Origin of the sequence: Thalassospira tepidiphila MCCC 1A03514, from assembly GCF_001662875.1 — a bacterium.
Classification (GTDB): domain Bacteria; phylum Pseudomonadota; class Alphaproteobacteria; order Rhodospirillales; family Thalassospiraceae; genus Thalassospira; species Thalassospira tepidiphila.
Genome location: NZ_JPVZ01000014.1, coordinates 1 through 82,274, shown reverse-complemented (window position 1 = coordinate 82,274; position 82,274 = coordinate 1). Strand labels below are relative to the sequence as shown.

At 55.6% G+C, this 82,274-nt stretch carries 70 protein-coding genes and 3 tRNA genes; 37 read left to right on the top strand and 36 right to left on the bottom strand.

The window, feature by feature from the left end; all coding sequences use genetic code 11:
• Positions 1-57: 57 nt before the first annotated feature.
• Together TH4_RS19850 and TH4_RS19845 are read left to right on the top strand one after the other, a co-directional pair.
• Positions 58-1,113, top strand: a complete 1,056-nt coding sequence (locus tag TH4_RS19850) for a sugar phosphate isomerase/epimerase family protein (RefSeq protein ID WP_064782486.1) — start codon at positions 58-60, stop codon at positions 1,111-1,113.
• A 45-nt stretch (positions 1,114-1,158) separates the two neighbouring features.
• The gene (locus TH4_RS19845; protein ID WP_064782485.1) at positions 1,159-2,322 is read left to right on the top strand and encodes a Gfo/Idh/MocA family protein; all 1,164 of its coding nucleotides are present in this window, start codon (positions 1,159-1,161) and stop codon (positions 2,320-2,322) included.
• 124 nt (positions 2,323-2,446) lie between these two features.
• Here TH4_RS19845 and TH4_RS19840 read toward each other — a convergent pair whose 3' ends face one another.
• On the bottom strand, positions 2,447-4,309 hold the full coding sequence (locus TH4_RS19840; RefSeq protein WP_157097818.1) for an MORN repeat-containing protein: 1,863 nt from the start codon (positions 4,307-4,309) through the stop codon (positions 2,447-2,449).
• 203 nt (positions 4,310-4,512) lie between these two features.
• Between TH4_RS19840 and TH4_RS19835 the strand changes: the two genes are divergently transcribed.
• The 6 genes from TH4_RS19835 to TH4_RS19810 all read left to right on the top strand — a co-directional run bounded on the left by TH4_RS19835 (position 4,513) and on the right by TH4_RS19810 (position 10,556).
• Positions 4,513-5,478 (top strand): 2-hydroxyacid dehydrogenase, encoded by a 966-nt coding sequence (locus tag TH4_RS19835; protein WP_064782483.1) that lies wholly within the window; start codon positions 4,513-4,515, stop codon positions 5,476-5,478.
• Positions 5,479-5,684: 206 nt separating this feature from the next.
• On the top strand, positions 5,685-6,842 hold the full coding sequence (locus TH4_RS19830) for a TRAP transporter substrate-binding protein (RefSeq protein WP_040823277.1): 1,158 nt from the start codon (positions 5,685-5,687) through the stop codon (positions 6,840-6,842).
• A gap of 98 nt (positions 6,843-6,940) precedes the next feature.
• A complete protein-coding gene (locus TH4_RS19825) occupies positions 6,941-7,513 on the top strand; it encodes a TRAP transporter small permease subunit (RefSeq protein WP_008890025.1) in 573 nt (190 codons plus the stop codon).
• A gap of 71 nt (positions 7,514-7,584) precedes the next feature.
• The gene (locus TH4_RS19820) at positions 7,585-9,006 is read left to right on the top strand and encodes a TRAP transporter large permease (protein WP_064782482.1); all 1,422 of its coding nucleotides are present in this window, start codon (positions 7,585-7,587) and stop codon (positions 9,004-9,006) included.
• Between the two features lie 12 nt (positions 9,007-9,018).
• Positions 9,019-10,371: an amidase gene (locus TH4_RS19815; RefSeq protein ID WP_064782481.1), complete on the top strand. Its 1,353-nt coding sequence runs from the start codon at positions 9,019-9,021 to the stop codon at positions 10,369-10,371.
• The gene (locus TH4_RS19810) at positions 10,371-10,556 is read left to right on the top strand and encodes a hypothetical protein (protein ID WP_064782480.1); all 186 of its coding nucleotides are present in this window, start codon (positions 10,371-10,373) and stop codon (positions 10,554-10,556) included. Before TH4_RS19815 ends, TH4_RS19810 begins: the two co-directional genes overlap by 1 nt.
• Positions 10,557-10,666: 110 nt before the next feature.
• Here TH4_RS19810 and TH4_RS19805 read toward each other — a convergent pair whose 3' ends face one another.
• From TH4_RS19805 to ehuR, 13 genes are all read right to left on the bottom strand, one after another.
• Positions 10,667-11,806, bottom strand: coding sequence for a sulfotransferase family protein (locus TH4_RS19805; protein ID WP_064782479.1), 1,140 nt, complete (start codon positions 11,804-11,806; stop codon positions 10,667-10,669).
• Positions 11,803-12,558, bottom strand: coding sequence for a hypothetical protein (locus TH4_RS19800; protein ID WP_245228026.1), 756 nt, complete (start codon positions 12,556-12,558; stop codon positions 11,803-11,805). The genes TH4_RS19805 and TH4_RS19800 overlap by 4 nt, the downstream gene beginning before the upstream one ends.
• Positions 12,559-12,595: 37 nt before the next feature.
• Positions 12,596-12,901 (bottom strand): hypothetical protein, encoded by a 306-nt coding sequence (locus TH4_RS19795; protein ID WP_064782477.1) that lies wholly within the window; start codon positions 12,899-12,901, stop codon positions 12,596-12,598.
• Positions 12,898-14,304, bottom strand: a complete 1,407-nt coding sequence (locus TH4_RS19790; protein ID WP_064782476.1) for an arylsulfotransferase family protein — start codon at positions 14,302-14,304, stop codon at positions 12,898-12,900. Before TH4_RS19790 ends, TH4_RS19795 begins: the two co-directional genes overlap by 4 nt.
• 209 nt (positions 14,305-14,513) lie before the next feature.
• A complete protein-coding gene (locus TH4_RS19785) occupies positions 14,514-15,005 on the bottom strand; it encodes an Lrp/AsnC family transcriptional regulator (protein ID WP_008890033.1) in 492 nt (163 codons plus the stop codon).
• Between the two features lie 2 nt (positions 15,006-15,007).
• Positions 15,008-16,006: a N(2)-acetyl-L-2,4-diaminobutanoate deacetylase DoeB gene (doeB, locus tag TH4_RS19780; protein ID WP_064782475.1), complete on the bottom strand. Its 999-nt coding sequence runs from the start codon at positions 16,004-16,006 to the stop codon at positions 15,008-15,010.
• A gap of 108 nt (positions 16,007-16,114) precedes the next feature.
• The gene (gene doeA / locus TH4_RS19775) at positions 16,115-17,296 is read right to left on the bottom strand and encodes an ectoine hydrolase DoeA (protein WP_063086986.1); all 1,182 of its coding nucleotides are present in this window, start codon (positions 17,294-17,296) and stop codon (positions 16,115-16,117) included.
• Positions 17,297-17,353: 57 nt separating this feature from the next.
• Entirely contained in the window at positions 17,354-18,346 is a 993-nt protein-coding gene (gene eutC, locus TH4_RS19770; RefSeq protein WP_064782474.1) for an ectoine utilization protein EutC, read from the bottom strand.
• A 6-nt stretch (positions 18,347-18,352) separates the two neighbouring features.
• Positions 18,353-19,342, bottom strand: coding sequence for a hydroxyectoine utilization dehydratase EutB (eutB, locus tag TH4_RS19765; RefSeq protein WP_064782473.1), 990 nt, complete (start codon positions 19,340-19,342; stop codon positions 18,353-18,355).
• A complete protein-coding gene (locus TH4_RS19760) occupies positions 19,339-20,142 on the bottom strand; it encodes a maleate cis-trans isomerase family protein (protein ID WP_064782472.1) in 804 nt (267 codons plus the stop codon). Before TH4_RS19760 ends, eutB begins: the two co-directional genes overlap by 4 nt.
• A gap of 104 nt (positions 20,143-20,246) precedes the next feature.
• Positions 20,247-21,530 carry a TRAP transporter large permease gene (locus TH4_RS19755; RefSeq protein ID WP_063086990.1) on the bottom strand — a complete coding sequence of 428 codons (1,284 nt, stop codon included), beginning with the start codon at positions 21,528-21,530 and terminating at the stop codon, positions 20,247-20,249.
• Positions 21,531-21,545: 15 nt separating this feature from the next.
• Positions 21,546-22,130, bottom strand: coding sequence for a TRAP transporter small permease (locus TH4_RS19750; protein ID WP_064782471.1), 585 nt, complete (start codon positions 22,128-22,130; stop codon positions 21,546-21,548).
• A gap of 154 nt (positions 22,131-22,284) precedes the next feature.
• A complete protein-coding gene (gene ehuR, locus TH4_RS19745) occupies positions 22,285-23,682 on the bottom strand; it encodes a MocR-like ectoine utilization transcription factor EhuR (RefSeq protein ID WP_008890041.1) in 1,398 nt (465 codons plus the stop codon).
• A 227-nt stretch (positions 23,683-23,909) separates the two neighbouring features.
• Between ehuR and TH4_RS19740 the strand changes: the two genes are divergently transcribed.
• A complete protein-coding gene (locus TH4_RS19740; RefSeq protein ID WP_008890042.1) occupies positions 23,910-24,929 on the top strand; it encodes a TRAP transporter substrate-binding protein in 1,020 nt (339 codons plus the stop codon).
• 187 nt (positions 24,930-25,116) lie between these two features.
• Positions 25,117-25,542: a hypothetical protein gene (locus tag TH4_RS19735; RefSeq protein ID WP_129542771.1), complete on the top strand. Its 426-nt coding sequence runs from the start codon at positions 25,117-25,119 to the stop codon at positions 25,540-25,542.
• Between the two features lie 163 nt (positions 25,543-25,705).
• On the opposite strand, the gene TH4_RS19730 is transcribed toward TH4_RS19735, so the two are convergent.
• The 7 genes from TH4_RS19730 to TH4_RS19700 form a co-directional block, all read right to left on the bottom strand.
• Positions 25,706-27,106, bottom strand: coding sequence for an aspartate aminotransferase family protein (locus TH4_RS19730; protein WP_064782469.1), 1,401 nt, complete (start codon positions 27,104-27,106; stop codon positions 25,706-25,708).
• Positions 27,107-27,162: 56 nt separating this feature from the next.
• On the bottom strand, positions 27,163-28,650 hold the full coding sequence (locus TH4_RS19725; protein ID WP_064782468.1) for an NAD-dependent succinate-semialdehyde dehydrogenase: 1,488 nt from the start codon (positions 28,648-28,650) through the stop codon (positions 27,163-27,165).
• A 180-nt stretch (positions 28,651-28,830) separates the two neighbouring features.
• Positions 28,831-29,076, bottom strand: coding sequence for a hypothetical protein (locus TH4_RS19720; protein ID WP_064782467.1), 246 nt, complete (start codon positions 29,074-29,076; stop codon positions 28,831-28,833).
• Between the two features lie 76 nt (positions 29,077-29,152).
• On the bottom strand, positions 29,153-32,344 hold the full coding sequence (locus tag TH4_RS19715; RefSeq protein WP_064782466.1) for an ABC transporter transmembrane domain-containing protein: 3,192 nt from the start codon (positions 32,342-32,344) through the stop codon (positions 29,153-29,155).
• A gap of 121 nt (positions 32,345-32,465) precedes the next feature.
• A complete protein-coding gene (locus TH4_RS19710) occupies positions 32,466-33,245 on the bottom strand; it encodes an MBL fold metallo-hydrolase (RefSeq protein ID WP_040823107.1) in 780 nt (259 codons plus the stop codon).
• Between the two features lie 113 nt (positions 33,246-33,358).
• On the bottom strand, positions 33,359-34,195 hold the full coding sequence (locus TH4_RS19705) for an ion transporter (protein ID WP_064782492.1): 837 nt from the start codon (positions 34,193-34,195) through the stop codon (positions 33,359-33,361).
• Positions 34,196-34,321: 126 nt separating this feature from the next.
• The gene (locus tag TH4_RS19700) at positions 34,322-35,278 is read right to left on the bottom strand and encodes an acetyl-CoA carboxylase carboxyltransferase subunit alpha (protein WP_008890050.1); all 957 of its coding nucleotides are present in this window, start codon (positions 35,276-35,278) and stop codon (positions 34,322-34,324) included.
• 162 nt (positions 35,279-35,440) lie between these two features.
• On the opposite strand from TH4_RS19700, the gene TH4_RS19695 reads away from it, so the two are divergent.
• A complete protein-coding gene (locus tag TH4_RS19695; RefSeq protein WP_064782465.1) occupies positions 35,441-35,935 on the top strand; it encodes a GNAT family N-acetyltransferase in 495 nt (164 codons plus the stop codon).
• Here the strand turns inward: TH4_RS19695 and TH4_RS19690 are convergent, their stop codons facing one another.
• On the bottom strand, positions 35,936-36,304 hold the full coding sequence (locus TH4_RS19690; RefSeq protein WP_064782491.1) for a winged helix-turn-helix transcriptional regulator: 369 nt from the start codon (positions 36,302-36,304) through the stop codon (positions 35,936-35,938).
• Between the two features lie 178 nt (positions 36,305-36,482).
• On the opposite strand from TH4_RS19690, the gene TH4_RS19685 reads away from it, so the two are divergent.
• Complete coding sequence (locus TH4_RS19685; protein WP_209272244.1) at positions 36,483-37,505, top strand: zinc-binding alcohol dehydrogenase family protein; 1,023 nt, start codon at positions 36,483-36,485, stop codon at positions 37,503-37,505.
• Between the two features lie 91 nt (positions 37,506-37,596).
• Here the strand turns inward: TH4_RS19685 and TH4_RS19680 are convergent, their stop codons facing one another.
• The gene (locus TH4_RS19680; RefSeq protein WP_064782463.1) at positions 37,597-38,511 is read right to left on the bottom strand and encodes a LysR family transcriptional regulator; all 915 of its coding nucleotides are present in this window, start codon (positions 38,509-38,511) and stop codon (positions 37,597-37,599) included.
• Positions 38,512-38,608: 97 nt separating this feature from the next.
• Between TH4_RS19680 and TH4_RS19675 the strand changes: the two genes are divergently transcribed.
• Positions 38,609-39,448 (top strand): NAD(P)H-dependent oxidoreductase, encoded by an 840-nt coding sequence (locus TH4_RS19675; protein WP_064782462.1) that lies wholly within the window; start codon positions 38,609-38,611, stop codon positions 39,446-39,448.
• Between the two features lie 62 nt (positions 39,449-39,510).
• Here the strand turns inward: TH4_RS19675 and TH4_RS19670 are convergent, their stop codons facing one another.
• Positions 39,511-40,497, bottom strand: a complete 987-nt coding sequence (locus TH4_RS19670) for an HpcH/HpaI aldolase/citrate lyase family protein (RefSeq protein ID WP_064782461.1) — start codon at positions 40,495-40,497, stop codon at positions 39,511-39,513.
• A gap of 378 nt (positions 40,498-40,875) precedes the next feature.
• On the opposite strand from TH4_RS19670, the gene TH4_RS19665 reads away from it, so the two are divergent.
• Positions 40,876-42,036: a GGDEF domain-containing protein gene (locus TH4_RS19665; RefSeq protein ID WP_064782460.1), complete on the top strand. Its 1,161-nt coding sequence runs from the start codon at positions 40,876-40,878 to the stop codon at positions 42,034-42,036.
• On the opposite strand, the gene TH4_RS19660 is transcribed toward TH4_RS19665, so the two are convergent.
• Positions 42,033-42,554 carry a glycine cleavage system transcriptional repressor gene (locus TH4_RS19660; RefSeq protein ID WP_064782459.1) on the bottom strand — a complete coding sequence of 174 codons (522 nt, stop codon included), beginning with the start codon at positions 42,552-42,554 and terminating at the stop codon, positions 42,033-42,035. The two genes, TH4_RS19665 and TH4_RS19660, sit on opposite strands and share 4 nt — an antisense overlap.
• A gap of 263 nt (positions 42,555-42,817) precedes the next feature.
• Between TH4_RS19660 and TH4_RS19655 the strand changes: the two genes are divergently transcribed.
• Positions 42,818-43,306, top strand: coding sequence for a fasciclin domain-containing protein (locus TH4_RS19655; RefSeq protein WP_008890059.1), 489 nt, complete (start codon positions 42,818-42,820; stop codon positions 43,304-43,306).
• Positions 43,307-43,478: 172 nt separating this feature from the next.
• Here TH4_RS19655 and TH4_RS19650 read toward each other — a convergent pair.
• Positions 43,479-43,555, bottom strand: a tRNA-Arg gene (locus TH4_RS19650).
• Between the two features lie 54 nt (positions 43,556-43,609).
• Positions 43,610-43,686: transfer RNA gene (locus TH4_RS19645), tRNA-Arg, on the bottom strand.
• A gap of 336 nt (positions 43,687-44,022) precedes the next feature.
• Here TH4_RS19645 and TH4_RS19640 point away from each other — a divergent pair.
• Complete coding sequence (locus TH4_RS19640; protein WP_064782458.1) at positions 44,023-45,144, top strand: OmpA family protein; 1,122 nt, start codon at positions 44,023-44,025, stop codon at positions 45,142-45,144.
• A gap of 150 nt (positions 45,145-45,294) precedes the next feature.
• Positions 45,295-45,567 carry a DUF4169 family protein gene (locus TH4_RS19635; protein WP_064782490.1) on the top strand — a complete coding sequence of 91 codons (273 nt, stop codon included), beginning with the start codon at positions 45,295-45,297 and terminating at the stop codon, positions 45,565-45,567.
• A gap of 292 nt (positions 45,568-45,859) precedes the next feature.
• Here the strand turns inward: TH4_RS19635 and TH4_RS19630 are convergent, their stop codons facing one another.
• The 3 genes from TH4_RS19630 to lipB all read right to left on the bottom strand — a co-directional run bounded on the left by TH4_RS19630 (position 45,860) and on the right by lipB (position 48,471).
• Complete coding sequence (locus tag TH4_RS19630) at positions 45,860-46,399, bottom strand: hypothetical protein (protein WP_120225574.1); 540 nt, start codon at positions 46,397-46,399, stop codon at positions 45,860-45,862.
• Between the two features lie 353 nt (positions 46,400-46,752).
• Positions 46,753-47,769 (bottom strand): diguanylate cyclase, encoded by a 1,017-nt coding sequence (locus TH4_RS19625; RefSeq protein ID WP_245228024.1) that lies wholly within the window; start codon positions 47,767-47,769, stop codon positions 46,753-46,755.
• A 51-nt stretch (positions 47,770-47,820) separates the two neighbouring features.
• A complete protein-coding gene (gene lipB / locus TH4_RS19620; protein WP_064782457.1) occupies positions 47,821-48,471 on the bottom strand; it encodes a lipoyl(octanoyl) transferase LipB in 651 nt (216 codons plus the stop codon).
• 117 nt (positions 48,472-48,588) lie between these two features.
• Between lipB and TH4_RS19615 the strand changes: the two genes are divergently transcribed.
• The 3 genes from TH4_RS19615 (at position 48,589) to mgtE (ending at position 52,889) form a co-directional block, all read left to right on the top strand.
• Positions 48,589-48,675: transfer RNA gene (locus TH4_RS19615), tRNA-Leu, on the top strand.
• A 341-nt stretch (positions 48,676-49,016) separates the two neighbouring features.
• Positions 49,017-51,308 (top strand): NADP-dependent malic enzyme, encoded by a 2,292-nt coding sequence (locus TH4_RS19610; protein WP_008890065.1) that lies wholly within the window; start codon positions 49,017-49,019, stop codon positions 51,306-51,308.
• Positions 51,309-51,485: 177 nt separating this feature from the next.
• Complete coding sequence (gene mgtE, locus TH4_RS19605; RefSeq protein ID WP_008890066.1) at positions 51,486-52,889, top strand: magnesium transporter; 1,404 nt, start codon at positions 51,486-51,488, stop codon at positions 52,887-52,889.
• A gap of 82 nt (positions 52,890-52,971) precedes the next feature.
• Here the strand turns inward: mgtE and TH4_RS19600 are convergent, their stop codons facing one another.
• The gene (locus TH4_RS19600; protein WP_064782456.1) at positions 52,972-55,596 is read right to left on the bottom strand and encodes a bifunctional diguanylate cyclase/phosphodiesterase; all 2,625 of its coding nucleotides are present in this window, start codon (positions 55,594-55,596) and stop codon (positions 52,972-52,974) included.
• A gap of 374 nt (positions 55,597-55,970) precedes the next feature.
• Here TH4_RS19600 and TH4_RS19595 point away from each other — a divergent pair, with 374 nt between their 5' ends.
• Together TH4_RS19595 and TH4_RS19590 are read left to right on the top strand one after the other, a co-directional pair.
• Entirely contained in the window at positions 55,971-57,362 is a 1,392-nt protein-coding gene (locus tag TH4_RS19595) for a class I SAM-dependent RNA methyltransferase (RefSeq protein ID WP_064782455.1), read from the top strand.
• Positions 57,363-57,540: 178 nt separating this feature from the next.
• Positions 57,541-58,590, top strand: a complete 1,050-nt coding sequence (locus TH4_RS19590) for a flagellin N-terminal helical domain-containing protein (RefSeq protein WP_064782454.1) — start codon at positions 57,541-57,543, stop codon at positions 58,588-58,590.
• A 40-nt stretch (positions 58,591-58,630) separates the two neighbouring features.
• Here the strand turns inward: TH4_RS19590 and TH4_RS19585 are convergent, their stop codons facing one another.
• A complete protein-coding gene (locus tag TH4_RS19585) occupies positions 58,631-59,146 on the bottom strand; it encodes an SH3 domain-containing protein (protein WP_064782453.1) in 516 nt (171 codons plus the stop codon).
• Between the two features lie 200 nt (positions 59,147-59,346).
• Here TH4_RS19585 and TH4_RS19580 point away from each other — a divergent pair, with 200 nt between their 5' ends.
• The 7 genes from TH4_RS19580 to TH4_RS19550 all read left to right on the top strand — a co-directional run bounded on the left by TH4_RS19580 (position 59,347) and on the right by TH4_RS19550 (position 65,103).
• Complete coding sequence (locus TH4_RS19580) at positions 59,347-60,333, top strand: 2-hydroxyacid dehydrogenase (protein ID WP_008890071.1); 987 nt, start codon at positions 59,347-59,349, stop codon at positions 60,331-60,333.
• A 150-nt stretch (positions 60,334-60,483) separates the two neighbouring features.
• Positions 60,484-60,873, top strand: a complete 390-nt coding sequence (locus tag TH4_RS19575; RefSeq protein WP_064782452.1) for a hypothetical protein — start codon at positions 60,484-60,486, stop codon at positions 60,871-60,873.
• A 147-nt stretch (positions 60,874-61,020) separates the two neighbouring features.
• Positions 61,021-61,707 carry a fumarylacetoacetate hydrolase family protein gene (locus TH4_RS19570; RefSeq protein WP_064782451.1) on the top strand — a complete coding sequence of 229 codons (687 nt, stop codon included), beginning with the start codon at positions 61,021-61,023 and terminating at the stop codon, positions 61,705-61,707.
• Positions 61,708-61,767: 60 nt separating this feature from the next.
• Complete coding sequence (gene xth / locus TH4_RS19565; RefSeq protein ID WP_063087021.1) at positions 61,768-62,565, top strand: exodeoxyribonuclease III; 798 nt, start codon at positions 61,768-61,770, stop codon at positions 62,563-62,565.
• A gap of 152 nt (positions 62,566-62,717) precedes the next feature.
• Positions 62,718-63,593 carry a DUF748 domain-containing protein gene (locus TH4_RS19560; RefSeq protein WP_483414620.1) on the top strand — a complete coding sequence of 292 codons (876 nt, stop codon included), beginning with the start codon at positions 62,718-62,720 and terminating at the stop codon, positions 63,591-63,593.
• A 433-nt stretch (positions 63,594-64,026) separates the two neighbouring features.
• The gene (locus tag TH4_RS19555) at positions 64,027-64,875 is read left to right on the top strand and encodes an OmpA family protein (protein WP_064782449.1); all 849 of its coding nucleotides are present in this window, start codon (positions 64,027-64,029) and stop codon (positions 64,873-64,875) included.
• Positions 64,876-64,905: 30 nt separating this feature from the next.
• Positions 64,906-65,103: a YqaE/Pmp3 family membrane protein gene (locus tag TH4_RS19550; protein WP_008890077.1), complete on the top strand. Its 198-nt coding sequence runs from the start codon at positions 64,906-64,908 to the stop codon at positions 65,101-65,103.
• Positions 65,104-65,454: 351 nt separating this feature from the next.
• On the opposite strand, the gene TH4_RS19540 is transcribed toward TH4_RS19550, so the two are convergent.
• Complete coding sequence (locus TH4_RS19540; protein WP_245228023.1) at positions 65,455-66,789, bottom strand: deoxyguanosinetriphosphate triphosphohydrolase; 1,335 nt, start codon at positions 66,787-66,789, stop codon at positions 65,455-65,457.
• 156 nt (positions 66,790-66,945) lie between these two features.
• Positions 66,946-68,826: a molecular chaperone HtpG gene (gene htpG / locus TH4_RS19535; RefSeq protein WP_064782447.1), complete on the bottom strand. Its 1,881-nt coding sequence runs from the start codon at positions 68,824-68,826 to the stop codon at positions 66,946-66,948.
• Positions 68,827-69,112: 286 nt separating this feature from the next.
• On the opposite strand from htpG, the gene TH4_RS19530 reads away from it, so the two are divergent.
• Entirely contained in the window at positions 69,113-69,439 is a 327-nt protein-coding gene (locus TH4_RS19530) for an HPF/RaiA family ribosome-associated protein (RefSeq protein ID WP_008890082.1), read from the top strand.
• 118 nt (positions 69,440-69,557) lie between these two features.
• On the opposite strand, the gene TH4_RS19525 is transcribed toward TH4_RS19530, so the two are convergent.
• Entirely contained in the window at positions 69,558-69,890 is a 333-nt protein-coding gene (locus TH4_RS19525) for an antibiotic biosynthesis monooxygenase (protein ID WP_064782446.1), read from the bottom strand.
• Complete coding sequence (locus TH4_RS19520; RefSeq protein WP_064782445.1) at positions 69,887-70,477, bottom strand: NADPH-dependent FMN reductase; 591 nt, start codon at positions 70,475-70,477, stop codon at positions 69,887-69,889. The genes TH4_RS19525 and TH4_RS19520 overlap by 4 nt, the downstream gene beginning before the upstream one ends.
• Before the next feature lie 116 nt (positions 70,478-70,593).
• Between TH4_RS19520 and soxR the strand changes: the two genes are divergently transcribed.
• From soxR to TH4_RS19485, 7 genes are all read left to right on the top strand, one after another.
• Positions 70,594-71,055 (top strand): redox-sensitive transcriptional activator SoxR, encoded by a 462-nt coding sequence (gene soxR, locus TH4_RS19515; RefSeq protein WP_064782444.1) that lies wholly within the window; start codon positions 70,594-70,596, stop codon positions 71,053-71,055.
• Positions 71,056-71,212: 157 nt separating this feature from the next.
• Positions 71,213-74,131 carry a helicase-related protein gene (locus TH4_RS19510; protein WP_064782443.1) on the top strand — a complete coding sequence of 973 codons (2,919 nt, stop codon included), beginning with the start codon at positions 71,213-71,215 and terminating at the stop codon, positions 74,129-74,131.
• Between the two features lie 97 nt (positions 74,132-74,228).
• Positions 74,229-74,636 (top strand): RNA-binding S4 domain-containing protein, encoded by a 408-nt coding sequence (locus tag TH4_RS19505; RefSeq protein ID WP_064782442.1) that lies wholly within the window; start codon positions 74,229-74,231, stop codon positions 74,634-74,636.
• 199 nt (positions 74,637-74,835) lie between these two features.
• Positions 74,836-76,557, top strand: coding sequence for a peptidase domain-containing ABC transporter (locus TH4_RS19500; protein ID WP_064782441.1), 1,722 nt, complete (start codon positions 74,836-74,838; stop codon positions 76,555-76,557).
• Positions 76,554-78,698 carry a peptidase domain-containing ABC transporter gene (locus tag TH4_RS19495; RefSeq protein WP_083997203.1) on the top strand — a complete coding sequence of 715 codons (2,145 nt, stop codon included), beginning with the start codon at positions 76,554-76,556 and terminating at the stop codon, positions 78,696-78,698. Before TH4_RS19500 ends, TH4_RS19495 begins: the two co-directional genes overlap by 4 nt.
• Positions 78,695-80,050, top strand: coding sequence for an HlyD family type I secretion periplasmic adaptor subunit (locus TH4_RS19490; protein WP_064782440.1), 1,356 nt, complete (start codon positions 78,695-78,697; stop codon positions 80,048-80,050). The genes TH4_RS19495 and TH4_RS19490 overlap by 4 nt, the downstream gene beginning before the upstream one ends.
• Positions 80,051-80,194: 144 nt before the next feature.
• On the top strand, positions 80,195-82,274 hold a 2,080-nt coding region (locus TH4_RS19485), incomplete at its 3' end, for an autotransporter outer membrane beta-barrel domain-containing protein (protein WP_209437396.1).

Here is an 82,274-nt window from a genome sequence, read left to right as displayed (position 1 = left end):
CCCGACGCAGCCCGATTTCCACTGATTTCCACCAGAACGCAGTTAAAGAGGTCTGAGATGAAAACGCTTAAGGGACCGGCGATCTTTCTGGCGCAATTTGCCGGTGACGAAGCCCCGTTCGACAGTCTTGACGCGATTGGTCGCTGGGCGGCGTCACTCGGCTATAAAGGTGTTCAGATTCCAAGCTGGGACAAGCGCCTGTTTGATGTCGAAAAGGCCGCCGAAAGCAAGGATTATTGCGACGAAGTGATCGGTAAACTGGCCGGGCACGGCGTGCAGGTGACCGAACTTTCAACCCATCTTCAGGGCCAGCTTGTGGCGGTCCATCCCGCCTATGACGAGATGTTTGACGGTTTTGCCGTGCCCGAAGTGCGCGGCAATCCAAAGGCGCGTCAGGAATGGGCGGTCAAACAGGTCAAGGCCGCGATCAAGGCTTCGCAACATATGGGAATCAACGCCCATGCGACATTTTCCGGCGCACTGGCCTGGCCGTTTGTTTATCCCTGGCCGCAACGCCCGGCCGGATTGATCGAAACCGCGTTTGACGAACTTGCCAGGCGCTGGACACCGATCCTCAATGCCGCTGACGAGGCGGGTGTTGATCTTTGCTATGAAATCCATCCGGGCGAGGACCTGTTTGACGGGGCGACGTTCGAGATGTTTTTGGAACGGGTGAAAAATCATCCGCGCGCCAACATCCTGTATGATCCGAGCCACTTCGTGCTTCAGCAGCTTGATTACCTTGATTTCATCGATATTTATGCTGATCGCATCCGGATGTTCCATGTCAAGGATGCCGAGTTCAATCCAACCGGCCGACAGGGTGTCTATTCCGGGTATCAGGGCTGGGTCGATCGGGCGGGCCGGTTCAGGTCGCTTGGCGACGGGCAGGTTGATTTTGGCGCCATCTTCTCGAAACTTGCGGCGATTGATTTTGATGGCTGGGCTGTGCTCGAATGGGAATGCGCGCTCAAACATCCCGAAGACGGTGCCCGCGAAGGGGCCGAATTCATTAAAAACCACATCATTCGTGTGACAGAGAAAGCCTTTGATGACTTTGCCGACGGTGGCACGGACGAGGCGGCCAATCGCCGCATCCTTGGCATCGACTAGCAGCATCACGGGTAATACTCGTCCAATTCGACTTTGGAGGCAGATATGAGCAAACAAACATCGCTTGGCCGTCGGTTGCGCCTGGGCATGGTTGGCGGCGGGCAGGGGGCCTTCATCGGGGCCGTTCATCGCATCGCGGCACGACTGGATGATCGCTATGAACTGGTGGCAGGTGCGCTTTCATCCAAGCCCGATGTCGCGGCGGCCTCGGCGGCAGAACTGTTTATCGATAGTGATCGCAGCTATGCCAGTTTTGAAGACATGGCCAAACAGGAAGCTGCGCGTGAAGACGGCATTGATGTCTGTGCGATTGTCACACCCAACCACCTGCATTTCCCGGCCGCCATGGCGATGCTGGATGCCGGTATTCATGTGATTTGTGACAAGCCGCTTTGCATGACCGTCGATGAGGCCGAGAAGATCGCGGCCAAGGTCAAGGAAACCGGACTTCTGTTTGCCTTGACGCACAACTACACCGCCTATCCGATGGTGCGCGAGGCGCGCCAGATGGTGGCGGATGGCAAGCTTGGCAATATCCGGCTGGTGCAGGTCGAATATCCGCAAGGCTGGATGGCAACCAGGGTCGAGGATACCGATAACAAGCAGGCCAACTGGCGGGCTGATCCGGCCAAGGCCGGCATGGGCGGCGCACTTGGCGATATCGGAACCCATGCGCACAACCTTGCGAACTTTGTTTCTGGCATGACGCCAAGTGAACTTTGTGCCGATGTCGATGCCATCGTCGAGGGCCGCAAGCTTGATGACAATGTGCAGATCCTGATGCGTTATGAAAATGGCGCGCGCGGCATGCTGTGGGCAAGCCAGGTGGCGATTGGCCATGAAAACGGCCTTCGTCTGCGGATCTATGGTGACAAGGGCGGCCTTGAATGGGCGCAGGAACATCCAAACCATATGCATTTCCGCCCGCTTGATGGACGGCCGGAATTGCTGACCCGCGGTGGGGCTGGCATCGGGGCCGAAGGTCTTCATGGTGTGCGCGTGCCGCCCGGGCATCCGGAAGGGTATCTTGAAGGCTTTGCAAACCTTTATACCGATTTCGCCGATCAGTTGGTTGCGCATCTGACCAATGGCAAGGCCGATGCCGCCGCAATGTTGGTGCCCGGCGTCAAGGAAGGCCTTGAGGGCATGAAATTTGTCGAAGCCGTCGTGCGTTCCGGTCGGGACGGGGCCGTTTGGGTCAAAATGTGATCATTTCGCGCAATCGGGAAATCTGGGGATTTCCGTGTGCGCGAATTCACCATTGAAACGTGTTCTTCCCGTCCGGCGCTCTGTCGGCATTGAGCCGCAGCCTTATTGGTTGCGGCTCTTTTTTTCAGCGCTTGACGAATTCCTTGCCGTCAATGGTCAGAACGCGACCATTGAAGGTGCAATTTGCACTGCCATTTGGGATGGATGTGCGTTGAAGAATAGCCCCTGATGCAGCGTCGGAATAGATACCTTCGCCGTAATCAAAGCTGATGCTGTTGGCAGAGGTGTTGAAATAGAAGTCGATGTCGAATTGATACTCGCTGCCATACGTACGCTGGCGGAAATGTCCGCTGCCGCTGCCTGATCCGTTCATCGTGTATTGGGTCAGGTTGCCATCCGCAGAAAAGGTGCCGGTCGCCGTGGTGCAATCATCAGGTTTCCTGGGGGGCGCTGCTTCGCGTGCGGCCTGTTCCGCCGCGGCGATACGGCGTACTTCCGCTTCTTTCGCGGCTTCCTCTACTGCTTTGGCTGCTGCGATCTGCGCGATGCGGCGTTGTTCAGCCTGTCGTTGTTGTTCAAGTTCGGCGAGGTGTTTGTCTTCGGCGATCTTGGCATTCAATTCAGCTTCGGATGCCAGCTTCTCACCCTTGTAGTATGCGCAAGTGGATATCACATCCGGTGATGGGCCGCAGTCACGCAGGCCAACATAGCTATCGCGCGCGGCATAGTCAGAATACTGCACCCAACTGCCATCGGTATTGGTGAAGCGGCCTTCGCCACTGGGATTATCACCATCGACTTCTCCTTCCCAGACCGACCCGCTGAGTTGTGTCAGTTTACCTTCTTTGGGGACGACGGCCTCGAATGTGCCTTCAAAGGTTTTACCGTTCTTCCATTTAATTTTGGTGCCGGCAATCTGTTCGAACTTCTTGCGGTTAAAGCGTCCCTGGTAAACGCCTTCCCCCGTCAGTGTTACCTTGCCGGTAATTTCATCCGGGGTGATATTGGCGTTGCTGATGACAGCGACTTCTGAGCCATCACGAAGAACCGTGATCGTGCCATTGCCTGCGACCTGTCCGTTGACCTGTGGTCCCCGGAATTCGAAAAGCCATTGTCCCTGATGTTCTACGATGACGGGAAGATAGGTATCTTTGGCATAAGACGCCGTGCTTGCCGCCATAAGTGCGAAGTCATTATAGACAGGCTCAGTTGTGGTGCTGACGCTGTTTGAAAATACGCCATATTCTGCTGTCAACCGGACAAGTTTTCCGGCTTCGACCTTGATGATGCTATCTGCCTTGATCTGTGAATTGTGCGTCAGGCGCACGCGATACTCACCGGGCCACAGCTGGACGGCGTGGATCCGGCCCATGGCAATTTTATCTGCATGCGCACCGATAAAGTTCTCGGAACTGCTGGTCGGGAATACAGAAGCGCTCCAGTAATCGTCATAGGTGCCGCCTGCACCGATGACAAACTGAACCAGACCCCAATTCAGCGTACTTTTCTTCATGCCCTTTGGAGGGGCGTTTGAAGGTGTCGCTGTTGATACAGCTGCTGTCGTTTTTGCAGTTGTCGTCTCAGGTTGACTGGCGGTATCGGTTCCTTCTGATTGCGAAGGCGTTATCGCGTTCATGATATTACTGGTTAATTGATCAAAATCAGTTGTCTGGCATCCTGCGAGCAAAAAGCTTGCGGCAAGTAACAGACTTCCAGCGATAAACGATGATTTTGTGAGTTTGGTTTGACCCTGCATTAAAGCCCCCTGATGCAGACCCTGATCAGGGTATTTGGGCAGAAAATTTAAATTCTGAAAAGTGAATTTAGCCAGCGTGCAGGCTTGTGGTTGCGCCTTAAAAAGGCAGTTCATCGCCAAATACTGACCGTTCAGAACGGCTTTTGCGCAACGCTGCGTAAGAGGGAACGCGAATGTATACTTTTGGGTGATGAAAGGCCTGACTGGTGTGCGGGGCAAAATCCAGGCCATAAATTCAATTTTTAATGAATAGAATCAGAAGCTTGTTGAGCCTTTTACGCGCGTGATTGCGGCGTAATGCGCCCCATGGTTTTCCACGAAGTGAAAAAGACTTGCCTCTTGGTTGATCCCCTATTGCTGGATTTTCCGTAAAGGTGTTTCCTAGGATCATAAAAAATAAGACTACTTTCAGGGAAATCACCGGGAGCGTCCGCATGCCCGAGAAGCCAAAGCTTCTGATAACGCGACGATTGCGTGATGCCGTTCAGGCACGCGCCGCGCGGGACTATCAGGTTCTGACCAATGCCGAAGACCGCGTGTTCACGCGTGAGGAGCTCATTGAAAAGTGCCAGCAGGTCGATGCTGTCCTGCCGTGCCATTCCGAGCATTTTTCTGCTGATGTCATTGCCGAACTGCCCAAAAGCCTCAAGATCATTGCCAATCATTCGGTCGGGGTGGATCACGTTGATCTGGCTGCGGCCAAGGATGCCGGGATTGTTGTGACCAACACGCCCGATGTGCTGTCCGATGCCACCGCCGAGATTGCCATGCTGTGCATGCTGGGTGCGGCGCGTCGCGGGGCCGAAGGCGATGCGATGGTGCGGGCCGGTAAGTGGGATTTCTGGTCGCCGGCCTTTATGGTCGGGCGTCAGGTCACCGGCAAGCGGTTTGGTGTTCTGGGCATGGGCCGGGTTGGTCAGGTCGCGGCCGAACGGGCGCGCGGATTTGGCATGGAAGTGCATTACCACAACCGCAAGCCACTGCCCGATCATATGGCCAAGGGCGCCATTTTCCACGAGACGGTCGAAGACCTGTTTGCCCATTCCGACGTGTTGTCACTGCATTGCCCGTCAACGCCAGAAACAAAAGGCATCATCAACAGCAAGACAATTGCGATGCTGCCTGACCGCGCGATCCTTGTGAATACAGCGCGTGGCAACCTGGTGGACGAGGATGCGCTTGTGGCCGCCCTTGAGAGCGGAAAGCTGTTTGCAGCGGGCCTTGATGTGTTTTGCAACGAACCCGGTGGAAATCAACGGATTAGCGCGTTGAATAACGTCTTTCTGTTACCACATATAGGGTCTGCTACAGAAGAAACGCGTGATGCCATGGGGTTTCGCGCACTTGATAACCTTGATGCCTATTTTCAGGGGAAAGAACCCGGCGACCGGGTGGCGTAGAAGGCGGGAAGACCGTCTGCGTCCAGTTTGTTGAAGTCTTTAACAATAACAAAATGCGCGCCGTTTTTGCGGTCCCGGAACGGACCAAGCGCATCAAAAATGGTCTTGGATATCAAGATCAGGGGCTTTTGAAGGCTGACAGTTACCGATTGTTTCCCGCCAATGGTGGACGGCAAACAACGGTATATCTGGGAGGAAAAATGGAAATGAAAACCAAATCTGAAGACGTGAAGTCCAAGGAAGTATCCCGTCGTTCGTTCCTGACCAAAGGGGCGACCGGGGTTGTGGCGGGTGGTGCTGCGGCAACCGGGATGTTTGCGGCACCTGCTGTCCACGCGCAGCCGGCACCGATGGTTCTGAAGATGCAGACTTCCTGGCCGTCATCCGACATCTGGATGACCTTTGCCCAGCAGTATGTTGATCGCGTTGAAGCCATGTCGGGTGGTCGTCTGAAAATCGACCTTCTGCCGGCGGGTGCTGTTGTTGCTGCCTTCCAGGTTCTTGATGGCGTCAATGACGGCGTGATTGATATCGCCCATTCCGTGCCGGTTTACTGGTACGGCAAGAACAAGGCGGCATCGCTGTTTGGTACCGGTCCGGTGTTTGGTGGTTCCGCAACCACCATGCTGAGCTGGTTCTATGCTGGCGGTGGTGAAGAGTTCTATCGCGAACTGACCCAGGATGTGATGGGTCTGGATGTTGTTGGTCTTCTTGGCTTCCCGATGCCAGCGCAGCCGTTCGGCTGGTTCAAGGAGCAGGTCAACACCGTTGCTGATATCGAAGGCTTCAAATACCGCACGGTGGGTCTGGCAGCAGACCTTCTGCAGTCGATGGGCATGTCGGTCGCACAGCTTCCGGGCGGCGAGATTGTGCCGGCGATGGAACGTGGCGTGATTGACGCGTTCGAATTCAACAACCCGTCGTCTGACATGCGCTTTGGCGCACAGGATGTTGCGAAGAACTACTATCTGTCTTCGTACCATCAGGCATCGGAAAGCTTCGAGTTCCTGTTTAACAAATCCCTGATGGAAGACCTTGAGCCGGATCTTCAGGCGATCCTGCGTCACTCTGTCGAGGCGGCGTCGACTTCGAACACGGCGCTTGCGATGGACAACTATTCCTCGGATCTGCAGAAATTGCAGGATGAGGGCGTAGAAGTTCACCGGACCTCGAAAGAGATCCTGGCCGCACAGCTTGAAGCCTGGGACAAACTGATCCCGACACTTGAAGAAGATCCGTTCATGAAACGGGTTCTCGACAGCCAGCGTGCCTGGGTCGAACGTGTGACCTTCTATGAACTGATGAACTCGCCTGATTATCAGCTCGCTTATGAACACTACTTCCCGGGCAAACTGAAACTCTGATCCCTGTTTAGGATTTCAGTGTTTTGATGATCCTGACTGCTCCGTTGGCCTGATCTTTTGGCTGGCGGAGCAGTCAATACGCGAACGGACAGGATTTCATGATTGGATTTATTGAATTCGCGGACAAGCTTTCGGCCTGGTTTGGCAAGGCCTTTGGCTGGTTGATTATCCTCATGACGCTTGGCATGAGCTATGAGGTGGCATCGCGATACCTATTTAATGCGCCAACCACATGGTCGCTTGATGTGTCATTTATCATGTATGGCACACTGTTCATGATGGGTGGGGCCTATACCCTGTCTCGTGGTGGGCATGTCCGCGGCGATTTCCTTTATCGTCTGTGGAAACCCACAACCCAGGCCAAGGTTGATCTGGTTCTTTATATCTTCTTCTTCTTCCCGGGTGTGACCGCCCTGATCCTGTCGGGCTGGAAATATGCCGCCCGTTCGTGGGGCTATGGGGAAGTAAGCGTGAACAGCCCGGCGGGTGTTCCGATCTTTCAATTCAAGGCAGTGATTGTCGCAGCCGGCATTCTTCTGTTCATCCAGGGCATCGCACAGGTGATGCGCTGCATTTTGTGTATCCGTGAAGGATACTGGCGCAATGCAGACGATGATGTTCAGGAAACCGAAGAATTGCTGATGAAGCAAAAAGTGGCCAAGGAAGACTGATCCCATGACGATCAAGATCAACCAGACCGCTGGACCATACGCGATACACGCCCCCGAACGGAGCAGCCAACGTGATTGACGCACATGTCGCCCTGATGATGCTGGGCATCTTTATTATACTGGTATTCCTCGGTTTCCCGGTTGCCTTTACCCTGATGGCGCTTGGCATCGGGTTTGGATATTACGCTTATTTCGATGCAGGCCGCATGTGGCGGGCCTTTAACCGGCTGGCTGAGGACAGCGAAACCCTGACCTCGGTGATAACGTGGTTCGAAGGGGCGTTTAACAACCGAATATTCGATTTGTTCATCAACCAGACATACACGGTGATGTCGAACGAAGTTCTGACCGCCGTGCCGTTGTTCCTGTTCATGGGCTATATCGTTGAACGCGCCAATATCGTGAACCGGTTGTTCTCCACCCTTAACATTGCTGCGCGTAACATTCCCGGATCGCTTGGCGTTGCGGCCCTGATTACCTGTGCGCTGTTTGCAACCGCAACCGGGATTGTCGGCGCGGTGGTGACACTCATGGGGATGCTGGCGCTGCCTGCGATGCTTAAGGCGCGCTATGACAAAAGCTTTGCATCGGGCATCATTTGCGCTGGCGGGACGCTGGGCATTCTGATCCCGCCGTCGATCATGCTGATTGTTTATGCCGCGGCGTCGGGTGTTTCGATCGTGCGGCTTTATGCCGGTGCGCTGTTGCCGGGTCTGACCCTTGTTGGTTTGTATCTTTTGTACGTCATGGGGCGTGCAATGTTGCAGCCAAAGGCAGCCCCCCGTCCGACTACCGAGGAAATTCCGGAAGTGCCGTTGCCGAAAGTCCTTTGGATGCTGGCGACCTCGTTCTTCCCGCTGGCCTTCCTGATTTTGGCGGTTCTGGGATCGATCCTGTTTGGTCTGGCTACCCCGACCGAGGCGGCATCGATTGGTGCGCTTGGCGGGATGTTGCTGGCGGCGGCTTATCGGGCGCTGACCTTTGATCGCCTGCGCGAATCGGTTTATCTGACGGTGCGGACCTCGGCGATGGTGTGCTGGCTGTTTGTTGGTTCTTATACGTTCTCCTCGGTGTTCTCTTATCTTGGTGGGGAACATGTGATTGCCGAGTTTGTCGGTGGTCTGGACCTGACACCGCTTCAGTTCCTGTTGCTTGCACAGTTGATCATCTTCCTGCTGGGCTGGCCGCTGGAATGGTCGGAGATCATCATCATCTTCGTTCCGATCTTCCTGCCGCTTCTGCCGCTGTTTGATATTGATCCGCTGTTCTTTGGTATTCTGGTGGCGCTGAACCTGCAGACCTCGTTCCTGACCCCGCCGATGGCGATGTCGGCCTATTACCTAAAAGGGGTGGCGCCCAGCGGGATATTGTTGACCGATATCTTCAAGGGGATCATGCCGTTCCTGTTCATGGTGATCGTCAGCATGGTTCTGATGTACGCCTTCCCGCAAATCGTGTTCCATTTGCCCGATCTGTTCTATGGCGCACGTTAAGGGAGGGATGAGATGAGCAATATCAACCCGCTACTGACACTTGAAGTTGTCGAGCTGCGCGACCGCCTTGCCAGCGGGGCGGTGCGCGCGGTTGAATATGTCGAAGCCTGCCTGGCGCGTATTGCCGAGATCGAGCCCCAGGTTCAGGCATGGGCGTGGCTTGATAGCGATCATGCGATTGCCCAGGCCCGTGCCCTTGATGCGCGGCGTCAATCCGGTGCACCGATTGGTCCGTTGCACGGGCTTCCTGTCGGTCTGAAAGATGTGATTGATACCGCCAAGATCCCAACTGAAAACGGCACCGTCCTTGATAAGGGGCGCGTGCCGGAAGAAGACGCGGTTCTGGTATCGCGTCTGAAGGCGGCCGGTGCGATCATTATGGGCAAGACGGTTTCGACCGAGCTTGCCTTCATGCATCCGTCCAAAACGCGCAATCCGCATAACCCGGATCATACACCCGGTGGTTCATCGGCCGGGTCGGCAGCCGCGGTGGCGGCCGCCATGGTGCCGCTTGCTGTCGGGACGCAGACCGGTGGTTCGGTTATTCGGCCGGCATCGTTTTGCGGTGTCGTCGGGTTCAAGCCGACCTTTGGCGCGATTGCCCGGACCGGCGTTCTTAGCCAAAGTCCGAGCCTTGATACGATCGGTGTTTTCGCCAATTCGATCACCGGGGCGGCGATGGTGGCCGAAAGCCTGTTTGGATATGACGCAGGGGACCCGGCAACAGAACCGAGCCCGACGCCAAGGTTGGTCGATGTCGCCAAAAGCGATCCCTTGGTGACCCCGATGTTTGCCTTTGTCCGGCCACCGCAATTTGACGAGGTCGCGGACAAGGAAACCATCATGGCATTTCGCGAAATTACCGAAATGCTCGGCGATCAATGTTTCGAGGCGCCGTTGCCCAAGGCATTTGAAGATGCCAATGCCCTGCGGGCCCGGATCAATTTTGCCGAAATGGCCAAGGATTATTACGGTTATGAAAAGCGTGGCCGTGATCACCTGTCGCCGGAAATCCTTGAGGCCATCGACAAGGGCAATGACGTCAAGGCACGGGATTATCTGGCGGCCCTTGACTGGCGCAAGGTCCTGAATGCCGGGCTAGACGAAGTGTTCAATCGCTGTGATGCGATCATCACACCAGCAGCCACCGGCCCGGCACCGGCCAACCATCAGACCACTGGCAACCCGATCTTTAACGGGTTGTGGACGTTCTGCGGAACGCCCGCTGTGACCATTCCGCTATTGTGGTCAGAAGGCGGGATGCCGATGGGCGTGCAGCTTGTTGGTCGAATTGGCGATGATGCGCGTTTGATGCGGACCGCCAACTGGTTGAAATCACATCTCAGCAGTCAGGAGAACGCATAATGGAAAACAGTCTTTTGAACCGTGCCATGGCACTTCTGTCCTTTGCTGTGCTTGTCGGATTTGTCGGCATTCTTGTGGGCTATGTCACCCGCTTTGACCTTGCGTTGATCGTAGCGCTGACGGTTGGGCTTGCCGGGTGGGATATGTGGCATGTCGCCATGGGCCACAAGGAAGACAAACACTGATCTGACGGGGAGAACCCCTGAAGATGCAAGCAAACTTGCGGGACAGGATGATGATGATCCTGTCCCGCTTTTTTGTTTGGCGGTGTTCGCGTGGGCCGGGTCACGCCGTATCAGACAGAGACCGCGTCATAGCCAAAGCGTTTGGCGGCGATATTTGTGATATCGCGGATCAGGGCAATTTCAGCATCATCGAATTTCGGCCGGTAATAGTCCGGCGCATGGATGGTCGGCGCGACGCGATCAATCAGGGGCCCCGCCCCATCCAGTTCGACATGGTCAAACAGGGATGCAAGTTGTTTGGCTGGATCGGCGACCAGATCTTCGTAGCGCACGACCAGTGTTGCCTTTGCCAGATCCTTGTTCACGATCATCCGGTCGGCCAGATAATGATGCAGGTTGGACCAGTAGCGCGCCCAGCCTTCGATTTCATCGCCATTGGTCCAGAGCTTCATGATCGCGAAGGTTTCGTGCAAATCGCCAGTATTGATCGGGCGGCGGTCCAGCCCGAATTCGTAATGGCCGACGCGCTGCATATGGGCGATGGCGCGCGGGTTATCGGCTTCGCCAGCACAGAACAGCTTATGCTGCTTGATCAGGGATGCGATGTGCCAGACCGGATCGCGCACCGGTAAGACAAACCGGGCATCGGGGAAAATCGACAGCAGATATTCCATCCGCGTGACCAGATAATTGGCCTTGGACACATAGCGTTGGCCACCGCGAACATGGATCAGCTTTCGAATGTGATCGCGGTAAAACTGTTCAAAACCCGGGTTGCTGATATGGCCATCAAGAACGTTGCTTTTGCCGATTTCATGCAGATTGTTGAAAAAGGCCATCCAGATCATTTCCTCGAACGCTTCGGGGCTTTCGGGGGTGACATTGATGCCGTCTGCATGGGTGCGTTCGACTGCGACATTTTTCTTGCCAGGCGCCAGATCGACAAAGCGGTTCCACAGCCAGGGCGTGAAAACAGGCGGGTAATCGCGATAGCGATGGGTTGCCGCATCCGCGTGCCCGGCCAGTGTTTCGAGCAAAATGGTGCTGCCCGATCGGGCAAGGCCTGCGACAAAGATCGGCTTTTCGATCTTGATATCTTCAATGGCGTCGGCGGCCAGTCTGGTTTCAAAATTGCCCAGCCGGATCCAGTGTTGCGGGTGGCGTGAAACCAGCCCGCTTAGCCAGTGATCCCAGCCAGATACATGAAACGCAGTATTGTTTGATGCCTGTTTCGCGGTCGCATTGGTCATTCGATCCGAAACCCTTTCTTGATGGCAAGTGACCCCAGCAACAGGCTTACGAAGAATGTCAGCTCCCACCCGCGGGCCCAGTCCGGACCGGCAGAGAGGATTTCCTGACTTTGCAGGGCAAAGCGAAGCTGTGTGACCGGGGTGTCATCGGGCAAATAACCCGCCGGATTGCCGATCAGGCTGTTCCACCAGACTTTGTGATGCATGACCGGGATGGGGGCTGCTGCCTCGACGATATGGCTGTGTCCTTCGATATGTCCGGGGATCTGGACAATCGGGCAGGCGCCGGTGACCGCATCAGGATTGCCGCCGATCTGTTCGATCTCGGTATCCTTGGGTTCTACGTCGATCTGAACCGGTTCGCCGGGCGGCGGGCAGCTATATCCGTATTGCCCGTCCAGCCAGACAATCAGGGCAAGGGCGGGAAGGGATGCCACAACCGCCGGGCCAATGACAAAGCCGACCAGTTTGAAGGATTTGGCAAGCTGCGCCTTGGCAAGCTGCATGCCCTGTCCGAAATCCTCGCCGTCGTCATCGGACATGGCACGCTGGGCCGCCTTGACTTCGGCCTTTACCTGCTTGATGCGGGTTTGCGGCGAGATCAGGCGATATAAAACCATGGAAACGCCAGCACAGATCAACGCCCAGATCAGCACCCGGCCAAATGGACCGATGGCTGTGGCCATCAGGTCATCAAGGGCGGCAAATGCCGGGGCGGGCCAATCAAACAATCCCATGGCAAATAGTCCCATGGCAAAAAGTCCGGTATGAGTTCATCTGCCTGCCCAATCAGGAATTTTGATGTTCTGATGCGTTGGCGGTCGATGGCTTTGCGGCGCGGTTTGCCTTGCGTTTGCGCATCATCTTGCGAAGCGGCCACATCAACACAAAACCGACTGCAACGACGATTGCCGCCAAAACTGCCCACAAGGCGGATAGCAGGCTGAGACCGGCACCCGGCCCGACATAAGCTTGGGCTGGAAAGGCAATCAGCATCATCGCGCCCGCAAGCGTTACAGTGCCAATGGTCAGAAATGTCTGGGATTTGTTGGCTTTAGATGCCGGAATTATCGAGCTGTTCATTTGCGGTTTCATTGTGCTTCTCCTGCGTTGGAGGTGCCTGTGTTTGAGGCGGGGGCGGTAGTGCGAAACAGGTCGGCACGCGCATCGCTGATGCGTTCGGCCTGTGAGACGACGGGGACGAGTTTCTTGCCGGGATTGTCGGGATCATCGCGGCGGATCGGGTTGTGGAATTCCCAAACGATTTCGCCGCTGTCGGTGACTTCCAGCAGACGACCGCCACTTGATTCCGTAATCAGTGTATTGCCATTGGCAAGACGTTGCTGATCAGCGCGAATATTGCTGTCAAATTTCTGATCGGCGTTGCCCTTGTATTGCCAGGTGATGGCATTTGTTTGCGGATCGATTTGCAGAATGCGCGAGAACCCGTCATCGGGATCGGCAAACTGTCCCTGGTTATCGAACAACAGGATTTCGCCATTGGGCAATACATCCGGGTCATGTTGGCCGAGCCACGGCCCACGGGTGGCCCAGGTGATTTTTTCCGCATCCATATCCAGCACGGCAATGATGCCAAGATCGCGGAAGGACAGAACGACATCACCCGCCTTGCCATAGGCAAAGTTGGCAGCCGTTTTGTCGTCGATCAACTGGATCGTGTTGGTATGAAGGATGTCCTCATTGGCGAAATAGGGGGCAAAATCAACCATGTTGGCGTAGTTGGACTTGATCAGCGCATCAAGGATCGAAACGCGTTTGATCTCCTTGCCATCGGGCGACAGGATCACGGCAAAATCATCAAGGCGCGGCGGCCTGAGTTGTTTGCGATTGGGATAGGTGTTGAAGCGGAATTCCTGTGTCAGCGCATAAACACGGCCATCATCGGCGATGGAAAAATCATGGTGCGCGGTGCCAAGATATTTCCAGATCGGTTTTGAATTGCGATCAATCTTGGCCATGCCATAGCCATAGGGCGTGTCACCAGCCGCGGTATACTGGACAATCAGATTGCCATCCGGCGCCATCTTGGCCGTATGCCAATGCATGAATTCATCTTTTTGCGGATTGGGAATCGGGGATGTTTCATCGTGAATGGCGCTGAACGGCATCCGCCATTCATGGACGATGTTGCCATCCATATCGATCAGAACCGCATGCGGCCCATCGCCCGATGAATACAGTGTCAGGCCAGCCTGTGCCTTGTCCTGGTCGTGGATGGTGACACCGACTTCATCGGTGCGGGCCGGTGACCAGAAATCAAGGCGTTCGACATCGGTATATTTGGTCCGTTGTTCCCAAAGTGCTGTTCCGGCACGCCAGGCATTTTTCAGAGACTGGTACGGCGGGACTTCCGCCAGTACCACAAACGCGCCAAGCCCAAAGCTGATCGCGGCAATTCCGATCACAGAAGCTGTGAGAAACAGGCGATCACCGGTATTGGTGGTGTTGGACTCTTCGTATTGACCAGTATCAGGCACGCATAACCTCCGTGTATTTTGACAGAAAGGTTACGCAGACGTGCGGGCAAATTTACGGCGATTTTATCGGTAATTGCGGCGAATTGGTCCGCAATTAGCCGCGAATTCGCCTTAAACGTTAATTGTTAATATGAACAATCATACCGTTTTTTTTTGGGGGGCGCGGATGCAGACGGGGCAGGAAAACAATCCTGCCCACTGGTGCGGTTTTATTTGCGTTCGGGGGGCTCGACCAGATTTTCAATCGGGGTGATTGAGGTGGTTTTGACCTTTTTGGTGACGATATAGGTGAAATAGCGGTCGATCCCGATATTGGACACCAAAAGCCGGTCGATCAGACGTTGATAGGCATCAACGTCATGACACAGCACCTTGAGCATGTAATCGACCCCGCCGCCAAGCGCATAGCATTCGACGATTTCGGGGATGTCCTGTACGGCGCGTTCGAAAATCTGGAAATCATCATGCTGGTGATGACGCAGGGTGACTTCGGTCAGGACCAGTGTCGGTTTGACCAGCTTTTCCAGATTGATATGGGCGTGATACCCCGAAATAACGCCAAGGTCTTCGAGGCGTTTGAGCCGTTCCCAGCACGGGCTTGGCGAAAGGTTGACCGCCTCGGCCAGTTTGACCTTGGTGATGCGCCCTTCGCGTTGCAGGGTTTTGAGGATTTTCAGATCGAGCTCGTCAAGCCGGACCATGGTCAGAGCACCTCGGCAATCACAATCAAACAGTCACCCGTTTTGATCAGGCCCTGGAAATGGCGGCACGAAACGATGCCCGCGCGTGGGGCATAATATTCGCGTGGCGGGGTGCCTGTGCGTTCGACATCATAAATACGCGCGATCAGATCGCCTTCCTTGACCATGTCGCCCAGATCAACGCACGGCTCATACAGGCCGGATGCCTCGGATGCGACAAAGCAACGGTCATCGGGCATATCAAGCATGGTTGTTCCGGTCGGGCTGGGTTCAATTTCACCCTTGAGGATACCGGCATGAATAAGGATGTTGCGCACACCGCGATCGGCAATTGCGACACGTTCGGCCGTGGTTGAACCGCCGCCACCCAGTTCGGTGGTGACAAAGGTTTTGCCAGCTTCTTCGACCACGGTGTCAAACATGCCAACCGCATCAAGTTCGAGCATCATCATCGAATAGGGGGCGCCGAATGCCTTCATGGCCGCAACACAACGTGCTTCCTGTTCCTTGTCGGGCAGGACGTGAACGGCCGCGAACGGAATGAAATCAAGCGTCTTGCCACCGGAATGGATATCAAGAACGATATCGGCCTCGGGCACGAGATAGCGGAAGATATAATCGGCGATCTTTTGGGTGACCGTGCCATCGGGTTTGCCCGGGAAGGACCGGTTCATGTTGCCCGCATCAATCGGGGATGTCCGCGATGCACTGCGAAATGCCGGATAGTTCATGGCGGGCAGAATGATCACACGACCGGTGATTTCACCAGCCGAGAGGGATTCTGCCAGTTTGAACAGGGACACCAGGCCTTCATATTCGTCGCCATGGTTGCCGCCGGTCAGAAGGGCGGTGGGGCCATTGCCATTGCGGACCACGGTGATCGGGATCATCACGGCACCCCACGCGGAATCATCACGCGAATAGGGAAGCTTTAAAAAGCCGTGGTGAATGCCATCCTGATCAAGCGGGATCGTCGGGCTGATGGGCGATGGTTTTGTCATGGTCGTATCCTTAAAAAGCCTGACTTCGCGACCGTCGTCGTCAGGCTGTGGCGTCTGGCACCGGACGTAGCATGTTTGGGATGCGCGTCCGGTGCGGTTTTGGCGGAATTAGTTTTTGACAAACAGCTGTCGTGGATAGCTGGTCAGGGTTTTCGACCCGGTTTCGGTGATCATCATGCTTTCGGTGATCTCGATCCCCCAGTCATCGAACCACAGGCCCGGCATGAAGTGGAAAGTCATGCCCGGTTCAAGAACCGTGCGGTCACCGGGACGCAGGCTCATGGTGCGTTCGCCCCAGTCCGGCGGATAGGAAAGCCCGATCGGATAGCCACAGCGGCTGTCTTTTTCGATGCCGAATTTCTGCAAGACCCCGAAGAAGGCAATGGCGATGTCTTCGCAGACATTGCCCGGTTTGGCGGCTTCAAGCCCGGCCTGAAGGCCTTCGATCAGGGCGCTTTCGGCATCGAGGAATCGCTGATCGGGTTCACCAAGGAAAATCGTGCGCGACAGCGGCGCATGATAGCGGCGGTAACAGCCGGCAATTTCAAAGAAAGTCCCGGCATTGCCCGGAACGGGTTTTTCATCCCAGGTCAGATGCGGTGCACCGGCATCTGCGCCCGATGGCAGAAGCGGTACAATCGCCGGATAGTCGCCACCAATCCCGTCAACACCGGCGATCCCGGTACGGAAGATTTCCGCGACCAGTTCGTTTTTCTTCATGCCCGGTTCGACGATTTCGAAAATGCGTTCATGCATGTTTTCAACAATGCGGGCGGCTTGCCGCATATAGAAAATCTCGGTCTCGGATTTGACCGCGCGCTGCCAGTTCACAAGGGCCGTGGCATCGGAAAACTTTGCATTTGGCAGATGAGTCTGGAGTTGCAGGAAAGCCTTGGCGGAGAAATAGTAGTTGTCCATTTCCACACCAATGCGGCGCGATGCCCAGCCACGATATTCGATCACCTCGGCAAGGTAGTCCATCGGGTGATGGGTGGTCGATTGCACATAGTAATCCGCATAGGGAATGATGCGGTCATGCGGCATATAGACCGTGCGTTTTGCCCCGTTGGCATCCTGCGAACGCCCGAACCAGATCGGGTCGTCTTCGATTGGAACCAGTACGCATTGATGGACATAGAACGACCAGCCGTCATAGCCGGTTAGCCAGGCCATATTCGACGGATCGGTCACGATCAAAAGATCGAGCCCCTTTTCCACCATGGCTTTTTTGGTTTTCTCCAGGCGCTCGGCATATTCCTCACGCGTGAAATTCAATTCTACCTGGCTCATCGCAGGCCTCCAGATAAAGGCGGGGTTTCAGCTACCTGACCCATTTTCCTTTTGTTGTTACGAGATGACCTCGGTTCCGGCAGATGCTGCTTCGCAGCGGCTGCGGGCGAGGGTGGCGATTGCGGTGTCTTGCACACCGGTTCCGGTCAAATCACAGACCGTAGTCTGACCCGCACTTGTCCTGCCGGTCAAGGATTGGGCAATGATTTGGCCGAGTTCGGGGAATGTCGCGTCAGAGGACACCACACCGGCATCAATGGCGTGATGCAGTTCGCCAAGAATGCGTGTCTGTGCCTGACTGTCGCTGACATAAAGGTCGGCCTGCCCGATCAGGGCAGGATCAATTTCGTTTTTGTGTTCGGCATCGGACCCCATCGCGGTCACATGCGTGCCGGGCTTGACCCAATCGGCCATCAGAACCGGTTCGCGCGCGGGCGTTGTGGTGACGATGATATCCGCCGTGCTTGCGGCGTCCTTGCCATCGGTCGTCGCGGTAACCGGAATGCCCAGTTCAAGCGATGCCTTTTTCGCGCACGCCTCGGCCTTGGCGATGTCACGCGCCCAGATCGTCGCCGAGGTGATATCGCGCACCAGTGTCAGTGCCTTAAGCTGCAACTGTGCCTGCACGCCGGCACCAAAGATGGCGGCATTTTTGGCATCTTCGCGGGCCAGATGTTTGGCAGCCACCCCGCCGGCGGCCGCGGTGCGGACATCGGTCAGATAGCCGTTATCGAGCAAGACGGCCTCCAGCAGGCCGGTCTTGGATGAAAACAGGTTCATCAATCCGTTGACCGATGGCAGGCCGAGTTTGGGATTATCAAAGAAGCCTGGGCTGATTTTGATGGCAAAGCTGTCGATGCCCGGCACATAGGCGGTTTTGACATCGACCTCGCCATTAAACTCGTCAATATCCAGACGCAGGATCGGCGGCATGCGGACATCCTGTGTCGCCAGCGCCTTGAACGCGCCTTCGACACAGTTGATGGCATCCATATCGAGATCAATGACCTTGCGCAGGTCTGTTTCGGTCAGAATTCTGATTGTCGGCATGGTTTGTTACTCCGCCATCAGGTCGACGTCTTCGCCGCCAACAATGCGTTTGTGCAGGTCCATGTCGATATTGCACCCCGTCGTCAGCACGACCGTGCGGCCGGGATTGTCGACCAGACCGGCACGCAGGGCGGCAATGCCCACGGCACCGGCACCTTCGACAACTTGTTGGTCATCATGGTAGGCCGCACGGATGCCATCGGCGATCTGGGCTTCGTTGACCAGAACGAAATCGTCGGTCAGATCGCCGCACATATCGAACGTGTACTGGTTGTTTTCACCAATGCCACCGCCGAGGCTGTCGGCCAGTGTCGGCAATTCCTTGACCGACGTCGGTTTGCCTTCCTGAAGGCTTGTGATCATGGCACAGCCACGTTCCATAGTAATGCCAACAACCCGGATCATCGGATTGACCGATTTGGCGACCAGGGCCACACCGGCCAGCAACCCGCCGCCCGACAGGGGAACCAGCAAGGTATCCACGTCGGGAAGGGCTTCGACGATTTCAAGGCCAAGGGTGCCTTGGCCGGCAATGACATCGGCATGGTCAAAGGGCGGCAGCATGATCATGCCATCCTGTTCGACCAGCCGGTCGACTTCGCGCTGGGCTTCGTCCTGTGACTGGCCAATGATGCGGACTTCGGCACCGAGTGCCCGGATGCCATCAACCTTGTTTTGCGGCACCAGTTCGGACATGCAAATGATCGATCGCACCCCGGCATTGCGCGCGGCAAAGGCCAGTGCCCGGCCATAGTTGCCTGTCGATACGCCAACGACACCCTTGGCCTTTTCCTCGTCACGGAGGCGCAGCACCGCATTGGCGGCACCGCGCAGCTTGAAGCTGCCGGTATATTGTTGTTGTTCGCATTTCAGCCAGACGGGGCTTCCGATACGGTCAGACAGGGTGGCCGACGGGCGCAAGGGTGTGTGGATCACATGACCCGCAATGGTTTTGCGGGCAGAAAGAACATCAGCAAATGTGATGGGGTCTTTCATGGGACCTCGACTTGGTTCGTTGGTTGCGGGGCATGATCAAACAGGGTTCCGAACCCTGTGATCGGATTTTTGTACCCAATCAGGTTCAAGGCATGCCAGATCAGGGCCTGATTGCTGGTGATGACCGGCTTTTTGAGACGACGCTCGGCCTCGGCAATGATTTCGGCAGACCGGATCGCGGTGCAGGAAATAAACACCGCATCGGCATCAGGCGTGTCGACCTTAAGCGCACCTTCCAGCAGCGCCTCGGGCGGCAGGGCGGTCATGTCAAAGTCGTTATCAAGACCAAAACCCATCACACGGGTAACATCAAACCCGCGCTGGTGAAAACCGTCGGCAACCGACTGGGTTACGTCAGACAGATACGGGGTCAGGATGGCAATTTTTTGCGCACCGACCGCACGCAGGGCAAGTTCACTGGCCAGAAGCGGATTGGTGACCTTGGTGCCGGGCATGCCTTGATTGATCAGGGCGGCGATCTTGTCCGACCCTGTCACAGCGGTTCCCGATGTGCAGCCGAAAATGGCAACATCGACGCCATATCCCGGCAACAGCGTTTTGGCTGCGCGTGGCAGGTCGGCCGCCATCGATTGCAGGTTTGCGACCGTGACCGGATTGGCGTTTTCAATGCGCGTGGTGAACAGGCGCACGTCGCCTGGCAGGATGGCGCGCAGGTCATCCTCGCTATTGAAATCGGTTGCCAGCGTGATCAGGCCAATCCGTCCTGCCGGTCCGACCGGATCAGGGGAATAGGGCACGTCTGCCGGCTCTGGCGTAACCGCACGGGATACGGAAATCATCCTGAACTCCAGAAGCGGGTCGTCCCGATTTAATCAGGACGACCCAGTTTCAAATTTTCAAATATGCTTCCGGTCGCAGCCGGAATTTACGGGCCAGAACTTGATCAGCGGAAGGCAAGCTCTGGCAGGAACAGGGCAATCTGCGGAACAAAGATCAAGATCACGGCCGCAAGCAGCAGCATGATGATGAAGGGCGGTGTTCCACTGATCACCTCGGCATAGGGTCGCCGGAAGATTGCGATGGCTGTAAAGATGTCACACCCGAACGGGGGCGTGGCAGAGCCAATGGCAACCTGAAGTGTCACCAGCGTACCGACAAGCACCGGATCGAGCCCCGCCGCATTGACAAGCGGCATGAAGATCGGCGTCAGGACCAGAATGACAACAATCGGGTCAACGAACATGCAGCCGATAAAGAAGGCAATGCAGATCGCGGCCAGAATGACATAGGAGTTCGCCCCTTCAAGCCCCAATGCGCCAATCACGTGTTGCGGGATCTGGGCAAAGGAAATCACGAACGAGAATGTCGTGCCTGCACCGACCAGAATGAACACGACAGCCGTGATCAGACCGGTTGAACGCGCAATCGCCAACAGTTCAGACCATTTGACCGACTTGAAGATCAGCACTTCAAGGATGATGGCATAGACCACGGCAACAGCCGCAACCTCGGTCGGGCTGACCCAGCCCAGATAAATGCCACCGACGATCAGAACCGGGAACATGATGGCAGGACCGGCATTGATCACGGCCTTGCCGCGTTCAGCCCAGGTCATGCGCGGGATGGTCGGGATGTCGTTCTTTTTGGCGTAGTACATGCAGTACAGCGAGAACATGATCAGAATGAGAATGCCCGGGCCGATCCCCGCCAGGAACAGTTCACCGATCGAAACCTTGCCAACCACGCCAAACACGATCATGCCAATCGATGGCGGGATCAGAAACGCGATGTCACTGGCATTGATGATCAGCGCCATGGCGAATTTGTCTTCGTAGCCCGCCTTGAGCATCTTGGGACGCAGCGGACCGCCCATCGCCACAACAGTCGCCTGGGTCGAGCCCGATACCGCGCCAAACATGGTGCAACCAAGGGCGGTGGTAACGGCAAGGCCGCCGCGTACATGGCCGACAAAGGTCATGGCAAGGTCAATCAGCCGGTTGGCCGTATGCCCCTTTGTCACGATATCGGCGGCAAAGATAAACATCGGCACCGCGATCAGGGCGACCGGCGAGATGCCCGTGACCATCTGCTGTATGAGGATGCGTTCGGGAATGGGCATGTAAAACATGAAGGCAACCACACTGGCGGTTGCCAGCGGCACCATCATCGGGAAGCCCAGCACCAGAAGCCCCAGCATCACCAGAAGGATTGTTGTTCCTAAATCCATTTTTCCATTCCCCCCTTACAGATGATGCTCGTCGGCGTCGTCAAACGTATCCTCGACCTGGTAGGACAGGTGCGTCCCCGGTTTGAGGATGTTGGTCAACGCTGCCAGAACAAACTGGATGCCGGTTACGCACAGGCCAAAGGGCACGATCAGAACGGTCAGGTAATAGGGGATGCGCAGGGCCGGGGTCAGCCGGTTCGATGTGATCAGTGACGAAACATAATCAATCGAATACCAGGCCAGAAGGAACAGCAAAGAGGCCGTGCCAAGCGTAATGATGATCATCATGACCTTGCTGGCGCGCGGGCCCAGCATATCGGTAAAGGCCGACATGCGGATATGGCGCCCCATGCGGGCGGCCTCGCTGATGCCGACAAAGGTCACAAGAATGATCAGAAACTGATTGAGCTCTTCGGAGAAGAAGATGCTCGAACTGAACCCCAGGCGCATGATTACATTGGCGACGGTGTTCACCGCCATGATGATGATGCTCCATCCGAGGAGCTGTCGTTCGACGACGGACAAGCCGTGGTCGAGTTTTCTTAAAATCCCCAACGCCCCGCCACTCGGAGCGGGGGCCTCCCCGTTTGCACCTGACATAGAACCTCCTTGATGCGTGTGCGAGACATTTTTGTGGAACGCTGTGTGCGGATGTTGGTTCCCTCCCACACGGATTGTCGTTCGCTTCACGCCGGTTCAGTCAGAATAAAAACGCTTTGTGATGGTTCAATCAGATTTTTGTCATGACACAAAATCAATACATCACGTCGAAGGCGTGAACGCCGGGCATTTGATCCATGGTATGGCGAATTTGGATCAGGGCATGCTGAACCGTTGGCGTATCAGGGGCGCCGCCAAGACAGATCCGCATGGCGTTTGGCCGCGGCACCTTGACGGTCATGAACGGGTCGGAAATCGTGACAGCTACGCCGTTTTTGCGCAGTTCGGAGGCAAACCATTCTTCCTGCCAGTGTTCGGGAATGCGCACCCAGGCCGATAGCGATGTCGGGTGATGACGCACAACCGCATCGCCGAGAATATCGGCCACCAGTGCCTGGCGTTCGCGCATCAGCGCGCGTTGGACTGTTACCGCCTGATCGACGGTGCCATCGGCAATCCAGCGTGCGCCGATCTCTGCCATCAATGGAGTCCCCATCCATCCGGTGACGCGCAAAACGCTGCTGGCACGAATCGACAAATGCGCCGGAACAGCCAGAAAGCCGGTTCGAAGGCCCGGCATAACTGCCTTGGTCAGGCTTGAGACATGAAAGCCAAGCTTGGGCAAAAAGCTTGTGATTGGTGGCAGGTTTTCCTCGAGCAGCGGGCGATAGACATCATCCTCGATGACATAGACGCCGTAATGTTCGGCAATTTCGGCGATGCGTTTGCGCCGTTCCAACCCCATCAGGCAGTTGGTCGGATTGGTAAAGATCGGGGTGACGACAAGGGCCCGGATTTGGCGCGTGCGGCATTCTTGCTCAAACGCATCGGGCAGGATGCCTTCGTCATCGGTCGGCAATGCGCCCAGCTTGAAACGCAGGATACTGGCCGAGCCGATCACGCCATGGTCTGTCAGGCTTTCGGTCAGGACGACGTCATCAGGCTGAATGACGGTGGAAAGGGCGGTAAAGACGCCTTGTGCGGCACCATTGGTGATCAGAAGGTTGGGGATTTCAACATCGACCCCCATGCCGGAAAGCCAGTTGCGCCCGATGTCGCGGTGATAATCAAACCCGGCAACCGGCCGGCAGCTTTCCATCCAGCCGTGATGGGGTTCTTCGGCCAGTTTGGCGTGCATCTGGCGCGACAGGTCATTGTGAAAATCGGTATAGGCGGCACGCACGATTGAAAGATCAACCAGATCGGGTTGGCGACTATCGAGGATAAAGGACGACGCCCGGTCGGTCAGGCGGGCCTGCACAAAGGTGCCGCGACGCCGTTCGGACCGCAAATAGCCCTGCCGTTCGACTTCCTTGTAGGCGGCACTGACGGTCTGAACGCTGACTTTCAGGCGATAGGCCAGTTCACGGTGTGTTGGCATACGGACATCGTGGCGCAATCTGCCTGATTCAATATCGGTAATGATTGCTTCGACCAGTGCCTTGTATTTCGGGCCTGTTTCGCCGCTGAGGTCGATGTCAGGTAACCACATGATTGTCTTTCCACCCTGATGTTTTGGCCAGCCTAACATGGCGGACCTGTTCTGTGTAGGTGTTCGGACTAATTTGTCATGAGACAAAACTAACATTGACCTGATGCAGGAACATTTCAAAACTTTGGGCGTTCATCACAGTGATGTTGAAATTAAGCGTTCCGATCCGAGTGCCTTCATAAGCGTTGGCGCCGATCGTTGAGCGCGATAACACGGGAGACTTCGATATGAGTCTGAACAAACTCCTTAAAGCGACCCTATCGGCGGCTGCACTGTTTGCCGTCGCAGGGACCGCTGCCCACGCCGAGGAATGGAAATTCGCCCACGAAGAAAGCCCGGGTGATGTTCAGGACCTTTACGCTCAGGAATTCAAACGCCTGGTCGAAGAAAAGACCGATGGCGACGTAAATGTGACCATTTACACCTATGGCCAGCTTGGCACCGAGAACGACATTACCGAGCTTACCGCAGCCGGTGCTGTTCAGTTCTCGAACGCATCGCCGGGTCACCTGGGGACTTTCGTTCCGGAAATTCAGGTCTTTGGTGTTCCCTACCTGCTGTCGCAGGATAACGAGGTGAACAAGAAGGTCCTGTCTTCGAGCCCGACCATTTACGAAGGTCTGTCCAAGGACTTCGAGTCCAAGGGGCTGAAGCTTTATACCATGTACCCGGAAGGCGAAATGGTCTGGACCACCAAGAAACCGGTCGAAAAGCCGGCTGATTTCGATGGTGTGAAATTCCGTGTCATGACCTCGCCGATCCTGATCGAAACTTATGAATCGTTCGGTGCTGATCCGGTCGCCCTGCCGTGGGGTGAAGTTTATTCCGGTCTTCAGACCAGCGTGATTGATGCACAGGTCAACCCGATCTTCTTCGTTGAAAGTGCCAAATTCTACGAGGTGACCGACCATCTGATCTATGCCGGTCAGCAGCAATACACCACCACCGTGGTTTCAAACGCGGCGTTCTATGACGGCCTGTCGGATGAACGCAAAGAGATGCTGGCGGAAGTAAAGGCCGAACTGGATGACTTCATCTATGAAGCCCAGAAAAAGGCCAATGACGAAGCCCTTGCACGCATCAAGGAAGCCAAGCCGGAGATCGAAGTGATCCGTCTGAACGACGAACAGCGTTCGGTCTTCAAGGAAGCTTCCAAAGGCGTTGGCGCAAGCCTTGTTGAGGAAGTCGGTGGTGACACCGAAGAAGTGCTGAACTCGCTTCGTGAAGAGTTTGGTACCGACATGTAATCGGGACTTCCCGATTTCGTAAGATATCGCAAACCCCCGCAGGCACTGCTTGCGGGGGTTTTTGTTTGTCTTGAATGGTCGGTCGGTGATCCCGGTGATGCTCACAACATCAGCGTTTCTGCGTCTCATACGTGCCCTTTCCGATAAGCGGACTGTGGTGATGAAACTGACGTGAAAGGAACTGGCTGTGAATATGCTCAACCTGCTTCAAACTGTCCGTGATGCGATCTTCCCGGCAATCATGTTTGCCGTAATGGCGCTTGGTACGCTTGTTTCGTCGCCAAAGGCGGAAGTGTACAATCCCAATGGCGTGCCGATCTCATCCAGCGAATGGGCCGAAACATCCCCGGACTCCGCAAAGGTGACGGTAAAGGATGCGCTGAGTAATTCCGGGAATGCCACGGTTGTTGCCGGTGTGACCAATGCGGGTGCGGCACCTTATCTGAACCTGTTTGGTTCTGATGGTGCCGGTTCGATCTGGTGGCCGTCAGCAGATGGCGGCAATGCCGAGATCCAACTTCAAATCATAAATGCATCGGGCAGCGTCACCGCTGCTTGTACGGTGACTTCCAAGAAAGATACTGCCGGGAAGTTTGCGACGACCTGCCAGTAACTATGGGTTTGCGCCCGGTGGCCGTGAGATCGTGGCAGTGAGATCATCGTCGCCTGGAAATAAAACAGGGGCCGGTCATGGGCCCGGCCCCTGTGCACCGCCGCGTCGGGAAGAAGGTTTGACGCGGCGGGTATTTCTGACGTCGCAGTGATATTGATCTGGCTTATTTGCCAGCAGCAACTTCGTCGGCGACCGCATCAACAGCCTGTTTGGCGATGTCGATGACTTTGTCGACCTCTGCCTTGGTGATGCAAAGCGGTGGGGCGAAGCCAAGGATGTCACCGTGCGGCATGGCGCGTGCGATCATGCCACGTTCCAGGCAGGCGGCTGATACGCGCGGACCGATTTTCGCATTCGGATCGAAGCGTTCCTTCTTGGTTTTATCCGCGACAAACTCGAGGGCGGCCATCAGACCAACGCCGCGTGCTTCGCCAACCAGCGGGTGGTTGTCAAAGGTTTCATGCAGGCGTTTCTGGAAGTAGCCGCCCGTGTCGGCCGAGTTACCCGTCAGGTTTTCACCATCAACGATATCAAGGTTGGCATTGGCGGCCGCCGCGCAGACCGGATGGGCGGAATAGGTCCAGCCATGACCGATCGGGCCCATCTGATCGGAACCCTGTTCAAGAACTTTCCAGACGCGTTCACCAATGATCACACCCGACAGCGGCAGGTAACCCGACGACACACCCTTGGCGATCGTGATCAGATCCGGCTTGATGCCATAGTGCAAGGAGCCGAAATAGGAGCCGGTACGGCCAAAGGCGGTCACGACTTCGTCGGCAACCAGAAGGACGTCATACTTGTTCAGAACGGCCTGGATGGCTTCCCAATAGCCTTCTGGCGGGGTGATGATGCCGCCCGTGCCCATGACCGGCTCGCCTATGAAGGCAGCAACGGTTTCCGGACCTTCGCGCAGGATCATTTTTTCCAGATCATTGGCACAGCGTTTGGCAAATTCTGCTTCGGTTTCGCCGGCCTCGGCATTCCAGTAATGGTGCGGGCAGGTGGTGTGCAGAATAGGCGCACGCGGCAGATCAAAGGCGTTGTGGAAGGCAGCAAGGCCGGTCAGGCTACCGGTCATGATGCCCGAGCCGTGATAGCCACGCCAACGCGAGATGATTTTCTTTTTCTGCGGCAGGCCGCGGATGTTGTTGTAGTACCAGATCAGCTTGATGTTGGTTTCGTTCGCATCCGATCCGGACATGCCGTAATAGACGCGCTGCATGCCTTCGGGCGCGCTTTTGATAATACGGTCTGACAGGCGAATGACCGGCTCGTTCCCGTGCCCGACATAGGTGTGGTAATAGGCCAGTTCCTTTGCCTGCGCATAGATCGCATCGGCAATTTCGGTGCGGCCATAACCAACGTTTACACAATACAAACCGGCGAAGGCATCAAGGCTTTCACGGCCTTCGGTGTCGTGGATATAGATGCCCTTACCGCCATTGATGATGCGGTTGGGGGTTTCACCGGCGGCGTGCTGACGCATGTGGGTCGAGGGGTGCATGAAATGCGCCCGATCCATTTCCTGCAGATCAGCAGTGGTGTTTTTGATGACATTCATTTGAATTCTCCCATGTGAATGCGGTTGATGTCTTTTGCGCGCACCAAGGTTAAAACCTAGGCTTTGTAAGCAGCGCAGACGTATTTCAGTTCGGTAAATTCTTCGAGGCCATGGCGCGATCCTTCGCGGCCGAGGCCGGATTGCTTGACGCCGCCAAACGGAACCGGTGCACCGGTGATTTTCACGCAGTTTAGCGCAACCATGCCGTATTCAAGGGCGTTCGAAACACGTGCGGCACGGTCGTTGTCCTTGGTCAGCAGATAGGCGGCAAGGCCGTATTCGCTGTCATTGGCCTTGGCGACGACTTCGTCCTCGGTATCGAACGGCATGACCGGGGCAACCGGGCCGAATGTTTCTTCGGAAAAGATTTTCATCTCGTCGGTGACATCGGCAAGCAGGGTCGGGGCAAAGAACAGCCCGCCCATTTTCTTGCCACCGGTGACAACACGGGCACCTTTGGCGCGTGCATCGGCAACATGTTCTTCGCATTTGGCAACCGCACGGTCATGCATCAGCGGACCGATTTCGACATATTCCTCGATACCGTTGCCAACTCGCAGATCGGCGATGGCCTTGGCATATTTATCAAGGAAGTCGTCATAGATGTCGCGCTGAACAAAGATGCGGTTGGCCGCCAGACAGTCCTGACCACTGGTGGCGAACTTGGCGTTCACCGCGTGGGCAACTGCCTCGTCGAGATCGACATCATCAAAGACGATGAACGGGGCATGACCGCCCAGCTCCATAGACATTTTCTTGATCGTCTGGGCACCTTGCGACAGCAGAAGACGGCCAACCTCGGTCGAGCCGGTAAAGGATAGTGCTCGGACATCGTGATGACCGCACAGCTCGCCCACGACCGGGTTCGGATCACCGGTGACGATGTTAAACACACCGGCCGGGATGCCTGCACGTTCGGCCAGTTCGGCCAGTGCGGTTGCCGAAAACGGTGTTTCGGTGGCCGGGCGTACGATCATGGTGCAACCGGCGGCAAGGGCAGCGGCGGCCTTACGCGTGATCATCGCACACGGGAAGTTCCAAGGTGTTACGGCGGCAGTCACCCCGATCGGTTCGCGTTTGATCGACATGTTGCGGCCGGGCAGGTGGGATGTGATGTTTTCAACATTCACCCGTTTGGCTTCTTCGGCGTAAAATTCGATGAAGCTTGCGGCATAATCAATTTCGCCGCGGGCTTCGTTGATCGGCTTGCCCTGTTCAAGGGTCATCAGAAGAGCCAGGTCTTCCTTGTTTTCAATCAGAAGATCGTGCCAGCGACGCAAAGCGGCACTGCGTTCCTGGGGCAGAAGGGCCGCCCATGCCGGGAAGGCTTCCCGGGCAGCCGCGATGGCCTTTCGGGTTTCGTGAACGCCCATGTTCGGAACGGTGCCGATGAAGCTGCCATCGAACGGGTTGGTGACCTCGATCACCTGAAGGTTGTCAGCCGAGCACCAGCGACCATCAATATAGGCATGTTCGCGCAGCAAACGCAGATCGGAAAGCTGGCTGAGCGATACGCAACGCTGTTCCTTTGATTGTGCCGTCATGGTGGCCTCCTTCCTTAAGCTTGGCGCGGTTTGCGCGAAGCATGTCATTGAACTGGGAGGAAGGTATCAACAGGCGATCAGAGGAGGTGACCGAACTCGACGCCATTTGATGCGTTTTTTTTGGCGCGGAGTGGCAAAAAGCGAATGTTTTTTCTGCTGCGCGGCAAAACGCGCAGAAAATCAGTCTTTTGACTGATCCAGATATTTGCGCATTTCGCGTTTCTGGCGGCGCTTTTCAACGAGGGTTCGGATGATGATGGCCGCAAAAAACAAGATCACGACGCTTGTTGTCATCGGAAAGGCGACCGGGATGCCAATGACAAAGGCCAGTGCGCCGATAACACTGCCGCCGACAAGGGCGATAAAGCCGCCCAGCATGAGGACGCCAAGCAATACGGCAAGAAGGATGGAAGCGATTTTGTTCATAAGGCGCAGTTCATAAGGTCAGGCAAAAGAAGGATGGACGGAGCCCCTTACCGGGGAGCTCCGTCCGTTCGTTTTGTCAGTTCTTGTCGTTGTTGCGGTTGGTCAGCTGTTTGGTGGTTTGATCAAGCCGCTGGGCAAGAACGCGGATCAACTGATTGGAAACGGCCTGGTCCTGTCGGACAAGACCAAGGAATTCGGTCTTGTCGAGTTTCAGAACCGTCATGTCTTCGACGGCACGGATCGTGGCCGAACGCGGTGCATCGACAAGCAGGGCGATTTCGCCAATGACTTCCTTGGCATGAACGTCACGCAGTTTGAGCGTCTGGTGTTCATCGGTGGTCAGCCAGATTTCACCGCGCCCGGAAATGACGATAAAGGCGGCATCACCCGGATCGCCCTGTTTGACGAGAACCTCGCCATGTTTGAAGGTCAGGCGGGGGCTGGTAAAGGCCAGCAGCTTGACGACACTGGGGTCGAGGCCGGCGAACAGCGGGATCGTGCGCAGCAACCGGACTTCCTGATCGATGTCGCCTGCGGCCAGTGCGGCTGCGGCTTCGTCTTCGGTTTCTTCGGTTGTTGTTTCACTGTCATCGGCAACGCTTTTGCGTTTGACCAGCTTTCCGTTCGACATATAGAGCAAGGTATCGAACTTTTCGCCGGCATGGTCATCATCATCGACCCAAACCAGACTGGTATGGTCACTTTCACCCGTAAGGTAATTGATGATGCTTTCGCGGGTTTCGCGGTCCAGGGCCGAAAGACCTTCGTCGACGACCAGAAGATCCGGGTTCTTGATCAGCGCACGGACAAGGGCGATTTTCTGACGCAATGTCTGGGACATGCGGCTGCCGCCAACGCCGACCTGGCTTTCAAGGCCAAGGGACACCAATCCTTCGTAAAGGCCGCCTTCATGGGCGATTTCAAACAGGACCTCGCCGACGCGTTCCTCGGAATTTGCACGGCCATAGGCAAAGCGACCAAACAGCAAGTTATCAAGGATCGGTGCGGCTGATGCGTAGCCATCAGCCTCGAAGAAGTCGATATAGCCTGCCAGATCATCGGGCATGTTTTCGCGGAACTTGGGCCGGGCCTGAAGAACAAGTTCGCGGAAATCATCATCGATCACGCGCAGGCGGTGGCGGGCCGGGGTCAGTTGCATGGCAACGTCAAGAAGACGCAACTGGTCCTCTTTGCGCATGTCATCAACACGCACACCGTCGGTGCGTTTCAGGATGTTCTTGACCTCGGGCATTTCATCGGCCGAGACAAAGCTGTAACGGTCAAAGAATTCATGCCCCGGGGGCAGGCCGGTAAACAGTTCGATCATCAGATCAAGCGTTTCACGCCCCATCTTGATCATCTTTTCATACAGGCCGCTTTCGCGCAGGCTTTTCTGGATATAGGGATGCGACAGGAAGTCCATCCGCTTGAATTCGGTGCGCGATGGTGTGCCGAACAGGATGTTCACGCCGACCGGCGCATTGTCGTTGTATTTGTCGAAATCATAGGGTTCGACAAGGTCGGAAAGCTGACGTTCGGCCAGAATTTCCTTAAGGCGCGGACGGACATCGAGTACCGATTGAACAAGGTTCGGGCGTTCTTCAGGGCTGATGCGGCGCAACAGGCCAATGCGATAAATATCACGATCAAGGCCGACCACCTCAAGCAGGCGCATCAGTTCCTTTTGCATGTCTTCGCGCGATTCAAATCCCGGTCCGACATAATCGATCCACTCGGCAGACGGATCATAGGGGATGTTGCCCGACATCTTGATCTCGTCATACATTTCGCGCGTCAGCTTCCAGGGCAGGTCGGCCGGATCGGCAAGTTCGACGACATCGACAAATTTGGGATCTGGATAGGCTTTGGCGTCGGCATCGCTGTCGGGTGCGGGATTGTCGTTATCCTGCTCCAGAAGGACGGGGCGGTGTTTCAGGCCATAGAACAGGTTATCGGAAATACTGCCATTAAACAGATACGCATCCGCCCCTACATAGGCCAGACGTTGCCCGACCACCGCAGCCGGAAGGGTGGTGGCATCAAAATCGGCAAACTGAATGCGCCCGCCCGTCGGGGTCATGATGTGGGCAATCAGACGGGCAAGTTGCGATTTGCCACTGTCTGATGCGCCGGTCAAAAGGGCCTTGCCCGGCAATCCCATATTAAAGGAAACATTTTCCACCACACGCGTGCCGTCTTCATCCGTCCATGACAGGGCGCTGACATCCAGCGGGCCGGCCAGTTTTGGCGAAACCGGTGCAATCAGTTCGTGTTCCGGTGCAAGGTCAGGCAGCTCGAACTGTTCGTGCAGCTGTTCGTATTTGATGTTGGCGTCAGCCAAGCGCTGATAATAGGCGAGAAGCTCTTTCCACGGTGCCGACATGTCCTTGTAGGCGGCAAGAGCCGCAACCAGCGCACCGAAGCTCAGATCACCGGTAATCACCAGATAGCCACCGATGGAATAGAAGAAGAACGGGGTGATCTGGGCGATAAAGTTGTTCAGGAACTTGATGAAGAACTTACGGAAATAGATTTCCTTGCGGATCTCGAAAATCCGGCCAAGCCGCTGGGTGAAGTGGGTCAGTTCGAACCCTTGCGTTTCGTTTGCGCGGATATCGGTCGCACCACCAACCGTCTCGCCGATATGTTCGGACATGCGGCGCACGTTCTGAACGCGCTGTTTGCCAAGCAGGTTCACGCGGCGTTGCAGTTTCGGGATCAGATAGCCCTGCAACGGATAAAACGCGATCGCTGCCAGCCCCATCAAAGGGTCCTGAATAAAGATAAAGGCCGAAATCGTGATCAGAATGCCGCCCTGATACAGCGGCAGGGCATAGGCCTCGCCAAAGAAGCCGCCCAACGGTTCGGCTTCGGCGGTGATCATGGAAACGATTTCGCCCTGGCTGGTCTTGCGGAAATGCGGCAGCGGAAAACGCAGAACACGGTCAAAAAGCTCGTAGCGCATGCGACGCAGCATGCGTTCTGCCATCACGCCCTGATAGACGTTGATGAAGTATTTGAAGCCGCCATTAACGAAGACGAGGGCCAGAAAAATGCCCGAGAGGGCGAACAGATACTCGATCTGGGTCAGATCGATGCCAAGGATGTCATAGGGCGCACCAGCACCACCGATGGCCTCGTTGACGATCTGCTTGGGCAGATCAAGCGAGTAATAGAGAAACGGGAAAGAGGCCAGCGTGACCAATGTCAGCATGATCTGCTGGAGGCGGCTATGACGCCATATATAGGCAAAAACCGATTTGGGCATTCGCACGTCCCGTTTTGTGGTTGTGGAACATTTTTGTTCCGTTTGCTCGTTTTTATATTTGGGCAGGGTCAGGACCTATAGGTCCTAATCCCAGTGTGCAGGTTATGCGCCGGTTGTCTGATCAACCAAGATCAAAACTTTGTTCCGGTTCAATGAACCCGCAGAAACCGTCCGCCACGGCGTCGGGTTTATCATAAGCCTGATAGTGATAGAGCCACATCTTCGCCTTGATCTCGGCAGGCAGGGTCACAAGTTGGTCGTAATGGGCATGGACCCCGGAATGACGGGGGCCGAGTTCGCAATCCTGAAAGATGATGTCGGCCTTTTTGTAGAACGGCATATGATCTTCGGGATTGAAGATCGCATCTGTTGTCAGGAAGAAGGACTTGTTCTGGCCGTGACCGAACAGGGCATAGGAATACATCGTGCTTTCCGGTGTCACGACATGCGCAACCGGGATGACATCGAAATGCATGCCATGCCAGTCAAAACCGTTCTTGGTGGAAAGTGGGACCACATCGAAATAGGACGACAGTTTGCTGTTGCCGTGATCGCTGATTTCAAGGCCGCCGCGCAATGAGTGTTCCCACAGCGGTTCAAGCAGTTCGTCGACCGCAAACAGTTCCGCCCGGTGGCCTTCGAAGACGAAATAATTGGCAAGCGCCATCCATTCGAGCCCACCGATATGGTCCGAATGCAGATGGCTGACATAGACACCATGAATGTCGTTTGGCATATGACCAATGTTGCGCAGCGAATGGCGCGCGTCTGAACCGCAGTCAATCAGCAGGCGCTGTGGTTGGTCATTGCCCGACGGGGTCGTTTCCAGAACCATGTTGCTCTGAAAATTGTCAGCGGCCATACAAAAGGCCGATCCTGTCCCCGCAAACGTTAGCTTCATTCCCCGATCTCCCGATATTTGTCGAAAGATTAGACGAGGTTCGGGGCGTTTAACCACCCCCTTTTTATGAGTAACCGCTCAATTTTCCCGGTAAGCCTGGTCTGACCGACTGTTCAGGAGGGTGTCGATGTCTTGTTTTGATCGGATGGGACGTCTTGAGGATGGTCGTTCCGGGCGTTGGCAAGTTTGCTCATTTCACTACGCAGAGCGCGCAGTTCGGTCATGATTTCCTGATGATCCAGTTCGATCACATCACGGGTCTGGGTTTCTTCAACATCGACATGTGTCGACATTGCATCAACCACAATCGCGATAAACAGGTTCAGGACGGCAAATGTCGTTACCAGAATGAACGGCACGAAGAAAAGCCACGCCAGCGGGTAAGACTCCATCACCGGACGGACGATGCCCATCGACCAGCTTTCCAGCGTCATGATCTGGAACAGCGAATAAAGGGACGCGCCAATATTGCCAAACCAGTCGGGGAAGCCTTCGCCAAACAGCTTGGTCGCCATCACGGCCGAGACATAAAACACCAGCGATAGAAGTGTCAGGACCGAAATCATGCCGGGGATGGCGCGCATCAGGGCTTCGACTACCTTGCGCATGGACGGTACCGTTGAAATCAGGCGGAAGGCACGCAGGATACGCAACGCACGCAGGACCGATACACCCTGGCCTGCTGGCATCAGGGTGATGGCAACAATCGTGAAATCAAAGACATTCCAGGCGCGCTTGAAGAAGGCCAGCCGATAGAGCGCAAGTTTCATCACCAGTTCGATGACAAAAATCGCCACTGCCACCTGATCGAGCACATGCAGCACCGACCCCGCCGCATTCATCACAGTCGGGGAAGTTTCAAGCCCGAGGATGATGGCGTTAATCGCAATGACGGCGGTGATGAAATTTTGAAAGCGTTTGGATTCAACGATCCGGCGAAGAAAATTCATGGTGCCTCCCGACCAGGCCGGAAAAGGGCGCTTCATTTTGCCGGATATAACCGACGGACAGACTGCGCCGGAAAATGACAACAGGGCGCAGCATCATTGACGATGGTCTGCGCCCTGAATGGAAAATCAGTTCAGGCCCTTGCGGCCCATTTCAAGGAACTTGTCACGACGGCGCGCCTTGAGCACGCCACCTTCGACATCGTCCATGCTTTCAAGTGCCTTGATGATCGCTTTGCCAACCCGTTTGCAGGCTTCCTTGGCATCGCGCTGTGCGCCGCCAAGCGGCTCTGGCACGATTTCGTCGATCACGCCAAGCTGCAACAGATCCTGTGCGGTAAGACGGAGCGCCTCGGCAGCGGTTTTGGCTTCGTCGCCAGAGCGCCACAGAATGGATGCGCAACCTTCTGGCGAGATTACCGAATAAATCGAGTTTTCAAGCATCAGAACGTTGTTGGCAACGGCAAGCGCAATCGCACCACCTGATCCACCTTCGCCGATGATGACAGATACCAGCGGCACCTTGATATCAAGGCAGGCTTCGATCGACCGTGCGATGGCTTCGGACTGGCCGCGCGCCTCGGCATCGGCACCCGGGAAGGCGCCAGCAGTATCAACAAGGGTGACAACCGGAATGTTGAAACGCTCGGCCATACGCATCAGGCGGATCGCCTTGCGATAGCCTTCCGGGCGGGCGGAACCGAAATTGTGTTTCACACGGGTTTCGGTATCGCGGCCTTTTTCATGGCCGATCACCATCACTGTGCGGCCCTGCAAACGACCAAAACCACCGATGATTGCGGCGTCTTCGCCAAACTGGCGGTCACCGGAAAGCGGGGTGAAATCGTCAAACAGGTTGGCGATATAGTCGGTGAAATGCGGACGATCAGGATGGCGTGCCACCTGGGTTTTCTGCCAGGGGGTCAGCTTGCCATAGGTGCCTTGCAAAAGCTTGGTCAGCTTTTCCTGCAGGCGGGAAACCTCGTCTGCGATGTTGACTTCGTCACTGCCCGTCAAATGACGGAGCTCTTCGATCTTGCCTTCAAGTTCGGCGATCGGCTTTTCAAAATCGAGGAAGTTATGCATCAGGGCATCATATCCGACTGGGAAACAATGGGGCGGAACATAGTATATCGACCCGCCACGTCAAGGGCGGAGCTATGAACAGTCCATATTTTCCGTTTACGTAATAATTATGGCGTAGTTTTCATACATTCATTACGCCTGACAGTTTGCACGTGGAACCCCATGACGTCCAGTATCGAGATCACACACATCAATGCCCCGGACGACGTTTCGTTCGAGCGGCTTGTTGAAATTCTTTTGGCAGCCTTTGCCTTTCAGGACGATATTGTCGATCCGCCAAGTTCGGCCAAATCGGTTTCGGTTTCAGAACTGCAATGGCGTTTTGCCCGCGACACACTGTTCGTCGCCCGGGATGTTAGTGGCAACATCATCGGCCAAATCTGGATCGAGGATGTCGGCAAGGACGCCTATCTTTACAAGCTTTCGGTTGACCCGGCGGTCAAGGGGGCTGGTATCGGCAAGGCATTGGTCGAAGCCGCCTGTGCATTTGCGCGTGATCGCGGCAAGCAGCATATGCGGCTTAGTGTCCGGATCGAACTTGAAGACAATATCGCGTTCTTCAAATCACGCGGGTTTGCGATTGCCGGCGAAGGTGTCCATGACGGATATGACAGAACGACATTCTGGAAAATGGCGCGCGATTTGCAGCAAATCTGATCAGGCGGATTCACTTTCGGGCATCGGGCGTTTTGACATCGCATAATATGGAACGTGGGTTTCGCCCCAGTCCTTTAAGGCCAGAATAATGCCGCGCAGCGTTTCACCCTTTTGGGTCAGGCTGTATTCAACGCGCGGCGGGACTTCGGCGTAAACTTCACGATGTACAAGCCCGTCGGTTTCAAGTTCGCGGAGCTGGCGGGTCAGCATGCGCTGGGTGACGCCGGGCATCAGACGGCGCAGCTCGTTAAAGCGTTTCGTGCCATCAAGCAGATGGAACATCACAACGCCCTTCCACTTGCCGCCAATCATATCAAGCGCGCCTTCAACCGGGCAGCCGGGGCTTCTGTTGGGTGGGCAGCTATTCATCATTAACCTCCAGATCAGCAAGACCGGATCAGGGAATGTGCCCGTAATGCCCGGAAATCCACAATAGTATACAAATTGATACTATATGCTGAAATTGTGCGTACTTATTTCAATGAGGATTATGCGTTAAAACTTGGCCATTCACAAATCAAACCTTTGATGGAAGGAAATGCCAAAGATGAAAGCCATTGGTATTTATAAATCTGCCCCGGTCGAAACCGACGGCCTGTTCACCCAGATCGAAACCGATGCCCCGATTGCCGAGGGTCACGATATCCTTGTTAGGGTAAAGGGCGTTGCAGTGAACCCGGTCGATTTCAAAGTCCGCAAGGGCAAGCAGGATGACGGTGCCTTCAAGGTGCTTGGCTGGGATGCGGCCGGTGTGGTCGAGGCTGTTGGCGAAGACGTCACCCTTTTCCGTCCGGGCGATGAAGTCTGGTATGCCGGGGATGTGACCCGTTCGGGGTCCAATGCCCAACTGCAACTTGTTGATGAACGCATTGTCGCGCCCAAGCCGAAGTCACTTGATTTCGCCGCCGCCGCAGCGCTGCCATTGACGACGATTACCGCGTGGGAGGCGATGTTTGATCGCCTTCTGATTGATCGCAAGGCGGTTGACGCCAATGCAAACAAAACGATCCTGATCATTGGCGGGGCCGGTGGTGTTGGATCGATTGCCATTCAGTTGGCCCAGCTTGCCGGTCTGAAAGTCATCACGACCGCATCGCGCCCGGAGACTGTGGCGTGGGTCAAAAAGCTTGGCGCGAATCAGGTGATCAACCATCGCAATCCGCTGGATGAAGAACTGGCGGCGATTGATGTTGCCAATGTTGATTACATTTTCTGCACGTCGGAAACCGATCAGTATTTTGATGTGATGGCGACTGTCATCGCGCCGCAAGGCCGGATCGTGACGATCACCGAGGCACAGGAAAATCACAATGTGGACCTTCTGAAAGCCAAGTCTGCCAGCTTCTCATACGAGTTCATGTTTACCCGTTCGATGTTCCAGACCGCTGACATGATTGAACAGCACAAGCTTCTGGCGACGGTGGCCCAGTTGGTGGATGAGGGCACCATCACCAATACCGCGAATGAAAGCTTTGGCCCGCTTTCACCGGAAAGCCTGCAGAAAGCGCATGCGTTGCTGGAAAGTGGCAAGGCCATTGGCAAGATCATCTTTGACGGCATTGCCGACTGATCTGAGCGCCATAGAATAACAGGCATCTGAATTAAGGGCCGATCCGCGTGAATGTCGCGGGTCGGCCTTTTTTATTTTCGGGGTCTGCCGGTTAATCTCCAGAGGTATTTCCGATCAATGCTGTGATCTGATCCCGGAGCCAGCGATACAGGGGATGGGTGGTGGTGCGGTCATGCCAGATCAACGCCATGTCAAAACCGGTAACAGGCACCGGGGGATCAAACATCTGGATCTGACCGGTGCGACCGTGGGCAACCCGTCTGGGCACAAGGGCGATCATATCGCTGCGTGCAACGATTTCGGGGACAACAAGAAACCCAGGCGCAGACAGGGCAACATTGCGTTTTCGTCCAAGTGCCGCAAGGGCATCATCGGCTGGCCCCTTAAAGCCGCCGCCTTCGGGGGACACAACCACATGGTCAAGCGCACAAAAGCTGTCGAGATCAAGTGGCGCGCTGATTGCCGGATGATCGCATCTGGCGATTGCGACATATTCCTCGCGATAGATTTTACGCATCCGAAGCGTTTCAGGTGCGGTTTCAGGCGTTGAAAGCGCAAGGCTGACATCACCGCGCGCCATCTGGGTATCGAGCATGGAGGTATTAATCGTGCGCCAGGCGACCTTGATCCCCGGCGCATCACGCCGCAAAACGTCGAGAAGCGGCATCAGGATCGCGTATTGCACATAGTCACTGGCGGCAATGGCGATGGTGGCGGTGATTGTTGATGGATCAAACGGACTGTTTTCCGCAACGACCCGGCGCACACCTTCCAGTGCGTTATGCAGCGGTTCTTGCAGTTCAAGTGCGCGTTCGGTCGGGATCATGCCGCGCTGTGCGGGCAGCAATAGCGGATCGCCCAGCAAATCGCGCAGGCGTGTCAACCGTGTTGAAATTGCCGGTTGGCTGAGGTTCAGCCGCCTTGCCGCATGCGTGACATTGCGTTCGGCCAGCAAGGTGTCGAGTGTCACCAACAGGTTCAGGTCAAGCTTGCTGATATCTGTCATATTTATACCAGATCAAAAATTATTGGATTTCAAAGATAGCAGAACATCAGGCCATGATCACGCATCGAACGTGATCCCCTTTGGAAAGGACGGCCCAATGTCGAATGTCTTGATTGTCCATGCCCATCCCGAACCCGCATCCCTGACCAGCGCATTAAAGGATGTTGCCGTTGAAAAACTTCGTGCTGACGGACACGCCGTGCAGGTTTCTGATCTTTATGCCATGGAATGGAAACCGTTGGCTGATGCGCACGATTTCACCGAACGTCGCGATCCTGATCGGCTGATCTATGTGGCAGAGTCCAAAAATGCCTATGCGTCCGGCTTTCAGACGGCAGATATCGCTGCCGAACAGGACAAGCTTTTGTGGGCGGATGCGGTTTTGTTCAGCTTTCCACTGTGGTGGTTTGGCATGCCCGCCATCCTGAAAGGCTGGTTTGATCGGGTGTTCGCCTATGGCTTTGCGTATGGAGTTGGCGAACATAACGAGAAACACTGGGGTGATCGCTATGGCGAGGGCACCCTTGCCGGGCGTCGCGCGATGTTGATTGTGCCGATTGGCGGACATTTGCCGCATTACAGTGACCGTGGCGTTAATGGCAGCATTGATGATGTGTTGTGGCCGATCCAGCACGGTGCGCTTTTCTATCCCGGTATGGACGTCATGCCGCCATTTCCGGTTTATAGCGCCGACCGTATGGATGAGGACGGGTGGACAGAAGTGAAGACCGCGTTCAAGGGGCGCCTTGCGCGTCTGTTTGTCGATGACCCGATCCCGTATCGCGCTCAGAATGGGGGGCACTATGATGGTAAACAGCGCCTGAAGCCGGAACTCGGTGGTGGTTCAGATGGCATCAGCATGCATCTGGTGCGTGAAGGCGATCCCCAAGAAGTCATTCGCGGGCAGGTACGGCAAACAAGGCGGCTTGCGTCCTAGATAATACTGAAAAGGGCCGGCGAAAACGCCGGCCCTTTTTGTGTGATGTCTACAGGGAGCTTTTAGCCCGCGTCGCGCGCGGCGATGGCTTCGGCCTGACGGACCATGACTTCGGCCTGTTTGATCGATGCGATATCAATCAATCGACCATCAAGGGCGACGGCACCGGCCCCTTCGGACTGAGCCTTTGCCATGGCTTCGAGGATGCGCTTGGCCTTGGTGACTTCGGCATCAGAGGGCGAGTAAACCTCGTTGGCGAGGGTGATCTGGCTTGGGTGGATGGCCCATTTGCCCTCACAACCCAGCACCATGGCGCGGGCGGCTTGCGCGCGGTAGCCATCCGGATCAGAGAAATCCCCAAACGGACCATCAATCGGACGCAGGCCGTTGGCGCGGGCCGCGACCACCATGCGGGCAATGGCGTAATGCCACATGTCACCCCAGTGATAATCGCGCGGATTGTCGCCATCCTTGTCGGTCAGAACGCCATAATGCGGGTTCGGGCCGCCAATGCCGGTTGTCATGGCCTTGGTCGATGCGGCGTAATCGGCCACGCCGAAATGCAGGCTTTCATTGCGCGGGGAGCCTGCGGCAATTTCATGGATGTTTTGCATGCCAAGGGCGGTTTCAATGATCAGCTCAAACCCGATGCGTTTCTTGCGGCCCTTGGCCGTTTCGATCTGGGTTGCCATCATATCAAGGGCATAGACGTCGGCAGCGGTTCCGACCTTGGGGATCATGATCAGATCAAGCCGGTCACCGGCCTGTTCGAGGACATCGACGACATCGCGATACATATAATGGGTATCAAGACCGTTGATGCGGACAGACAAAACCTTGTCGCCCCAGTCGATATCGTTGATGGCCTCGATGATGTTTTTGCGTGCCTGTTCCTTGTCACTGGGCGCAACGGCGTCTTCCAGATCAAGGAAAATAGCATCGGCCTTGGATTTCGCGGCCTTTTCAAACAGTTCGATCCGGCTGCCGGGAACGGCAAGTTCGGACCGGTTCAGGCGTGCCGGGGCCGGGGTCGGTGTGGTGAAGCTCATGGTAACGTTTCTCCAGAACCTGTCATGTCAATCAGTGCGTCGCAGGCGATGGATCATCAATCGATCATCGCGCGAAGCATGGGGCGTATTTATGCGTCCCGTTTTCGGGATCGTACCGTGGCCGCCGTGACAGTTATGTGGTCTGCGATCATTGTGCGTCGCAGTAAACCTGTGGGTAATTTAGGGTGCGGATGCGAATGCTGGCAAGTTTTAAAATACTCATGTCTCTAGTGCTTTTGGCGCACGCGGCCCGTTAATCAGAAAAACTCGAGATAAGCCGGATAAAGCAATAGCCCCTTAACCGGACTGCCGTTAGATTACCGGCGGTATCCCGATATCTGTTCCAAAGACCCACCAGCAGGTAGTATCGAACGCCCCATGCGTCGCGCTTATTCCATTGTTGTTTCTGCCGGTTTGGCGCCTGCGCTTATTTTGGGTGCGTGTCTGGTGCTGGCCGTTTCGCCGACGCTGGTGCCAGCCGAACTTTCCGGATTGGTGCGATACGGGCCGTTCTTGCTGGCCGTGCTGGGCGGGGCGATTGGCTGGTGGTTTAACCGCGGGCGCGCGGTTTTTGTCATGTTGCTGTTGCTGGTTTGCTATTGGCTGCTGGTGGGCAACGGGGCCGGCATTTCGGCCGAGGGATTGGCGTTCCTTCGGGTCGCCACGCTTTATCTGATCCCGATCAATCTGCTTTTGCTGGGCTTTACGGCCGAACGCGGTGTTTTGAACCCGCGTGGCATTGCCCGGATGCTGGTTCTGGGATTGCAGATCTTTGTCATGCTGATGCTGGCCGGCCAGCCCGATGTCGGATCGGCGCTGCATCGCGTGCTTGATACGCGCTTTTTTGTCAGCACCGGTATTTTGGGCGCAATGCCCCATCCGGCGATGATCATATCCGTCATCGCGGTGATCTTGCTTTTGATCCGGCACAAGCCGCTTGAAACCAGCTTTGCGGCGGCGATCATTGCGATTGATGTGGCAACGGTGATGGGCACAGGGATTATTCAATATGGATATCTTGCCGCGACCGGTGTGGTTCTGGCGGGACTGGCGCAGGAAGCCTGGCGGATGGCGTTTGTCGATGATCTGACCGGGTTGCCGGGGCGGCGCGCGCTGGGACATGCGATGGCGGAACTTGGCAATCAATATGCGATTGCCATGCTTGATGTTGATCACTTCAAGAAGTTTAACGACACCTATGGCCATGATGTTGGCGATATCGTTTTGAAAAAGGTGGCGCGGGAGCTTGCGCGCGTCGGCGGGGGTGGCAAGGCATACCGTTATGGCGGCGAAGAATTTGCCGTGCTGTTTGCCGGACGGAGTTCCGAGCGGGCCGCAGAGCCACTTGATGCGCTGCGCAAACGGATTGCAGAGAATAAGATCACTCCGCCGGAAAAAAACAAATCCGTTTCCGTCACCATTTCAGTCGGTGTGTGCGAACGTGATGAAGACACCACCGACCCGTGGGCAGTCCTTAAAAGTGCGGACCAGAAGCTTTATCAGGCAAAGCAATCCGGCCGTAATCGCGTGGTGATTTAAAGTTCGTCAAACTTGAAGACAAGCCGCATGGAACCCGCCGTATTGGCAAGTGTTGCCAGGCAATTGGCGGCGCGTTCCGGCGGAATGGCGACGGCAAAGCGCAGGGTGTAAATCCGCGCATCCTTTTCGTCGGTTGCCGATGCCGCCAGACGGACGATGTTGGCATTGTATTCGATAAAGATTTCCGACAGGCGCGCGATCAGGCCCGGCTGGTCGATCCCCGAACATTCGATCAGATGGGTCGCACCCGGTGCCGTGGTCATTTCCGGGGCGGCGGCAATGGCTTCGACCGTGATGTCGGCATTGCCAAGGGAAAGTCCGCGCAGCACAGCTTCGCATTCGGATATCGGGCATTCATCGGGAAGTTCGCAAGTGGTTTCGAACTTCGCAACATCGCCGTCGAGCGAAAATGACGTTGGGCCAAGGTTTGTACCGATATCAAACAGTCGCCCGGTGATATCGGAAATCAAACCGACGCGGTCATCGCAGGAAATGGTGATCCGGGTGTTGGCATTCATTGGTGCGCTCCGTCCTAGGTCCCTTATCGGGCTTTGCCCTTGTGATCACCTGACCATAACACCGCAGCGATACAAGATGCAGTGATTTTGTCGCCCGGATGGCTACGCGCCAAGGGTGTAGTACGTTGTGCAAAGGTGATTGGATGCGCCTTTGTTATCACAATCATATGATTGAACTGATACGCGATGATGGGCCGTATGCCTTCCTGTGACAGCAACAATTCGACGTTGAAATTCCACGTTGGTTAACAGGAGATAGGACCATGTCTGCGATCAAATCGTCTCTCATTGCCGTTGCGACCGCTGCCAGCCTGACCTTTGGTGCGATGTCTGCCAAAGCAGCTGACATCGTTGATACCGCCGTTGCCGCCGGTTCGTTCAACACGCTTGTAGCGGCCGTGCAGGCCGCCGGACTTGTCGATACGCTTAAAGGCGAAGGTCCGTTTACGGTCTTTGCACCGACCGACGAAGCCTTTGCCAAGCTGCCGGCCGGCACCGTTGAAGACCTTCTTAAGCCGGAAAACAAGGACAAGCTTGTTTCCATCCTGACCTATCATGTGGTGCCGGGCAAAGTGATGTCGGGTGACATCGCAGGCAAGGAAATGATGGTGGCCAGTGTCCAGGGTGACAGCATCGATGTGAATGCCATGAACGGTGTCATGGTCGATGAAGCCACTGTGGTCAATGCCGATATCGAAGCTGACAACGGTGTTATTCACGTGATCGACACCGTGATCATGCCGGGCATGTAATCCCGCACACACCGACATAAAGTCCCCGAAATAAGATACGAAGCCCGGTGCAAATATGTGCCGGGCTTTTTTTCTGATCGGGCTTGTTTGCAGATTGTGCGCCGGACCAAGCAAGCGCAAAGCAGGTGGGCGAAACAACAAAGGCCCGACGCAGTAACGTCGGGCCTTTGACTGGCGCGCCCGGAAGGATTCGAACCTCCGGCCTTCTGATTCGTAGTCAGATGCTCTATCCAGCTGAGCTACGGGCGCTTTTACGCTTGTATAAATGGTAAAGGCCCGACGCGGTGACGTCGAGCCTTTCACTGGCGCGCCCGGAAGGATTCGAACCTCCGGCCTTCTGATTCGTAGTCAGATGCTCTATCCAGCTGAGCTACGGGCGCTTGCCTTAATTTCCGGCGGTTTGCAAAGGTCTGCTCCCCGTCGGCGGAGCGGAACTTATGCAAACGAGCATGTCATTGCAAGCAGTAAATTTGAATTTTTCCCATTTTTTCACAGGGCGCGGTTTACCTGACTGCTACGCCCCTGTTTTGCCCGGCTTTGTCCGCTTTGAAGTGAATAAGGACAAGACTCGGCAAAAAAGGGGCAAATGCGTCTTGTTCCATAAGTGGTCGTAGACTAAGATGCTTTCAATCCCGGGGGAGCAGGGGCTTGTTTCACCTAGATAAAAAGGCAGGCCCAGGGAGATTCGCATATTTCTACTTAGGTAATAGATCGAAATGGCCGTTCGTAAAACCTACCTCGCCGTAATCGGCACCGCCCTGATGCTGGGGGGATGTTCTTTTTCTTCTGAGGCCCTGTGGCCGACACTTGCCGGTGAAGAGGAAACGACGCAGCAAAACGTCGTTGCCAATCAGCCGGTTGGTGCCGATGCCGTCACCAGCTATGACGTTGCTGCAAGCACGGAACCGCTGACTGGGGTATCTCAGACCGGAACCTTTGTTGGTTCCAAGGTCGAGAACATGCAGCAGGAGCTGAACCGTCTCAAATCCGCTTTGAGCAATCATAGCAACGAACTGCAGCAGCTGCGTGGACAGACCGTCGCGCACTCGCAGGCCTATCACGGCACGGTTGCCGCGATCAGTGCCCGTCTGCAGGTCGGCACCACGCCGGGTAACCCGGTTCTGGTGCAGCAGTGGAACACCGCACAGTCCGAACTGGATCGTGTGAATGATGACATTGCCGCGCTGAACTCGCTGGCCAACAAGGTTGCTGCCGACAGCACGCTGTCGACCTTCCTGCTTGAGTCGGTTCGTTCGGCCTATCAGGTTTCAGGCGCTGTTGACGAAGACCACCGTCAGCTTGCCCTGCTTGAAGACGAAACCAACCGCACCACGGTGCTGATTGATCGTCTTCTCAACGAAATCAGCGAAAGCCTTGCCCGTCAGACGTCTTATGTCAGCACAGAACGCGCGAACCTCAATGCGCTGGCTCTGGCTGTCAAGAATGGCGAGATCTTCGGGGATTCCCTTTCGAAACGTGTCTTCCAGTCGCAGGCTGCACCGGCATCAAGCGGTCAGCGTATGGCAGCCGCACCAAGCGATCGTCCGCTTGTCGTGATCCGTTTTGATACGGCGAGCGTCAAGTACGAGCAGGCGTTGTATAACGCGGTGAACCGCGTTCTTGAACGTCGCCCGCAGGCAAGCTTTGATGTGGTTGCGGTGACACCGAATCGTGGTACCCCGGCGCAGGTTGCGCTGAATGCCAATAAATCCAAGCGCAACGCGCAGGCAGTTCTTCGGTCGCTGACCGATATGGGCATGCCAAGCTCGCGCGTGCGTGCCTCTGATGCGACCAGCGCATCTGTCTCGGCAAACGAGGTGCACGTCTTCGTGCGCTAAGTCCTGTCGGACACCTACGGATTTTAAGAACGGCTAGCGGGTGCTTCGGGTAATCGAAGCACCCGTTTTTTATTTCGGGTCATGCCGGTCAGGTTATTTCGCCTGATCCGGTCAGCCGGAAAAACAGAAGCCAGAAAACAGAAGGCTGATATGGGCGATCTGGTTAATCTGCGTCAGGCACGCAAACGCAAGCAACGCGACGAAAAGGCACGCAAGGCCGATCAGAACCGCTTGCTGCATGGGCGCACGCGCGTTGAACGTACCCTGACCGAACACGAACGCCAGAATGCCGCCAAACAGCATGACGGGCACAAGCGTGAAAAGCCGACCAGTGGTGAGGAAGACCAAGCCCCCGAGGTCAGCGAAAATAACGTGGTTTCAATCTTCGCATCAGATGACCCGTCCGACAGCGAAGCCAAATAGCGGCCCAATCATTCAAGTGAACAAGAAGATGCCGATCCCATGCGGATAAACCGCGTGGGTCGCTGTGCTGGTCAGTGAGATGTGATCAGGGGGCAGGGACCCGTTGCCCGCGTGTGATGTGCAGTGGCAATGGCATGTTGCCATCGTTGCGGATCAAACGGGCAGGTGTCGGCCGTTGCACAAGGTGGCACGGCATCACCGGCAGTGCCGGGTATTCAAATCGCGGCATCGGAAATTGCATTCCGTTTGCCGGTCGCAAGTTTTTAGACGCAGTGTGAACGGATCATGCCGATCAGTTCAGCAGCGTTTCCGCTTCGCGTTTGGCCTGATCAAGGGCCTCATCCCATCCCATCAACCAGTCTTCATGATCACGGCAATCAGACGGATAGGGGTTTTCGGTCAGGCGATGCGCGTCAATCCCGGCTGAAAAACCGGAACCATAGGCCGAATTCGGCAGGTGGCGTTCCTGAACCACCGGCGCATGGGTTTCATAAAGGCTGTTGCGAAATGCCGGCAACGAACACAGCACACCATCATCGATGCCAAGCGGGTAGGCCATCATCATGGCGGTGCCAAGCGAGGTGATCGACAATTCTTCACCCGCCGTCATGCGGATCAAGCCAGCCAGTTGAAGATTGGCAATGGCATTGTCGATGCGGCGCTGCAAGTCAGGGCCGTCCTGGATGGCAACCTGATTGCCATAATCGTCGGTACAGAAAAGGGACAGGACACGGCGCAGCAACATGCTGCGATCAAGATTTGCCTCGGCGCTGCGCAGTACGGTCAGCATCAAGGTCGGGTCGCCAGGCGCGAAATCCATAGAACTGGACATTCATGGGCCTCCGTTCGGGTCTAAACGAATTCCCTCCCAAGCCGGCAGCGATTATCTCTTGGCCTTGCTCTCTCGGTCTTGCACTCTTGGTCTTGAGCGGAGGCAAAGCCCTGCTGCTTTTTCTTATTATAGTTTGCAGATATGTTGCCAACTTGTGAAGACAAGATTTCGCTTATGCGGAATTTTTTGTTCTTGGCAGTGAACAAAAACACTTTCACGGCGTAACAATCTGAAAACAGGTGGCTATTGTCGTTGCTGCGCTGCGGAAGAGTTTGGTGAAAATTTTTCCTGATTTGGTGTGGCTTGGGCCGGACAAATGCACTTTCGCCTTTGGTGCCTGGGTGCAGATCGCCTCAGGTCGCGTTCTTGCCGGGTTTTGTGGTCGTGGACGCGGTCTTGCCATCCGGGTTGCGCCAGACGCGCACGCGATTGCGACCGCCTTCCTTGGCGGCGTATAGGGCCTTGTCGGCTTTCTCGATGATTTGCTCGGTCGTGCGATTCTTGGTCATCGGGGCGGCACCGATGGAAGCGGTCACCGGCAATATCGTTTCGTCCGAGATGGCAACCGGGGATGCCTCGATCACGCGCCGCAGGCGTTCGAGAACGCGCGCGCATTGCTTCATGTCGGCATTGGGCAGGCAGACGAGGAATTCCTCACCGCCATAGCGATATACTTTATCAAACGGGCGGACATGCGATTGCAGGATGCCAGCGACTGATTGCAAAACCAGATCACCGGCTTGATGGCCATAGGTGTCGTTAACCGATTTGAAGTGATCAAGGTCGACCAGTGCGATCGCGGTCGGGACCCCGGTGCGGATCGCACGTTCGCGTTCGGCATTAAGGTCACCCATCATGGTCTGACGGTTATAGGTGCCGGTGAGAGGATCGACGTCTGATCGCGCGGTTCGGAACGCACGTTCAAGGCGGCGGAGCTGGGCAAAAAACGATTCTGCGCGCAGGGCCATCATGTCGAACTCGGCCGAATCGACTTCGTGATCAACATCATGTGCGCTCAGAAGTCGCTTTGCCGACTCGTGAAGTTGCTGATGGGTGGTTGCCAGGGCGCGCATGGCGGGTTGGTCAATCAGGCGGTTATGGCGATTAAGCGCGTACCACGCCCCGAAATCACAATCATGATCGTCTTCGTCAGTGTCAGATGGCGCCCCCGAATCCGCCAGAACCAGCTTGCGGTTCCAGCGCAGCAAAAGGGCGATATGTTCGCCAAGCGCCTTTTCAAGTTCGGCAAGAATGTCGCGTTCGGCATCGGCCATCCCGCCATCGGCAATGCTTTCGGGCATTTTATGGCCCTTGGATCTGCCTTTGGCTGGCGGGGTGTCTGCCTTGGCCGGTTGCGACTTGTCACTCATTCGGAAGGCCCGGATTGGTTGTAGGGTCAGAACGCATTCACATGCCTGACCCTAGGAAAAGATTTCGCCAAAGGTCTGTTGTAACAGGCGATCAAGTTCCGCCATAGGAATATCGACGCCAAGATCTTTGAGGCTGGTGACACCATGGTCAGAAATGCCACAGGGCACGATTCCACCGAAATGCGTCAGGTCCGGGGCGACATTGATGGCAATGCCGTGGAAGGTCACCCAGCGGCGCACCCGGACGCCAATGGCGGCGATCTTGTCTTCGCGGCCATCATCGCGCACCACCCAGATGCCAACACGGGCATCGCGCCGTTCGCCTTTGACGCCCAGCAGGGCTAGGGTGCGAATCACCCATTCTTCAAGGTTATGAACATAGACACGGACATCCCGACCGCGATTCTTAAGGTCGAGCATCAGATAAACCGTGCGCTGACCCGGCCCGTGATAGGTATATTGCCCGCCGCGGCCCGCGTCATAGACCGGAAAGCGATCCGGATCGACAAGGTCCTCGGCATGGGCACTGGTGCCGGCCGTATAAAGCGGCGGATGTTCTAGAAACCAAACAAGTTCATGGGCTTCGCCAGCATGAATGGCCTCTGCGCGGGCTTCCATTTCTGCAAGGGCTTCGGGGTAGGAAACCAACTCCGGGGTGGTGCGCCACTCGGGGATTTGCGCGGTTGGGGCGTTGCTTTGCATTTTTCCTGTCAAATAAGTGAAATGAGCCCTTGATCAGGGGATACCAATTTGCTATCTCCCTTTCCGCACCAAGGCAAGCCCACTTAATTACCTCAAGGGCTTTGCTGCAAAACATATGCGGTCGTGGCGGAATTGGTAGACGCGCAGCGTTGAGGTCGCTGTGGGCTAACCCCCGTGGAAGTTCGAGTCTTCTCGACCGCACCATTATCTGGCCTCCCGGCCAATCGGGAAGGTCACGAAAAAGAACCCGTCAGCAATGGCGGGTTTTTTCGTTTGTGGACCTTCCCCATATATCCCCTACAATGGTTTGAATACGGCAATGGATCGGTTGGTGTGCGTCATCACGCGGTTGCGGCATAAACAATTGATTTATTGTGCGGTGCCGCGTTGAAAATTACGCAATGCAGCCCCTTGGCGAAGAATGAACTGAGTGCTTCAATCGCGGGCCAAACTCATTTAGTCTACCGGTCCCGCTAGAGTGAATTATCAGGATTTAACCGATTAACGGTTAATTTATGTAAATACCTGAAATCAAAGGTATTATAATGGCAAATAGAAATGACAAGCTGCGCGAAGCAGCTTTGGACTATCACCGGTATCCCACCCCGGGGAAATTGTCCGTAACGGCAACCACCACCCTTGCAAACCAGCGTGACCTTGCCCTGGCCTATTCGCCGGGCGTCGCGTTTGCGTGCGAGGAGATCGTTAAAAACCCCGATACCGCAGCTGATTACACCGCGCGCGGTAACCTGGTCGGGGTGATTTCGAACGGTACGGCTGTGCTTGGCCTTGGCCCGATTGGCCCGTTGGCGTCCAAGCCGGTGATGGAAGGCAAGGCGGTTCTGTTCAAGAAGTTCGCCAATATCGATGTTTTCGATCTTGAAGTGAACGAAACCGATCCGCAGAAATTTATCGATATCGTCGCAGCGCTGGAGCCGACTTTCGGGGGTGTTAACCTCGAAGACATTAAGGCGCCGGAATGCTTCATCATCGAAGAAGCTTTGCGCAAACGCTGCAACATTCCGATTTTCCACGATGACCAGCACGGTACGGCGATCTGTGTTGCCGCCGCGGTCCTTAATGGTCTGCGTGTGACCGGCAAGGATATCAACAAGGTCCGCCTTGTGACATCAGGGGCCGGTGCGGCGGCGCTTGCGTGCTTGAACCTTCTGGTTTCCATGGGTTTGCCCAAGCACAACATCACGGTCACTGACCGGTTTGGTGTGGTCTATAAGGGCCGGGCCGAGGAAATGGATCCGTGGAAGGCCGAATACGCGATTGAAACCAACGCGCGTACGTTAAGCGACGTGATCGAAGGGGCTGATATCTTCCTGGGTCTTTCAGCGCCAAACGTGATGGGCGAGGACGAGCTTCGCAAGATGGGCGAAGGTCCGATCATCATGGCGCTGGCCAACCCGACGCCGGAAGTTTCCCCGGAACTGGTCAAGGAAATCCGCCCGGATGCCGTAATGGCCACCGGTCGTACGGATTATCCGAACCAGGTGAACAACGTTCTTTGTTTCCCGTTCCTGTTCCGTGGCGCGCTTGATGTTGGCGCGACCGAGATCAACGAGGAAATGAAGATCGCCGCGGTCCATGCCATCGCCGATCTGGCAACCGCCGAGGTTTCCGACGTTGTGGCAACCGCCTATGGCGGGGAGGAGCTTAAATTCGGCCCGGAATATCTTATCCCGAAGCCGTTTGACCCGCGCCTGATGCTGGAAATTCCGCCGCGTGTGGCGAAGGCCGCCATGGCGAGCGGTGTTGCCAAACGCCCGATCGAGGATTTCGACGAGTATCGTCAGCAGCTTGAAGGTTTCGTCTTCCGGTCCGGCCTTGTCATGAAGCCGGTGTTTGACGTGGCGCGTTCGCACAAGAAACGCGTTGTCTATCCCGAAGGCGAATCGCGTCGTGTTCTGCAGGCCTGTCAGGTGCTTGTCGATGACGGCATTTGTCATCCGGTGCTGATTGGTCGCCGCGAGGTGATCCTTGAACGGATTACCGAGCTTGGCCTGCGTCTTGTTCCTGATGAGCAGATCGAAATTCACGATCCTGATGACAATCCGCATTTCGAACAGGATTGGCAGGACTTCCACAACATCATGGGCCGTCGCGGCATCAACCCGGAATATGCCCGGGCGATTGTCCGTACCCGTCCGACCGTGATCGCGGCCCTGATGCTGCGTCGCGGGGAAGTCGATGCGATGCTGTGTGGCTGTCAGGGCGGTTTCCTGCGCCATCTGCGCTATGTCCGCAATCTTGTCGGCCTGCGCAAAGGTGTGACTGATTTCTCCACGGTCAACATGATGATCATGAAGCAGGGGACGTTCTTCCTGACCGATACTTATGTGTCGGTCGATCCGACCCCGGAACATGTGGCAGAAACCACCATCATGGCCGCCGATGTCGTCAAGCGTTTCGGCATGACGCCAAAGGCCGCGTTGATTTCGCATTCCAACTTTGGCAGTCACGAAAACAAGTCGGCCTGCAAGATGCGTGATGCGCTTCAGCTGATCAGAACGCAGGCACCGGATCTTGAGGTCGAAGGCGAAATGCATGCAGATGCGGCCATTTCGCAGCCCATCCGTGACCGGATCTTCCCGCACTCGATGCTAAGCGGTTCGGCCAACCTTCTGGTCATGCCAACACTCGATGCAGCCAATATCTCCTACAACATGGTCAAGATGTTGGGCGACGGGCTTCCGGTTGGGCCGATCCTGGTCGGTGCGGCCAAATCAGCCCACGTCGTCAGCCCGTCGATTACCGTGCGCGGTATTGTCAACATGACGGCGATTGCCGTTGTTGATGCCGTCACGCGTACGCAGGAAAGCCAGTAACATACTCCCAGCCCCGTCTTGATCCCAAGCGGGGCTGGGGTGAATTGCTATCGCGCTCTTGACCGGGGCTATGTGATAGCGCAGAAACAGCCGTGCCGGGCGTTGGAACACAATGCCCGACACGGCGTTTAATCTTTTGCAGGAAAAATTGGCGGCTCATTAAACAGGGAGGGGCAGATGACAGGTCAAGTTGAAGAACTCGACCGGCCGGCGGAAAAGTCGTCTGGCGATGAATATGTCGATCTGACTCCCGAATATGCCCGCGAAATCTTTGATGCGCTGGGCGAAGAAGAAGGCAGCAAGGCTGCTGATCTTCTGGGCGAGTTGCACTTTGCCGATATTGCCGATTTGCTGGGTTGGGCAAGCTCCAACCAGCGCGAACTGCTTGTTGATCTGATCCGGCCGGATTTTGATCCGGAATTCCTGACCGAACTTGATGATGAACTTCGTGAAGAAGTCATTGGCCTGCTTGGCACCGATGTGGTGGCCGAGGCCATCACCGAACTTGATTCCGATGACGTCGTCGAGGTCATCGAGGACTTTGACGAGGATGAGCAGCGCGAACTTCTTGGTGCACTGTCGGATATCGAGCGTGCGCGCGTTGAAGAGGCGCTGTCCTATCCGGAATATACCGCCGGTCGTATCATGCAGCGCGAGCTGGTGGCGATCCCGGATTACTGGTCTGTCGGGCAAACCATTGATTTCCTGCGTTCTGCCAAAAGCCTGCCGGAAGATTTCTATGACATCATTGTCGTTGATCCGCGCTATAGCCCGGTCGGAATTGTGCCGCTGTCGCGTGTGATCCGGACAAACCGCCCGGTGCTGATCCGTGACGTGATGGAATCAGATGAAATGCGTACGGTCGTCGTGACCGAGGAACAGGAAAACGTCGCCCATCTGTTCCGTCAACGTGACCTGATTTCCGCCCCGGTTGTCGATGACAGCGGCCGGCTGGTCGGTGTGATCACGGTTGATGACGTCGTTGACGTTATCGACGAGGAATACGAAGAAGACATGATGCGCCTTGCCGGTGTTGGCGAGGAAGACGACCTTTCAAGTGCGATCTTTGCCACCACCCGATCACGTTTTACATGGCTTTTGGTTAATCTTGGCACCGCGATCATGGCATCGGTTGTGATCGGTTTGTTTGAAGGCACGATTGAAAAGCTTGTTGCGCTGGCTGTTCTGATGCCAATCGTCGCATCGATGGGCGGTAATGCCGGCACGCAGACATTGACCGTGGCCGTGCGTGCGATTGCCACGCGTGAGCTGACCAGTACCAACGCATTGCGCGTGATCCGCAAGGAAGTCGCGGTGTGTGGCCTGAACGGCCTGGCCTTTGCCGTTCTTGCCGGGGCGGTGACCTGGTTCTGGTTTGATGACATGCTGCTTGGGGGTGTGATCGGCGTTGCCATGATCATCAACCTGCTGTTTGCCGGCCTGTTCGGGGCGCTGATTCCGCTTGGTCTGGAACGTGCGGGCATTGACCCGGCTGTCTCGTCGGCGGTTTTCCTGACGACGATTACCGATGTTGTTGGCTTTTTCGCCTTTCTGGGATTGGCGGCAGTCTTCCTGCTTTAGTCATCCGGAAACCTGAAAAAAACAAACCCCCGCAGTCGAACTGATTGCGGGGGTTTTCTTTGATCGGAATGACAGGCTCAGGCTATCCCGATTTCGTGTCAGAGGCAGGTCGTGACTTGCCTTTGGCTGCCGATTTGCTCGGTTTCTGCTGTATCAGCAGTTCCATCGTATCGGCCGCATCACGCGGTGGTGACAGAAGGAAGCCTTGAATTTCATCGCATTCGGCCGCCTGAAGGGATGCCATCTGTTCTTCGGTTTCAACGCCAACGGCAACCACCTTGCGGTTCAGGCTTTTGCACAGCCGGATGGCTGGTTGCAGGACGCTGTTTTCGGGCTGTTCATCAAGCGCGACGTTAAACAGCGACTTGGACAGTTTGATGCGCTGGACCGGGAAGCGTTTCAGATACCGCAGCGACGTGTTGCCCGCCGCAAAGTGATCAAGCGTCAGGCCAATGCCCGCCTCCGAGAAACGATAGAACTGACCAAGGGCGCGTTCCGGATCGCGCATGACGATTTCCTCTGACACCTCGATCTCGATCATGGCCGGATCAACTTCATGTTCGGCGGTCAGATCGGTGATGTTCTTGATCAGATCGGCCTGAATGAACTGGCGGCTTGAAACGTTAAGCGCAATTGGTACCGGGACATAGCCCTGACGGCGCCAGTCAGCGACCTGTTTACAGACGGTCTCGATGATCCAGTGACCAAGGGGTGAAAGCAGGCCTGTCCGATCCGCAACCGCGATGAAATCGGGCGGCAGGCGGCGTTTGCCACTGTCATCAATCCAGCGCAGCAGTGCCTCGAACCCGGTAAGCGTGCGGTCCGATGTGCGATAGCGCGGCTGATATTCTAGCACAAAGCGTTTTTCATCGACCGCACGGCGCAACTGAGTTTCCATCGACAGACGGGCATGCATCACGTTGTTCATCGTCTCGACGAAGAAGCAGTAAGATGATTCTGCTGATTTCTGGGCGCGATACATTGCCGCATCGGCATTGGCCATCAATTGCGATGGTGCGCGTGCATCGTTGGGATAAAGTGCGACACCGACACTGACATGCAGGCGGATTTCATCGCCCGTGGTGGTCAGGATCGGTTGCGACATGGCTTCGACCACGCGTTCGGCGACAAGGGCTGCCCCCTCGGCCTCGGAAAGGTCGGTCGCGATGATGGCAAACATATCGCCCGAGAACCGCGCACAGGTATCCTTTTCGCGCACTGTGGCGCGCAGGCGCCCGGAAATGGTGCGCAGCGTTTCATCGCCGACATCCGCCCCGAACCGGTCATTGATCGCCCGGAAATTGTCGATATCGACCACCAGAACCGACAGAAGCTTTTCATAGCGCTTGGCATGGGCAACCGCCTGATTGAGGCGATCCTCAAACAGGGCATGGTTGGGAAGACCGGTCAGCGGATCATGCGTCGCCAGATACCGCAACCGGTTGACCGATGCGTTGGCGGCCGGGTTGTGATGCAAGGTGATGTCGACACAGTCCGGATGGGTTGTGGAGGGGCGCATTGTCAGATCGCAGACGACATGCACGCCCTCGGCACTGCGGACAATCCATTCGCGCCTGAGTTCGTCATCACCACGGTTGATCGCAAGCAGCATCTTTTCCTGCGAACGCCGGGATGCGGTGCCATCCGACTGGAATTCCGGTGCGAGATTATAAAACCGGATAAAGCCGTAATCCTCTTCGCGCAAATCAAAGAATTCGGCGGTTTCCGGCGACATTGATTTCAGATGACCGTCAAGCTTGGTGATCGAAAGCGACAGGTCACTTATGTCATCGCCGGCATGGATGTGATGAACCGTGCGGCGCATTGCCATTTTCTGCCGGTTGCTCAGCAGGAAGACAATCGTCGTGAACAAAATGGTCGTCAGTGCGCCGAATATCAGGATCAGTTCGGGATTGATCGTGCTGTGCGCCAGTTGCGGATCGGCAATGACATCGACCTGCCATTGGCGGCCAACCACATCAAAGGCGACTGTGCGCTGAAGGGTTTCATCATCACCTTCACCGCGAATTTCAAACAGAACAGTGTCACCTTCGCGGACACGGACGGTGTAATCTTCGACCTGTTCGGTATTGATCACCGCCGCCAGCATGGAGCGAATGCGAAACGCCCCGTTGATGATCCCGATAATCTCGCCATCGCGGCCGAGAACCGGGGTGTAGGCCGCAAAACCGCGGCCGCCCTGCATGAGCTCAAGCGTTGGTGTGATCTGGGTGCGGCGTTGATCAAGCGCGATATCAAGAACAGGACCAGCAAGCGGATGACGTTTGAGATCCGCCCCCATGGCCGGAACGTTGCCCTTGATCGGGGCGACATACAAAATGATGTAGTTCGGCGTTATCCAGTTGACTGCCTGGAGTGCCGGGAAGCGGCTTTGAAGCGGGGTGGCAACCGAAAGATAATCTCTTTCGTCCTCTGGCGGGCCGCCTTGCCAATTGTCGGCAAAGCTTTCAAGCACCGCGAGGTTGTTGTTCACAATGGATTTGATCTGCTGGGAAACGGAATTTGCCGTAATCTGGCCTGCCGATTGAAGGATTACGCGGCGATCGCTTTCAACCATTTGCCAAATCAGATAGGTGACAGATGCGAAGAAAGCAGCCGTCAGAAAACCAGCCGCCAAAGCCCGTTTTTTCAGGCGCGACGTTTGTTTGGTTGCGTTTTCCTCAGCGTGCTTTGTTTCTTCTTCCATCTCTCCCCCAAACACAACGACCCTTGCTGATCCTCCCCGATCAGGATGTGTGTGCATACGATTATCACCAGTAAACATCCATGCACCGATGGATAAAGATGCCAGTGTATTTTGCTGGCCGATAACCGGTACTATTTGTTTATGGTGTTATTCTTACACGACTTTAAGGGGTTGGTCGCCTGCATTTACGGATTAATTTTTGACGGTAATTGCCAAAAACTGTTCCGGGACAGGGTTTTGATACAGGTTTGGCGATAATAAATCCGTGTTAGCCCCTGTTCTGAAAACGTGAAGTGTTGTATCTGAGGCGGAAATCCGGCACCCGCAGTCAAGGCCGGTCATTGTGTGACAAAGATCACCCCCAGAGAGAGTCCATGAAACACCATAACCGCAATCCCCGTGCACGGGGAGGACGCAAACGTCAGCCATCCCGGCGTGATCCGCTGATCGGGTTTGAAGCAGACGTCACCATCGAACAGATCGGTGCGCGCGGCGATGGGATTGCCCATGTCGCGACGCCAGATGGTAAATCGGTTTTGATTTATGTGGATTGCGTGTTGCCGGGTGATCAGGTGCGCGTTGCCCTTCGCCAGAAACGCGGCGACGGGTATGGGGCCGAGGTGGTTGCCGAAATCGCACGATCGAGTGGCTATAACACGCCACGCTGTGCGCATTTCAAGGAATGCGGGGGCTGCGCCCTGCAACATATGAATGATGACGACTATCGCACCTGGAAGCGTGACAAGGCCTTGGTCGCCGTTCAGCGTGCGGGTATCGATCCGCAAGATGCCAAAACACTTGTCGGGGATGTCGAAATTTCACCGCCGGCAAGTCGCCGTCGTGCCGGTTTTTCGGTGCATGTCGGGGCAACCGGCGTTTTTGTCGGGTTCCATGGCCGGTTCAGTCACACGGTCCTGAATGTGCCCGACTGTGCGGTATTGCGCCCGGAACTGATGGCCTTTCGCGAGGCATTTGTCATGTTCCTTGAAGCCTGCCCGCCGGAACATGCACGCGACATAAAGGAAGTATTTGTCACCCTGACCGATAGCGGTCTGGATGTGTTGATTCAGGCAAGCAACGATCCCGACCTTGATATGCGACAGGATCTGGCGGAATTCGCAGAAGCGCAAAATATCGCCCGGCTGAGCTGGAAAACCGGGGATCGTCCTGATGAACCGGTTGCTGCGCGTCATTTGCCGGTTGTTCGTTTTGAAGGTGTCGAAGTGGCGATTGCGCCGGGCGGTTTCTTGCAGGCCACCCAGGACGGGGAACAGGCACTGGTTGCGGCCATCAAGTCGGCATTGGCCGATATCGCGCCGAAAAACGTTGCCGATCTTTTTTGTGGTGTGGGCAGTTTTACATTTTCATTGGCCCTTTCGGGCAAACGGCGTTCGGTCACGGCTGTGGAAAGTGATCCGCGGGCCGTGGAGTTGCTGCAATATGCGGTCGGACAATCGGGCAGCCCGGTCAAGGTCGTAAAGCGCGATCTGTTTCGCCAGCCGCTTGTTGGGGACGAACTCAGCAGCTTTGACCTTGTGGTGTTTGATCCGCCGCGTGCCGGGGCCCTTGCCCAGTCAGAGACGCTTGCCGTCGACGGGCCGGAATGGATCATTGCAGTATCATGCAATCCCGCGACGTTCAGCCGGGACATGCGGGTTCTTCGGAATGGCGGCTATGAAATCACCAAAGTCGTGCCGGTCGATCAGTTCCTGTGGTCGTCACATCTTGAATTATTCGCCATTTTGCGCCGCGTTTCTGCCGGTTGACGCCGTTTGCAGAGCGGTGCGCTTTGGGGCTTAATTTTTATTCACTGATATACTATACTATCAGTTGGTATTTCCGCCGGACACCAGGATGGTCAGGTTGGCAAGGGATTGAAAATGTGCAGTCCCTTTGCCCGTGCAGCACGTAGTTGTTTTGCCGGCTTGTTTGAGCGGAAAAACAATGGAACCACTGGCCAGTCAGTTGCCGATCTATACCAGTACTGCGCGTGCAATTGCCCCGCAGAACCGGTTGATTGCGCCTGAAAGCAGCCAGTTCTCCGCTAATAATCAAAACACAAACCGCAATACCGACCCGCTTCGCAGCACAAGTTCTACCAATGCGCAACTAAACCGGTCTTTGGGCAGTGCCGGTGAACTTCTTGGTCAGGCATCAAGCGACCTTTCGCGGATTGGCGATGCGCTTGACGAAATTGACGCGCTTGTCACGGTTGCGGAAGAAAACAGTGATCTGTCCACACAGCAACGCGCACAGTTAAATGCGCAGATCGAAGATTATCTGACCCGGATCGACGATATCGCGGCCAATAGCAATTTTGAGGGCCGCGATCTTCTGGCATCGGATCAGACGATTACGCTGCAGGTTGGCAGCGGCACGTCATCGGACAATCGTATTGATGTGACGTTGTCGGCTTCGAGTTCCGAAGATCTGGCGACCGGCCTTTCGGCGATAAATGTTTCCGACAGCACGGGCGTTTCCAATGCGCGTGCGCTGGTTGACGAGGCGCAGCAAGCCCTTCGGGATCGCGAGATTTCCGTTTCTTCTGATCAGGGGAGCCTTCGAACAGCGCAGGACCAGAACCGCGTTTCGCAGGTTGCGGGTGAAAACATTGTCCAGGCGCAACTGGCGGCATCGGCACCATCTGGCCGCGAGGATGCGCAGGCAAACATTGCGCAAAACCTGCAGGCCTATCTTGGCGATATTTCTGCACAGCTTGCCAACCAGACAGTCGCGGTGGGTGGTATTGCCTTGCCAGAACCGCGCCCTGATCCTGTGCCGGAACAGGAAGAAGATCCGTTCTTCGATCCGACCGCCGAAGACGACGATTCAAACCAATCACAAGACTTCCTTGGCCAAGCTGTTCCAGACAGCGGAACAACGCAGCCTTTGGCGACCACCGGGTTTGGCGGATATGACAGCGGTGGCAATGGAACATCGGGCGGCAGTGGTAGTTCGGACCGTCCGGCCAATCGGATTTCTGTCGAAGCGTGAGCCTGATCGGAGTTTCCGAAATGGTCAGCAGGAAGGCGTTTTATCCTTCGACATTCTCGCCGTCGTAGATACCCCAGAACCCGTGGCGGGGCGCCCAGCCTTCGAAATCTCCAAACCGCAACTGACACCAATCGACCGTCGCCGGGCAGTCTTCGATGCGGCCAATCACACTTGCCGAGACCAGAGCAATCTTGCGGGCATTCTTGTCGGCGGCGGAATACAGCGTGATGTTTTCATCGGTCACGATGACGTGGCGCGACCCGATCAGAAGGCTTTGATGAACCCAGCCTTCGCTGCCCTCCCAGTCACGCACCTTGCGCCAGGTATCGAATTCCGACACCACTTCCATCGGCATATTGCGACGGTGGTAAATCCAGACTTTCGGGTATCGCAGGCCGGGGCCAGAGCGCAAAAATACCTTGTCAGAGCGCAGCGCGACAAATCGCGGGATTGGCAGGCCCGATTCCTGTGCGCTGGCCACGATCGGAGCGGTCAGACTGCCAAGAATCGCCAAGGCCATGAAGCGATACAGAAATTTGCGCAAAACCTGCGGCATCTTGTTGGTATTCCTTCATTTATTCCATTTGCGCTGGTTTTGTAATAATTCGCTGTTGCGAAATAAAATTACAAAAAGTGCGTCAAAATTCTTGCTTTTGTACCTTTCGGCATGGCATCACTGCACTGCGGCAGGGCACAAAAATGCACCATGCCTTATTTTGTCTGAAAAAGAGTTAAAAGACCGCATAGGATCGGCACATGACCAAGAAAAAACCGCTTGTCGTCGTGACCCGGAAACTGCCGGAAGCGATTGAAACCCGCATGATGGAACTGTTTGACGCGCGTCTGAATATCGATGATGCGCCGATGAGCAAGCAGGAACTGATTGATGCGGTCAAGGAAGCCGATGTGCTGGTGCCAACCGTCACCGACAAGATCGATGCGGCAGTTCTGGCCCATGCGGGCCCCAATCTGCGCTTGATTGCCAATTTCGGCACCGGTGTCGATCATGTTGATCTGCAAACAGCCCGTTCCCGTGGCATTACAGTCACCAACACACCCGATGTCCTGACCGAGGATACCGCGGATATGACCATGGCGCTGATCCTGTCGGTATCGCGCCGTCTGGCAGAGGGCGAACGTCTTATTCGCAAGGGCGAATGGGCGGGCTGGGGCCCGACGCTTATGCTGGGTCATCGCATCTGGGGTAAACGCCTTGGCATTGTCGGCATGGGCCGTATCGGCCGTGCACTGGCACGCCGGGCAAAGGGTTTTGGCCTTTCGGTGCATTACCATAACCGCCGTCGTGTACATCCCGATATCGAAGAAGAACTGGATGCGACCTATTGGGAAAGCCTTGATCAGATGCTGGCCCATGTGGACGTCATTTCGGTCAACTGCCCGCATACGCCTGCGACCTATCATTTGTTGTCGGCGCGTCGTCTTAAACTGATGCAGCCGCATGCCATTCTGGTCAACACCGCGCGCGGCGAAATCGTTGATGAACCGGCCCTGACCCGGATGCTGGCCGATGGTGAAATCGCCGGTGCCGGACTGGACGTGTTTGAACACGAACCGGCGGTGAACCCGAAATTGCTTGAACTGCAAAACGCGGTTCTGTTGCCCCATATGGGATCGGCCACCATCGAAGGCCGCGTTGACATGGGCGAAAAGGTCCTGATCAACATCAAGACCTTTGTCGACGGTCACACACCACCAGATCGCGTGATCGAAGGATTGCTCTGATCCGCTTTCCATAATGATTTCAAAGGGGTGATGGCGCGTACATCACCCCTTTTTTCATACACTCCCCATATGTGGATGGTGTGATGTGGCCGTTACCGGCATTTTCCCCGGCATTAAACCAAACCGGTTTCAATTTCGGGATGTATGCAAATGGTAAGACGGCCAAAAACGCTTGTTGCTGATCTGGGTGTCGCGACCCCGGCAAATGATGACGTCGCGGCCGGGCTTGCAACACGCGAAGTCGTCTTGCACGGGCCATGCGTGGTATCAGGCATCCAAAGCCGTCACGCCGAAGAGATTGTCTTTGTGCGTTCCGGAACCGTCCTGGTCAGTGATGGCGACGGGAATGTATATGAAAGCCACTACGGCTGCATTTCGATCCTTCAGGGGCAGCGTTACCATCTTCATGTCAATGCCGGCCAAACCGCCAAGCTTTTGATCCTTGCTGTGCCGTCTGTTCAGGATCCGGAACAGTTTTCTGCCTTGCAGATCGCCAAGGCAAAAGTTCGCGATATGATCCTGCGCGAGAAGCTTAAGTGACCTGTAAGCACCAACCTTAGGGTGCGATGATCCTTTCTCCTGACAATTCCTGACAGCAGATGCGTGCCAATGCGCATTGGGCGTTTCTTTCTGATCCGTGCTTGTTTATGACTGTTGCATATCACGCATAAACAACACGGGGTCATCATGAGTTTGATCTTTGACGCGCCTGCACCGACGACCATTCCGGTTCAGGGCACCGACGACGTTTTCCCGGTAAATCGCATTTTCTGCATCGGCAAAAACTATGCCGAACATGTTCGCGAAATGGGTTCCGATCCTTCGGACACCCCGCCTTGTGTCTTTATGAAGCCGACGGACTGCCTTGTGGTCGGAAATGGTGATTTGCCATACCCATCGGGCACGGAAGACCTGCATTACGAAGGCGAACTGGTGGCTGCGCTTTCCAAGGGGGGCAAGGATCTGGATCGTGCTGCCGTTGAAGATGCGATTTTCGGTTATGCCGCCGGTCTTGATATGACGCGCCGCGATGTTCAGGCCGGTCTCAAGGACCGTCGCCTGCCATGGGATATGGCAAAATCCTTTGATGGCTGTGCCGCCATTTCCGCCATCAAGCCCAAGGCCGATGCGGGCAATCCGCACGCCACCAACCTGAAATTGTCGGTCAATGGCGATGTGCGTCAGAATGACACCACGGCGAAAATGATCTGGCCAGTGGTGGATGCGTTGGTGCACCTTTCAACCCTGATCGAACTGAAACCGGGCGATCTTCTGTTTACCGGAACGCCCGAAGGCGTTGGCCAGGTTGTGCGCGGTGATCGCATGGATCTGGTGATTGCAGATGTCGCGGAACTGTCTGTGACCTTGAAATAGACCCTTCAGGGGATCGTGGGGCAGGGGCCCATCCTCAATCGAGCAAAAACGGAGCCCGTTTTGAAAATCGTAAGCTGGAATATCAATTCCGTCCGACTGCGTATTGAACAGGTCATCAAGTTTCTGAATGATCAGCAGCCCGATGTGCTGTGCTTGCAGGAACTGAAATGCCCCGATGAGCATTTCCCGCATGATGCCTTTGAGGCGGCTGGTTATGTTCATCGCCATAATCACGGCATGAAAAGCTATAACGGGGTTGCGATCATATCGCGCCTGCCGTTTGTCGAAACCGACATCAAGCATTTCTGTGGCAAGGAAGACCGCCGCCACTGCATGGCAAAGTTCGAAAATGGTGTCGAACTTCATAACTTCTATATCCCGGCTGGCGGGGATGAACCCGATCCGGCAATCAATGAAAAGTTTGCCCACAAGCTTTCCTTCATTGATGAAATGACCAACTGGTGGGGGGAGCGTCGCGCAACCGATCCCAACCGCAAGGCAGTTCTGGTTGGTGATTTCAACATTGCGCCGTCGGAAAATGATGTCTGGTCGCACAAGCAGCTTCTGCGCGTGGTCAGTCACACGCCGGTAGAGGTCGAAATTCTTGAGAAATTCCGCCAATCGGGCGATTTCATCGATGCTGTCCGCGAAGTGGTTCCTGAGCCCGAAAAACTGTTTAGCTGGTGGAGCTATCGCGCACGCGACTGGCGGGCAAGCAACAAGGGCCGTCGACTGGACCATGTCTGGATGACGCCAAACATGGCTGGAACGGTGCGCACGGCATCGGTCTATGACATTGCCCGGGATTGGGAAAAACCATCAGACCACGCACCCGTTGTGGTGGAATTCAATCTCTGAACATACAGATTATCGGAGAACTCAAAGCAGCGGATCAGGGAAGCCTAATCCGCTGTTTTGTCATGTGAAATAACTTGATTGTCTGGCCGATCGGCGCAACTCTTCTGGTTGAACGAAACCGGATGCGTACCCATTTGCACCCTAAGGGTTGAATTTCGCGTATTTTCGGTGAGGCACTACGCAGGAAACGGGCAATGAAAAAGATACTGATTGGTCTGGCCGTGATCATCGTTTTGGTCGTCGGGGCCCTCGTCTATGTTTACGTCAATCTTGATAACATCGTGAAATCCACCATCGAAGAGGCAGGCACGCGTGTGACCTTGGCCGATGTCGCGGTTGAAGGTGTGTCGATCGAACCGACGCAAAATACTGCGGCGATCGACGGGCTTGTGGTCGGCAATCCCGACGGGTTCAACTCCGATTATGCGTTCTCGCTTGGCAATATCTCGGTCCGCCTTGATGGTTCGACCCTGACCAGCGATACGATCCGTATCATCGAGGTGGTGGTTGACCAGCCAAGTGTCATTTACGAACTGGGCAATGGCAGTTCAAACATCGCAACCATCCAGCGCAACGTCGAAGCCTTTGTTCAACGTGTTTCCGGTCCGACCGGTGCGGGTGGCGCTGATAGTGCCACATCTGGCGACGATGCCGCGGGTGGAACCAAAATCATTATCGACAACGTCTATGTCCGTAACGGCGATGTCGGCGTTTCGGCTGACTTCCTGCAGGGCAAGAAACTGTCGGCCAGCCTGCCGGAAATTCATCTGACCGATGTGGGCAAGGAAGAAGGCGGCGCGACCCCGGCCCAGGTTGCCGGTGAAATCCTGACGGCGATCAACACTGCCGTCTTCAAGGCGGTTTCAAGCTTGAATGTCGATGGCCTGTTGCAGGGCGTTGGTGACCTTGGCAAAGGTGTCGTCGGTGCGGTTGGTGGCGCTGCAAGTGGCGGTGGCACCAAGCTGAAAGAAGGTGCCGATGCGCTTGGTGGCGCGGTCAAGGGGCTGTTTGGTGGTTCCTCGGACTAGGTCATCGTATGATCGTCTTGATCTGATGTGATGTTCGGCCCGATGGATTTGTTTTTGATCCATCGGGCCGCTGTGTTTTTGGTGATTGCGTAATCAAATTAATGAGGCAGGCCGCGAGAGCGGATATCTGTCGATTGTGAATTTTCTCTATCCCACTGCTTTTTTTCATGAATTTGACTTCTATATATCTTGGGTTAGGGATAGTTATATCCACAATCTGTGTTGTCTTGGGGCTTCGACCACGGACGTGAGGTGGATCGAAATTCGGGGTCAGGTCTTCTGATCTGATTATGACAAGAACGGCATGGAACAGGACGGGCCACAAGGCCCGCCATATGGCCTGACAAGACATTGGAAAAAAATGTCAGCAGGGCCGAAAAAAATAGAATGGGATTGGGATCCTGATAGTCGGTCAGATCAAGGAGTAACACCGATGAGAGCCAAACTGCTTGCCGTTGTATCCGCCGCCGCCTTTCTGAGCGCGTGCGCGAACATGAACATTCCCGGAGTGCGCGATATGGCCGACGAAGGATCGGCTTTTGACGCAGCTCTTCACCAGAATTATGCAGATCTTGCCCAGGCAGAATATGACGAGGCTGACTGGGCCGATGCACGTTATTTCACCAACCGTTCAAAGACTGCGGCGATGGGTATGGATTCCGGTCCGCAGGCAATTGCCGAACGTAACCTGCCCGAAGGGTCCGAGGCCGAGGTTGAAGTCGCCCGTTCTGACCTGATGGCGGCCCTTGAGGCCGGTGGTCGTGAAAAGGCTGCCAGTGCTGCCGCACGGGCACAGAGCAGCTTTGATTGCTGGTTGCAGGAACTCGAAGAAAACATCCAGCAGGAAGATATTGATAACTGCCGTTCGGCATTCTATCAGGCCCTGGCCATCGTACAGGCCGAACTTGATACCGGCCCGGCCCCGATGGCAGCGATGCCGATGCCGGTTCCGATGAATGTCTATTTCGGGTTTGACAGTGCCGCCATTGATAGCAAGGCGATGTCTGTTGTGAACGGTATTGTCGAGGCCTATGGCAAATATGATCCGAAAATGATCAGCCTTGTTGCCTATGCTGACCGCGCCGGTGATGCGATGTATAACGATATCCTTGCCAAATCGCGCGTTGATGCGGTGGTCAAGGCATTGCGTGATGCCGGTGTTCCGGCAAGCAAACTTGCAATCAGCATCAGCGGTGAAGCCAATGTACCGGTTTCAACTGCTGACGGCGTGCCCGAACAGGGCAACCGCGTTGTGACGGTTACTTTCGAAGACGGCATGTAAGCACGTCGAACTAAAAAGGGGATTTCATCCATGCGTCTATTGATTGCACTTCTTCTGCCCTGGTTGCTTTTCTTTACCATCGGGCGTCCGATTGCCGGTGTTATCTGCCTGATCTTGCAGATCACGCTGATTGGTTGGGTTCCGGCAGCAATTTGGGCCGTTTATGCGCTCAGCCAGTATAACACCGACAAGAAAATCAGCAGCGCCATGGGTGGCGGTCAGGAATGATTGAAGCCGTTTGCCAAATGGCAAACAGCAACGATCCCGACATAGGAAGGCAGGCTTTCGAGCCTGCCTTTTTCTTTATCTGAATAGGTCCAGCCCCTAGAACGTCGGGCAGATTGCCTAGTGCAGTTTACGGCGCACACCGCCGATAAACCGGCCAATCAGCCGGGAAATGATAAATCGGGTCAGAAAAAACGTCACCGCACTGGCAACAGATGGCCAATACCACGCCTGTATTTCCGGGCGCGTGCTTTGATCAACCAATCCATAGATGACTGCGGCAAGTACGCCGGCGGCGAAAAACGCCGTTCTGCGTCGATAGCGGGCAATAAAAGGACCGAGGAGCCACATCGCCTAGTGCTGTCCGCCACCGATGTCACGTGCAAGACGGGCGGCAAAATCGTCGGTCATCCCTGATACGTAATCGAGAATGACCAGGTAAAGATCATAAAGCGACGCCCCGATGGGCATGGCATCATTGCCGATCAGTTCGCGGACCCGTCCGGTGCGATAGGAAATGTCAGCTTCTGATTGTGCGTGATGCACATCAAGGGCGGTTTTGCAGAATGTCTCGAGCAAGGTTTCAAGATGGGCAAAGGCGCCGACCTCGATCTGGACCTTGCGACGGTTGAGAATGATCTGTTTCTCGGAAAATGACTTGGCCTGCGCGATCAGGTCGTTAAAGGGCCCCTTGGCACATGCCAGCAGATCTCCCTTCCATTCGCCAGCCAGAAGCGCCTCCTCGTTCGCGACAAAGGCATCAACCAGTGCATCAAGAACACCGGCAATGATTTTACCCCGCAGGAAGGAAATCTTGCGGCTGACATTGGGTTCACGGTTGTACTCGGCCGGCAGGTCATCCGTAATGCAGGGCAGCAGCATCTTTTCAAGAATATCGAAATCGACAAGTTCCAGTTCAACGCCGTCCTCGATATCGATCAGGGCATAACAGATATCATCAGCAGCCTCGACCAGATAGACCAGCGGGTGACGGCAAAAGGCCTGATCGCCAGTGCGGATCAACCCGGTGGCATCGGCGACTTCTTCAAGCAGCCCGAATTCCTTTTGAAAGGCGCCGAACTTCTTTTTCTGCGGAAAAGGACTTCCGGCGGCTGACCACGGGTATTTCAAGAAGCTTGCGAGGGTTGCATAGGTCAGGCGCATGCCGCCGTCATACAGACCGGTCCGTTTGTTGGTCAGAAGGCGGAAACCCTGGGCATTGCCCTCATATGTTGTCAGATCGGCAAACTGTGCCTCTGTCAGGCCTTCGGTGAATTTCGGGTTTGCGTCGACAAACCATTGGCGGATGGCATATTCCCCGGCATGGCCAAAGGGCGGGTTGCCGATATCATGGCAAAGTGCTGCTGCCTGCACGATGGCGGCCATATGGTCGGGCTCAATCGCATCGGGCAGGCTCCCCTTTTCATGCAGGCGGTTTCCGACCATCAATCCCAAAGACCGGGCAACACAGGAGACTTCCAGACTGTGGGTCAGGCGGGTGTGGACATTGTCATTTTCCGGCAACGGATGAACTTGCGTTTTGCGCTGCAAGCGGCGAAAGGCCGCCGAAAAAATGATCCGGTCATAATCCTTGTGAAAATCGGACCGGCCAAATGTACCCACACTGGAATGACGCGACCCAAGCCGAGCTGGAGATAGCAATTGCTGCCAGTTCATCATCGCTGTCATCGTATTTCGCACCTTCCGGTCGGACTTCAGTTCTTGGATATCTGGGATGTTTATGCCCGGTTTTAGTAAATAAGCATTTTAAATTCTGTACAGAAGCAAAAGAAAACGGCGCATCTGATGACGCGCCGTTTTGCAAAGGTCGGGCCTGTGGGGCGATTAAGCGCCCAGACCTTTTTCCATTACAAGATCAAGGCGACGGGCAAAGCTGACCGGATCGGGCAGGGCTTCGCCTTCTAGGATACGGGCCTGATCAAGCAACAGCAGGGCAGCGTCATGAAGGATCGGGGCCTTGGCATCCTTGGTGGCAATGTCAGACAGCTTTTTGATCAGGCTGTGCTTCGGATTGATTTCAAGGATACGCGGGCTGATTTCATCGACACGGTTGTGCTGTTTCATCAGGCGTTCCATGCGCAAATCCATGCCCATCTCATCGGCAATCAGACAGCAGGCCGAACTGGTCAGGCGATCTGATTCCCGAACGTCCTTGACCCCGGTGCCAAGGGCAACCTTGATCGCGGCAATCAGGGCACTGACCGATGCCTCATTTGCGGCATCATCTTTTTTCTCGTCCTTGGCGTCATCCTTGTCATCGGACTTGATGTCGTTCAGGTCCGCACCGCCACGGGTGACAGATTTGAAGTCTTTGCCATCAAACTGGCCGACAGACGGCATCCAGAATTCATCAACCGGATCGGTCAGAAGCAGGACTTCGATCCCCTTGGCTGCAAAGCCTTCAAGTTGCGGGCTGCGTTTAAGGGCGTCGATATCCTCGCCACTGATGTAATAGATGGCCTTCTGGCCGTCCTTCATCCGTTCGACATAGTCGGCAAGTGTGGTCCAGCCATCGCCATGGGTCGAGCGGAACCGGGCGAGTTTGAGGATGCGATCACGGTTGGTCTGGTCTTCGTAAAGGCCTTCCTTAACGACCGAGCCAAAGTTTTCCCAGAAGGTTTCATAACCCTCAGTATCTTTCTTGGCCGCAGTTTCAAGTTCGGACAGGACCTTTTTGGTCAGGCCGTTCTTGATCTTGGTTAGAAGCGGATGGTCCTGCAACATCTCGCGCGAGACGTTAAGTGGCAGGTCCTGGCTATCGACCACGCCGGATACGAAACGCAGCCACGGCGGCAGCAATTCGTTGGCACCTTCGGTGATGAACACCTTGCGGACATACAGCTTCAGATGGCCTTTGCGCTGCGGATCATAAAGATCGAACGGGCGCATGGTCGGCAGGTAAAGCAGCCCGGTATATTCAATCGCACCTTCGGCCTGATAGTGGATGGTTTTCCACGGATCATCGAACGCGTGCGAGGTGTGCTTGTAGAATTCCTTGTACTGTTCTTCGGTGATCTCGCTTTTCGGGCGGGTCCAGAGAGCGGAGGCCTCATTGAGCGTTTCATCACCGTCGCCCTTCATCAGGACCACCGGAATGCCGATATGGTCGGAATAGGTTTTGACGATATGACGCAGACGATGTTCGTCTGTGAATTCCTTGTTGTCGTCGGTCAGATGCAGGGTGATCTGGGTGCCGCGGCCTTCCATTTCGGCCTCGGCAATGGTGTATTCGCCCTTGCCGTCAGATGACCATTTCCATGCCTGATCATCGCCGGCCTTGCGGCTGACGACTTCGACCTTGTTGGCGACCATAAAGGCGGAATAGAAACCGACACCAAACTGACCAATCAGGTCGACATCCTTGGCGTTGTCGGATTTCGATACGGCATCCAGGAACTTCGCGGTGCCGGAATTGGCAATGGTGCCCAGGTTTTCGACCAGATCTTCCTTGTTCATCCCGATCCCGTTATCGGCAATCGTCAGAACATTACGGACATTATCTGTCAGAAGGCGCACCTTGAAATCGGCATCACCAGCGAGCAAATCCGGTTTGGCAATCGCTTCATAGCGCAGCTTGTCGCACGCATCCGAGGCGTTGGAGATCAGCTCGCGCAGGAAGATGTCCTTGTTGGAATAAAGCGAGTGGACAACGATATCGAGCAGTCGGCTAACCTCAGCCTCGAACCGCATTTTTTCTTCCGTCATGACCTCTTTTTTCTCCTTTGTTTCAAGCGTCTGTCAGCCTCCTCCGATATTGGCAGAAGGACCGACACCTTAACGGGGTGAACTTTAAACCGAGCTTGATATGCGTCAACGCATCTTGCAGCGCAAGTCTTGTATCCTAAGTATAAATATAGAGGCTTTAATAACAGGGCCGCACGCCACATTCTGGAAGCGTTCCTGAAAGTTCCCGAGCAGCAAAAGTGCTAGGGTAATCGGCAGGGTGCAACGCCCTGTCTTGCGTCCAAGGCTTTACACAGGAGGCCGTACCATGAAGGTTCCCGTTCAAATCACCTACCGTGATGTTGATCAGTCTGATGCGCTGGACGAGCGCATTCGTTTCAAGGTGCAAAAACTGGAAGAAACCTTCGATCGCATGACCAGTTGTCATGTTGTAGTGGAACGCCCGCAGGCATCTCATAACCATGGAAACCGCTTTGCCGTGCATTTTGGCATCAATGTGCCGGGCAAGGAAATCATGGTGAAGCGCGACAGTGCCGATCATGCCCATGAGGATGTCTATATCGCGCTGAAAAACAGTTTCCAGGCCGCCCGTCGGCAGCTCAAGGAATATGCCGACAAGATGCGCAACCACTAAGGTCACTGAATACGATTGAAAAGGAGGCGGGGCGACCGGATGGTCGCCCCGCTTTGTCGTGTGGTGGCACGAGGTGGTTGGGAAATGTATCAGCCCGACACCGCCGGGGTTGGGGGATCTAAACAGTGCCGGACTGATACAGGGTGCTGAACCGACCGCGGGTGGCCGCTTCAATCAGGGGGCGCACGCGCGCCATGTGGTCGGCAAAGCGCTGTGATCCGTTCCAGGCTTCAAGATCAGCATGCGATTGAAACCGCGACATGATGACAAAGGATTGTCCGTCGTCGGCAGCAAACAGCCGCCCGCCGATCAAGCCGTCAATTTCCGGTGCTACGCTGGTCTGGAACTGCGTCTGGATTTCGACAAATCGATCCTTTTGACCGGGTTTTGGCGTCACATGGCTGATGCTGACGACTTCGTCATTTGCATCGCTTGCAATCGTGTTTGTCATGATGCAACCGCCTCAAGGAGGGGGTGTTTGCCTTGCGGGTAACGTGCATCGCGCAACGCGCCAGCCCACCATTTGAAGTCGGTCATCATGTGATGAAGGGCGTTATTCGTGCCTTCGAGGTCTATCGGCCGACCGGTTTCATCGAACTTGTCCCAAGCTTGGGCGAAGCTTATGACATCGCGCAGGGTCACCGCATGCAATTCGGCAAAAACAAGACGCAATTGTTCAACAGCGCGCAGGCCACCTGACATTCCGCCATAGGATACAAACCCGACGGGTTTGCGTTTCCATTGTTGCTTGGCGGCATCGATCAGAAGCTTTAGCTCGCCAGTAAAGCTGTGATTGTATTCCGGGGTAACGACGATGAAACCATCGGCCTCAGTCAGGGCAGTATGAAGGTGCGCGACCGCAGGGTGATCAGCCCCAACATGGGCCGCAGGCAGGTTCAAAACAGCGGGATCAATCGTATCAACAGAAAGTTCGTGATCCGATTTAAGGGTTTCAACGACCCAGGTACCGACCGTATCGCAAAAGCGACCTTCACGCGCACTGCCAAAGATGACGGCGATATTAAATGTCTCTTTCACGGCGTTCTCTCCTTGCCAATTTCGGTTCAATGAGTAAGGTTCTAAAACCTCAACTAATGTTAAGGTCAAGCGCGTTTTGGGAACTTTTTCAAGGCAGGCAAGGGGGAGCAGGGAAAATGGCAGAAAAGGGCGTGTTGCAGCGCTATCTGAGTGTCGGAGAAGTCGCAAGTCGTTGCGGTATTGCCGTATCGGCGGTGCATTTTTATGAACGCAAAGGTTTGATCAGCTCGATCCGGACCGACGGCAACCAGCGCCGTTTTCATCGTGGCGTGTTGCGCAAACTTGCCATTATCAAGGTCGCGCAGAAAACCGGTATTCCGCTGTCGGAAATCGGAGCGGCGCTCGATAAGCTGCCTCCCAATACCGTGCCGACCATCAAAGACTGGGAAAAGCTTTCATCGCAGTGGCGCGATGATTTGAATGAACGCATCGAACAATTGACCCGTTTGCGCGATCAGCTGGGCAAATGCATCGGTTGTGGTTGCCTGTCGATTTCCGCATGCCCGCTATACAACCCCGGAGACGCGCTTGGCAGTGATGGCCCGGGGGCCAGATTGCTTGAACTCACGGAAGAATAGGCGGGTTTGCGCGGCATCAGTGGTTTAGGCCGCGATACGCCAGTTTGACGCGCCTTGCGACGGCAGGCAGAAAGCTTGACATGGTGCTGGTTCGCGTGTTGAAAGGCCCAATGATTGCGATGGCCCGGATCATTGGGCTGTCGATTGGAAAAGTTTGATGCAGATTTCAACCCGAACCGGTCCTCGTATCCTTGCCATATTGGGGCCGACCAACACCGGCAAGACCCATCTCGCCATGGAACGGATGTTGGCACATACGACCGGGATGATCGGGTTCCCGCTCAGACTTCTGGCGCGCGAAAACTATGACCGCGCGGTCGCCAAGGTCGGCAAGGGCGCGGTGGCATTGATCACCGGCGAAGAACGTATTCTTCCCAAAACAGCGCGCTATTTCCTGTGCACGGTCGAAGCCATGCCGGTCGCCAAGCAGGTCGATTTCCTGGCCATTGATGAAATCCAGATGTGTGCGGACCCGGAACGTGGCCACGTCTTTACCGACCGGCTTTTGCATGCGCGCGGACGCCATGAAACCATGTTCATGGGGGCGGAAACCATTCGCCCGGTGATCCGCAAGCTGGTTGATAATGTTGAATTTGACCGCCGTGAACGGTTTTCGACTCTGACCTATAACGGGGCCAAAAAGATCCAGCGTCTGCCGTCCCAGTCGGCCGTGGTGACATTTTCCGCCCAGGAAGTTTACGCCGTTGCCGAACTGGTGCGCCGTCAAAAGGGCGGGGCGGCGGTGGTGCTTGGCGCGCTGAGCCCGCGCACGCGTAATGCTCAGGTCGAGATGTTCCAGAATGGCGAGGTCGAGCATCTGATTGCCACCGATGCAATCGGGATGGGGTTGAACCTTGATCTCAACCACGTGGCCTTTGCCGCGATGAGCAAGTTTGACGGCAAGTTCAATCGTGGCCTGACCGCGGCTGAAACCGCCCAGATTGCCGGCCGTGCCGGACGTCACATGAATGATGGCACGTTCGGGGTAACCGGAAATCTTTCGGGGATTGATCCCGATATTATCGAGCAGATCGAAGAACACGAGTTCGAGCCGCTTGCAAAAGTGTTCTGGCGCAACGCGCGGCTTGATTTTCGCACCGTGGATGCGCTGCAGAAATCGCTGCGCCGGCGGTCGGATGACCCGACCCTTATTTTGGCGCGCGAACCGGTTGATGAGATCATGCTCGATCATCTGGCACGCAACGAGGATGTCGCACGCATCGCAACCGCCCCGGATCGGGTGCAATTATTGTGGGAAATCTGCCAGATTCCCGACTTCAGAAATATCCATACCGATGCCCATCCGAGGCTGCTAACATCTATCTATCGCTATCTTGCGAAACCCGGAAGCAAACTGCCCATTGACTGGTTGGGCGAACAAATCTTGCGTCTGGATCGTTATGATGGTGATATTGACCAGTTGTCATCACGTTTGGCAGGTATTCGCGTCTGGACATATGTATCGCATAAGCATCACTGGCTCGAAGATGCCAATCATTGGCAGGAACGCACGCGGGCCATTGAGGACAAGCTCTCAGATGTGCTACATGAACGCCTGACCCAAAGGTTCGTTGACAGACGGACCTCGGTTTTATTGAAAAGTCTCAAGGACAAGTCTGAACTCATGTCTACCATCACTGCGAATGGTGAAGTACAGGTCGAAGGTGAATTTGTCGGCCGTCTTGACGGATTCCGTTTCATTGCTGATGAAACCGATGCTGCTTTTGAAGGCAAGGCGATTGCCAGTGCCGCACGTCGCGCGTTGACCGGCGAAATCGCCCAACGTGTCAAACAACTTGAAACTGACGAAGACGACAAGTTCGCAGTAAACGGCCAGCTTCAGGTGCTGTGGAACGGTTCGCCGGTTGGTGTGCTGAAAAAAGGGGACACGGTTCTGTCGCCCGAAGTTCAGGTCATCGACAGCGAGTTCTTTGACGGTCCGACCCGCGAACGGGTACGTACCCGTCTGCAGAATTTCATCAATTCCCATATCGAAACGCGCCTTAAAATGCTGACCCGCCTGCGCGACTGTCAGCTGTCCGGGCCGATTCGCGGACTTTTGTTCCAGTTGAACGAAGGTCTGGGCTGTGTGCCGCGTTCGGAACTCGAAAGTCTGGTCAAGGACCTGTCGGACGAAGACCGCAAGGCACTTGCCAAACTTGGCGTGCGTCTGGGTGTTGAAACCGTCCATGTGCTTGATGCGCTCAAACCGGATCCGGTTGAGCTGCGCGGCATTCTTTGGGCGGTGGCACGTGAACTTGATGCCCTTCCGGAACTGCCGCCGGCAGGCCGGACCTCGGTCCCCAATGACCGTGCGAATTCCAAGGGCTTCTATCTGGCTGCCGGTTACATGCCGGTTGGCCCGCTTGCTGCGCGTGTCGACATGCTTGAACGTTTTGCCGCCCTTCTGCGTCAGAAGGCGCGTGAAAACGATGGCAAGGTTCGCCCGGATCCTGATCTGCTGTCGCTTTTGGGCTGCACGGTCGAACAGGCCGAAGGTGTGTTTACCGCACTTGGCTGGCGCGCCGAGGTAACCAAGGTCAAGAAATCCGAACTTGAAGCCAAGGAAGCCGAGAAAAAGGCCGAAGAAGCTGCCAAGGCAGCCAAACCTGAAGCGGGCAAAGCCGAAGCTGAAACCGCAGAGGGTTCCGAGGCGGCTGCAACCGAAGCCAAGGCTGATGCCCCGGCTGAGGAAGCTGCACCGGTTGAGGCAAAGGCAGAACCGGCAGAGGTCGCTGAGGATGCGTCTGCAGAAGCAACTTCGGAAACGCCGGCGGTTGAAACCGACGCCGATGGCGACGAGCTGGTCGAAGTCAAATACTTCGTCCGTGTTGATCGTCGCAAACGCGGTGGCGGACAAAACCGTGGTGGTCAGCGCGGCCCGCGTCAGGAAGCCCGTGGCGGCGGCAAAGGTGGCCCGAAAGGCAAGGGTGGCAATCGTCCGAACCAGGGCGGCAAAGGTGGCCGTGGTGGCAAGCCGGGCGGTGGTCGCAATCAGGCCCCGGAAAAAGCCAACCAGATCAATGAAGATTCGCCGTTTGCCAAGCTTAAGGAAATGCTTGAAGCCAAGGGCTGATCGTTTCAGATATCATGTATCGAGCGGCGACCCTTGTGGGTCGCCGTTCTGCTTTCCAACTGTATAATATCCCGTTGATTTCAGGAAATCGGTGGCCGTGAGGGAACAGGCAGAGAAGCTTCGTATTGATAAATGGCTTTGGCATGCGCGGTTTTACAAAACCAGATCGCTTGCCAGCAAGGCATGCCAAGCCGGGCATATTGTTCTGAATGGTCAGTCGGTTTCCAAGGCCAGCGTCACGGTCGTTGCCGGTGATCGCCTGCAGTTCTTTCAGGGGCCGCACCTGCGCGTTGTCGAGGTTGTCGCCCTTGGTGAGCGACGCGGCCCAGCGCCCGAGGCCCAGGCGCTTTATGCCGATCATTCCCCGCCGCGAACACCCAAAAAGGAAGTTGCGTCGGATATCCGTACCGCCCCCTTGGCCGAACGCGAAGCGGGGGCAGGGCGTCCGACAAAGGCCGAGCGACGGGCGTTGGATCGCTTGCGCGGTGATGGCAGTATTGAATAATATGTCTTGATATTGCTAATATTCGGTCCCTATCTGATCCGTGACCGGCTGTTTCGGGTAAGACAGATCACATCAGGTTGTATTTTCTCCACGATTTTCTTGCTTTGGATGGGGTGATCCGGTATGCATCCTATCTCATTGTATACGTCCCCTACTTTGGGGTGGTAGATTTTGTGGAAATCTGGAGCTCGCCTGCGTGATGAGACGTCGGTCTCGATTGAATATCGGTACATTGTCGCACTTGCGCACCGGCCGTTTCGCACTGTTGATCACAGCGTTGGTGATCAACCTGCTGACGCTTGCGCTGCCGATTACTCTTTTGCAGGTCTATGACCGGGTCCTGCCGCACAGTTCCATCCCGACACTGACCCTTTTGATTTTCGGGGTGCTGGGGGCGCTTGTGCTTGAAGCGATCCTGCGTCTTGGCCGGGCTTATATCTCCTCGCTCTCGGCGGCGAAGTTTGAACATTACAGTTCCCAGCAGGCGGTCGGACATTTGCTGTCGGCAAGCTTGACCGACTATGGCAAAACCGCACCGGGTCTTCATCTGCAGCGCCTTAATAGCCTGAATATGCTGCGCGACTTCTATTCCGGGCAGGCAATTGGTGCGGTGGTCGATCTGCCGTTCATCATCTTGTTCCTGGCCCTGATTGCAGTGATTGGCGGTCAATTGGTGCTTGTGCCGCTGGGCATTCTTGCAGCCTTCCTTTTGACAGCGATGTTTCTGGGCCATCAGTTGCGGGGCGCACTTGATGATCGCAGCCAGTCAGATGAACGGCGCTATAACTTCATCATCGAAACCCTGACGGGCATTCACACCATCAAATCGATGGCGATGGAAAACCTGATGATCCGCCGACATGATCAGCTCCAGACACAATGTTCGGGTGATGATCTGCGTGCCGCACGCTCGGCCCACACAGCGGTCAATGCCAGCGCGACCTTTTCGATGCTGACCATGGTGCTGGTGGCTTCTGTCGGTAGTGTTTTTGTGATTAACGGGACTTTGACCGTCGGTGGGCTTGCTGCCTGCACGATGTTGTCGGGCCGTTCGATCCAGCCGCTTCAGCGTGCCATGACCCTGTGGACGCAATTCCAGAACATTCGCGTTGCGCGTCAGCGCGTCAACGAGCTGTTTGAAATCGAAGAAGAAGACCAGCTTGGCGCCGCGGAAATGCCACTGCTTGATGGCAAGATCGAATTGCGCAATGTCGCGTTTTCCCATGCGGATGGCAAAAAGATCTTCGAAAACCTTGATCTGGTGGTGGAGCCGGGCGATTCCATCGCCATTACCGGCGACAACGGCACAGGCAAAACCACACTTTTGTGGCTTCTGATGGGGGCCTTGCGCCCGGATCGGGGTGAAGTGCTTTTGGATGGCAAGGACCCGGCCGATTACACCGCCGAGTCCACCCGTCGTCAGATCGCCTATTTGCCTCAGCATGGCGTGATGTTCAAAGGTACGATCCTTGAAAACATCACCGGATTTCGCAAGGAAATCGGTGTTGACCGCGTGATTGAGATTTCACGGCGTCTGGGGCTTGATGACATCGTCATGCGCATGCCCGAAGGCTATGACACCGAAGTTGGTGGTCAGGCGTCCGAAACCCTGCCGCGCGGCGTAAAACAGCGCATCGCGGTTGCCCGTGCCCTGATTGATTACCCGCGCATTGTTCTGTTTGACGAAGCCAACAGTTCGCTTGATATGGCGGGTGACAACATCATGACCAGCCTGATGGTGGAGCTTAAAAAGCACTGCACGCTGGTGATGGTGTCTCATCGCCCATCCCTGATTGCCATGGCCAACAAGCAATACCGTCTGATCGACAAGCATCTTGTGCCTGTTTTGCGTCGCACGAATAAAACTGCGGAGACGGCCAAAAATACCGGCACCCGGGCAGCAGCGGGGTCGAAGGCATGATGAAAAAGCTCGAAAACATGGACTATGCGATGAACTATCGGATGGGGCTGGAAAGCACCGATGCGCTGTCCGATTTCGACGCATGTGTCTGGCCGCTGCTTCAGGCCTTGGGATGGCGCGGATTGCCGCGTCAGGTCGCAGAGGCGCTGCCACATATGGATCAGGCGCTTGATCTGACCGATTTCCGCAATGTCATGGCGCATCTGAACTATCAGTCACGCGAAATCGATGCGACGCTTGATCAGATCGACGAACGCCTGATGCCGTGCCTGTTTGTCCCGGACGAGGGAACGGCCCTTGTCGTGATTCGGCCCGAAGAAAATGGTGTGCGCGTCTTTGATGGCGGCACTGATCGGGAAATGGTCATCAAGCTATCGACCCTTCCGGGCAAGATTTATCAGTTCTCGGCGGCGGATCGCCGTGAACGTTATCTGGAAGATGATAAGCGCGGCTGGTTTGGGGGTATTGCCGACCGGTTTTCGGGGCTGCTTCATCAGTTGCTGGCGATGACGTTTGTTTTGAACATCCTGGCGCTGGCAACCCCGATCTTCGTCATGGGCATCTATGACCGTGTGATCGGCACACGGTCGATCCCGATGTTGATCCAGTTTGCCATCGGGATTGGCATCGTCCTGATCCTGAGCTGGGTTTTGCGCTCCTTGCGCAGTCAGATCGTCAGTCACTTCGGTGCGCGCCTCGATACGCTTGTCAGTGGTGCCATTTTTGAACGGCTATTGTCCTTGCCACCGGCCTTCACCGAACGTGCGCCGGTTGGTGTACAGATTTCGCGTATTCGCGACTTTGAAAGCGTGCGTGAATTCTTTACCGGGCCGATGGCACTGGTGATGATGGAAATGCCGTTCGTGCCGCTGTTCCTGATTGTCATGTTCTATCTTGGCGGTTGGCTGGCATTGATCCCGATTGCATTGATCGGTGTGTTCGCACTGATCGGCATCGTTGCATTTCCGATTGTCGCACGCCGTGTTTCCGAACTTGGTCGTCATGGTGCCAACCGTCAGGAATTCCTGGTCGAGACCGTCGGCAAGATGTCGGCGCTGAAATACACCGCATCCGAGCAACGCTGGTTGGCACGCTTTCGCGATATTTCCGCTGATACGGCCTATTCCGGCTATCGGGTGGCGATGGTCAATAACGTCATCAATACATTGGCCCAGGTACTGATGATTACGTCTGGTGCGCTTGTGCTTGCCTTCGGCGCGCAGCGGGTGATGGAAGCCCAAATGAGCGTCGGTGCGCTGGTGGCATCGATGATGCTGGCCTGGCGGGTTCTTGGCCCGATCAATCAGGCGTTTCTCGGCATGCCGCGGCTGGCGCAGTTGCGCGGCAGTGTGCGCCAGATCAACCGCCTGATGACCATTGCGCCCGAAGGGGACCTTGTCCCGCGTTCGGTCGAGCAGCATCGCTTTGACGGTGCTGTGACATTTTCACGGGTCAGTTTCCGTTATAGTGCGGATTCCGATCCGGCCCTGGTCGGGGTCAATTTCGATATCAAACCGGGGCAGGTGGTTGCCGTGGTCGGTGCGAACGGGGCAGGGAAATCATCGCTGATCAAGCTGATTGCCGGCATGTATCAGCCGCAGGCGGGGGCTGTTTTGATTGATGGTGCGGATATCCGTCAGATGGATCCGCAAACCCTGCGTCAGGCCATTTCCTATGTGCCGCAGGATATCGAATTTTTCCGGGGGTCGATTGCGCAAAACCTGCGTTTGGCCAATCCGGTCGCAACCGATGATGATCTGCGCATGGCCTGCATGGCGGCAGGGATCCTTGATGAGGTCGAGGCACTTCCCAACGGGTTCAAGACCCGTGTTGGTGATCAGCACTCATCGCGCTTCTCGGCCAGTTTCCTGCAACGACTTGCGCTGGCGCGTGCGCTTGTGCGCGAAGCGCCGATCATTTTGTTTGATGAACCCACCAATGGTCTCGACCAGCGGGCCGACCGTGCCTTCCAAAGCACGATCAATCGCCTGCGGGGCGGTTCGACCATTTTCCTGATTACCCATCGACCAAGTCATCTGGATTTGGCGGACCGCATTCTTGTGCTTGAAGGCGGCCAGTTGCGCGGCGACGGGCCGCCCGAACGGATCAAGCAGCAAGTGATAGACGGAGGCTACCTATGAGTGAAGCAGCAGTTCAGGATACTGCGATCCAGCGGTTCCGGCGATCCCGGCGCATGGCGCGGTATTTGTCGCACGCGGTCCTGCTTGAAGAAGGCGGGATTTCCGTCTTTGTGCGTTCTGCGATGGTGATGCTGTCGGTTGGCTTCCTTGCCTTGATCGCATGGTCTGCGACCACCGAAATCAAGGAAACCGCGATTACATTCGGGCAGGTCATGCCAACAAGTGCAGTCAACAAGATCCAGCATCTTGAAGGCGGCATCATTGAGCAGATCATGGTGCGCGATGGTGACCTTGTGGAACAAGGACAGGTTCTGATCCGTCTCAAGGCCGACGGGGCGCAGGCGGAACTGTCCCAGACCGAAACACGGCTTGGCAACTTGCAGCTTGAAGCCGAACGCTACCGCGCCTTGGCCGAGGGCCGCGAACCGGATTTCACCACCCTGATGGTGCAATATCCGGAACTTGCGCAAAATCAGGATGAGATTTATCGCATCCAGACCGAGCTTGATGCCAACCAAAGCGAAATTCTTGAGGTCCAGATCAAGGAACGCAATGCCGAACTGGCCCAACTGAGCGAGCAGGAAGCAACCCTTCGCAAATCGGTTGATCTGCTGAGCCAGGAAGTCACCATGCGCCGGTCGCTCTATGAGCAGGGGCTTAATTCCAAGGTGTTGTTCCTCAATATCCAGCGCGAACTGAACGAAGCCCAAGGCAACCTTTCGGGTGTGATTGCAGAAAAGGCGCGGGCGCGCGAAACCATCGCCGAGGCAAATTTGCGCCTGAACGAGCTTGAAAAAACGCAACGCGAAGAGGCCATTACCGAACTTGGCCGTCTGGGTGGCGAAATTGCCCAGGCCCGCGAAGCCCTGCGCAAATTGCGGGATCGCGTTGACCGGCTTGAAATCATTGCGCCCACCCGGGGCTATATCAAGGGCCTTCAGTTCACCACGATTGGCGGGGTGATTGCGCCAGCACAGGTGGTGATGGAGCTGGTGCCGGTTGATGATGTTTTGATCGCTGAAACCCGCATTTCGACCGAGGATATCGGCCATGTTCACCTTGGGCAGCCGGTCACGGTCAAGGTCAGTGCGTTTGATTTCATCCGCTATGGCGGGATCAACGGTGAATTGGTATCGATATCGGCCTCTACTTTTGTTGATGAGGATGGACGTCCGTATTATAAGGGCAAGGTTGCGCTCGAAGCCGATGCAGTCGGCGAAGGTGCGGCAGCTCAGAAGATCATTCCCGGGATGACGGTTCAGGCCGATATCCAGACCGGGGAGCGGACTCTCCTTCAATATCTGTTGAAGCCGGTCTATGTCTCGCTTGATCAAGCGTTTAGCGAACGCTGAGCAATTATCTGGTCCCGCTGGAAATGGTCCCCATTTCTACTGCCTGGCCGTACATTTCGCTGGTTGTTACCAGTGAATCTATACTATGGTATAGAAGTGTGGGATGGGCCTATCCTGTTCCGCACTTTACGGAGAATGGGTTAGATGGCGGACGACGCGCGCGATACTGAAAATTCCCGCTCTGACGATGGTCGGAGTGATCTTGACCACCAGGCCTCGACAGAGGATCTGGAGCGTTCGCTTGGTCAGGATGGCGAAAGTGATGAACTGGTCGAATTGCATGACGACCAGGACAGTTCCGCACGTCCGCAGGAACAGGAACTGGGATCGGTTCATTACGGTACCCAGATCCGAAATCCGCAAGGCGAAGAACAACAAGCTTTCCAGCGCCAGAATGCCGCAGCCCAGCGCCAGGAACGTGCGCAGGCCAGAGAGGCCACCGAACAACAGACCATTTCCCTGAACGAAGCGGCCGAGATTGAAAACAATCTCGATACCGGGGCCGACACATTCCAAAGCAATCTTGGATCAGACGGGGCCGATGACCTGTCCCTCCAATCGGAACCGGGCACGGTTGATTTGCCGGAAATTCCGCTTGCGACCAATGATACCAATGCGCTGCGCGGTGAGCGCGAAGAACCTGGCCCAGGCACGGACGAAGGTCTTCGGCCCGAATTCATTCCCCCCGTTGAACAGGCACCAGCGCCAGAAGCCGCGGTTGCCGAAGACGAGCTTGAAGAAGACGACGAGCTTCTTCTTGAGGATGAACTTGATACCGAGGACGAGCTCGAGGTCGAAGACCCCAAGGTCGCGGATGCGCCGTCTCTGAGTGCGGATGATGTCACGGGTGCTGAAGACAGTGCCATTGCCCTTGATCTGTCGGCATCGCTTAATGACCTTGATGGCGGCAGTGAAACGCTCACCATCACGATTTCCGGTTTGCCCGACGGGGCTGTTCTTTCGGCTGGTACCGACAATGGTGATGGTACCTGGACCCTCACGCCAGGACAGCTGAGCGGTTTGACCCTGACGCCGCCCGATAATTTCAGCGGATCGATTGATCTCGACATCTCGGCAACCAGTCGCGAAGCCAATGGCAGTGTTGCGACAACAAATGCCAGCTTCACCGTTGACGTCACCGGTGTTGCGGACGGCGCAACGCTTGATGTTTCCGATGCCAGTGGTACTGAAGACAGCGCGATCGCGCTTGATATCGATACCGAACTTCTGGATGGCAGTGAAAACCTCGCGATCACCATTGAAGGTGTGCCGGATGGTGCGACGCTGTCGGCCGGGACGGATAATGGGGATGGCACCTGGACGCTGAGTTCGGATCAGCTCGAAGGCCTGAGCATCACACCTGCGGAAAACTTCAGCGGCGAAATCGATCTTTCGGTTCTGGTTTCGACCACCGATGGTGATGATACCGCCGTTGTGATGCAAAATCTCACTGTTGACGTCGAAGGCGTCGCAGATACTCCGACGCTGGATATCAGTGATGCATCCGGCAATGAAGACGCAGCCATTGCGCTTAATATTGATGCGGGTCTGACCGACAGTTCCGAAACACTCACCATCACGATCTCGGGCGTTCCGGATGGTGCTTCGCTGTCTGCCGGTGCCGACAATGGTGACGGCACGTGGACTTTGAGTTCGGATCAACTTGATGGTCTGACCATCACGCCAGCGGATGACTTCAGTGGATCGTTTGACCTAGGTATAACGGCATCGTCTGCGGATGGATCAGATGTTGCAACGACGACTGGTTCGATTACGGTTGATGTGGCTGGCGTTGCAGATGCACCGACGTTGGATGTTTCTGACGCCAGCGGGAATGAAGACAGCGCCATCGCGCTTGATATTGATGCGGGTCTGGCTGATAGCTCCGAGACACTCACAGTTACAATCAGCGGCGTTCCGAACGGCGGGACATTGTCGGCTGGTACCGACAACGGTGATGGGACTTGGACGTTGAGTTCTCAGCAGCTTGCAGGTCTGACCATTACGCCACCAGAAGACTTCAGCGGATCGTTTGACCTTGAGGTGACTGCAACGTCCGTTGACGGCGAAGATGTCGCAACGACGACAAGTTCGATCACTGTTGATGTCGCTGGGGTCGCTGATGCACCGACACTGGATGTGTCTGATGCATCCGGTAACGAAGATAATGCAATTGCACTGGACATCAATGCCGGGCTGACGGATGCCAACGAGACTCTGACAG

Bases quoted from the DNA above. Each gene is read 5' to 3' on its own strand.
- TH4_RS19800 (WP_245228026.1), bottom strand. From the start codon at position 12,558: ATGGGACTATTTGCCATGGGATTGTTTGATTGGCCCGCCCCGGCATTT.
- TH4_RS19600 (WP_064782456.1), bottom strand. From the start codon at position 55,596: ATGGAAGAAGAAACAAAGCACGCTGAGGAAAACGCAACCAAACAAACG.
- TH4_RS19630 (WP_120225574.1), bottom strand. From the start codon at position 46,399: ATGTCCAGTTCTATGGATTTCGCGCCTGGCGACCCGACCTTGATGCTG.
- TH4_RS19670 (WP_064782461.1), bottom strand. From the start codon at position 40,497: ATGAGCTTCACCACACCGACCCCGGCCCCGGCACGCCTGAACCGGTCC.
- TH4_RS19840 (WP_157097818.1), bottom strand. From the start codon at position 4,309: ATGGCCTGGATTTTGCCCCGCACACCAGTCAGGCCTTTCATCACCCAA.
- TH4_RS19710 (WP_040823107.1), bottom strand. From the start codon at position 33,245: ATGAAGCTAACGTTTGCGGGGACAGGATCGGCCTTTTGTATGGCCGCT.
- TH4_RS19610 (WP_008890065.1), top strand. From the start codon at position 49,017: ATGGCAAATAGAAATGACAAGCTGCGCGAAGCAGCTTTGGACTATCAC.
- TH4_RS19640 (WP_064782458.1), top strand. From the start codon at position 44,023: ATGGCCGTTCGTAAAACCTACCTCGCCGTAATCGGCACCGCCCTGATG.
- TH4_RS19760 (WP_064782472.1), bottom strand. From the start codon at position 20,142: ATGATTTCCGTATCCCGTGCGGTTACGCCAGAGCCGGCAGACGTGCCC.
- TH4_RS19850 (WP_064782486.1), top strand. From the start codon at position 58: ATGAAAACGCTTAAGGGACCGGCGATCTTTCTGGCGCAATTTGCCGGT.
- TH4_RS19720 (WP_064782467.1), bottom strand. From the start codon at position 29,076: ATGAACAAAATCGCTTCCATCCTTCTTGCCGTATTGCTTGGCGTCCTC.
- TH4_RS19830 (WP_040823277.1), top strand. From the start codon at position 5,685: ATGAAAACCAAATCTGAAGACGTGAAGTCCAAGGAAGTATCCCGTCGT.
- lipB (WP_064782457.1), bottom strand. From the start codon at position 48,471: ATGCAAAGCAACGCCCCAACCGCGCAAATCCCCGAGTGGCGCACCACC.
- TH4_RS19680 (WP_064782463.1), bottom strand. From the start codon at position 38,511: ATGACAGATATCAGCAAGCTTGACCTGAACCTGTTGGTGACACTCGAC.
- TH4_RS19695 (WP_064782465.1), top strand. From the start codon at position 35,441: ATGACGTCCAGTATCGAGATCACACACATCAATGCCCCGGACGACGTT.
- TH4_RS19845 (WP_064782485.1), top strand. From the start codon at position 1,159: ATGAGCAAACAAACATCGCTTGGCCGTCGGTTGCGCCTGGGCATGGTT.
- TH4_RS19540 (WP_245228023.1), bottom strand. From the start codon at position 66,789: ATGACAGCGATGATGAACTGGCAGCAATTGCTATCTCCAGCTCGGCTT.
- TH4_RS19550 (WP_008890077.1), top strand. From the start codon at position 64,906: ATGCGTCTATTGATTGCACTTCTTCTGCCCTGGTTGCTTTTCTTTACC.
- doeA (WP_063086986.1), bottom strand. From the start codon at position 17,296: ATGAGCCAGGTAGAATTGAATTTCACGCGTGAGGAATATGCCGAGCGC.
- TH4_RS19585 (WP_064782453.1), bottom strand. From the start codon at position 59,146: ATGCCGCAGGTTTTGCGCAAATTTCTGTATCGCTTCATGGCCTTGGCG.
- TH4_RS19555 (WP_064782449.1), top strand. From the start codon at position 64,027: ATGAGAGCCAAACTGCTTGCCGTTGTATCCGCCGCCGCCTTTCTGAGC.
- TH4_RS19795 (WP_064782477.1), bottom strand. From the start codon at position 12,901: ATGAAACCGCAAATGAACAGCTCGATAATTCCGGCATCTAAAGCCAAC.
- TH4_RS19685 (WP_209272244.1), top strand. From the start codon at position 36,483: ATGAAAGCCATTGGTATTTATAAATCTGCCCCGGTCGAAACCGACGGC.
- htpG (WP_064782447.1), bottom strand. From the start codon at position 68,826: ATGACGGAAGAAAAAATGCGGTTCGAGGCTGAGGTTAGCCGACTGCTC.
- TH4_RS19705 (WP_064782492.1), bottom strand. From the start codon at position 34,195: ATGAATTTTCTTCGCCGGATCGTTGAATCCAAACGCTTTCAAAATTTC.
- TH4_RS19595 (WP_064782455.1), top strand. From the start codon at position 55,971: ATGAAACACCATAACCGCAATCCCCGTGCACGGGGAGGACGCAAACGT.
- doeB (WP_064782475.1), bottom strand. From the start codon at position 16,006: ATGACAAAACCATCGCCCATCAGCCCGACGATCCCGCTTGATCAGGAT.
- TH4_RS19835 (WP_064782483.1), top strand. From the start codon at position 4,513: ATGCCCGAGAAGCCAAAGCTTCTGATAACGCGACGATTGCGTGATGCC.
- TH4_RS19580 (WP_008890071.1), top strand. From the start codon at position 59,347: ATGACCAAGAAAAAACCGCTTGTCGTCGTGACCCGGAAACTGCCGGAA.
- TH4_RS19825 (WP_008890025.1), top strand. From the start codon at position 6,941: ATGATTGGATTTATTGAATTCGCGGACAAGCTTTCGGCCTGGTTTGGC.
- TH4_RS19715 (WP_064782466.1), bottom strand. From the start codon at position 32,344: ATGCCCAAATCGGTTTTTGCCTATATATGGCGTCATAGCCGCCTCCAG.
- TH4_RS19500 (WP_064782441.1), top strand. From the start codon at position 74,836: ATGAGACGTCGGTCTCGATTGAATATCGGTACATTGTCGCACTTGCGC.
- TH4_RS19725 (WP_064782468.1), bottom strand. From the start codon at position 28,650: ATGACGGCACAATCAAAGGAACAGCGTTGCGTATCGCTCAGCCAGCTT.
- TH4_RS19655 (WP_008890059.1), top strand. From the start codon at position 42,818: ATGTCTGCGATCAAATCGTCTCTCATTGCCGTTGCGACCGCTGCCAGC.
- TH4_RS19805 (WP_064782479.1), bottom strand. From the start codon at position 11,806: ATGACCAATGCGACCGCGAAACAGGCATCAAACAATACTGCGTTTCAT.
- TH4_RS19590 (WP_064782454.1), top strand. From the start codon at position 57,541: ATGGAACCACTGGCCAGTCAGTTGCCGATCTATACCAGTACTGCGCGT.
- TH4_RS19490 (WP_064782440.1), top strand. From the start codon at position 78,695: ATGAGTGAAGCAGCAGTTCAGGATACTGCGATCCAGCGGTTCCGGCGA.
- TH4_RS19570 (WP_064782451.1), top strand. From the start codon at position 61,021: ATGAGTTTGATCTTTGACGCGCCTGCACCGACGACCATTCCGGTTCAG.
- ehuR (WP_008890041.1), bottom strand. From the start codon at position 23,682: ATGTGGTTACCTGACATCGACCTCAGCGGCGAAACAGGCCCGAAATAC.
- TH4_RS19675 (WP_064782462.1), top strand. From the start codon at position 38,609: ATGTCGAATGTCTTGATTGTCCATGCCCATCCCGAACCCGCATCCCTG.
- TH4_RS19660 (WP_064782459.1), bottom strand. From the start codon at position 42,554: ATGAATGCCAACACCCGGATCACCATTTCCTGCGATGACCGCGTCGGT.
- TH4_RS19625 (WP_245228024.1), bottom strand. From the start codon at position 47,769: ATGAGTGACAAGTCGCAACCGGCCAAGGCAGACACCCCGCCAGCCAAA.
- TH4_RS19495 (WP_083997203.1), top strand. From the start codon at position 76,554: ATGATGAAAAAGCTCGAAAACATGGACTATGCGATGAACTATCGGATG.
- TH4_RS19785 (WP_008890033.1), bottom strand. From the start codon at position 15,005: ATGGTCCGGCTTGACGAGCTCGATCTGAAAATCCTCAAAACCCTGCAA.
- TH4_RS19700 (WP_008890050.1), bottom strand. From the start codon at position 35,278: ATGCATAACTTCCTCGATTTTGAAAAGCCGATCGCCGAACTTGAAGGC.
- soxR (WP_064782444.1), top strand. From the start codon at position 70,594: ATGGCAGAAAAGGGCGTGTTGCAGCGCTATCTGAGTGTCGGAGAAGTC.
- TH4_RS19815 (WP_064782481.1), top strand. From the start codon at position 9,019: ATGAGCAATATCAACCCGCTACTGACACTTGAAGTTGTCGAGCTGCGC.
- TH4_RS19755 (WP_063086990.1), bottom strand. From the start codon at position 21,530: ATGGATTTAGGAACAACAATCCTTCTGGTGATGCTGGGGCTTCTGGTG.
- TH4_RS19510 (WP_064782443.1), top strand. From the start codon at position 71,213: ATGCAGATTTCAACCCGAACCGGTCCTCGTATCCTTGCCATATTGGGG.
- TH4_RS19810 (WP_064782480.1), top strand. From the start codon at position 10,371: ATGGAAAACAGTCTTTTGAACCGTGCCATGGCACTTCTGTCCTTTGCT.
- eutC (WP_064782474.1), bottom strand. From the start codon at position 18,346: ATGCCGACAATCAGAATTCTGACCGAAACAGACCTGCGCAAGGTCATT.
- TH4_RS19665 (WP_064782460.1), top strand. From the start codon at position 40,876: ATGCGTCGCGCTTATTCCATTGTTGTTTCTGCCGGTTTGGCGCCTGCG.
- TH4_RS19635 (WP_064782490.1), top strand. From the start codon at position 45,295: ATGGGCGATCTGGTTAATCTGCGTCAGGCACGCAAACGCAAGCAACGC.
- TH4_RS19750 (WP_064782471.1), bottom strand. From the start codon at position 22,130: ATGTCAGGTGCAAACGGGGAGGCCCCCGCTCCGAGTGGCGGGGCGTTG.
- TH4_RS19740 (WP_008890042.1), top strand. From the start codon at position 23,910: ATGAGTCTGAACAAACTCCTTAAAGCGACCCTATCGGCGGCTGCACTG.
- TH4_RS19525 (WP_064782446.1), bottom strand. From the start codon at position 69,890: ATGACAAACACGATTGCAAGCGATGCAAATGACGAAGTCGTCAGCATC.
- TH4_RS19690 (WP_064782491.1), bottom strand. From the start codon at position 36,304: ATGAATAGCTGCCCACCCAACAGAAGCCCCGGCTGCCCGGTTGAAGGC.
- eutB (WP_064782473.1), bottom strand. From the start codon at position 19,342: ATGAAAGACCCCATCACATTTGCTGATGTTCTTTCTGCCCGCAAAACC.
- TH4_RS19730 (WP_064782469.1), bottom strand. From the start codon at position 27,106: ATGAATGTCATCAAAAACACCACTGCTGATCTGCAGGAAATGGATCGG.
- TH4_RS19530 (WP_008890082.1), top strand. From the start codon at position 69,113: ATGAAGGTTCCCGTTCAAATCACCTACCGTGATGTTGATCAGTCTGAT.
- mgtE (WP_008890066.1), top strand. From the start codon at position 51,486: ATGACAGGTCAAGTTGAAGAACTCGACCGGCCGGCGGAAAAGTCGTCT.
- TH4_RS19575 (WP_064782452.1), top strand. From the start codon at position 60,484: ATGGTAAGACGGCCAAAAACGCTTGTTGCTGATCTGGGTGTCGCGACC.